This is a genomic window from Bacillus sp. AFS031507, from assembly GCF_002584635.1.
Taxonomy (GTDB): domain Bacteria; phylum Bacillota; class Bacilli; order Bacillales; family Cytobacillaceae; genus Neobacillus.
Genome location: NZ_NUOW01000002.1, coordinates 115,344 through 230,686, shown reverse-complemented (window position 1 = coordinate 230,686; position 115,343 = coordinate 115,344). Strand labels below are relative to the sequence as shown.

General features: G+C 38.2%; 123 protein-coding genes, 1 tRNA gene, 1 pseudogene and 3 riboswitches (2 of these 128 cut by a window edge). Of the genes and pseudogenes, 95 read left to right on the top strand and 30 right to left on the bottom strand.

Features of this window, described 5'->3' with window-relative positions; translation table 11 throughout:
• From COE25_RS03050 to COE25_RS03015, 8 genes are all read left to right on the top strand, one after another.
• Nucleotides 1-245: the 3' end of a 3-hydroxyacyl-CoA dehydrogenase/enoyl-CoA hydratase family protein gene (locus tag COE25_RS03050; RefSeq protein ID WP_098930872.1), read on the top strand. 2,143 nt of this gene lie to the left of the window's left edge; the window shows 245 of its 2,388 coding nt (coding positions 2,144-2,388); the start codon falls outside the window, past its left edge; its stop codon occupies nucleotides 243-245.
• Nucleotides 246-368: 123 nt separating this feature from the next.
• Complete coding sequence (locus COE25_RS03045) at nucleotides 369-1,544, top strand: acetyl-CoA C-acetyltransferase (RefSeq protein ID WP_098930870.1); 1,176 nt, start codon at nucleotides 369-371, stop codon at nucleotides 1,542-1,544.
• A 95-nt stretch (nucleotides 1,545-1,639) separates the two neighbouring features.
• Complete coding sequence (locus COE25_RS03040) at nucleotides 1,640-3,424, top strand: acyl-CoA dehydrogenase family protein (protein WP_098930868.1); 1,785 nt, start codon at nucleotides 1,640-1,642, stop codon at nucleotides 3,422-3,424.
• A 193-nt stretch (nucleotides 3,425-3,617) separates the two neighbouring features.
• On the top strand, nucleotides 3,618-3,974 hold the full coding sequence (locus COE25_RS03035) for an arsenate reductase family protein (protein ID WP_088089509.1): 357 nt from the start codon (nucleotides 3,618-3,620) through the stop codon (nucleotides 3,972-3,974).
• Nucleotides 3,975-4,055: 81 nt separating this feature from the next.
• Nucleotides 4,056-4,439, top strand: a complete 384-nt coding sequence (gcvH, locus tag COE25_RS03030; RefSeq protein ID WP_088089508.1) for a glycine cleavage system protein GcvH — start codon at nucleotides 4,056-4,058, stop codon at nucleotides 4,437-4,439.
• A gap of 108 nt (nucleotides 4,440-4,547) precedes the next feature.
• Nucleotides 4,548-4,787 carry a YusG family protein gene (locus COE25_RS03025; RefSeq protein WP_088089507.1) on the top strand — a complete coding sequence of 80 codons (240 nt, stop codon included), beginning with the start codon at nucleotides 4,548-4,550 and terminating at the stop codon, nucleotides 4,785-4,787.
• Between the two features lie 146 nt (nucleotides 4,788-4,933).
• Nucleotides 4,934-5,290: a toprim domain-containing protein gene (locus COE25_RS03020; protein WP_088089506.1), complete on the top strand. Its 357-nt coding sequence runs from the start codon at nucleotides 4,934-4,936 to the stop codon at nucleotides 5,288-5,290.
• 7 nt (nucleotides 5,291-5,297) lie between these two features.
• The gene (locus tag COE25_RS03015) at nucleotides 5,298-5,606 is read left to right on the top strand and encodes a thioredoxin family protein (protein WP_098930866.1); all 309 of its coding nucleotides are present in this window, start codon (nucleotides 5,298-5,300) and stop codon (nucleotides 5,604-5,606) included.
• Between the two features lie 358 nt (nucleotides 5,607-5,964).
• Here COE25_RS03015 and COE25_RS03010 read toward each other — a convergent pair whose 3' ends face one another.
• On the bottom strand, nucleotides 5,965-6,870 hold the full coding sequence (locus COE25_RS03010) for a nuclease-related domain-containing protein (RefSeq protein WP_098930864.1): 906 nt from the start codon (nucleotides 6,868-6,870) through the stop codon (nucleotides 5,965-5,967).
• A 238-nt stretch (nucleotides 6,871-7,108) separates the two neighbouring features.
• Between COE25_RS03010 and COE25_RS03000 the strand changes: the two genes are divergently transcribed.
• From COE25_RS03000 to sufB, 10 genes are all read left to right on the top strand, one after another.
• Complete coding sequence (locus COE25_RS03000) at nucleotides 7,109-7,468, top strand: SCP2 sterol-binding domain-containing protein (RefSeq protein WP_098930859.1); 360 nt, start codon at nucleotides 7,109-7,111, stop codon at nucleotides 7,466-7,468.
• Nucleotides 7,469-7,547: 79 nt separating this feature from the next.
• A riboswitch (SAM riboswitch) is annotated at nucleotides 7,548-7,658 on the top strand.
• Between the two features lie 65 nt (nucleotides 7,659-7,723).
• Nucleotides 7,724-9,040 (top strand): O-acetylhomoserine aminocarboxypropyltransferase/cysteine synthase family protein, encoded by a 1,317-nt coding sequence (locus COE25_RS02995; protein ID WP_098930856.1) that lies wholly within the window; start codon nucleotides 7,724-7,726, stop codon nucleotides 9,038-9,040.
• 133 nt (nucleotides 9,041-9,173) lie between these two features.
• Nucleotides 9,174-9,283, top strand: a riboswitch (SAM riboswitch).
• A 165-nt stretch (nucleotides 9,284-9,448) separates the two neighbouring features.
• Nucleotides 9,449-10,474 carry a methionine ABC transporter ATP-binding protein gene (locus tag COE25_RS02990; RefSeq protein ID WP_098930854.1) on the top strand — a complete coding sequence of 342 codons (1,026 nt, stop codon included), beginning with the start codon at nucleotides 9,449-9,451 and terminating at the stop codon, nucleotides 10,472-10,474.
• Complete coding sequence (locus COE25_RS02985; RefSeq protein ID WP_098930851.1) at nucleotides 10,467-11,132, top strand: methionine ABC transporter permease; 666 nt, start codon at nucleotides 10,467-10,469, stop codon at nucleotides 11,130-11,132. Before COE25_RS02990 ends, COE25_RS02985 begins: the two co-directional genes overlap by 8 nt.
• Nucleotides 11,133-11,148: 16 nt before the next feature.
• A complete protein-coding gene (locus COE25_RS02980) occupies nucleotides 11,149-11,988 on the top strand; it encodes a MetQ/NlpA family ABC transporter substrate-binding protein (protein ID WP_098930849.1) in 840 nt (279 codons plus the stop codon).
• 395 nt (nucleotides 11,989-12,383) lie between these two features.
• Nucleotides 12,384-13,169 carry a Fe-S cluster assembly ATPase SufC gene (gene sufC / locus COE25_RS02975; RefSeq protein WP_088089497.1) on the top strand — a complete coding sequence of 262 codons (786 nt, stop codon included), beginning with the start codon at nucleotides 12,384-12,386 and terminating at the stop codon, nucleotides 13,167-13,169.
• Between the two features lie 21 nt (nucleotides 13,170-13,190).
• Nucleotides 13,191-14,501, top strand: a complete 1,311-nt coding sequence (sufD, locus tag COE25_RS02970; protein WP_088089496.1) for a Fe-S cluster assembly protein SufD — start codon at nucleotides 13,191-13,193, stop codon at nucleotides 14,499-14,501.
• Nucleotides 14,501-15,730 (top strand): cysteine desulfurase, encoded by a 1,230-nt coding sequence (locus COE25_RS02965; protein WP_098930847.1) that lies wholly within the window; start codon nucleotides 14,501-14,503, stop codon nucleotides 15,728-15,730. Before sufD ends, COE25_RS02965 begins: the two co-directional genes overlap by 1 nt.
• Nucleotides 15,720-16,163 (top strand): Fe-S cluster assembly sulfur transfer protein SufU, encoded by a 444-nt coding sequence (gene sufU / locus COE25_RS02960; protein WP_088089494.1) that lies wholly within the window; start codon nucleotides 15,720-15,722, stop codon nucleotides 16,161-16,163. Before COE25_RS02965 ends, sufU begins: the two co-directional genes overlap by 11 nt.
• Nucleotides 16,164-16,253: 90 nt before the next feature.
• Nucleotides 16,254-17,651: a Fe-S cluster assembly protein SufB gene (sufB, locus tag COE25_RS02955; protein ID WP_088089493.1), complete on the top strand. Its 1,398-nt coding sequence runs from the start codon at nucleotides 16,254-16,256 to the stop codon at nucleotides 17,649-17,651.
• Here the strand turns inward: sufB and COE25_RS02950 are convergent.
• On the bottom strand, nucleotides 17,620-17,874 hold the full coding sequence (locus tag COE25_RS02950) for a hypothetical protein (RefSeq protein ID WP_098930845.1): 255 nt from the start codon (nucleotides 17,872-17,874) through the stop codon (nucleotides 17,620-17,622). The genes sufB and COE25_RS02950 overlap by 32 nt on opposite strands.
• A 72-nt stretch (nucleotides 17,875-17,946) precedes the next feature.
• Between COE25_RS02950 and COE25_RS02945 the strand changes: the two genes are divergently transcribed.
• From COE25_RS02945 to yunB, 5 genes are all read left to right on the top strand, one after another.
• Nucleotides 17,947-18,792 carry a DUF72 domain-containing protein gene (locus tag COE25_RS02945; protein ID WP_098930843.1) on the top strand — a complete coding sequence of 282 codons (846 nt, stop codon included), beginning with the start codon at nucleotides 17,947-17,949 and terminating at the stop codon, nucleotides 18,790-18,792.
• Between the two features lie 39 nt (nucleotides 18,793-18,831).
• Entirely contained in the window at nucleotides 18,832-19,659 is an 828-nt protein-coding gene (locus tag COE25_RS02940) for a sulfite exporter TauE/SafE family protein (RefSeq protein WP_098930841.1), read from the top strand.
• A gap of 1 nt (nucleotide 19,660) precedes the next feature.
• A complete protein-coding gene (locus tag COE25_RS02935; RefSeq protein ID WP_098930839.1) occupies nucleotides 19,661-21,013 on the top strand; it encodes a bifunctional metallophosphatase/5'-nucleotidase in 1,353 nt (450 codons plus the stop codon).
• Between the two features lie 63 nt (nucleotides 21,014-21,076).
• Nucleotides 21,077-21,379, top strand: a complete 303-nt coding sequence (locus COE25_RS02930) for a YunC family protein (protein WP_088089488.1) — start codon at nucleotides 21,077-21,079, stop codon at nucleotides 21,377-21,379.
• Between the two features lie 255 nt (nucleotides 21,380-21,634).
• Complete coding sequence (gene yunB, locus COE25_RS02925) at nucleotides 21,635-22,420, top strand: sporulation protein YunB (protein ID WP_098930837.1); 786 nt, start codon at nucleotides 21,635-21,637, stop codon at nucleotides 22,418-22,420.
• A gap of 27 nt (nucleotides 22,421-22,447) precedes the next feature.
• Here yunB and COE25_RS02920 read toward each other — a convergent pair whose 3' ends face one another.
• Nucleotides 22,448-23,446, bottom strand: coding sequence for a M23 family metallopeptidase (locus COE25_RS02920; protein WP_373605335.1), 999 nt, complete (start codon nucleotides 23,444-23,446; stop codon nucleotides 22,448-22,450).
• A gap of 207 nt (nucleotides 23,447-23,653) precedes the next feature.
• Between COE25_RS02920 and lipA the strand changes: the two genes are divergently transcribed.
• Nucleotides 23,654-24,571, top strand: a complete 918-nt coding sequence (gene lipA / locus COE25_RS02915; RefSeq protein WP_088089486.1) for a lipoyl synthase — start codon at nucleotides 23,654-23,656, stop codon at nucleotides 24,569-24,571.
• A gap of 155 nt (nucleotides 24,572-24,726) precedes the next feature.
• On the opposite strand, the gene COE25_RS02910 is transcribed toward lipA, so the two are convergent.
• Complete coding sequence (locus tag COE25_RS02910; RefSeq protein ID WP_098930835.1) at nucleotides 24,727-25,347, bottom strand: YhcN/YlaJ family sporulation lipoprotein; 621 nt, start codon at nucleotides 25,345-25,347, stop codon at nucleotides 24,727-24,729.
• Between the two features lie 115 nt (nucleotides 25,348-25,462).
• Here COE25_RS02910 and COE25_RS02905 point away from each other — a divergent pair, with 115 nt between their 5' ends.
• Nucleotides 25,463-25,738 carry a YutD family protein gene (locus COE25_RS02905; protein ID WP_066258581.1) on the top strand — a complete coding sequence of 92 codons (276 nt, stop codon included), beginning with the start codon at nucleotides 25,463-25,465 and terminating at the stop codon, nucleotides 25,736-25,738.
• 29 nt (nucleotides 25,739-25,767) lie between these two features.
• On the opposite strand, the gene COE25_RS02900 is transcribed toward COE25_RS02905, so the two are convergent.
• Together COE25_RS02900 and COE25_RS02895 are read right to left on the bottom strand one after the other, a co-directional pair.
• On the bottom strand, nucleotides 25,768-26,058 hold the full coding sequence (locus tag COE25_RS02900; RefSeq protein WP_088089484.1) for a cytosolic protein: 291 nt from the start codon (nucleotides 26,056-26,058) through the stop codon (nucleotides 25,768-25,770).
• Between the two features lie 58 nt (nucleotides 26,059-26,116).
• Nucleotides 26,117-26,383: a DUF3055 domain-containing protein gene (locus COE25_RS02895; protein WP_088089483.1), complete on the bottom strand. Its 267-nt coding sequence runs from the start codon at nucleotides 26,381-26,383 to the stop codon at nucleotides 26,117-26,119.
• 188 nt (nucleotides 26,384-26,571) lie between these two features.
• On the opposite strand from COE25_RS02895, the gene COE25_RS02890 reads away from it, so the two are divergent.
• The 3 genes from COE25_RS02890 (at nucleotide 26,572) to COE25_RS02880 (ending at nucleotide 28,289) form a co-directional block, all read left to right on the top strand.
• The gene (locus COE25_RS02890; RefSeq protein ID WP_257208688.1) at nucleotides 26,572-26,991 is read left to right on the top strand and encodes an EAL domain-containing protein; all 420 of its coding nucleotides are present in this window, start codon (nucleotides 26,572-26,574) and stop codon (nucleotides 26,989-26,991) included.
• A 28-nt stretch (nucleotides 26,992-27,019) separates the two neighbouring features.
• Entirely contained in the window at nucleotides 27,020-27,457 is a 438-nt protein-coding gene (locus COE25_RS02885) for a DUF86 domain-containing protein (RefSeq protein ID WP_088089481.1), read from the top strand.
• Between the two features lie 67 nt (nucleotides 27,458-27,524).
• Nucleotides 27,525-28,289, top strand: coding sequence for a TIGR01457 family HAD-type hydrolase (locus tag COE25_RS02880; RefSeq protein ID WP_088089480.1), 765 nt, complete (start codon nucleotides 27,525-27,527; stop codon nucleotides 28,287-28,289).
• 31 nt (nucleotides 28,290-28,320) lie between these two features.
• Here COE25_RS02880 and COE25_RS02875 read toward each other — a convergent pair whose 3' ends face one another.
• The gene (locus COE25_RS02875; protein WP_088089479.1) at nucleotides 28,321-28,833 is read right to left on the bottom strand and encodes a phosphatidylglycerophosphatase A family protein; all 513 of its coding nucleotides are present in this window, start codon (nucleotides 28,831-28,833) and stop codon (nucleotides 28,321-28,323) included.
• Between the two features lie 197 nt (nucleotides 28,834-29,030).
• On the opposite strand from COE25_RS02875, the gene yutH reads away from it, so the two are divergent.
• Nucleotides 29,031-30,041 carry a spore coat putative kinase YutH gene (gene yutH / locus COE25_RS02870; protein ID WP_088089478.1) on the top strand — a complete coding sequence of 337 codons (1,011 nt, stop codon included), beginning with the start codon at nucleotides 29,031-29,033 and terminating at the stop codon, nucleotides 30,039-30,041.
• A 73-nt stretch (nucleotides 30,042-30,114) separates the two neighbouring features.
• Here yutH and COE25_RS02865 read toward each other — a convergent pair whose 3' ends face one another.
• A complete protein-coding gene (locus COE25_RS02865) occupies nucleotides 30,115-30,375 on the bottom strand; it encodes a NifU family protein (RefSeq protein ID WP_256942591.1) in 261 nt (86 codons plus the stop codon).
• 132 nt (nucleotides 30,376-30,507) lie between these two features.
• Between COE25_RS02865 and COE25_RS02860 the strand changes: the two genes are divergently transcribed.
• Nucleotides 30,508-30,834 carry a YuzD family protein gene (locus COE25_RS02860; RefSeq protein ID WP_098930833.1) on the top strand — a complete coding sequence of 109 codons (327 nt, stop codon included), beginning with the start codon at nucleotides 30,508-30,510 and terminating at the stop codon, nucleotides 30,832-30,834.
• A 225-nt stretch (nucleotides 30,835-31,059) separates the two neighbouring features.
• Here COE25_RS02860 and COE25_RS02855 read toward each other — a convergent pair whose 3' ends face one another.
• A complete protein-coding gene (locus COE25_RS02855) occupies nucleotides 31,060-32,127 on the bottom strand; it encodes an NAD(P)/FAD-dependent oxidoreductase (RefSeq protein ID WP_098930831.1) in 1,068 nt (355 codons plus the stop codon).
• A gap of 225 nt (nucleotides 32,128-32,352) precedes the next feature.
• On the opposite strand from COE25_RS02855, the gene COE25_RS02850 reads away from it, so the two are divergent.
• Nucleotides 32,353-32,592 carry a YuzB family protein gene (locus COE25_RS02850; RefSeq protein ID WP_088089474.1) on the top strand — a complete coding sequence of 80 codons (240 nt, stop codon included), beginning with the start codon at nucleotides 32,353-32,355 and terminating at the stop codon, nucleotides 32,590-32,592.
• Between the two features lie 165 nt (nucleotides 32,593-32,757).
• The gene (locus COE25_RS02845) at nucleotides 32,758-33,123 is read left to right on the top strand and encodes a HesB/IscA family protein (RefSeq protein WP_088089473.1); all 366 of its coding nucleotides are present in this window, start codon (nucleotides 32,758-32,760) and stop codon (nucleotides 33,121-33,123) included.
• Between the two features lie 40 nt (nucleotides 33,124-33,163).
• Here COE25_RS02845 and COE25_RS02840 read toward each other — a convergent pair whose 3' ends face one another.
• On the bottom strand, nucleotides 33,164-34,162 hold the full coding sequence (locus COE25_RS02840; RefSeq protein ID WP_088089472.1) for an NAD(P)/FAD-dependent oxidoreductase: 999 nt from the start codon (nucleotides 34,160-34,162) through the stop codon (nucleotides 33,164-33,166).
• 466 nt (nucleotides 34,163-34,628) lie between these two features.
• On the opposite strand from COE25_RS02840, the gene COE25_RS02835 reads away from it, so the two are divergent.
• From COE25_RS02835 to kapD, 9 genes are all read left to right on the top strand, one after another.
• A complete protein-coding gene (locus COE25_RS02835; protein WP_088089471.1) occupies nucleotides 34,629-35,846 on the top strand; it encodes an NAD(P)/FAD-dependent oxidoreductase in 1,218 nt (405 codons plus the stop codon).
• A gap of 84 nt (nucleotides 35,847-35,930) precedes the next feature.
• The gene (locus COE25_RS02830) at nucleotides 35,931-36,422 is read left to right on the top strand and encodes an NUDIX domain-containing protein (protein ID WP_257208687.1); all 492 of its coding nucleotides are present in this window, start codon (nucleotides 35,931-35,933) and stop codon (nucleotides 36,420-36,422) included.
• Nucleotides 36,423-36,578: 156 nt separating this feature from the next.
• A complete protein-coding gene (locus tag COE25_RS30500; protein ID WP_168245575.1) occupies nucleotides 36,579-36,704 on the top strand; it encodes a YuiA family protein in 126 nt (41 codons plus the stop codon).
• Nucleotides 36,705-36,879: 175 nt separating this feature from the next.
• On the top strand, nucleotides 36,880-37,203 hold the full coding sequence (locus tag COE25_RS02825) for a YuiB family protein (protein WP_088089470.1): 324 nt from the start codon (nucleotides 36,880-36,882) through the stop codon (nucleotides 37,201-37,203).
• 175 nt (nucleotides 37,204-37,378) lie between these two features.
• Nucleotides 37,379-37,987 carry a 3D domain-containing protein gene (locus COE25_RS02820; protein ID WP_088089469.1) on the top strand — a complete coding sequence of 203 codons (609 nt, stop codon included), beginning with the start codon at nucleotides 37,379-37,381 and terminating at the stop codon, nucleotides 37,985-37,987.
• Nucleotides 37,988-38,099: 112 nt separating this feature from the next.
• Nucleotides 38,100-39,608: a leucyl aminopeptidase gene (locus COE25_RS02815; protein WP_098930829.1), complete on the top strand. Its 1,509-nt coding sequence runs from the start codon at nucleotides 38,100-38,102 to the stop codon at nucleotides 39,606-39,608.
• A gap of 188 nt (nucleotides 39,609-39,796) precedes the next feature.
• A complete protein-coding gene (locus COE25_RS02810; RefSeq protein WP_098930827.1) occupies nucleotides 39,797-40,027 on the top strand; it encodes a hypothetical protein in 231 nt (76 codons plus the stop codon).
• 118 nt (nucleotides 40,028-40,145) lie between these two features.
• Nucleotides 40,146-40,529, top strand: coding sequence for a hotdog fold thioesterase (locus COE25_RS02805; RefSeq protein ID WP_098930825.1), 384 nt, complete (start codon nucleotides 40,146-40,148; stop codon nucleotides 40,527-40,529).
• Nucleotides 40,530-40,721: 192 nt separating this feature from the next.
• Complete coding sequence (gene kapD / locus COE25_RS02800) at nucleotides 40,722-41,345, top strand: 3'-5' exonuclease KapD (RefSeq protein WP_088089465.1); 624 nt, start codon at nucleotides 40,722-40,724, stop codon at nucleotides 41,343-41,345.
• 39 nt (nucleotides 41,346-41,384) lie between these two features.
• On the opposite strand, the gene kapB is transcribed toward kapD, so the two are convergent.
• The gene (gene kapB, locus COE25_RS02795) at nucleotides 41,385-41,765 is read right to left on the bottom strand and encodes a kinase-associated lipoprotein KapB (protein ID WP_088089464.1); all 381 of its coding nucleotides are present in this window, start codon (nucleotides 41,763-41,765) and stop codon (nucleotides 41,385-41,387) included.
• A gap of 112 nt (nucleotides 41,766-41,877) precedes the next feature.
• On the opposite strand from kapB, the gene COE25_RS02790 reads away from it, so the two are divergent.
• From COE25_RS02790 to COE25_RS02760, 7 genes are all read left to right on the top strand, one after another.
• Nucleotides 41,878-42,618, top strand: a complete 741-nt coding sequence (locus COE25_RS02790; RefSeq protein ID WP_088089463.1) for a peptidylprolyl isomerase — start codon at nucleotides 41,878-41,880, stop codon at nucleotides 42,616-42,618.
• A 93-nt stretch (nucleotides 42,619-42,711) separates the two neighbouring features.
• Nucleotides 42,712-42,921 carry a hypothetical protein gene (locus COE25_RS02785; protein ID WP_088089462.1) on the top strand — a complete coding sequence of 70 codons (210 nt, stop codon included), beginning with the start codon at nucleotides 42,712-42,714 and terminating at the stop codon, nucleotides 42,919-42,921.
• 96 nt (nucleotides 42,922-43,017) lie between these two features.
• A complete protein-coding gene (locus tag COE25_RS02780; RefSeq protein ID WP_088089461.1) occupies nucleotides 43,018-43,569 on the top strand; it encodes a superoxide dismutase family protein in 552 nt (183 codons plus the stop codon).
• 151 nt (nucleotides 43,570-43,720) lie between these two features.
• Nucleotides 43,721-44,239: a polyadenylate binding domain-containing protein gene (locus tag COE25_RS02775; RefSeq protein WP_088089460.1), complete on the top strand. Its 519-nt coding sequence runs from the start codon at nucleotides 43,721-43,723 to the stop codon at nucleotides 44,237-44,239.
• A 140-nt stretch (nucleotides 44,240-44,379) separates the two neighbouring features.
• The gene (locus tag COE25_RS02770) at nucleotides 44,380-45,576 is read left to right on the top strand and encodes an alanyl-tRNA editing protein (protein WP_098930823.1); all 1,197 of its coding nucleotides are present in this window, start codon (nucleotides 44,380-44,382) and stop codon (nucleotides 45,574-45,576) included.
• A 173-nt stretch (nucleotides 45,577-45,749) separates the two neighbouring features.
• A complete protein-coding gene (locus tag COE25_RS02765; RefSeq protein WP_088089458.1) occupies nucleotides 45,750-46,127 on the top strand; it encodes a PH domain-containing protein in 378 nt (125 codons plus the stop codon).
• 56 nt (nucleotides 46,128-46,183) lie between these two features.
• Entirely contained in the window at nucleotides 46,184-46,447 is a 264-nt protein-coding gene (locus COE25_RS02760) for a DUF1871 family protein (protein WP_088089457.1), read from the top strand.
• 180 nt (nucleotides 46,448-46,627) lie between these two features.
• Here the strand turns inward: COE25_RS02760 and COE25_RS02755 are convergent.
• Nucleotides 46,628-46,897 (bottom strand): annotated as a pseudogene (locus COE25_RS02755) (helix-turn-helix domain-containing protein); the annotation flags it as partial.
• Nucleotides 46,898-47,042: 145 nt separating this feature from the next.
• On the opposite strand from COE25_RS02755, the gene yugI reads away from it, so the two are divergent.
• The 6 genes from yugI to COE25_RS02725 all read left to right on the top strand — a co-directional run bounded on the left by yugI (nucleotide 47,043) and on the right by COE25_RS02725 (nucleotide 53,428).
• Nucleotides 47,043-47,450, top strand: a complete 408-nt coding sequence (yugI, locus tag COE25_RS02750) for a S1 domain-containing post-transcriptional regulator GSP13 (RefSeq protein ID WP_088089455.1) — start codon at nucleotides 47,043-47,045, stop codon at nucleotides 47,448-47,450.
• 196 nt (nucleotides 47,451-47,646) lie between these two features.
• Nucleotides 47,647-48,846, top strand: a complete 1,200-nt coding sequence (locus COE25_RS02745) for an ornithine--oxo-acid transaminase (protein WP_098930819.1) — start codon at nucleotides 47,647-47,649, stop codon at nucleotides 48,844-48,846.
• Between the two features lie 25 nt (nucleotides 48,847-48,871).
• The gene (locus tag COE25_RS02740; RefSeq protein ID WP_088089453.1) at nucleotides 48,872-50,155 is read left to right on the top strand and encodes a Glu/Leu/Phe/Val family dehydrogenase; all 1,284 of its coding nucleotides are present in this window, start codon (nucleotides 48,872-48,874) and stop codon (nucleotides 50,153-50,155) included.
• Nucleotides 50,156-50,275: 120 nt separating this feature from the next.
• Complete coding sequence (locus tag COE25_RS02735) at nucleotides 50,276-51,439, top strand: iron-containing alcohol dehydrogenase (protein ID WP_098930817.1); 1,164 nt, start codon at nucleotides 50,276-50,278, stop codon at nucleotides 51,437-51,439.
• A 121-nt stretch (nucleotides 51,440-51,560) separates the two neighbouring features.
• On the top strand, nucleotides 51,561-52,907 hold the full coding sequence (locus tag COE25_RS02730; RefSeq protein WP_098930815.1) for a glucose-6-phosphate isomerase: 1,347 nt from the start codon (nucleotides 51,561-51,563) through the stop codon (nucleotides 52,905-52,907).
• A 107-nt stretch (nucleotides 52,908-53,014) separates the two neighbouring features.
• Nucleotides 53,015-53,428, top strand: a complete 414-nt coding sequence (locus COE25_RS02725; RefSeq protein WP_088089450.1) for a YugN-like family protein — start codon at nucleotides 53,015-53,017, stop codon at nucleotides 53,426-53,428.
• Nucleotide 53,429: 1 nt separating this feature from the next.
• Here COE25_RS02725 and COE25_RS02720 read toward each other — a convergent pair whose 3' ends face one another.
• Entirely contained in the window at nucleotides 53,430-54,416 is a 987-nt protein-coding gene (locus COE25_RS02720) for a potassium channel family protein (RefSeq protein ID WP_098930813.1), read from the bottom strand.
• A 241-nt stretch (nucleotides 54,417-54,657) separates the two neighbouring features.
• On the opposite strand from COE25_RS02720, the gene COE25_RS02715 reads away from it, so the two are divergent.
• The 5 genes from COE25_RS02715 (at nucleotide 54,658) to COE25_RS02695 (ending at nucleotide 58,832) form a co-directional block, all read left to right on the top strand.
• Nucleotides 54,658-54,819, top strand: a complete 162-nt coding sequence (locus COE25_RS02715; RefSeq protein WP_088089448.1) for an aspartyl-phosphate phosphatase Spo0E family protein — start codon at nucleotides 54,658-54,660, stop codon at nucleotides 54,817-54,819.
• 135 nt (nucleotides 54,820-54,954) lie between these two features.
• Nucleotides 54,955-56,631, top strand: a complete 1,677-nt coding sequence (locus tag COE25_RS02710; protein WP_098930811.1) for a DUF6044 family protein — start codon at nucleotides 54,955-54,957, stop codon at nucleotides 56,629-56,631.
• A 20-nt stretch (nucleotides 56,632-56,651) separates the two neighbouring features.
• Nucleotides 56,652-57,692 (top strand): glycosyltransferase family 2 protein, encoded by a 1,041-nt coding sequence (locus COE25_RS02705; protein WP_098930809.1) that lies wholly within the window; start codon nucleotides 56,652-56,654, stop codon nucleotides 57,690-57,692.
• A complete protein-coding gene (locus COE25_RS02700) occupies nucleotides 57,643-58,092 on the top strand; it encodes a GtrA family protein (RefSeq protein ID WP_098930807.1) in 450 nt (149 codons plus the stop codon). The genes COE25_RS02705 and COE25_RS02700 overlap by 50 nt, the downstream gene beginning before the upstream one ends.
• A gap of 113 nt (nucleotides 58,093-58,205) precedes the next feature.
• Complete coding sequence (locus COE25_RS02695; protein WP_098930805.1) at nucleotides 58,206-58,832, top strand: LysE family transporter; 627 nt, start codon at nucleotides 58,206-58,208, stop codon at nucleotides 58,830-58,832.
• Between the two features lie 34 nt (nucleotides 58,833-58,866).
• Here the strand turns inward: COE25_RS02695 and COE25_RS02690 are convergent, their stop codons facing one another.
• Both COE25_RS02690 and COE25_RS30495 read right to left on the bottom strand, forming a co-directional pair.
• Complete coding sequence (locus tag COE25_RS02690) at nucleotides 58,867-60,222, bottom strand: amino acid permease (RefSeq protein WP_098930803.1); 1,356 nt, start codon at nucleotides 60,220-60,222, stop codon at nucleotides 58,867-58,869.
• 16 nt (nucleotides 60,223-60,238) lie between these two features.
• The gene (locus COE25_RS30495; RefSeq protein WP_180247404.1) at nucleotides 60,239-60,400 is read right to left on the bottom strand and encodes a hypothetical protein; all 162 of its coding nucleotides are present in this window, start codon (nucleotides 60,398-60,400) and stop codon (nucleotides 60,239-60,241) included.
• A gap of 230 nt (nucleotides 60,401-60,630) precedes the next feature.
• Here COE25_RS30495 and COE25_RS02685 point away from each other — a divergent pair, with 230 nt between their 5' ends.
• Nucleotides 60,631-61,389: a yteA family sporulation protein gene (locus COE25_RS02685; protein WP_098930801.1), complete on the top strand. Its 759-nt coding sequence runs from the start codon at nucleotides 60,631-60,633 to the stop codon at nucleotides 61,387-61,389.
• Nucleotides 61,390-61,439: 50 nt separating this feature from the next.
• Here the strand turns inward: COE25_RS02685 and COE25_RS02680 are convergent, their stop codons facing one another.
• Nucleotides 61,440-61,658 (bottom strand): YozQ family protein, encoded by a 219-nt coding sequence (locus tag COE25_RS02680; RefSeq protein WP_098930799.1) that lies wholly within the window; start codon nucleotides 61,656-61,658, stop codon nucleotides 61,440-61,442.
• Nucleotides 61,659-61,757: 99 nt separating this feature from the next.
• Here COE25_RS02680 and COE25_RS30490 point away from each other — a divergent pair, with 99 nt between their 5' ends.
• The 7 genes from COE25_RS30490 to COE25_RS02655 all read left to right on the top strand — a co-directional run bounded on the left by COE25_RS30490 (nucleotide 61,758) and on the right by COE25_RS02655 (nucleotide 66,405).
• Nucleotides 61,758-61,898: a hypothetical protein gene (locus tag COE25_RS30490; protein ID WP_179195942.1), complete on the top strand. Its 141-nt coding sequence runs from the start codon at nucleotides 61,758-61,760 to the stop codon at nucleotides 61,896-61,898.
• 107 nt (nucleotides 61,899-62,005) lie between these two features.
• Nucleotides 62,006-62,902, top strand: a complete 897-nt coding sequence (locus COE25_RS02675) for a cation diffusion facilitator family transporter (RefSeq protein ID WP_098930797.1) — start codon at nucleotides 62,006-62,008, stop codon at nucleotides 62,900-62,902.
• Nucleotides 62,903-63,128: 226 nt separating this feature from the next.
• Nucleotides 63,129-64,067, top strand: coding sequence for a magnesium transporter CorA family protein (locus tag COE25_RS02670; protein WP_088089439.1), 939 nt, complete (start codon nucleotides 63,129-63,131; stop codon nucleotides 64,065-64,067).
• A gap of 166 nt (nucleotides 64,068-64,233) precedes the next feature.
• Nucleotides 64,234-65,454 carry a helix-turn-helix domain-containing protein gene (locus tag COE25_RS02665; RefSeq protein ID WP_098930795.1) on the top strand — a complete coding sequence of 407 codons (1,221 nt, stop codon included), beginning with the start codon at nucleotides 64,234-64,236 and terminating at the stop codon, nucleotides 65,452-65,454.
• Between the two features lie 17 nt (nucleotides 65,455-65,471).
• Nucleotides 65,472-65,621: a hypothetical protein gene (locus tag COE25_RS30485; RefSeq protein WP_168245543.1), complete on the top strand. Its 150-nt coding sequence runs from the start codon at nucleotides 65,472-65,474 to the stop codon at nucleotides 65,619-65,621.
• A gap of 113 nt (nucleotides 65,622-65,734) precedes the next feature.
• Complete coding sequence (locus COE25_RS30480; protein WP_179195941.1) at nucleotides 65,735-65,896, top strand: hypothetical protein; 162 nt, start codon at nucleotides 65,735-65,737, stop codon at nucleotides 65,894-65,896.
• Nucleotides 65,897-66,006: 110 nt separating this feature from the next.
• Nucleotides 66,007-66,405: a cytosolic protein gene (locus tag COE25_RS02655; RefSeq protein ID WP_098930793.1), complete on the top strand. Its 399-nt coding sequence runs from the start codon at nucleotides 66,007-66,009 to the stop codon at nucleotides 66,403-66,405.
• A 264-nt stretch (nucleotides 66,406-66,669) separates the two neighbouring features.
• Here COE25_RS02655 and COE25_RS02650 read toward each other — a convergent pair whose 3' ends face one another.
• Nucleotides 66,670-67,644, bottom strand: a complete 975-nt coding sequence (locus COE25_RS02650; RefSeq protein ID WP_098930791.1) for a nuclease-related domain-containing protein — start codon at nucleotides 67,642-67,644, stop codon at nucleotides 66,670-66,672.
• Nucleotides 67,645-67,929: 285 nt separating this feature from the next.
• Here COE25_RS02650 and COE25_RS02645 point away from each other — a divergent pair, with 285 nt between their 5' ends.
• The gene (locus COE25_RS02645; protein ID WP_098930789.1) at nucleotides 67,930-68,769 is read left to right on the top strand and encodes a pirin family protein; all 840 of its coding nucleotides are present in this window, start codon (nucleotides 67,930-67,932) and stop codon (nucleotides 68,767-68,769) included.
• A 48-nt stretch (nucleotides 68,770-68,817) separates the two neighbouring features.
• Here COE25_RS02645 and COE25_RS02640 read toward each other — a convergent pair whose 3' ends face one another.
• The 10 genes from COE25_RS02640 to COE25_RS02595 form a co-directional block, all read right to left on the bottom strand.
• Nucleotides 68,818-70,329, bottom strand: a complete 1,512-nt coding sequence (locus COE25_RS02640; protein ID WP_098930787.1) for an MDR family MFS transporter — start codon at nucleotides 70,327-70,329, stop codon at nucleotides 68,818-68,820.
• Nucleotides 70,330-70,540: 211 nt separating this feature from the next.
• Nucleotides 70,541-70,924, bottom strand: coding sequence for a VOC family protein (locus COE25_RS02635; protein WP_098930785.1), 384 nt, complete (start codon nucleotides 70,922-70,924; stop codon nucleotides 70,541-70,543).
• Between the two features lie 27 nt (nucleotides 70,925-70,951).
• Entirely contained in the window at nucleotides 70,952-71,515 is a 564-nt protein-coding gene (locus tag COE25_RS02630) for an NAD(P)/FAD-dependent oxidoreductase (RefSeq protein ID WP_088089431.1), read from the bottom strand.
• 98 nt (nucleotides 71,516-71,613) lie between these two features.
• Nucleotides 71,614-71,847, bottom strand: a complete 234-nt coding sequence (locus tag COE25_RS02625; RefSeq protein ID WP_098930783.1) for a hypothetical protein — start codon at nucleotides 71,845-71,847, stop codon at nucleotides 71,614-71,616.
• Between the two features lie 122 nt (nucleotides 71,848-71,969).
• Entirely contained in the window at nucleotides 71,970-73,178 is a 1,209-nt protein-coding gene (locus COE25_RS02620; protein WP_098930781.1) for an MFS transporter, read from the bottom strand.
• A gap of 14 nt (nucleotides 73,179-73,192) precedes the next feature.
• On the bottom strand, nucleotides 73,193-73,606 hold the full coding sequence (locus tag COE25_RS02615; protein ID WP_088089423.1) for a MarR family winged helix-turn-helix transcriptional regulator: 414 nt from the start codon (nucleotides 73,604-73,606) through the stop codon (nucleotides 73,193-73,195).
• Between the two features lie 296 nt (nucleotides 73,607-73,902).
• Entirely contained in the window at nucleotides 73,903-77,352 is a 3,450-nt protein-coding gene (gene metH / locus COE25_RS02610) for a methionine synthase (RefSeq protein WP_098930779.1), read from the bottom strand.
• A complete protein-coding gene (locus COE25_RS02605; protein ID WP_088089420.1) occupies nucleotides 77,330-79,195 on the bottom strand; it encodes a bifunctional homocysteine S-methyltransferase/methylenetetrahydrofolate reductase in 1,866 nt (621 codons plus the stop codon). The genes metH and COE25_RS02605 overlap by 23 nt, the downstream gene beginning before the upstream one ends.
• Complete coding sequence (gene metC, locus COE25_RS02600) at nucleotides 79,192-80,385, bottom strand: cystathionine beta-lyase (protein ID WP_098930777.1); 1,194 nt, start codon at nucleotides 80,383-80,385, stop codon at nucleotides 79,192-79,194. Before metC ends, COE25_RS02605 begins: the two co-directional genes overlap by 4 nt.
• On the bottom strand, nucleotides 80,385-81,497 hold the full coding sequence (locus COE25_RS02595) for a methionine biosynthesis PLP-dependent protein (RefSeq protein WP_088089418.1): 1,113 nt from the start codon (nucleotides 81,495-81,497) through the stop codon (nucleotides 80,385-80,387). The genes metC and COE25_RS02595 overlap by 1 nt, the downstream gene beginning before the upstream one ends.
• A 93-nt stretch (nucleotides 81,498-81,590) precedes the next feature.
• Nucleotides 81,591-81,707: riboswitch (SAM riboswitch) on the bottom strand.
• Nucleotides 81,708-81,916: 209 nt separating this feature from the next.
• Here COE25_RS02595 and COE25_RS02590 point away from each other — a divergent pair.
• The 19 genes from COE25_RS02590 to COE25_RS02500 all read left to right on the top strand — a co-directional run bounded on the left by COE25_RS02590 (nucleotide 81,917) and on the right by COE25_RS02500 (nucleotide 102,272).
• The gene (locus tag COE25_RS02590) at nucleotides 81,917-82,255 is read left to right on the top strand and encodes a helix-turn-helix domain-containing protein (RefSeq protein WP_098930775.1); all 339 of its coding nucleotides are present in this window, start codon (nucleotides 81,917-81,919) and stop codon (nucleotides 82,253-82,255) included.
• Between the two features lie 36 nt (nucleotides 82,256-82,291).
• The gene (locus tag COE25_RS02585; protein WP_098930773.1) at nucleotides 82,292-83,278 is read left to right on the top strand and encodes an NAD-dependent epimerase/dehydratase family protein; all 987 of its coding nucleotides are present in this window, start codon (nucleotides 82,292-82,294) and stop codon (nucleotides 83,276-83,278) included.
• Between the two features lie 164 nt (nucleotides 83,279-83,442).
• Nucleotides 83,443-84,438: a glycoside hydrolase family protein gene (locus COE25_RS02580; protein WP_088089415.1), complete on the top strand. Its 996-nt coding sequence runs from the start codon at nucleotides 83,443-83,445 to the stop codon at nucleotides 84,436-84,438.
• A 162-nt stretch (nucleotides 84,439-84,600) separates the two neighbouring features.
• Nucleotides 84,601-85,344 (top strand): YveK family protein, encoded by a 744-nt coding sequence (locus COE25_RS02575; protein WP_088089414.1) that lies wholly within the window; start codon nucleotides 84,601-84,603, stop codon nucleotides 85,342-85,344.
• On the top strand, nucleotides 85,337-85,981 hold the full coding sequence (locus COE25_RS02570; protein ID WP_179195940.1) for a CpsD/CapB family tyrosine-protein kinase: 645 nt from the start codon (nucleotides 85,337-85,339) through the stop codon (nucleotides 85,979-85,981). The genes COE25_RS02575 and COE25_RS02570 overlap by 8 nt, the downstream gene beginning before the upstream one ends.
• Before the next feature lie 57 nt (nucleotides 85,982-86,038).
• Nucleotides 86,039-87,496: an oligosaccharide flippase family protein gene (locus tag COE25_RS02565; protein WP_088089412.1), complete on the top strand. Its 1,458-nt coding sequence runs from the start codon at nucleotides 86,039-86,041 to the stop codon at nucleotides 87,494-87,496.
• A 1-nt stretch (nucleotide 87,497) separates the two neighbouring features.
• Entirely contained in the window at nucleotides 87,498-88,763 is a 1,266-nt protein-coding gene (locus COE25_RS02560) for an O-antigen ligase family protein (RefSeq protein ID WP_088089411.1), read from the top strand.
• Between the two features lie 25 nt (nucleotides 88,764-88,788).
• Nucleotides 88,789-89,841 (top strand): glycosyltransferase, encoded by a 1,053-nt coding sequence (locus COE25_RS02555; RefSeq protein WP_098930771.1) that lies wholly within the window; start codon nucleotides 88,789-88,791, stop codon nucleotides 89,839-89,841.
• Between the two features lie 63 nt (nucleotides 89,842-89,904).
• The gene (locus tag COE25_RS02550; protein WP_088089409.1) at nucleotides 89,905-91,302 is read left to right on the top strand and encodes a sugar transferase; all 1,398 of its coding nucleotides are present in this window, start codon (nucleotides 89,905-89,907) and stop codon (nucleotides 91,300-91,302) included.
• A 69-nt stretch (nucleotides 91,303-91,371) separates the two neighbouring features.
• The gene (locus COE25_RS02545; protein ID WP_088089408.1) at nucleotides 91,372-92,145 is read left to right on the top strand and encodes a glycosyltransferase family 2 protein; all 774 of its coding nucleotides are present in this window, start codon (nucleotides 91,372-91,374) and stop codon (nucleotides 92,143-92,145) included.
• 97 nt (nucleotides 92,146-92,242) lie between these two features.
• Nucleotides 92,243-92,845, top strand: a complete 603-nt coding sequence (locus COE25_RS02540) for a sugar transferase (protein WP_098930769.1) — start codon at nucleotides 92,243-92,245, stop codon at nucleotides 92,843-92,845.
• A 24-nt stretch (nucleotides 92,846-92,869) separates the two neighbouring features.
• Nucleotides 92,870-93,637, top strand: a complete 768-nt coding sequence (locus COE25_RS02535) for a GNAT family N-acetyltransferase (protein WP_088089406.1) — start codon at nucleotides 92,870-92,872, stop codon at nucleotides 93,635-93,637.
• A gap of 95 nt (nucleotides 93,638-93,732) precedes the next feature.
• Nucleotides 93,733-94,824, top strand: coding sequence for a GNAT family N-acetyltransferase (locus COE25_RS02530; RefSeq protein ID WP_180247403.1), 1,092 nt, complete (start codon nucleotides 93,733-93,735; stop codon nucleotides 94,822-94,824).
• Between the two features lie 57 nt (nucleotides 94,825-94,881).
• Nucleotides 94,882-96,072 carry an aminotransferase class I/II-fold pyridoxal phosphate-dependent enzyme gene (locus tag COE25_RS02525; protein WP_098930765.1) on the top strand — a complete coding sequence of 397 codons (1,191 nt, stop codon included), beginning with the start codon at nucleotides 94,882-94,884 and terminating at the stop codon, nucleotides 96,070-96,072.
• Nucleotides 96,073-96,267: 195 nt separating this feature from the next.
• Nucleotides 96,268-98,082 (top strand): polysaccharide biosynthesis protein, encoded by a 1,815-nt coding sequence (locus tag COE25_RS02520; RefSeq protein ID WP_098930763.1) that lies wholly within the window; start codon nucleotides 96,268-96,270, stop codon nucleotides 98,080-98,082.
• Nucleotides 98,083-98,122: 40 nt separating this feature from the next.
• On the top strand, nucleotides 98,123-99,352 hold the full coding sequence (locus COE25_RS02515) for a glycosyltransferase family 4 protein (protein WP_179195938.1): 1,230 nt from the start codon (nucleotides 98,123-98,125) through the stop codon (nucleotides 99,350-99,352).
• A 221-nt stretch (nucleotides 99,353-99,573) separates the two neighbouring features.
• The gene (locus COE25_RS02510; protein ID WP_180247402.1) at nucleotides 99,574-100,092 is read left to right on the top strand and encodes a YdcF family protein; all 519 of its coding nucleotides are present in this window, start codon (nucleotides 99,574-99,576) and stop codon (nucleotides 100,090-100,092) included.
• A 45-nt stretch (nucleotides 100,093-100,137) separates the two neighbouring features.
• Nucleotides 100,138-101,244 (top strand): acyltransferase family protein, encoded by a 1,107-nt coding sequence (locus COE25_RS02505; RefSeq protein WP_088089401.1) that lies wholly within the window; start codon nucleotides 100,138-100,140, stop codon nucleotides 101,242-101,244.
• 173 nt (nucleotides 101,245-101,417) lie between these two features.
• The gene (locus tag COE25_RS02500) at nucleotides 101,418-102,272 is read left to right on the top strand and encodes a hypothetical protein (protein WP_088089400.1); all 855 of its coding nucleotides are present in this window, start codon (nucleotides 101,418-101,420) and stop codon (nucleotides 102,270-102,272) included.
• 111 nt (nucleotides 102,273-102,383) lie between these two features.
• Here the strand turns inward: COE25_RS02500 and COE25_RS02495 are convergent.
• The 3 genes from COE25_RS02495 to COE25_RS02485 form a co-directional block, all read right to left on the bottom strand.
• Nucleotides 102,384-102,456: transfer RNA gene (locus COE25_RS02495), tRNA-Cys, on the bottom strand.
• A 138-nt stretch (nucleotides 102,457-102,594) separates the two neighbouring features.
• A complete protein-coding gene (locus COE25_RS02490) occupies nucleotides 102,595-103,302 on the bottom strand; it encodes a DUF421 domain-containing protein (RefSeq protein ID WP_098930759.1) in 708 nt (235 codons plus the stop codon).
• Between the two features lie 128 nt (nucleotides 103,303-103,430).
• Nucleotides 103,431-104,489: a lactonase family protein gene (locus tag COE25_RS02485; protein WP_098930757.1), complete on the bottom strand. Its 1,059-nt coding sequence runs from the start codon at nucleotides 104,487-104,489 to the stop codon at nucleotides 103,431-103,433.
• A 202-nt stretch (nucleotides 104,490-104,691) separates the two neighbouring features.
• On the opposite strand from COE25_RS02485, the gene manA reads away from it, so the two are divergent.
• The 8 genes from manA to COE25_RS02445 form a co-directional block, all read left to right on the top strand.
• Nucleotides 104,692-105,639, top strand: coding sequence for a mannose-6-phosphate isomerase, class I (gene manA / locus COE25_RS02480; protein ID WP_098930754.1), 948 nt, complete (start codon nucleotides 104,692-104,694; stop codon nucleotides 105,637-105,639).
• A gap of 156 nt (nucleotides 105,640-105,795) precedes the next feature.
• Nucleotides 105,796-107,607 carry a sensor histidine kinase gene (locus COE25_RS02475; RefSeq protein ID WP_098930752.1) on the top strand — a complete coding sequence of 604 codons (1,812 nt, stop codon included), beginning with the start codon at nucleotides 105,796-105,798 and terminating at the stop codon, nucleotides 107,605-107,607.
• Complete coding sequence (locus COE25_RS02470) at nucleotides 107,607-108,680, top strand: response regulator (RefSeq protein ID WP_098930750.1); 1,074 nt, start codon at nucleotides 107,607-107,609, stop codon at nucleotides 108,678-108,680. The genes COE25_RS02475 and COE25_RS02470 overlap by 1 nt, the downstream gene beginning before the upstream one ends.
• 101 nt (nucleotides 108,681-108,781) lie before the next feature.
• A complete protein-coding gene (locus tag COE25_RS02465) occupies nucleotides 108,782-110,059 on the top strand; it encodes an ABC transporter substrate-binding protein (RefSeq protein ID WP_098930748.1) in 1,278 nt (425 codons plus the stop codon).
• A 114-nt stretch (nucleotides 110,060-110,173) separates the two neighbouring features.
• A complete protein-coding gene (locus COE25_RS02460; RefSeq protein ID WP_098931247.1) occupies nucleotides 110,174-111,103 on the top strand; it encodes a carbohydrate ABC transporter permease in 930 nt (309 codons plus the stop codon).
• Entirely contained in the window at nucleotides 111,100-111,924 is an 825-nt protein-coding gene (locus tag COE25_RS02455; RefSeq protein WP_098930746.1) for a carbohydrate ABC transporter permease, read from the top strand. Before COE25_RS02460 ends, COE25_RS02455 begins: the two co-directional genes overlap by 4 nt.
• A 235-nt stretch (nucleotides 111,925-112,159) precedes the next feature.
• Nucleotides 112,160-114,196 (top strand): beta-galactosidase, encoded by a 2,037-nt coding sequence (locus COE25_RS02450; RefSeq protein ID WP_098930744.1) that lies wholly within the window; start codon nucleotides 112,160-112,162, stop codon nucleotides 114,194-114,196.
• Nucleotides 114,193-115,343 carry the 5' portion of a glycoside hydrolase family 30 protein gene (locus COE25_RS02445; protein ID WP_098930741.1) on the top strand. The gene runs 178 nt beyond the window's last position, so 1,151 of the gene's 1,329 nt are visible here — the first part of the coding sequence; it begins with the start codon at nucleotides 114,193-114,195; its stop codon lies off the right edge, out of view. The genes COE25_RS02450 and COE25_RS02445 overlap by 4 nt, the downstream gene beginning before the upstream one ends.

The following is a 115,343-nucleotide window of genomic DNA, read 5'->3' as shown; positions in this document are numbered from 1 at the left end:
ATGCAACCCTGTTACTTGGTGCCGAAGCGATGCGTTTATCTGGGTATATTTCAGAGCATGATCTGAAAATTGCCAAGAAGATTGCCTATGTGATTGCTGGCGGAAAAGTCCCATTCGGGACAGAAGTAGATGAGCAATATTTATTGGATCTTGAAAGAGAAGCTTTCTTAAGCCTTATTTCGGAACCAAAATCACAGCAGCGCATGCAGCATATGCTTTTGAAGGGTAAACCATTAAGAAACTAATTTTTTGGCACAAGGGGTCAGACCCCTCTTACAAAAGGTTTCGTTTAGATCGTTTAGAACGAGGGGATAGATCCCAATATAGATTCGTATTTTTCTAATTTAACAGAAAGTGAGGGAACTTAAATGAGAGAAGCGGTAATCGTTGCCGGAGCAAGGACCCCGGTAGGTAAAGCGAAGAAAGGGACGCTTGCCCATGTTCGCCCTGATGATTTGGGAGCATTGGTGGTAAAGGAAACATTAAGGCGTGCTGGAAATTATGAAGGAAATATTGATGATTTAATCATTGGCTGTGCGATGCCTGAAGCCGAACAAGGCAACAATATGGCTCGCAATATTGGGGCATTAGCAGGTCTTCCATATACCGTTCCTGCGATCACAATCAATCGTTTCTGTTCTTCAGGATTGCAGGCAATTGCTTATGCCGCACAGGGAATCATGCTTGGCCATACCGATACAGCTATCGCGGGCGGAGCAGAATCGATGAGCATGATCCCAATGATGGGGCATGTTGTCCGTCCAAATATCAAACTAGCTGAAACGGCTCCGCAATATTATATGGGAATGGGTCACACGGCCGAGCAAGTGGCGATGAAATATGGAATTTCCCGTGATGATCAAGATGCTTTCGCGGTAAGAAGCCATCAGCGTGCCGCAAAAGCAATTGCCGAAGGGAAATTCGTCGATGAAATTGTTCCTGTCGATGTAACAATCCGGACGGTTGGTAATGACAATAAGCTTGTTGAAAAAACAATTCAATTTTCGCAGGATGAAGGCGTTCGCCCTGATACAAATTTGCAGACATTAGGTAAACTTCGCCCGGCCTTCTCAGTGTCAGGCACCGTTACGGCTGGTAATGCCTCACAAACAAGTGACGGGGCGGCGGCATTGCTTGTCATGGACCGTGAAAAGGCAGAGGCACTTGGCCTGAAGCCATTGGCAAAATTCAGATCCTTTGCTGTTGGCGGTGTTCCACCTGAAATTATGGGTGTGGGACCGGTTGTTGCGATTCCAAAGGCCGTCAAACTTGCGGGCCTAGAGATATCGGATATTAACTTATTTGAATTGAATGAAGCCTTTGCTTCACAATCCCTACAAGTTATTCGTGAACTAGGTCTAAACGATGAAATCGTCAACGTAAATGGCGGCGCCATAGCCCTAGGACATCCGCTTGGATGTACGGGAGCAAAATTAACGCTCTCACTAATTCACGAATTAAAACGCCGCAAAGAACAATTTGGTGTTGTAACGATGTGTATCGGCGGTGGAATGGGTGCAGCAGGTGTATTTGAATTACTTTAATTCATTTGGGGCTGTCCCAAGCATTCTTGAACATATACCTTTTACAAGGGGGCGGCTAGTTGCCCCCATTAATCAAAGATTAGGAGGAATAAATAATGGCAAACCAAACAGAAAAAATCATTAAAGGCGGAAGCTTTTTAATTGAAGATATTTCTTACGAGCAACTATTTACACCGGAGGATTTTACCGAAGAGCATTTGATGATTGCGAAAACAGCAGAAGATTTCATTGAAAAAGAAGTAGTTCCTCAGCTTGAACATTTAGAAAACCATGAGTTTGACCGGACGGTGAAGCTCCTTAAAAAAGCCGGTGAACTGGGTCTGTTAGCCGTTGACGTACCGGAGGAATATGAAGGCTTAGCCCTAGATAAGATTACCTCATCGCTACTTACCGAAAAAATGGCTGGAGGCGGTGGTTTCTCTCTTTCTCACGGGGCTCACGTGGGAATTGGTTCCCTGCCAATCGTGTTGTTCGGGAATGAGGACCAAAAACGCAGATATTTACCTGCCCTTGCATCAGGTGAAAAACTTGCCGCCTATGCCTTAACTGAACCAGGTTCTGGTTCGGATGCCCTTGGTGCCAGAACAACGGCTAAATTAAATGCTGCAGGTACTCATTATATTCTAAACGGGGAAAAGCAATGGATTACCAATGCCGGTTTTGCTGATGTATTTGTTGTATATGCAAAAATTGATGGCGAGCAATTCACTGCATTCATCGTTGACCGGGATTTCGCTGGTGTTTCAACTGGTGCAGAGGAGAAGAAAATGGGAATTAAGAGTTCTTCCACTCGGACGCTTATTTTAGAAGATGTTCCCGTTCCTGTCGGAAATTTATTAGGTGAAATTGGTAAAGGGCATGTGATTGCCTTTAACATCTTAAATATCGGGCGTTATAAGCTTGCAGTTGGCAGTGTGGGAGGTTCCAAGAAGGCCTTTGAATTAACTGTTAAATATGCAAATGGGCGTCAACAATTTAAAACACCAATTTCACAATTCAATTTAACAAAAGAAAAATTCGGAACCCTTGCCTCTAAGATTTACGCGGCAGAAAGCTCTGTTTACCGCACGATTGGCCTGTACGAAGAAAACCAGGGCAAACTTTCAACTGAAGAAGAAAAGGATATTAAATTAGTGGCAAATTCAATTGCTGAATATGCGATTGAGTGTTCATTGAATAAATTCTTTGCAAGTGAAGTATTAGCCTATGTAACAGATGAAGGTGTACAAATTCATGGTGGATACGGATTTATGCAGGAGTATCCAATTGAAAGAGCGTATCGTGATGCACGTATTCAGCGTATTTTTGAAGGAACAAATGAAATTAACCGCCTCTTAGTGCCAGGCACCTTATTGAAAAAAGCTTTCAAGGGTGAGCTTCCATTATTTCAAAAGGCAGTGGCCCTTCAAGAGGAATTAATGATGTTAACACCAGAAGAACCTGGTGATGAGCCACTTGCACAGGAAAAATATCTTGTAAGAAATGCAAAAAAGATTGCCCTTTTAGCAGCTGGTTTAGCTACGCAAAAATATGGCAAAGCACTTGAAAAAGAGCAGGAAGTTTTAGCAAATATCGCGGATCTTGTTTCTAACGTGTATGCAATGGAATCCGTTGTGTTACGTACTGAAAAAGCAATTGCAAAAACTGGTTTAGATAAGAACAAGCAGAAACTTCTTTATACGCAAATTTACTGCCAAGAAGCCTTCAATGAGCTTGAGGCGATTGCCAAAGAAACATTAGTGGCTGTTGAACAAGGCGATACCCTGCGTATGATGTTGTCCTCGCTTCGTAAATTTACACGTCATACTCCAATTAATGTCATTGCGAAAAAACGTGAAGCTGCGGATGTCATTATTAAAGCCGAACGCTATCTAGTTTAATTAAATCAGGCTCCCTTTCTATTAGGAAGGGGGCTTAAATTTTTATATTAGAAAAGGAAGGAATTTTGAAAAATTAGTCGAATTTTTTTAAGTAGAACATATTTTTTGCATTAGGATTTTGAAAAACGTTATGATAATATTCAATTGACTCTAACAAGTCATTGATATTTAATAGGAAAAGGCGGTGAACTTGATGTCTCTGACGTTTTACTGGTATCCGAAATGCGGCACTTGTCGAAACGCGAAGAAATGGCTGGATGCCCATCAGCTTTCCTATGAAGAAGTACATATTGTTGAACATCCTCCAAGTCGTGAGGAATTGCAGGAATTTTATCAAAAAAGCGGACTGGAATTAAAGAAATTCTTTAACACAAGCGGTATGAAATATCGTGAATTAGGGATAAAGGATAAAATGAAGTCTGCAACAGATGAAGAACTGCTAGAATTACTGGCTTCCGATGGCATGTTAATTAAACGGCCGATTTTAACAGATGGTGAACGTGTCACCGTGGGCTTTAAAGAAGAAGAGTATGAAAAAATGTGGCAATAAGCCTGCTCTTCCTTCATTACTAATGGGAATCGATTTATTTCGATGATAGATTTAAAAAAAAAACAATGGAGGTTTTTTAAGATGAGTACACCAAAAGAATTACGGTATTCAGAAGAACATGAATGGGTAAAGGTTGAAGGGGAAAAAGTGCGTGTAGGGATTACTGCTTTTGCACAACATGAATTAGGAGATATCGTTTTCGTTGAACTTCCAGAAGTTGGCGATGAGTTATCTGCGGACGAACCATTTGGAAGTGTTGAATCTGTAAAAACTGTTTCTGAGCTTTACGCTCCAGTTAGTGGTAAAGTCGTTGAAGTAAATGAAGATTTAAGTGATAGCCCTGAGTTTGTCAACGAATCTCCTTATGAAAAAGCATGGATGATTGTCATTGAATTATCAGACAGCAGTGAACTAGATAAGCTCATGACGGCTGAACAATATGAAGAAATGACTAAAGAAGGCTAATTAATCACGAAAAAGCACCTTGTCAAGGTGCTTTTTCTCTTAATTTCCCACTTTTTCTTCTACTATTTTAGGGAACCTTATAATAAATATATTGAAGAGGGTGGGAGTATGACGTTAAAGCAGCAAAGAGTCGATGTTACCGATCGAGTGATTGGCAAAATGAATAATGGGGAAATGGAACTGTTTCTTGATAATACACCGATTGGAAAAATGAAGCTTTCAGATCACATGCAAGTAGAATTAGAGCATCATTTTGAAGTGGATCAACAAAAAATCTATCAACATGTCACGACAACAGAAAACCCAAATGCAAAATATACAGATTGTGATGATGGAGGATGGTGTTAACTAGGTAAATTTCACGTGAATTCTGAGGCAAATCCCTATTTTTAAAATGACAATAATGATAAAGTTAACATAGGCAGAAGAATGCACACGTAATCAATATTTTAGAATATGTTAACATAAACAACTTCTAATACAGGTGATGGATGATGAATGATTCGTATGTTGACAAAGTTCTTATTGTCGAAGGAAAATCAGATAAAAATAAGGTCAAAAGAATTGTTAAGGAACCAGTAGAAATTATTTGTACCAATGGTACGATCAGTATCACAAAATTAGATGAACTAATTGAATTTCTTGAGGATAAGGATGTCTATATTCTTGTGGATGCCGACTCCTCAGGTGAAAAGCTTCGCAAACAGTTAAAACGAGAATTTCCACAAGCGGAACATTTGTATATTGACCGGATGTATCGTGAGGTGGCAACTGCGCCAGTGCACCATTTGGCAACCGTTCTAATAGGGGCGAATATCGATGTTCATACTGAATTTTTAGAAATGGGTTAAAAGATATATGAACGAATGGAATCGAACAGATTTATCTGCCTTTCTTGAAAAAAAGGCGACCGGGTTAGTCTATTTTTATACACCCATGTGCGGTACCTGTCAGGTAGCTTCAAAAATGCTGCAGGTCATTGAGCAACTAGTAGAGTTAGATATGGGAAAAATGAATTTAAATTTCTACCCAGACCTTGCTAGGGATTTTGCAATTGAAAGTGTCCCTTGCCTATTATTTGTTCAAGCCGGCAAGATAAAAGAAACCCTCTACGCTTTTCAATCAGTTCCATTTTTGCTTGAAAAAATAAAACAACATTTATACTAAGCAGATGCGCAAAGTGCATCTGCTTTTTGAATAAGTGTGCTTCCAGTGATCACAAAAATCTAATTGTGCCCGAGAGAGGAAAAAAAGTATCACCGCGGTCACAAAAAATTATAATTGTGCCCGAGAGAGGAAAAAAGTATCACCGCGGTCACAAAAAAATCTAATTGTGCCCGAGAGAGGGAAAAAAGAGTCACCGCGGTCACAAAAAATTATAATTGTGCCAAATAGAGGCAAAAAAGTATCACCGCGGTCACAAAAAAATTTAATTGTGCCCGAGAGAGAGAAAAAAGAGTCACCGCGGTCACAAAAAATTATAATTGTACCCTTATAATAAAAAGTTAAATGGCCATATTCCGTTTTATTCAAAAAAAGAGCCCTTTGTCTTACCTGTTATTCTTAAGTTTTCCAGTAAGATTCTTCTAATGGTTTTCTTTGAAGCGCTACCCTGGCTCCAATCATAAATCACTTTGGGAGTAATGCGCAAATTAGGAAAAAGCAGCTTAATTTCCTCCACAACACGTAAAACGGCATGATCAATCACTTCGTGACAACCGCAATCCTTACACACAAGTTTATTATTTACAACAGTAGTCTTCAATGAGAGGCAGACCCGACAAATGTTACCTTTTTTTAATTTGCCATAGTCATATGGAGGTAACCTATCATAAGGTAATTCAATTTGATGCATCGAAACCAGTTGGTCAGCTAGCTTTTTGTGCATCCCATTTAATGTTGACGGTCTCCTATTTAAATTGTGCATAAAGCGAGGGAGCTGATTTGGGTAGATAATGGGTTCATTAAGTGGAGCTTTATAACAGGTGAAATGGGGGTTGATAAAAACTACATAAGCCTCAATAGGGATTCGATACCCAAGGCTTTCTAACAGCTGGCGGAGTAGGGATTCGCTTCGTTGTAGTTGGTGCAGGGGATTTTTGTATTCCTTTTTGGGTAGAGCATAGAATCGGTCACCTTCAAAATAAAAGTCACCTTCATAATTTTTTACTTCAAAAAGATAGAGCGGGTCTTGAGTAATCATCACTGTATCAAGTTGGAATTTACCATTATTAGTTTCCAGTAACAGGTCGTTTAGAATATAACTTGGACACTGAGGCTTCTCTGTCAATGAGTCAAACATAACTTCACCTTCAAATCCTTTCACAAGGTTACGAAAGCGAATTTTATCCTTTTCAGCTAATTTCATTCGCGAGTTTAGAAATCTTAAAATTTTAATTTCATCTGCTTCAATACGGTCTTTAAAACTCATAATCCACATCCCTTCGATTTCGAATCTAACTTTATTTTACAAAATGCTGCCCACAAACTTGATGTTATGTATGAATAAATTTCAACACTTTTTAAAAAAATCTCTCCATCCGACATATTTCTCAGGAAATCTCCGTAAATCCCCTCCAAAAGGTTGATAATTGTCGACCACTTTAAAGAGGATTTCATGCTCCGCTCCTGTATATTTAATATAAGAGAGCAGACCGGAGTGGTGGATTATGATAGAGATGCTGAAAAACTTTCAATTAGCAATCAAACAGCAAAGGCATGTTCTGCCGTTACTAGAACATATCGATTTGCGAGTGAATTTGGTTTGTGAACAAAATATTTTTCAGATTATCATAAAGAATGGAGAAATTTTCATACTTCATGATAGCGAAGAGACACGAACAATATCCGAAATCCGCGGTGACCTTAAGGCAATGAAACAACTACTTGAAGGGAAGGAACGGTTAAGGGCCCTTGAACATAACGGCCAACTAAGTATTTCCGCTCCAATTCGTACCACATTATTGCTAGAATCCATCTTCTATTTGACAAAGGCACAGGAAAATTTTTCAAAAATCACAAATTTCTAATCAGAGCTATTGACTCGGAATTGAACTTACTGTAAAGTTTTAGGTGAATAATCAGATAATAAAGACAATTGAATAAACATTCTTATCGAGAGTGGCGGAGGGACTGACCCTATGAAGCCCGGCAACCGGTTTATAACACAATCACACGGTGCTAAATCAAGCAGAGCGCTGATGCTCTGAGAGATGAGGAGAGAGACCCCCTCTTCTTTGAAGCAGGGGTTTTGTTTGTTGAATTGCAAAAAAGGAGGAAGTAGTATGGGTGAAAATCAAAAGAAGTATCGTTTTGAAACATTGAGTGTTCATGGTGGATTGTCTCCGGATCCGGTAACGGGGGCTCGTGCCGTTCCGATTTATCAAAACAACGCCTATCAATTTAAGAATACAGAGCATGCGGCAAACCTATTTAGCTTAGCGGAACCTGGTTACATATACACACGTATTCACAACCCTACTACTACTGTTTTTGAAGAAAGAGTAGCATTATTGGAAGGCGGCGTTGGTGCCCTAGCAGTTGCTAGCGGTATGGCAGCGATTACCCTCGCCATTTTAAATATTGCTGAAGCTGGCGATGAAATCGTATCGGCATCAAATCTCTATGGCGGAACATATAATCTTTTTGCAGTGACTCTTCCAAAATACGGGATTAAAGTGAAATTTGTTGATCCTGAAAATCCGGAAAACTTCCGTGCGGCCATTACCGACAAAACAAAGGCTGTTTTCGCTGAAACGATTGGTAACCCAAGCCTTTGTGTACTTGATATTGAAAAAGTTGCCAATATTGCCCATGCCGCAGGTGTTCCATTAATTATTGATAACACCTTTGCCACTCCATACCTGTGCCGGCCAATTGAATATGGTGCCGATATTGTGGTTCATTCTGCCACCAAATGGCTCTTAGGAAATGGAACAACTACAGGTGGAGTTATAGTCGATGGTGGGAAGTTCGATTGGAATTCGCCGCGATTCTCTGGTTTTACAACGCCAGATGCCAGCTACCATGACCTGGTTTATGCCGAAGCCTTAGGTGCTATCGCCTTTATTATCAAAGCCCGTGTCCAATTGCTGCGTGACTTAGGACCGGCATTAAGTCCGCAAAATTCCTTCCAGTTTATCCTTGGTCTTGAAACACTGCATGTTCGCATGAAGGAGCATGTGGCTAATACAAAAGAAGTGGTGGAATATTTATCCAATCACCCTGCTGTGGAATGGGTATCTTATCCAGGACACCCATCACACCCAGATTATGAATTAGCCAAAAAGTACTTGCCAAAAGGTGCAGGTTCCATGGTTGTTTTCGGGATTAAAGGCGGTAAAGAAGCAGGAGCCAAATTAATCGATTCGATTACTCTATGGGCGCATGTTGCAAACGTTGGCGATGCAAAAAGTTTAATTATTCACCCAGCAAGCACCACCCATCAGCAATTAGATGCTGATGGCCTGAAAGCTGCAGGTGTAACAGAGGATTTGATTCGCCTTTCAATCGGTATCGAGAATGTTGAGGATTTAATCGAAGATCTCGAATCAGCTATTTTGGCTGCTACTGGTGTAATCTCATTCAAGGTAAATGCATAAAAGTTACCAAAACTTATTTTTCCGAATATGAAGTTATTTTCATTGACACCCCTTTTTATCCATGATACGATAACTTTCGTAATATAATTACTTAAACAAATTAACGTTTTAATTGAATATAGGATACTTGATGCTCTTATCAAGAGAGGTGGAGGGATGTGCCCGATGAAGCCCGGCAACCGTCAATATTTATTATTGAAATGGTGCCAATTCACACAAAGCGATTGCTTTGGGAGATGGGAGAAAGGATTATTTTTAATGATGCCTTTCTGCCTGCGCAGAAAGGCTTTTATTTTGTTAAAACAGAATCTTTTTGTTGAAAAAGTCAAACCCTATATTATTAAGCGGTATATTACAATACAAATCTTTCAGAATGTTAAGTAAATTGGATAAGAAGCAGGTGATTCAATGATATCAATTAAAAATGTCCAGAAGATATTCCCTTCTAAACAAGGTCAGCTAAGAGCCGTCGATGATGTCAACCTGGAAATACAAGAGGGAGAAATATTCGGAGTGATTGGATACAGTGGTGCTGGTAAAAGTACCTTAATCCGAATGTTAAATGGATTAGAGCTGCCATCAGACGGAACTGTAACGGTAGCTGGTCGCGTTATTTCGAAAATCAAAGGCAGTGAGCTTCGAAAAGCACGCCAGGAAATCAGCATGATCTTCCAGCATTTTAACTTGCTATGGTCTAGGACGGTAAGTGAAAATATTGCGTTTCCACTTGAAATTGCAGGTGTAAATGGTTCACAAAGGAAAAAAAGAGTGGACGAACTAATTAAACTAGTAGGCCTTGAAGGAAGAGAAAATGCCTACCCATCCCAATTAAGCGGTGGGCAAAAGCAACGGGTAGGGATTGCCAGGGCACTCGCTAACAATCCAAAAGTGCTGCTTTGTGATGAAGCAACCTCGGCCCTTGACCCACAAACCACAGATTCCATTTTGGATTTGTTAGTCGATATTAATAAACGACTAGGGTTAACCATTGTCCTCATTACACATGAAATGCATGTCATTCGTAAAATTTGTCACCGGGTTGCCGTCATGGAAAACGGTAGGGTTGTAGAGATTGGTCCGGTTTTAGATGTATTTAAAAATCCAGAACAGCCAATTACAAAGCGTTTTGTGCAGCAGGTGACGGAACCGGAAGAAACGAAGGAAACGATTGAACATTTACTTGAACGCTATCCGCATGGAAAAGTGGTTCAACTTTCATTTGTAGGGGAAACAACAGAACAACCATTAATCACAAACATCCTCCGAGACTTTGATGTTATCGTAAATATTCTACAGGGGAAAATTTCCCACACGCAAACTGGATCATACGGAACATTATTTATCCACTTGGATGGGCAATCTAGTGAAATACAGAAAGCCATCGATTATATTCACTCACAGCAAGTAGGCGTGGAGGTGATCAGTAATGGCTAACCTTATGGAAATGGTAAATTGGGAACAATTATTAGAAGCAACACGTGAAACGATTTATATGACTTCCATTTCAGTGTTTGCAACCTTTATTTTAGGATTATTCCTAGGTCTGTTGTTGTATTTAACAGATAAAGGTAATATCTGGGCTAATCGAGCTGTTAATGTTATTATTGCTGGATTTGTTAATATTTTCAGATCAATCCCCTTTATTATCTTAATTGTTTTATTAATTCCTTTTACAAAATTATTGCTTGGGACTATGCTCGGTGCGAATGCGGCACTACCAGCCCTAATTATTGGAGCAGCTCCTTTTTATGCACGAATGGTAGAAATAGCCCTTAGGGAAATCGATAAAGGTGTTATTGAGGCATCGCAATCGATGGGAGCAACACATGTTCATATCATTTTTAAAGTATTAATACCGGAATCTTTGCCGGCATTAATTTCAGGGATTACAGTCACAGCCATTTCTCTAGTCAGCTTTACAGCAATGGCCGGAGTCATTGGGGCTGGCGGACTTGGACATTTTGCTTACCTTGAAGGTTTTCAGCGTAATCGACCGATTGTCACCTTAGTTGCAACGATTGCGATATTAATTTTAGTTTTTATTATCCAATTTATTGGAGATTATTTTACAAAGAAAACAGATAAACGATAACAGGAGGGGTTAATTAATGAAAAAGGTATTTAGTTTGATTGTAATTTCGCTATTAGCATTTGCCCTAACAGCGTGCACTGGTGCTAAAAACGATACAGGGGAAAAAGAAGGAAATGATGGTAACAAGAAATTAGTCGTTGGTGCATCTGCTGTACCGCATGCAGAAGTGCTAGAAGCGGCAAAACCTTTATTAAAGAAAAAAGGCATTGATCTAGAAGTAAAAGTTTTTCAAGATTATATCCTACCAAACGTAGCGTTAAGGGATAAAGAACTCGACGCTAATTATTTTCAAACACCAGGGTATTTAGACCTACAAATGAAAGAAAATAAGGATTTTGATTTTGTGAGTGTTGGGGAAATTCATAAGGAACCAATCGGAATTTATTCTAAAAAATATAAAAGTTTAAAAGACCTTCCAAAAGGTGCAAAAATTATTATGAGTGATTCACTAAGTGACCATGGACGTATTTTACCTATTTTTGAAAAAGAAGGTTTAATTAAGCTTAAAAAAGGCGTTGGCGCGAATGCGAGAGTAGAGGATATTGTCGAAAATCCAAAGAATCTTGATTTCTCAACTTTAATTGAAGCAAAATTATTAGCATCTTCTTTCGAAAGCGGTGAAGGTGATGCGGTTGTCATTAATACGAACTACGCATTAGAAGGCGGTATTGACATCGGAAAATATGGAATTGCATTTGAAGGCAGTGACGTTGTTCCGGCAAACCTTGTTGTCGTTCGTTCTGAGGACAAAGACAAAGAAACTATCAAAACACTTGTCGAAGTCCTTCATTCTAAAGAAATCCAAGACTTCATTCTTGAAAAATACAAAGGTGCCGTTGTACCAGTTTCTGAATAAGGTTATAAATTAGGAAGAAAGTCAGTGTAGAAACACTGGCTTTTTCTCTGTAGTTGTGTCTAAAGATGGCATACATTTAAACAATGACGATGGGTAAAAATAGAGAGAACATTAGACCTGAATTCGCTTGGAAATGCTAAAAAAATGAGGTATGATTTTAATCGAGTGTCATTTCCATTAATAATAATATACTGAATTATCATTCAAAACACTCTAAATCCTCTTTTCATTCTCATTTGGTACAAGCTTAATGAAAATTGATGGACTGTTTTTACTGTTTAAGAGTTGCTAATACATTTCATTTGTTATAAGATTGGAATGAGAATAAAATGAGAATAGAGTTATAGAATAACTCAATCTACAAGAAACAACACTTTCTTTTCGGAGGTATAGATATGGCTGGATCAACTTTAACGATCAAAGATTTACATGTAGCAATTGATGGGAAAGAAATTTTAAAAGGTGTGAACCTTGAAATAAAGGGTGGAGAAATCCACGCAATTATGGGTCCAAACGGTACGGGTAAATCTACTTTATCTTCTGCAATTATGGGTCATCCAAAATATGAAGTGACAAGCGGAACAATCACTTTAGATGGACAAAATGTCCTGGATATGGAAGTAGATGAGCGTGCACGAGCTGGTCTATTCCTGGCAATGCAATACCCTAGTGAAATTAACGGCGTTACCAATGCTGATTTTTTACGTTCAGCACTTAATAGCCGTCTTGGTGAAGGAAATGAAATTTCATTAATGAAATTCATCCGTAAAATGGATAAGCAAATGGAATACCTTGAAATGGACCTTGATATGGCACAACGCTATTTAAACGAAGGCTTCTCCGGCGGTGAGAAAAAACGTAACGAAATCCTGCAATTAATGATGTTAGAACCGAAAATTGCAATCTTAGATGAAATTGACTCCGGACTAGATATCGATGCCTTGAAGGTAGTATCAAAGGGAATCAATCAAATGCGCGGCGAAGATTTTGGCTGCTTAGTTATTACACATTATCAACGACTTTTAAACTATATCACTCCAGACCATGTGCATGTGATGATGCAAGGCCGTGTTGTAAAATCCGGTGGAGCAGAATTGGCACAACGCTTAGAAGCTGAAGGATATGACTGGATCAAACAAGAGCTAGGAATTGAAGATGAAACAGTTGGGCAAGAAGCGTAAGAGAGGGTTAGGAGGATTACAATGACAACTGAAACCAAATTACCATTTGACAAGGACAATGTTCGCTCCTTTTCAAAAGAAACGAGCGAGCCTGCTTGGTTTGAAGAACTACGTCTAAAAGCATTAGCTGAGTTCGAACAACTGCCAATGCCAAGACCAGACAAAACAAAGATTGATAAGTGGAACTTCACCCAATTCTCACAACATACTGTAAAAAGTGCTCCCTATACTTCACTTGCTGAATTGCCAGAAGAAGTAAAAGCACTGATTGATGTGGATGCAGAGAATAATAATTTATATATTCAACGAAATCAAACTCCAGCCTTTTTATCTTTATCTGAAGAGCTAAAGAGTCAAGGCGTTATTTTTACAGATATTTTTACAGCTGCTAAAGAACATGGTGACTTATTGAAAAAGTATTATATGACACAAGCCATCAATGCCGATGAACATCGCTTAACCGCTCTAAATGCTGCACTAGTTAATGGCGGAGTTTTCTTATATATTCCAAAAAATGTAGAAGTCTCTGAACCAATCCATGCCATTTATGTGCATGATAATGATCAGGCGAACTTGTTTAATCATGTCATTGTCGTCGCTGAGGACAATAGCAAAGTAACCTATGTTGAAAACTACATTTCGACGATGGAAGTATCAACTACTGTTGCAAATATCCTGACGGAAGTCATTGTAAATACAAACGCGAAAGTTCAGTTTGGCGCAGTTGATACGCTTGCAAAAGGAATCACAACCTATGTAAATCGTCGTGGTGTTGTCGGAAGAGATGCACGAATTGAATGGGCATTAGGTTTAATGAATGAAGGAAATACAATTTCAGATAACACAACTAATTTGATCGGTGATGGCTCCTACGGTGATACAAAAACAGTCGTTGTTGGGCGTGGCGAGCAAACGCAAAACTTTACCACAAAGGTTGTACACTTTGGAAGAAATAGTGAAGGTTATATCCTAAAGCATGGTGTCATGAAGGACAGTGCTACCTCCATTTTTAATGGTATCGGAAAAATAGAACATGGTGCTTCTAAATCAAATGCGGAACAAGAATCACGCGTACTTATGCTAAGTGAAAAAGCACGCGGTGATGCTAACCCAATTCTTCTGATTGATGAAGATGATGTCACGGCAGGCCACGCTGCTTCTGTCGGACGTGTTGACCCTGTTCAGCTTTACTACTTGATGAGCCGAGGAATTCGTAAAGAAGAAGCAGAGCGCTTAGTTATTCATGGTTTCCTTGCACCGGTTGTGAATCAACTTCCAATTGAAGGAGTAAAGAAACAGTTAACTGAGGTAATTGAAAGGAAAGTACGCTAATGAATATCCAGGATATTCGTGCACAATTTCCAATCTTAGATCAAGAGGTCAATGGGAAGCCATTGGTATACTTGGATAGTTCTGCAACATCTCAAAAGCCGCTCCAAGTAATCGAGGCTATTGAAAAGTATTATCGTGAAATCAATTCCAATGTCCATCGTGGTGTGCATACACTAGGAACAAGAGCAACAGATGCTTACGAAGGTGCAAGGGAAAAGGTTCGTAAGTTCATCAATGCCAAGTCCATTCAAGAAGTAATTTTTACCCGTGGAACGACAACGTCTTTGAATATTGTGGCTGCAAGCTATGCGGCAGCGAATTTAAAAGCAGGCGATGAAATCGTTATAACATATATGGAGCACCATAGTAATATCATTCCGTGGCAGCAAGTGGCCAGACGGACTGGAGCACAGTTGAAATACATTCCACTTCAAGAAGATGGAACGATTTTACTCGATGATGCACGTGCGACGATTACAGCAAATACCAAGGTTGTATCTGTCATGCAAGTATCAAACGTACTTGGCGTCATCAATCCGGTCAAAGAAATTGCTCAAATTGCACACGAGAATGGGGCCATCATGGTTGTAGACGGAGCGCAAAGTGCTCCGCATATGAAAATTGATGTTCAAGATTTAGATTGTGATTTTCTAGCTTTTTCAGGACATAAAATGTGCGGTCCGACCGGTATTGGTGTTCTTTATGGAAAAAAACATCTACTCGAAAACATGGAGCCAATCGAATTCGGCGGCGAAATGATTGATTTCGTGCAATTGTACGAATCAACTTGGAAAGAGCTGCCTTGGAAGTTTGAAGGCGGTACTCCAATCATTGCAGGCGCCATTGGTCTTGGGGCTGCTATCGACTTTTTAAATGAAGTAGGCTTAGACCAAATTGCCGAACATGAACATAAACTTGCAGCATATGCTTTGGAAAAAATGTCTGCTGTAGACGGAATGAATATTTACGGTCCGCTTGATGCAGCGAAGCGGGCAGGGCTAATCACTTTTAATTTAAGTGATGTTCATCCCCATGATGTAGCAACGGTACTTGATGCAGAAGGTATTGCTGTTCGTGCCGGACATCATTGCGCTCAGCCGCTAATGAGATGGCTTAAAGCCTCCGCGACTGCACGTGCAAGTTTCTACTTGTATAATACGGAAGATGATATAGATAAACTTGTTGAAGGACTTGTTAAAACAAAGGAGTATTTCAGCGATGTCTTCTAATAATTTAGATACACTTTACCGTCAGGTGATTATGGATCATTATAAAAATCCCCGTAATCGCGGTGTTTTAGAGGATGGCAGCCATACTATTAATATGAATAACCCTACCTGTGGTGACCGTATTCAATTAACACTAAAAGTGGAGAATGGAATTGTGGTCGACGCAAAGCAAGAAGGGGAAGGCTGTTCGATTTCAATGTCATCTGCTTCGATGATGACGCAAGCGATTAAGGGGAAAAAAATCGAAGAAGCTTTAAAATTAGCAAAGATCTTTTCTGATATGATGCAGGGGATCGAATACGACGATGACGATCTTGATTTAGGTGATATTGAAGCACTTCAGGGTGTTTGTAAGTTTCCAGCCCGCATCAAATGTGCCACATTAGCGTGGAAGGCCATGGAAAAAGGTTTGAAAGAAGAGGAACAAGCATAAAATTAAGAAAACGCGGGTGGAGAGGGCAATGTCCAGCTCCAGCGCCTAACTAAGGCGCTTCCGCTTTTCTAAGAATGGAGGAACACGACGATGGCGAAAAAAATGCCGGAAATCGGTGATTATAAATATGGATTTGCCGATAAAGACGTTTCCATATTCCGATCAAAACGTGGTTTAACATCTGATATAGTAAAAGAAATATCTAAATTGAAGAATGAGCCACAATGGATGTTAGACTTCCGTTTGAAGTCGCTTGAGCATTTTTACAAAATGCCTATGCCACAATGGGGCGGGGATATGGCTTCTTTAAATTTCGATGAAATTACTTATTATGTAAAACCATCCGAAAAATCAGAGAAGTCATGGGATGAAGTGCCAGAAGAAATCAAGGCAACTTTTGATAAGCTCGGAATTCCAGAAGCTGAACAAAAGTACCTTGCTGGGGTATCCGCTCAGTACGAATCTGAAGTCGTTTACCACAACATGAAGGTAGAACTAGAAGACTTAGGGATCGTCTTTAAGGATACAGATTCTGCTTTAAGGGAAAATGAAGATATTTTCCGCGAACACTTTGGAAAAACAATTCCGCCAACCGATAACAAGTTTTCTGCACTTAATTCTGCTGTATGGTCAGGCGGCTCGTTTATCTATGTGCCACCTGGTGTGAAAGTAGATACGCCATTACAGGCTTACTTCCGTATTAACTCTGAAAACATGGGTCAATTTGAACGGACATTAATCGTTGTTGATGAAGGCGCACACGTGCATTACGTTGAGGGTTGTACAGCACCAGTCTATACAACAAACTCCCTGCACAGTGCCGTTGTTGAGATTGTTATTAAAAAAGATGCTTACTGCCGTTATACAACCATCCAAAACTGGGCTAATAACGTATTTAACCTTGTAACAAAGCGTGCGGTTTGTGATGCCAATGCGACAATGGAATGGATTGATGGTAACATCGGTTCAAAATTAACGATGAAGTATCCTGCCGTTATTTTAAAAGGCGAAGGCGCTCGTGGTATGACGCTTTCGATTGCAATTGCCGGTAAAGGTCAGCACCAGGATGCAGGGGCGAAAATGATTCATTTAGCTCCAAATACATCGTCCACCATCGTTTCTAAATCAATTTCTAAGCATGGCGGTAAAGTAACCTACCGCGGCCAAGTTCACTTTGGTCGTAAGGCAGATGGGGCACGTTCTAATATCGAATGTGATACATTAATAATGGATAACAAGTCGACATCAGATACAATCCCATACAATGAAATCTTAAACGATAACATCTCGCTCGAGCATGAAGCAAAGGTTTCTAAAGTTTCTGAAGAGCAGCTCTTCTACTTGATGAGCCGTGGTATTTCTCAACAGGAAGCTACAGAAATGATCGTTATGGGCTTTATCGAGCCATTTACAAAAGAATTACCAATGGAATACGCCGTTGAAATGAACCGTCTCATTAAGTTTGAAATGGAAGGATCCATCGGTTAATATTTTTTATAAAATTTACCCGCTTTGCCGCAATGGCAGGCGGGTTTTTGCGTATGGATTTGCTGAAGTCGCCATTAACTTGCGGATAAGATGCGCCAACTTGTGGATAAGCGTGTCCAACTTGCGGATAAGATGCGCCAACTTGCGGATAAGCGTGTCCAACTGGCGAATAGCTCCACTTTACAGGCGACTGCCCCATTTGCCATGAAATTGTTGTTTGCACCTAAATATCTTCCACCCTTTTTCTCATATCGAAAAATGGTTATGCTATTATTAATAGTTGGAGGTGAGTTTTTTGATCTACATCGGTGTAACCGGCTGGGGCGACCATGATAGCTTATATCCAGGCCAAATTTCGTCAAGGGACAAGCTAAAGGCATATGCAGGCCACTTTCCAATCGTAGAAGTAGATTCAGCCTTTTATGCGATTCAGCCTAAAAGGAATGCGGAGAAGTGGGTCAATGAAACACCGGCTGGCTTCCAATTTATTGTGAAAACCTACCAGGGAATGACCGGACATATGCGAGGGAAAATTCCGTTTGAAAATAAACAGGCGATGTTCAGAGCTTTCAAAGAGTCGCTTGAACCATACATAGAAACAAATAAACTAGCGATGGTCCTCTTTCAATTTCCACCATGGTTTACATGTACTCGCGAAAATGTCGAATACTTAAGATGGTGCAAGCATGAGATGGGTGACCACCCTTGCGCGTTAGAATTTAGACATCAGTCGTGGTTCGCTCCCCAGTATCGTCAAAAAACACTTGATTTTATGATAAAAGAAAAATGGATCCATAGCATTTGTGATGAACCACAATCTGGAGTTGGTTCCATCCCAACTGTATTAGAGACGACAACCCCCGATAAGGTTCTTGTAAGGTTTCACGGTCGTAATGTCCATGGCTGGCAAAAACGAATCGGAGAGGATTGGCGTGAGGTCCGTTATCTTTACCGCTATAACCAAAAGGAGCTAGAAGTTTGGGCAGATTCCATTCAAAAATTAGTCCAGGAATCAAGAGATGTTTATCTCCTTTTTAACAACAACTCTGGCGGAGATGCGGCAGACAATGCCAAGGAAATGGTCAACCTTTTACAAATTGAATATCAGGGACTTGCTCCACGCCAGCTAGATTTATTATAAAAGGGATACAAAACAGCGAGAGGTTAGGAGAAAGAAAACATGGAATGGATTATACTAGTAGTGATTGGACTTATTGCGAGTTCGTTAGGCTCGCTAATAGGATTAGGCGGCGGAATTATTATTGTTCCCTCGTTGCTTTATTTATCAACCCTATCAGCCTTTGGACATATAACACCTCAGGTTGCGGTAGGGACATCACTGTTTACGATGATTTTTACAGGTCTATCATCTACATTAGCTTATATGAAACACAAAACAGTTGATTATAAAAGCGGCCTGATTTTTCTAATCGGAAGTGGTCCAGGGAGTATTCTGGGCGCATGGGTAACTGAAGGCTTACATATGAAGACGTTCAATATCTTTTTCGGACTATTTATTATTTTTATTTCGATTATTTTATTACTGAAGGACAGATTAAAGCCCATTCCTTATCGGAAAGATCGGGGAATTATCCGCACTTTTATTGATAATGCAGGTAAAACCTTTGAATACGGATATAACCCAATAATAGGAGTCCTGATTGCTTTTGTAGTTGGCTTTTTATCGGGAGTTTTTGGTGTTGGCGGCGGATCCTTAATGGTTCCGACCATGATTTTGGTGTTTTTCTTTCCACCACATGTGGCAACGGCCACGTCGATGTTTATGATTTTACCAACATCCTTGCTGAGCTCGATTACACATATTACTTTAGGAAATGTGGACTGGCTTTATGCTTTAGCATTGGTTCCTGGGGCTTGGATTGGAGCTATGGTGGGTGTCTTTTTAAACACAAAGCTTAAGAGTAAAACAATTGTATTAATGTTACGAACCATTCTTGTCATTGTTGGAATTAGGTTAATTTATCAAGGGATTTTTGGGCAGGTCTAGGATGGAAACCATACATATTTATCATACAAACGATGTCCACAGTCACTTAGAAAATTGGCCCCGAATTAAGCAGTTCCTAGCAATAAAACATGATAGGCATCACCAAAAAGATGAGGATGTACTTCTATTTGATATCGGTGATTTTATAGATCGCTGGCACCCTTTCACAGAAGCGACAAGAGGGAAAGGGAATATTGATCTGTTAAATGAGAGTCACTATACCGCGGTAACGATCGGAAACAATGAAGGGGTTAACCTCCCATATGACAACTTAAATGAGCTCTATGAAAACGCTCAGTTTGATGTTCTGTTAGCGAACCTTTATCAACAAGATGGAAGCTTTCCTAGCTGGGTAAAGCCATATAAGATTTATCATTCGAAAAAGGGCACAAGGGTGGGTGTCATCGGTTTAACGGCACCGTTTGCCCATCTATATGGTTTACTGGGCTGGACGGTGACAGAGCCGATTGAAGAGCTGAAAATATGGATTGGAAAAGTAAAAGCAGAATCAGACGTAATCATTTTACTTTCCCATCTCGGTCTTAATGTGGACGAATCCATAGCAGCTGAATTTCCTGATATTGATGTCATATTAGGTTCACATACCCATCACTTTCTGGAAAAAGGAAAGCTAGTGGAGGAGACTCTCCTTGGGGCGGCAGGTAAGTATGGATATTTTGTTGGCCACGTTACTCTCAAAGTGGATGAACAAAAAGAGATTACCGCTAAGAAGGCCATTTTATATGACAGTAAAGATCTGCCGAAAGCTAAAAATGAGCAGGAGCAAATCGATGCATATTTTACAAGAGGAAAAGCCGATTTAAATCAAAAAGTAACCACCTTAGCTAAGCCTCTAATTAATGATCTTTTTCATGAAACGGAGTTTTCATTTATGCTTTGCAGGGCTTTAAGAGAATGGTGTAACACTGATTGTGCCATGATTAACGCAGGGCTATTGTTAGGGCCTTTATCGGGTGATGTTACGGTTTACGATTTGCTGAAGATTTGTCCACATCCAATAAATCCGTGTGTGGTTGAACTAACTGGAAAAGAATTAGAAGAGGTTTATTGGCAGACAAAAGATGAAGGCTTAATCCATAAGCATATCAAAGGACTTGGATTCAGAGGAACTCTTTTAGGGATATTTGTCTTTGACCGAATTAGTTTTCATGGAGACGTCATGTTTATTAATGGGACGGAAGTCGATTATGAAAGAAATTATTCGTTAGCCCTGCCTGATATGTTTACGTTTGGCCACTTTTTCAAAGACATTCTTTCGCAAAAAGAAAAGAAGTATTTCTTGCCAGAATTCCTAAGGGATTTATTAAAAAGGAAGTTACAAATACAGTCATAGAATGGCTACACGCTTTTTCATAACCTGTCATAAAGTGATAGAGAGGAAAGGAGTGTGGACCAGTTGATTGATCTTTCACCAATTGAAATAAACGGCCATACCTTTTTGGCAGTTTCGGTTTTACTTCCAAAAACAACCTTGCTTGCTGTATCAAGCGATAAGGGATATATCATGTGCGGTGCCTTGGATGTGGGTTTATTAAATGATAAATTAAAGGACCGCAAGATTATTGCCGGCCGTGCTGTGGGAGTAAGAACCATTGAACAGCTCCTAAATGCACCGTTAGAGTCGGTAACATGGGAGGCAGAGGCGTTAGGTATTCACCAAGGAATGATTGGGAAGGAAGCCTTGTTAAAAATGATTTAAAAAGCTTGCTCCATGCGGGCTTTTTTTTATATTTGGCACTATTAAACTTGGCTGTTGGTTTCTGCTCCAGGCGCGTGCGGTCCAGGGAGCCTCCTCGGCGCTAAGCGCCTCTGGGGTCTCCCCTGCCCCGTCCTCCCGCAGGAGTCTTCGCGCCTTCCGCTCCAATCAACATGGTGTAAAAATGGCTACTTCTGCTTTTTTGTAGGGCTAGTTCCCCCTTTCAAAGCATACATATAGCTTGAAGGGGTGATTTTTTTGGCGAAGTTTCGCAGACGGCTTCCGAGGAAGGGACCGTTGCCTTTCCGTTATGTCATGCTATTGACGTTTGTCTTTTTTCTATTTTCAACTGCCACCGGCTTATGGCTCGTGAATAAGGGGATTGAGCCGACATTAATGAGAATTGCTACTTCCGAAACCCGAAATATTGCTTCCCTTGTTATTAATAAGGCGATTACAAAACGGACAACAGACACAGGTGAAGACAATGAAGTAATTGTGATCTTACCAAGTGAAAATGGCAAGGCCTCCAACGTTAAACTCAATACAGTTTATATAAACCGGGTCTTAGCGGAAACAACCGCTCAAATTCAAAAAAACCTGAAGGCAGCTAAAAAAGGTGATCTTGCCTCGTTAGAGCAGTTAACTGATGTTGAAATTGAAACGCATAATTCGGAAAAGGATGACGGAATTATTTGGTATGTCCCTCTAGGGCAAGCAACAAATATCTCCTTATTAGGAAATTTTGGTCCGAAGATCCCCGTAAAGTTTCATGCCATTGGCGAAGTGGAACCAGATGTTAAAATTGAGACAAAAGATATGGGAATCAATAATACTTGGGTCGATGTTTCTATTCATATCGAAGTGTCTGTCCAGATTATTACCCCGTTTGCTACTAAAATAACAAAGCTTACCCAAAGTATTCCGGTTGACGGATCACTCATACAAGGAGATGTCCCGCAATTCTACAATAGTGGCGGCGGAGTAACTCCATCAATACAGCTTCCAGATAAACAGTCGGACTCCAAAAAATCAGGGAACTAAAAATAGGACTATCCACCATGGACAGTCCTATTTTTTTCGAGCATTCATCCGCTCTATCCGCTTCCACTTAGCTAAATGAGGATAGGGATCAAAAGACCATTCAGTTACACCATTGTCTTTGTACATCCCGTAATGTAAATGTGGAGGGAATTTTCCTGAGGTTCCTGGAGGGCCGTACCCAGAGCTCCCTACACCGCCAATAATCATTCCTGGCTCAACAATTTGGCCGACCTTTAAATCCTTAGCAAAACCGCTGAGATGGGCAAAATAATGATAGGTATTATTAATATCACGAATGCCGATTCTCCATCCTCCAAACTTATTCCAGCCCTTCATTTCAATAATGCCATAGTTTGTCGCACGAACCGGAACACCGTAGCCAGCAAAAATATCTGTACCTTCATGACTCCTTCGTCCACCCCACCCGCGGGCAGATCCCCAGGTGCTCCGGTAGCTGTGATTGCTGCGGATCGGTACTGGGAATACTTGTGCATCTAGATCAATCCGACCAAAATGTCGATATATTTTTGCTTTTCCAGCAATGATACTAACGGTTTTATCACGATGATAGTAATTCCATAAGCCGATTTTTATATTATCATGATCAATTCCGTATGAAAGTAGATAATTTGCAAAGGTATAAAGGACGTCCTCATCATTTTTAAGACTCGCTTTTCCATCCCCATCCCCATCCACACCTTTTCCATCAAAAAACTGGATGATTGCGGGGTTTTTTTCCAAAGGATTTGGATTGGTTAATCCAGCCCATTCTTCTGGACGAAAATAGATGCCGATTACGCTATCTGGTTTAGGTAAGTCTCTGCGGACCTGGCGGATGCTTCTTTCATATTGATCAATAGCCGCTAAGTAATACCAAGGAATTTGGGTAACCGTTTCAACCTTCTTATAAAGCTTCATTCTTTCTTGATATGGATCAGTTTCGTTTGTTTTTGCTTGAGCCTCCCTGACCGTGAATGAAGTGGTAAAGAATAAAAGAAAGGTTCCGATGATTAGAACAGCCCGCACAAGAATCCTCCTTCCGAGTAATGTACAAGGTTAGTTTATGTTTTCTAAACCATTTCATTATGGTTAATAAATGGTAAACGAGATTTTAGCTGAATCAAGATGGTTTGCACTAGATAATTTAAACCGATTTGCTTGTCGATATTATTTCAGTATGTTAAAGTGACAACATATAGAAACATATATATCGTTTCAAGGGGTGTGCTGAACGTGAGTAAGAAAGAAGAAATTCTAAGAAAACCGGAATGGTTAAAAATAAAATTAAATACAAACGAGTCCTATACGGGCTTGAAAAAAATGATGCGTGAAAAGAATCTGCACACAGTTTGTGAAGAAGCACGCTGTCCTAACATTCATGAATGCTGGGCAGAAAGACGTACGGCTACCTTCATGATTCTTGGGGATACTTGTACTCGTGCCTGCCGCTTTTGTGCTGTTAAAACGGGTTTACCTACAGAGCTTGATTGGCAAGAACCAGAAAGAGTGGCAGACTCTGTTCAATTGATGAACTTAAAACATGTGGTTGTAACAGCGGTAGCCCGTGATGATCTCAGGGATGGCGGGGCAGCCATTTTTGCGGAAACGGTTCGTGCGATTCGCCGGAAAAATCCATTTACAAGTATTGAAGTTCTGCCTTCCGATATGGGCGGAAAAGAAGAAAATTTACGTGTATTAATGGATGCTAAACCTGATATCTTAAACCATAACATTGAGACGGTTAGACGGATGACACCTAGAGTTAGAGCCCGGGCTAAATATGACCGTTCCCTTGAGTTTCTTCGTCGGGCAAAAGAAATGCAGCCTAATATTCCAACAAAATCCAGCTTAATGGTTGGCTTAGGGGAAACGAAGGAAGAAATAATCGAAGTTATGGATGATTTAAGAGCAAATCAAATCGATATTATGACGATTGGCCAATATTTACAGCCGACAAAAGGTCATTTGAAGGTTGAGAAATATTATAGCCCTGATGAATTTAAAGAATTACAACAAATTGCAATTAGTAAAGGCTTTAGCCATTGTGAAGCAGGCCCGCTTGTCCGCTCATCCTATCATGCAGATGAGCAAGTTAATGCTGCAGCAAAACACAAGCAAATCCTTGGTGAACAAGAAGCACAACAAGCTTAAAACCAAAGAGTTCAGTCAAAGTGACTGAACTCTTTAATTTATTTGGGAATATGACTGTCTATCTCCAGCAGCCAATTCGTCCTGAAAGTTAAAAAGCAACCTTCATGCCAGCTCGTCTTATGCCTGTCGCCCCTGTGCAAGGCGCCTCCGCTTTTCTATTTGTCGTCAGGAGTTAGTCCATTCTCGTCCTCACTTGCGTTCATTCGCTGCCCTTGTGGGGATTTTTTCATTTGCTTAATTAGCCCATTAACCAAATTCCGGGCGTTCCGGCTTGTGGAGTCAAGGTTTGCGAGATTTTCTACATCCCTCATTAGTACTTTATTGTCTGTAACAAAGACATGGTAATATCTTGGAACGACAGACATCGCCGTTTTCTTGACTTGGTCTGCCGTCAAATTGCGATCTTTTGAATCTGTATCATATGCAATTAATACTTCTTGGTCTGTGACAAGTGTAGCGACATCATTTACATTGGGGATTTCAGTACTGTATTTACTGATGATGTTTGCCACCTGTTCACGGTCTAAGGCTGTATAGTGGTCATTAGCCGTATTATCATTCATCAGCGGACTCTTTTGGTGACGGACAAAGCCATAATTGTTACTAACGTTACGGACACCGCGGCTAGCCCCTTCATTGTATAGCTCATGTCTTTTATTGTTAACATTAATGGTATTGCCGCTTTCCTCATACACATCACGGTTGGCCATATCCTTAGAGCATCCTGTAACAGCTGTCATTGTACATAATCCCAAGATTATGACTAATTTTTTCAATTTCAACACCTCCTTTTATTAGAATAGCCATTTAGAGGATTTTTTTTCTTAGTAATTGATGGGGAATCGGTTATAATGGTTATTAGGAATTAGCTGGCAAAAGAGGTGAAATAACATGATTATAATGAACAACACTGTTTATGAAATGGTCCAAGAACATAGAAACGGCTTTAATGAGGAAGCCCTTAAAGCAAGGTTTAGTGATATTTTAACAAGGTATGATTATGTTGTTGGCGATTGGGGTTATGGTCAACTTCGGTTAAAGGGCTTTTTCGACGACCAAAACCAAAAAGCCACCTTTGATACAAAAATTAGTACACTAAGTGAATACCTGTATGAATACTGCAATTTTGGCTGTGCATATTTTGTCTTGAAAAAAGTAAAGAAATAAAAGAAGGGTCAGCTAAACTGGCCCTTCTTTTACGTTGTCTCCATATAGGGTGGCTGTTCATCTTTCTCAGGGTCATCATGTGTTGGATGTGCTCCGTCCATCTGCCGTGGAAGATCTTGATGCAGTGTTTTATTTTCGTAATTAAAGGCGCTGTATGGCCGTTGTCCATCTGTCCAAGGTGTGCTTTTGTTTTGAACCGGTTCGTTTTCACGGATTGGAGAACCATAAGGACCTTCCGGATATTCTTCTGCGGTAAGAAAGTTTCTTCGTGCTTCAACATTAGATAGTTCCGTATATTTTTCATCATCGTTCTTTGTCATGTTTGCGCCCCCTTTTACTACTATTATTTTCAAAGGGAGTGTAATTCATGACTACACATTAAATTAATTCCATTAAAAAGGACCTTAATTCCTCTGCATCTTCATCATTTAACTGAAAAGCGTACTCTAGATAGCCTTCTTCTTGCAAATCGTCTAAGCCAATGATAGCAAAACGGCTCCCTTGCATATCCAGAACCAGATGTTTCCCGAAATGGCGGTCACTTTGAACAATCGCTAAATCAAAGCGTTGATTTTCACCAACAAAGCTGACAAATCTTGTTTTTGTATCTTCTGTATCATCGTATAAGAAAAAGCGTTCTTTCATCTAACCGTCTCCTTAATAAAAAATACGTATTTTCGACATCTTCTATATAGTAACAAATAAAGTGAATGTAGGGGAGTAAAGAATTTTCCTAAATTTTCACAAGTTTTTAGGAATCGAAAAACACGAACGATGTCAAATTATGTTACAATTAATCTGAATTCTCAAAAGTTGACACCTGAGAGGAATGATTGAATGTTCCGTCGTTATATGAAAAAGGTCAAAAATGTAATGCAATGGGAAAAGATTTTATTACCTCTTTCGTCCATACGTTTTTATCCTCTCTCAATTTATTCTACGAAGCCCTGCGTTTAATGGGGTTTAGTATTACCATGGAAGATACTGGTGCTGGGTATTCTAGTTTGAGTATTATTAGTGAAATCATGCCGGATATAACTAAAATAGATCGTTCCGTTATTCAAAATATTGATAAAAATTCGCTGAAAGAATCGATGTTGCAGGGCTTAATGCTAATCGCACGAGAAGCGGGATCCCTAGTGGTCGCAGAAGGCATCGAAAACGAAGAGGAAGCATCCGTGCTGAAGAGAAATAATGCTGAGTTAGCGCAAGGATTCTTTTATGCACGTACAGCAGCGCTTGTAAAAATGTAGCATATAGAAAAATGGAGGTAGAAATAAGATGTATTTTGTTGACAGAGAAAAAATTGAGGAAATCTTAAAATATTTAGAAACACAAATACAACTCTTCTTAAGTCAAAAGGAGTGGTCCACACCGCTTGAAAAGGCAGCACTAGAGCGTTTAAACCAGATGATGATTGAGTCGGTTTTGGATGTCGGAAATTCGATGATTGATGGGTTTATTATGCGGGACCCAGGCAGTTACGATGACATCATTGATATTTTAATGGATGAAAAGGTGATTTTAGCTGAAACGGGGAAATCTTTAAAAATACTGATTCAGTATCGAAAAATACTTGTCCAAGCTTATACGGATGTTAATCACCGGGAACTTCAAGAGGTCTTTTCAAAACACTTACATGAACTGGTTAATTTTGCAGCTAATGTCCGTAATTATCTTACCAATGAATTAGGTCCAGTTTCGGCGTTTAAGAACTAATAATTAGACCGTTTTTCGCGGTCTTTTTGTTTTATATGGTCATAATAGATTTTAGGAGTGATGAATCTTGAAAAAGTATCAAGGCTATTTAATTGATTTAGATGGAACTATGTACAAAGGGACAGAGCGAATTGAAGCAGCTTCCGATTTTGTGAAAAAACTTCGCGATCAACAAATACCGTATTTATTTGTGACGAACAACTCATCAAGAACACCGGCACAGGTGGCTGAGAAGTTGACCCAGTTTGATATTCCCGCGGAAGAGAAGCAGGTCTTTACAACCAGCCAAGCGACGGCTAATTATATCTATGAACGAAAAAATGATGCTTCTGTTTATGTGATTGGGGAAGAAGGCATTCAGACAGCCATAGAAGAGAAGGGATTAAACTTTGGAGGAGAAGATTCCGATTTTGTGGTAGTGGGAATTGATCGGGAGATTAGTTATGAAAAATTGGCTGTGGCTTGTTTGGCCGTTCGAAATGGAGCAACATTCATTTCGACAAATGGCGATATTGCCATACCTACAGAAAGAGGCTTGCTTCCAGGAAATGGTTCACTTACATCAGTTATTACGGTTTCCACACAAACACAGCCAATTTTTATCGGCAAACCTGAAGCAATCATAATGGACCAGGCCTTAAAGGTACTAGGAACACCAAAAGAAAAGACATTGATGGTTGGAGATTACTATGATACGGATATCTTAGCAGGTATGAATGCAGGCATGGATACCTTATTAGTTCATACGGGTGTAACGACAAAAGAAATGCTTTCCGGCTATGACCGAAAGCCAACCTATACCGTTGATTCATTAGATCAATGGGAGATGTGAAAAAGGATGGGGCAACCCATCCTTTTCTAACCTATTTTTTCTCTTTTTCCTCGCGTGCCGCTCGGTGTGCGAGTCTGCTTGATGCGGCCGCTGCAATCGCACCAACAATATCATCTAAAAAGGTATGGCACTCTCCCGTTGATTTATCATTTAAATGCGCTAAAATCCCTGGCTTTAACTTATCGATGTAACCGTAATTAGTAAAACCGATTGAACCGTATACATTTACAATGGAAAAGGCTAGAATTTCATCCACACCATAGAGGCTTTCATCTGTTCCAATGATGGATTGAAGAGGCTCTTCAAGCATTCCTTTTTCAGCAAGTATATCCAGCTGTATTCCTGTTAAAATTGCGTTCTGTACCTCACGTTTTGAAAGAACGCGTTCCACGTTCGCTAAACAATCTTCCATTTTCAAATTTTCGTGATACTTTTCCTGTAAAAAGAAAACTAAATCAGCGATGTCCTGTACTTCAACGCCTCTTTCTTTCAGCCATCTGCGTGCAGTTACTTCGGTTAGATTTACGTTTTTGTCGTCTGCCATTCCTCTGATCACCTTTTCTATGGATTTTCACTAAATATATACTTTATTATTCTAACTTATGCAAATTCACCTTAAAAAAGAGCATGGATAAAGCCTTATATTCTCCATCATTTTTCTTCGTTATTCAGAAACAAGTTTTTTAAGCTAAATACATATACATGAGGTAAGAAGAGGGAAAGAAATGAGGTGGGACCTTAATGCTTCAGAAAATGCTGGAAAATCAATATGGCATTACGGTGGATGAATATGTAAAATTAGATACTTACGATGCGTTAAGAGGAAATGGCTGGCTCTACTTAATCTCCAAACCAACTGGCAAGGAAGAAGAGGATCTTGCCGAGCTTGAAAAAATATCGCAGCATTTAAGAAATTATGGCGATCAAAATGTCCCCGTCTTTTTGCAATCGAAAGAAGGTCATCTAATTACGACATGGGAACAAAATAAATATTGTGTCTTGGCCAATCGACAAACAGAAGCGCAGGGAAAAATAAAATTGGGGAGGAAATTGGCTAGATTCCATGAGCGTGGGAGAAGGGTTACCTTTCAAATAGAGAGGTCCAGCAGGATTGGCCAATGGAAGTCATTATGGGAAAAGCGGCTTGAGCAAATGGAAAAGGTTTGGAATGGGTTGCTTTTTCAAACACCTGAAGACGAGTTTCAACGAATGTTTATTGATTCCTTCCCCTATTATCTAGGGTTAACGGAGAATGCTATTCAATATTTAGTGGATACCGAAATCGATGATGAACCTTTGGAAACAGATAACGGCACTGTTTGTCATGAACGTTTTACCCAAAAAACATGGGGGCCACTCAATAATTATATGATTAAAAATCCATTCGATTGGGTCTTTGACCATCGCAGCCGTGACCTAGCTGAATGGACAAGAGAAAGATACCTTCACAATTTCCAAACCTATGATGTGGAATTAAAACGATTTTTTGAAGAGTACCAAAGTATTTCTCCATTGTCGCCTTTTACCTGGCGATTATTATATTCGCGCTTAATTTTTCCACTTCATTACTTTGAATGCATCGAGAGTTATTATATAACCACATCGGAACAGGATAAAAAGGTATTGGAGGAGAAGTTAACTAGAATTTTACGGCAGTCTGGCGAATATGAACGGTTTTTGGCTGGTTTTTATCAACTAACGGATGCGCCCATTAAGTCTTTAAAACTCCCGCTATTGGAATGGCTTTATTAATATTTAATTACAAGTATCACGAAAAAAGCGATTGCCTCGGAAGGCAATCGCTTTTTTAATTAAGGCTTATTATTTAAAATACTTGCTCTACTTCAACAATACCAGGAACTTCTTCTAAAAGAGCTCTTTCAATACCAGCCTTAAGTGTGATTGTTGAACTTGGGCAGCTTCCACATGCACCTAACAGGCGAAGTTTTACAATACCTTCTTCCACATCTACTAATTCACAATCTCCGCCATCGCGAAGAAGAAATGGACGTAATTTATCTAATACTTCTTGAACTTGCTCAATAATTTCTTGTTCTGCCAAATGAATCGACTCCCTTCCTATAATTTATATTATAATGTCATCGGCGTTAAAAATCCATTATCAGAAATTAGGAAAACACACATTTAAAGACATTTACTTTGTTTGTATAGTATAAATAAGATAGTCAATCTTAAAGAAAAAGGCAGGAATCATATGATGAATAGTAACGAAGTAGAAATTGTTGTTTATGGTGCGGAACAATTATGCCCAAGTTGTGTAAATTTACCTTCTTCCAAAGAAACGTTTGAATGGCTGGAGGCAGCTATTGCTAGGAAATTTCCGGATCAACCTTTTAAAATGACCTACGTTGATATTTACCAGCCCATTGGGGAGATTGAACAACTCGATTTTGCCAAAAAAGTGGTCGAAGAGGATATGTTTTACCCGGTAGTTGTCATTAAAGAAAAAGTCGTTGGAGAAGGGAACCCGCGCCTAAAAACTATTTTTTCAGAACTAGAGAAATATGGGTATAAAGCAATTTAATAATAAGAAGCATTCCATAACATTGGAATGCTTCTTCATGTTATAGGATCATAATTTATTTCTTTGAACCTGTAGTACTGTCTAGCTCCAGCGCCCAGCGGCTAGTGTACTTCGCGCTCCTCCCTACGATAAGTCAACATCGGTTCGCTTACGCTCACCGTGTTTCCTTTATCTCAGTCGAAGCGCTCCAGTCTATACACCGCAAAACGGACGCTTCCGCTTTTCTTAGCCATTATGATATTTGTACATCCAGAGTATACCGGTTTTTAGCATACGGGCGACGCGTCCTGTAATGGCGCGATCTGCCATCATTCCAAAACCATGCTTTTTACCCAAGGAGCCAAGGATACCCTTTAATTTAATTTGTGGGAAGGAAGCAGGAGGTTCTTCACCTTTCCAACGTCTCTTTAAGACTTCAACAATTTGTTCAGCCTGTCCCTCTGCTAATTGAGCACTTGGTGCATGGGGGAGACTTGCACAATCCCCGAGTATAAAAACATGTTCATCATTGGGTAAATGATGAATTGGGGTAAGGACTAGTCTGCCCATTCCGTCTTTTTCCCCGTCCATATCGCGGACGATTTTATTGGCTTGAATCCCTGCCGTCCAGACAATCACATCGCAATGAATAGGCTGATCGTGATTGTATAATACATTTTCTTCTACCTTGGTAATATTGGAACCGTTGATAATTTCAACATTGTTTTTCACAAACCAATTTTCAACATATTTGCTTAAACGTTCTGGGAAAGAGGAAAGAATATGTTTTCCCCGATCAAATAATTTGATGTTTAGATCTTCACGGCTTTCACTTAATTCACTTGCTAACTCAACACCGCTAAGACCGGCTCCCACAATACCCACAACCGAGCCAGGTCCCAAATTGTTTAAGACGGAGTAAGTAAGGCGGGACTTTTCGATACTCTGTATACTGTAAGTGTACTGATCTGCGCCGGGAACATCATGGTACTTGTCCTCACAGCCAAGACCGATAATTAAATCATCGTAGGCGACGGGTTCTGCATCTTTCATTACGATTCTTCTGCTCATTGTATCAACGGCGATTACTTCACCATATTTAACTTCTAATCGAGGGTGTTCCGGAAAAGCAACACGGACTTCTTTGTCTGAAATCGTGCCTGCGGCTAATGCGTAGTACTCCGTTTTTAAGCAATGGTAGGGTACACGGTCCACAAGAGTAATCGTTACGTCCTCTGGTAAATGGTTGGGAAGAAGTTCGTTTAAAACTTTCATCCCACCGTATCCACCACCTAAAATTACAAGGTTTTTCATTATTATTTCCCCTTTGATTATCCGGTTTTTATATTAATAAATTGGCTGAGTGCAATATAAAAAAGTAGTATAATTCTTTCGTTTCTTTACCAAATACGAGTATATCTAAAATGTGTCGAAATAACAACATTATTCATGATTTTCTTGACATCAGCAGGGTAAACATGGTAATTGACGAAGTAAATGAAATAGAGTAGGATAAGTAGTTGTGGAGAGGTGAAGGCAATGATTCAACCCATCATTGAATTTTGTATTAGCAATCTTGCTAATGGTGCACAAAAAGCACTTGAAAAATTAGAAAAAGATCCTAACTTGGATATTATTGAATATGGATGTCTTGGATATTGTGGAAAATGTGCAACTACATTATATGCTCTTGTAAATGGCGAAGTGGTAACAGGAAAAACAGCCGATGAGTTGGTAGATAACATTTATCAATATCTAGAAGAAAATCCAATGTTTTAAGAAAAGCGGAAGCGCTAAGCTCAACATTATGAATAAAATAAGGGAGCAATGCCGCTCCCTTATTTTTTATTATTCCATATATTAGTTAATAGGATTCAATTAGTTGAGTAGTTAACAATCTGTGTATATAATTTAATAAAAGCCTCATTTAGGGAGGGATATACAATGAGTAATGAAGTGGTTATTTTAACAGAAGCAGCGTCACTCCATATTAAAGAAATGATGAAGCATAACGAAGAAGAAGGTGCACTGTTACGAGTCAGCGTAAAAGGCGGTGGCTGCAGCGGTTTATCTTATGGTATGGGCTTTGAGCATACGGTAAACGAAGAGGATCTCACCTTTGAACAATTCGGGATTCAAGTGCTGGTCGATAAAGAGAGTGCTGCTATTTTACAAGGAACGAAGATTGATTTTAAAGAATCCATGATGGGCGGCGGCTTTACGATTGACAATCCGAATGCCATTGCATCATGCGGCTGTGGTTCTTCGTTTAGAACGGCTACGGCAACAGGTACACCAGAAGAATGCTAATATATATATAAGAAAAGCGTCCGCAAAGGGACGCTTTTTTCTATTTATTGAACATTGATGAACTGTGTAAAGGCTGGATTTTTGCTTTTGGGTCAATGAAGGCTTTTGCATTATTTACGGCAGTTGGTGCTTCACCAAAGCCACAAGCAATTAATTTCACTTTTCCGTCATAGGTGCAAATATCGCCCGCAGCATAAATGCCAGGTATGTTGGTTTCCATTTTCGAATTTACGACAATGGAATTCTTTTCGATTTCTAGACCCCATTCCTTAATTGGTCCAAGGGATGAGACAAAACCATAGTTACAAATAACAGCATCCACATCGAGTGTTACTTTCTCTTCACCATTAACCGTTTCAAGAACTACCTGCTTAATTCCACTTTCATCGCCAATAAGTTCGGCAGGAACATAAGGTGTCTTCACATCTACTTTTGAGTTATACAAGTTTTCGACACTATGTTCATGAGCACGGAATTTATCCCTGCGGTGAACAATAGATACTTTCTTAGCAATAGGCTCAAGCATTAGTGCCCAGTCAACGGCAGAATCTCCGCCACCAAAAACAACAACTTTTTGGCCTGCAAACTGATTTAGATCCTCAATAAAGTAGTAGAGATTTTTCCGTTCATACTGGGCAGCACTTTCTAGCTCTAAACGACGCGGTTGGAAAGCACCATTTCCAGCGGTAATAATAATCGTTTTTGAATAATGGACTTCCTTATTTGTTGTTAATTTGAACGTACCATCTTCTTGTTTTTCTAACTTTTCAACAGATTGCTCAAGTGCAACGGTAGGTTCGAATTTACGCATCTGTTCTTTTAAGTTATTTATCAATTCTTGTGCACGGATTTTTGGAAAACCTGCCACATCATAAATATATTTTTCCGGGTAAAGCGCTGATAATTGACCGCCTAGCTGTGGTAAGCTCTCAATTATTTTCACGGATGCTTGTCTCATTCCTCCGTAAAAGGCGGTAAATAAACCGGTAGGGCCGCCACCGATGATTGTAATATCATAAACTTTTTGATTCTCTTGCACTCCGTATCCCCCCAACTTGTAGTTAGAAACTCCACTCACTATAATATCATAAAATAAAAAATTCTCACATCATTATAGAGGTAATATTCGCAACAGAAACAATAGTTCAAAAAAGGACTAAAAGATAAGAGGAGATGCAATTCCTTATCTTTTAAAGTTAATTAATTTATAAAAATTGCTTGATAATCCTGTGAAAGTAGCATAAGATGTATTGAGGATAGATTGTTAAATTTTTGTGACACAAAAAGCACATTTTTATGACAATCATGGAAAAAATATTTACTTTCTTAGCGTAATAAATCTCTGCGAAAATCGATATCCAGACCAAGCAGTTCGTTTTTTTTAGACTCATACGTGAATTATATCACATACATTTTGCTATTATTAAAAATAAAAATGGTTAAAGCAGTGGAAGCTAAGAAAAAGAGAGTTTATTCAAAAAAAATAAAAGGTGGAAGTGATCACTTTGAGAAAGCCTAAAATTGTTATTCTCGGTGCTGGTTATGGTGGACTAATGACAACAGTTCGCTTACAAAAATTAATCGGCGTTAATGAAGCGGATATTGTATTAGTGAATAAAAATGACTACCATTATGAAACCACATGGCTTCATGAAGCCTCTGCAGGTACGTTACATCATGATCGTGTACGTTATGATATCCGTGATGTGATTGATCGCAGTAAGGTGGATTTTGTTCAAGATACAGTAGTAGAAATAAACAAAGAAGAAAAAAAGGTTATTTTAGAAAAAGGTGAAGTCAACTATGACTACCTTGTTATTGCCCTTGGCGGTGAGCCAGAAACGTTTGGTATTAAAGGATTAAAAGAATTTGCATTTGGAATCTCTAATGTAAATTCTTCACGTCAATTGCGCGAACATATTGAATACCAATTTGCCACCTACAATATGGAAGAAGTGAAGAACGACAATCGTTTGTCTATTGTTGTTGGTGGTGCTGGATTTACAGGAATTGAGTTTTTAGGTGAATTAACAAACAGAATACCGGAATTATGCCATGAATATGATGTGGATTTCCATAAGGTAAAAATTATTTGTGTTGAAGCTGCACCAACCGTACTCCCTGGTTTTGACCCAGAATTAGTGAATTACGCCGTTTCACAATTGGAACGAAAAGGTGTCGAATTCTTAATTGGAACTGCGATTAAGGAATGCACGGAAGAAGGAATTTTTGTAGCAAAAGGTGATGAGGAACCGCGTGAGATTAAGGCTGGTACCGTCGTTTGGGCTGCTGGAATTCGTGGGAACTCGATTGTTGAAAAATCAGGTTTCGAAGCCATGCGAGGCAGGGTAAAAGTTCAGCCGGACCTTCGTGTTCCTGGCTTTGAGGATGTCTTCATGATTGGTGACAGCTCCCTCATGATTAATGAGGAAATTAATCGTCCTTATCCTCCGACCGCTCAAATTGCTATGCAGCAAGGCGAAGTTTGTGCCCGTAATATAGCGGCTCTAGTTCGCAATAAAGCTGAGTTAGAAACTTTTACGTTTGACAATAAAGGGACTGTTTGCTCCCTTGGTGAAGATGATGCGATCGGTGTTGTTTTTGGCAAAAAAATAACTGGTGCCAAGGCATCCTTCATGAAAAAAGTAGTCGATAATCGCTCTTTATACATGATTGGCGGCGCAGGTCTTGTATTGAAAAAAGGGAAGTTTAATGTATTTTAAAAAAATTTAGTTCGAAAGGGACAGAGAAATCTGTCCCTTTTTGATATGATTGAACAAATGAATTCTTTGTTAGGGGGAGTTTGGGTGAGCAATCGTGAAAAACGCGGGAAGGTTTGGTTGGCTGTTGCTGGGGTGGTAAAGTCTAAAGATGGACAATGGCTTGTCGTGAAGAAAAGATATGGCGGTTTAAAAGGACAATGGTCATTGCCAGCAGGCTTTGTTGAGATGGGGGAAACTGCGGATGAAGCAGTCATTCGGGAAGTCAAGGAAGAAACCGGTATTCACTGTCAGGTCAAGGGGTTCATGGGATTGAGAACCGGTGTTATTAAAGGTGAAATCAGTGATAATTTACTCCATTTCCTGCTTGAACCGATAGAAGAGGGTGAGGTGATCCACCAGGAAAACGAACTCTTTGAAGCGAGATTTATGTCTCCAGAAGAACTGCTGCTCGAGAAAGACGCATCGATTATTCTCCAATACCTGATAAAAAATGATGTTTCCTTTTTGAAACCATGTATTAGTGACCTGAATCCTGGGGATCAATTCGGGTATACAGCCTATAAATTATTTTTATAATTTTTAGAAAATTTAAGGAACACTTAGTAAATGAAAGAATACATAACGTGTATCCGTTTTCTTGGGGTAATTCGCTCAAATTCTGACCTTTCCATTTTAGCTAATCCTTGATATATTATCAGAAAATTAAGTTAATTTTTAAGGAGATGATGGACAATGACAGTTAAGAGTTTGGATTCAAAAACCTGTGATTATTGCTCTGGAAAAGGCTATTTTCAACTAGTACTAGGCGGATCAGAAACCTGTACGTGCTGCAATGGAACAGGCAAGAAAAAAGAATAAGGCTTTTTACCTTTTCTGTACCGGTTGGAAAACGAGCCATAACCGCTTCTTCGAAACTTTCGAGGGGCTTTTTTTTTCGTAAGGAAAGTATTGCCTTACAAAAATAATTCGTTTATATTGACTCCCTTTTCGACATTAAGTACACTAAATGTTGATGTATAAGGGGGAATCTCGGATGCAAATGAGCATTGTGGTCTTAATCATTTCGATTTTATTATTCTTTGTTTTATTTTTTGGAATTGGATTTATCTTAAATATGCTTCTAAGAATGTCATGGGTTATGGCAGTAGTTTATCCGATTGTGGCAATTTTTATTGTAGATAAAGTAAGATTTAGTGAATATTTTACAAATAGTAAAATGGCCTTTAACGATTTGGGCCAAAGGTTTACTTCGCTAGCAACTGCAGATATTCTTATCTTAATAAGTGGACTTGCTGGTGCAGTCGCAGCTGGTTTTACAATCAAGCTTTTACGAAAAAATGGATACCAAATGTTTTAAGACTTTTAATAAATGAATACCAGATGATTTAAGACTTTTACCTCTAGGTAAGGGTCTTTTTTGGGGAACAAGGATTTAAGGAATAGAAAAATCAGTTCTAAAAATTTTCCTCCGCCTTTTTTGAATAATTTCCTCTAGCTTGGGAATGAATATTTTGGGAGGAGTGAAAATTTTTATGAATAAAATGAAAAATTGGACTAGGCGTTTTGCGATGGTTTGTCTTTTCTTGATGGCAATATTAGCGACCTTCCAATCTATTTCCGGAGTAAATGCCGAGTTTCTCATTAAGCAATTTGCATCGGTTATCTCAACCACTGAAACCGTTGCTGGAACCTCACGTTCCTTAGAAGACGAAATTGATTGGTCAAAATATCCTAAGCTAACTGTTACAGCCACTGGTTATACTGCGGGAGTAGAATCAACAGGAAAGAGTAAAGGTCATCCTGAATACGGGATTACCTACTCAGGAGTAAAAGTTAAACGTGATTTATTTTCAACGATCGCAGCAGATTTATCTGTTTTTCCGATTGGAACGATTCTCTTTATCCCTGGATACGGGTATGGAGTTGTAGCTGATAAAGGCGGGGCTATTAAAGGGAATGAACTAGACCTTTATTATGAAACGGTAGAGGATGTTTATAATAAATGGGGGAAAAAGAAGTTAGATATTTATGTCGTCGAAAAAGGTAATGGGAAACTGACAGAGCAAACACTTAAATCATTAAATGAAGATAAATCGATGCAAGTTTTTCGCGGGCAGTACATTAGCTCAGAGAAACGATAGAAGCAGGCTGCTGGCCTGTTTTTTATTTTAATATAATTTCAAGATAATTAGTTAGTCGAAATAAACGTTTATTCGTTATAATAAAAATACAATATTATGGAGGTGAAGTAGTTTGTTTGATGTTAAAAAGGAAATAGACCTCTCTACTGAGCACGAGGGTTTAATCATTGGTCTTTTTGATAAACCAGAAAAATTTTCAGGATTATTGACAAGTCTTGATCAGCGGTTCGAAGGCCAGCTTACAAACCTAGTAAAATCGGGTGATTTATCGGCCAAGTTAAAAAGTATCAGTAAAGTACATAGCTTTGGAAAAATCGGTGCAAAACGAATTTGGTTTGTTGGTCTAGGGAAAGAAAAGGATTTAACCTTCGATAAACTAAAAGAAGCGTTTGGCAGGCTTTTTAAGGAAATCCAAAAGAGTAAACTTGAGGAAATCGCTGTTTATTTAGATTCCTTTACAGCAGTGGAAGTAAATGGTTTAGATGCCTCACATGCGCTGAGTGAAGCACTTTCTCTTTCCACTTACCAATTTGAAGGCTATAAACAAAAATCGAACATGCCTGAGAAAAAACTCGAGCATGTGACGATTTATTGTGATACTTTTGAGGAAGATGAAGTCGAAGCATCACTAATTGTAGGGTTTGCGTTTGGAGAAGCAACGAATTCGGCGAGAACACTTGTTAACCTCCCAGGCAATATGTTGACAGCAACAGATATGGCTAATTATGCCAAAGACCTTGCTGTAAGGTATGATTTCGAAGTGGAAATCTTAGATAAAGCAGAGGTCGAAAAGCTCGGTATGGGAGCCTTCCTTGCAGTTAACCAAGGGTCCACAGAGCCGCCAAAAATGATAGTCCTGAAATATCAAGGAAAAGACGAGTGGACAGATGTCATCGGCCTCGTCGGAAAAGGGATTACCTTTGATACAGGCGGTTACTCTATTAAAACAAAAGCTGGAATTGTTGGGATGAAAACGGACATGGGCGGAGCAGCTGCAGTGCTAGGGGCAATGGAAATCATCGGTGAGACCCAGCCAGAGCAAAACGTGGTCGCGGTCATTCCATCCACAGATAATATGATTAACGGTCATGCCTTTAAACCTGATGACGTCATTACCTCTATGAGCGGTAAAACCATTGAGGTTTTAAATACAGATGCAGAAGGACGCCTTGTGTTAGCTGATGCGGTTACCTATGCCAAGCAACATGGCGCAGATTACCTGGTAGATGTGGCCACTTTAACCGGTGGGGTGATAACAGCTCTTGGCCTCCATACTACTGGAGCAATGACTAACCATGAGCAATTATTAGAACAGGTAATAGAAGCTTCGGTGGAAGCGGGTGAGCAGATGTGGCAGCTGCCATTATTTGAAACGGAGATCGAGCGGGTAAGAAACAGTAAAGTCGCCGATTTAAATAATTCCCCAGGCAGTGAAGGCCATGCGCTTGTTGCTGGGGCGTTTATCGGTGAATTTGCCGAAGGAACACCGTGGGTCCACTTAGATATCGCAGGGACGGCAACCTCTTCCAAGGCATATGATTTAGGTCCAGCAGGGGCAACAGGAGTCATGACTCGGACACTTGCCTTATTTGTAGAACGGTTTGAACCAATTGAGAAATAATTACTGGTACTGTCCTCATGAACACTTCATGAGGACAGTTTTTGCTTTCGGATACAGATATTTGTCCTCATGAGCGCCTTACTAAGGAAATCCAATATGAATCTCGGGGGCTCTTTTGCCCACTCCAAACCCCTACACTTCGCATATGAAATAGTGTAGGCAAGTAGAGAGGAAAGGAGGTTTGCTGCATGTACCCTTATTATCGGAACCCACAGCAGGGACAGGATCATAGATTTATTGGCTTTGGTTTTGGTTTGCCATTGATTGGGGGCTTTCTAGGTGGACTATTAGGAGGAGCGTTAATTAGCCGGCCATTTTATGGAGGTTACGGATATCCAGGCTATTATCCGCCACCCCCACCGCCAGTAGGCTACCCAGGAGCATTTTATCCAGGCTATGGTGCCCCGTATTATTATTAAATGAGAAAAAACAGCTCTTGGGCTGTTTTTTTAATTAGAAAACTATAATTAAAAGGAAAATTAATAAATAAAGCGAATAGATTAAATAGACAACATTTTACATATTGGAGGAATAGAAATGATTGAAAACACATTACTTAAATCTCTCGGGATTGAGCTTACCAAAATCGAAAAAGGGAAGGTTATTGCGACAATGCCCGTGGATGAACGGACCCGCCAGCCATTTGGATTACTGCACGGAGGAGCATCTGTTGCTTTAGCAGAAACGGTTGCCAGTGTAGGGGCGTATGAGCTGGTTGATAAAGAAGTAGAGGCTGTTGCGGGGCAAGAGATTAATGCCAATCATGTCCGTCCCAAAACGGAAGGGGTTGTAACTGCAGTAGGTACTGTACTTCATCAAGGGAAATCAACTCAGGTATGGGATATTAAAATTACCGACGAGCAAGACCGCCTTGTTTGCGTGTCTAGATGTACAATGGCAGTCATTAAGTTAAAAAGATAAAAATATGTATGCCAGGTTTCTAAATAAGGATGGAGTCATTCCCATTCTTTTTTATATTGATGAAAAATTTAAAAAATTAACTTTAATTTCATGTTATAATGTAAGAAATAAAAAAATAGAAAAAAAGCACAATTTTTTGTACAGGTTTCTTTATATAATGTATTAAGAAGAAACGTAAAGGTGGTGAAATTGATGAGAGCAAGGCGGCAATATTTGTTTATCGATTTTGAGTTTACAATGCCTGAACGAAATGTACGAATGAAAGACTTTTATGCAGAAATTATCGAGGTTGGAATAGTTGCGGTCGTTGATGACCAAGTGACGGAACAGTTTTCTTCCTTTGTGACTCCACTTAAATTCCCAAAACTTACGGAACGCTGTAAATCCTTTTTACATATTTCCCAGCAGCAAGTAGACAAGGGTTTATCTATTTTTGAACTTGTAAAAAAATTAGAGGAGTTCAATAAGCATAATTATGAAACAACCATTGTTACGTGGGGAAATATGGATATGAAGGTCCTTCGGCATAATTGCTTAAAGGCAGGGGTTGCTTTTCCGCTCAAGGCTGCTGAATTAGATCTTTCCATGGAATATAAACGCTTTTTTGGTGACCAAAATCAAACGGGCCTCTGGAAAGCTGTACAGGAATATGGGAAAGAAGGGACAGGCAGGCATCACCGAGCACTTGATGATGCGTTGACTACCTTTAATATATTCAAGCTCGTTGAAAAGGATAAACGTTATTTAGAAAAACCAGAACCAACGACAATTGGTGATCGGATTGATTTCTCAAAGTTATTAAGTGAATTCGCATAAAAGGCCAAATCATTCAAACTGATTTGGCCTTTAGCATTTTTATAATTTATAATCTTTTTCTAGCGATTCTAATGCCTTTAAGCTCATCTCAGCCCATTCTGAAGTTGTCTCTACTAGTTCCTTTTTCATAATGGCTACGGCCTCTTTTAAGGACTCCATATAGTCTGGAACTTCATTTTCGAAGATCTTAACCATTTTGTATGGAATATTCGCTTGCTCACGATAGCTGAGCGCTTTTCTCTCATGAAAAATGAGTACATCAGTATCTTTCGGATTATGTAAATCTCCTTGCATCGGATGTTTAAGTACTGCGAGGATTCTTACTAAATAATGCTGTGGGCGTACTTCTGTTATTTCTCCGATATATTTTCCTGTTTTATAAATGGCTGTTACGATTTCACCGATTTGAAATTCTGACACAACAAACACCCCTTTCGCTTTTCCTCTTTCATTTTAATATGAAACATAGTAAATTAAAAACATTGTGAGGAAATTATTTCGGTTAAAGTGAAAAAAATGGAGGAATGATATAGTGAGAAAGAATTTGCAAATCTTGTTTACATTATTGACAATTGTTTTAGTATTGGCCGCATGTGGGACAAGCACAAAGAAAGAGGAATCCACACCGAAAACGACGACACCAAAAACGGAACAGAAGGAAGGGGACCAACAAGTGACAAATGAAGGCTTTCCTCAACTTTCAACCGAGGTTTCCGATGATGAAAAGCTCGTTGAAATGGAAACGTCGATGGGAACCATTAAAATCAAATTATTCCCTGAGTATGCACCAAAAGCGGTTGAAAACTTTGTAAAACATAGTGAAGAAGGTTATTATGATGGACTAATTTTTCACAGGGTCATAAAGGATTTCATGATTCAGGGCGGGGATCCGAACGGGAACGGAACAGGCGGAGAAAGCATTTATGGGAAGCCTTTTGAAGATGAGTTTTCAAAGAATCTTTATAATCTCCGCGGTGCCTTATCCATGGCTAATTCGGGCAGCAACACAAATGGGAGTCAGTTTTTTATTGTGCAAAGCTCTTCACTTGATCCAGCAATGAAAGAACAAATGGAAAAGGCTGGTTATCCAAAAGAAATTATTGAAGCTTATAATAAAAACGGCGGTACACCATGGCTGGACAATCGTCATACGGTTTTTGGCCAGGTGATTGATGGCATGGATATCGTTGATAAAATTGCCAACACCTCAGTTGCTGCCCAAGATAAACCCAAAAAAGATGTTATTATTAAAGAGATTAAGGTTTTACAATAAAGAAATTGTTATCGGATTGAAAAGTGGATTGAAACGTTTTTTGTTGCTATAATTAATTTTTAGAGCAGTTCCTTGATAGAAAGGAAGAAGAAAATGTTTCAACCATTGGTACTTTCCTTATTTTTATACTTTCCAGAAGATAAATCAGAGTATATTCCTGCTGCCATTACATTTGTGATTTTTTTAATTGGAGCCTTTCTTACGATGCGAATAATTATTTCAGTTTCGAAACGGGAGGCCCAAAAAGCAAAAGAATTAGAAGAACAATTAAAAAATCAACATCCGCCACAAAGGAACAGTTAACAAATAGCTGTTCCTTTTTCCTTTATCCGTCCATTGGATAAAGGAGGGGCAGATTGTCCATACTAAGGGCAAATTGGCTAGTGTGGGGGTATACATATGAAGAAAAGCTGGTTGATCATTCCGCTGCTCATTCTTACAGGTTGTACTGAAAAGGAAATTAGAAAGATTGATGTGGAAATGTATAATGCGGTGGGAGATTCGCTTGGTAAAGTTAAGGTAGCTGAGCAAGCTAGTGGTGTGAAATTATCAGTGGATTTAAAGGGCCTTCCAGCTGGGGAACATGCGATTCATATTCATGACAGTGGGAACTGTGTGGCTCCAGATTTTAAATCTGCAGGGGACCATTTTAACCCTGAAAATAAGGAACATGGGCTACTCCATCCTAAAGGTGCCCATGCAGGGGATCTGCCTAATTTAATCGTCGAGGATGATGGGTCAGTTAAGGCAGACTTAATGGCACCCAATGTTACCTTAAAAGATGGAAAAACTTCATTGTTTACAAAAGAAGGAACCACGATTGTGGTTGATGAAGGAAAAGATGATGGCATGACACCACCTGCAGGAGACTCTGGTAAACGGATTGCTTGCGGTGAAATTACTAAAAATAAAAAAGCAGGTCAAAAGAATGCTCAGGATGAGAAACAATAAAATTTTAATGGCTATCACCGAAATGTGATAGTCTTTTTTTTCATCATGAAGGTTTTTATTTTATGAAATTTTCTTCTATATAGGTAGTAATCTAAACTTATCCTAAAAGTGGACATACACTAGCATGGAGACAGTTTAGGAGGCGAAAATAATGGAAAAAAGGCAATACTTTGGAGGATTTCCGGGACAACCTGGTTACCAACAAATGGGCTACCCACAAATGGGAGGATATCAACAATCAGGCTATCCACAAATGGGAGGATACCAACAACATGGCTATCCACAAATGGGGGGATACCAACAACCGGGCTACCCGCAAATGGGAGGATACCAACAACCGGGCTATCCACATATGATGGGTGGACAACATCATGGATTCCCACATCAAGGTTTCCCGCAAATGATGGGAGGACAACAAACAGGATTCCCTCAAGGCATGGGCGGTTCCCCTCAAATGATGGGAGGACAACAAACAGGATTCCCTCAAGGCATGGGAGGGTTCCCGCAAATGATGGGAGGACAACAAACAGGATCCCCTCAAGGCATGGGCGGATTACCGCAACTGATGGGCGGACAACAGCATACTGGGTTCTCTCAAGGCATGGGCGGCTCCCAGCAAAGTGGACAAAAACCACCAACTAAACCCACGCAGCGTAAAGAAAAGAAATAACAAGTAAGAAAGAGTATGGTTAGAAAAAACTGTTCCTTCATAACCGAGGGGACAGTTTTTTTATAACTTGATTTATTTTCCCTTTTTCATGACAATGTGTTTATAAATAAATGTTAAATACATAGGAGTGCACAACAAAAATGGAGAATAAATTGTATTACCAGGACGCATATATAAAAGCCTTTACAGCGTTGGTGTTAAAACAAGAGCAAGACTCAACTGGAAATTGGTACGTGGTTTTGAATCAGACCGCTTTTTATCCAACTGGTGGCGGACAGCCACACGACTTAGGAACCCTTGCTGATCAAAACGTAATAAATGTTGAAGAAATCGATGGGGAAATTCGTCATTATCTTGTGGGGCCATTACAAGGGATGGGGCAGGAAGTATCTGGTATCATTGCTTGGGAAAGACGCCATGATCATATGCAGCAGCACGCTGGACAGCATATTTTATCTGCGGCCTTTGACCAGTTATTCGAGTTCAAGACCGTCGGCTTCCATTTGGGTGCGGAATTGCTCACGATTGATTTAGAGACAGAAAATCTGACCCAGCACCAAGTTCAAAAAGCAGAAGAACTTGCGAATCAGATCATCCTTGAAAACAGGCCGATCGAGATTAAATGGGTGTCTGAGGAAGAGTTGTCTCAATTTACACTACGAAAAGAAACCAAGCTCAAAGAGGATATTCGCCTTGTTATTATTCCAGACTTTGATTATAACGGCTGCGGTGGCACGCATCCAAAGGCAACTGGTGAGGTTAGCGCAATAAAAGTATTGGATTGGGAAAGACAAAAGAAAAAAGTTCGAGTCCAATTTGTTTGTGGAAACCGAGTGCTTAAGCAGCTTGGTCAAAAACAAAAGGTGCTGCTAGAATTAACAAAGATTCTTAATGCACCAGAAAAAGAAATGGAACAAGCTGCCCTTCGTCTCCTTGAAAATAATAAAACGTTAGAAAAAGCCCTGGAACAAACTCAGGAAAACCTACTCCATTATGAGGCGCAAGACTTACTTGGAAAAAGTAATCCGAATGCGCAGAAACTCATAAGTGAAGTATTTCAAAACAGATCGCTTCAAGATCTGCAAAAGCTTGCCCGAATCATCACTGCGGAAGATGATACAGCAATCGTTTACTTTGTTTCACAAACTGAAAATCGACTGCAGCTAGTTTGTGCGCGGGGGGCATCTGGAACGAAAAGTATGAAGAAAGTAATCGCCAAGGGGCTTCCCCTTATAAACGGAAAGGGCGGTGGAAATGATTCCTTTGCCCAGGGTGGCGGTGAAGCCTTGATGTCAGGGGAGCAAATGCTGCAGCATATATTGGAAACAGCACAATAGTCCCACATCGCACAATAGGCCTCCATTCCAAGGAGGCCCAATGCAATCAAGGCTATTACACCTCCCTATTTAAAAAGTATACAGGGTTGACCCCAGGGCAATATAAAAGTGCCTATTTAACCAAAGGTAAGGATGGACTTGAAGTAAATTATTAGTCTGAAAGGGTGAAGTTAGTGGGGTTTTTAGATGGATTGATGGGTAACGCATCAGAGGTAAATGCCGCGGATGTACAGCGGGAATTTGGAAAAGTGCTTTCACCGAATGAGCGTATTGATAAAGCGTACAAGTTAATTCGTGACATGTTTATTTTTACCAATAAACGTTTGATTTTAGTGGATAAACAGGGGCTAACGGGTAAAAAGGTTGAATACCATTCCATTCCCTATAAAAGCATTACACATTTCAGCATTGAAACTGCGGGTAACTTTGATTTAGATGCGGAACTGAAAATATGGATTTCTGGAAATGCCCTGCCTTTGCAAAAACAATTTAACAAGAACTTGAACATCTACGAGCTTCAAAGTGTTCTAGCTGAGTATGTTCTTAAGTAAGTGAAACGGTGTATTATGGTATACTATTTAAAAGCAAAAATTAGGAGTAAAAGCATATGAGAAAAGAGCTTCAAATAAATTTGCAATATGTTGACGTATTAAATGAGTGGGACCCATTCCAATTATCCAATGGAGGATATGAAACAGAAATCGCTGATACGATCCAAGCAATTCATGAACTTGATGCCTCGGATGAGTTGGCCAAAAAAATACAAAGCATTTATGAATTTTCATTTGAAAAGGTAATCCCAATGGAAAAATGTCTGAAAGTAGCAAAAGAATTACTAGCTATTAAAGCAACTGATTCTTGTTCCATTTAGCAATTTAGGCAAAAAAAAGGGACATACCATTATTGGATGTCCACTTCAAAAAAGGGGGGAATACTAGAAAGCCTTATGATATAAAGGTTTTCCAGTATTCCCTTTTTTTATACAGTCTTGAAAAGAAAAAACGGATTATTTTACCATAAGGATCATTGCATCAAAAAATGGTTGAATATGTTATTGTTTTAATAACTCTGCAGCTGGGAGATCTAAAACAGTAGATAACTTTAACAGTGTCTGCGTACTTGGAATTTGTTCGCCAGATTCGTATTTCTCAATTGTGTGTGATCCAACTCTGATTTTTTGTGCCAGCTCCTCTTGAGACATGTTGAGCATTTCGCGGGCATTTTTAATGGTTTGGCCGATTGTATTCATTTGGTTCACCTCTCCTTTAAAAATAGATTTCCTCACTATTAGTGTATCACGTTTGGTATATCTTTCTCCTGCACAACTTGAACATTATGTTAAGATTTTTGAATGAGCCCTTTTATATTTAATATTTTAATCTTTTTTGATTAAAGGCATTCTTTGTGATATAATATTATAATGCATATATAATGGATAAAATAATTAATCACTTAGGAGTGTTTTCATGTCAGAAAAGATCGAAACTGGAAGTATATTAGCAGGTAAAGTTACAGGAATTCAACCATATGGTGCGTTTGTTGCGCTTGATGATAATACCCAAGGCCTTGTGCATATTTCTGAAATTACACATGGTTACGTGAAAGATATTAATGACCACCTTAAAGTAGGCGATGAAATTAAGGTTAAAGTATTATCTGTAGATGAAGGTGCAGGCAAGATTGGTCTGTCCATCCGTGCTACTGAAGAGGCACCTGTTCAACAACAGGCTGCTCCAAAAGCAAAGAAGCCTCGTAAACGCCAAGCAGCTGCGATTATTCCAGAAGTGGAAGGTCAACAAGGCTTTAACACATTAAAAGATAAGCTTCAAGAATGGATTGACCAGTCTCAACGTGAAGATTTAATTAAAAAATAAATTTTAAAAAAAGCCTAGTCCAAATGCTATGATTTTAGCAGTGGACTAGGCCTTTTTTTTTATGCACGCAAATTATACAAAAATATAGCCTTTTTCATAAATAAAAGTTTTGATGAAGTGTTCATTCTTTTTTCAAGCTCGGCTACAATAGAACTATATATACATATCCCAGCTTTGAAATGGAGGAAATTTCATTATGACAACAAACGTTAATTCGAATGAGTTAATCGCAAAAACGGAGAAATACGGTGCGAATAACTATCATCCATTGCCAATTGTCATCACTCGTGCAGAGGGTGTTTGGGTAGAAGATCCTGAAGGCAATAAATATATGGACATGCTTAGTGCTTATTCTGCGGTAAACCAAGGGCATCGTCACCCACGAATTATTCAAGCGTTAAAGGATCAAGCAGATAAGGTTACGCTAACTTCGCGTGCTTTTCATAATGACCAGCTGGGCCCATGGTATGAAAAAGTTTGTCAATTAACGAATAAAGAAATGGTGCTGCCAATGAACACAGGGGCGGAAGCAGTCGAAACGGCTGTGAAAACGGCGCGACGTTGGAGCTATGATGTTAAAGGTGTGGCAGAGAACCAAGCAGAAATTATTGCATGTATTGGAAACTTTCACGGCAGGACCATGACGGCAGTCTCCTTATCATCTGATGATGAATATAAACGCGGATTTGGACCAATGCTGCCAGGAATCAAACTTATTCCTTATGGTGATTTGGAGGCATTAAAAGCTGCGATTACGCCGAATACTGCAGCGTTTTTAATTGAACCCATTCAAGGTGAAGCTGGGATTGTCATTCCGCCGGAAGGCTTTATGAAGGCGGCCTTTGATTTATGTAAGGAAAATAAAATTCTGTTTATTGCTGACGAAATTCAAGCAGGTTTGGCCCGAACCGGTAAAATGTTCGCCTGCGAGTGGGAAGGGATCGAGCCTGACATGTATATCCTCGGTAAAGCACTTGGCGGCGGCGTATTCCCCATTTCGTGTGTTGTTGCTAATAAAGATATTTTGGGTGTTTTTAATCCAGGATCGCACGGTTCTACCTTTGGTGGAAATCCGATGGCATGTGCGGTTTCGATTGCTGCACTTGATGTGCTAACGGATGAAAAACTTGCTGAAAAATCCCTTGAACTTGGTGATTATTTTCTCAGTAAATTAAAAGAAATTAATAATCCGTTAATCAAAGATGTTCGCGGCCGCGGCTTATTTATTGGTGTTGAACTAACGGCACCGGCCCGCAAATATTGTGAACAATTAAAGGACCAAGGTCTACTGTGTAAGGAGACACATGACACGGTGATTCGTTTTGCGCCGCCGCTGGTTATCAGTAAAGAAGAATTGAATTGGGCGATAGAGAGGATTAACAACGTTCTAGGATAATGGACTACTAACTAGGGGTGCCAAAATGGGGATTTATGATGTAACGAGTAGTGAAGATGAAAAGGATATAGAGAAATTGAACCTACTCACATCAACACAGATTGTTATTCATGATGCATTAAAAAAAATAGGTTATAACCAAGAAATGTACGAATTATTAAAAGAACCGTTAAGAATGTCCGATGTCAGAATTCCTGTTCGGATGGATGATGGTTCTACAAAAATTTTTAGCGGGTTTAGGGCACAGCATAATGATGCGGTTGGACCGACCATGGGTGGTGTCCGCTTTCATCCTCAAGTGACTGCTAATGAAGTAAAGGCATTATCGATGTGGATGAGTTTAAAATGCGGAATTGCTGACTTGCCTTTTGGCGGGGGAAAAGGAGCGATTCTTTGTAACCCCCGAACGATGTCATTCGGTGAGCTTGAGCGATTAAGCAGAGGTTATGTGCGTGCGATCAGTCAAATTGTCGGACCTACAAAGGATATTCCGGCACCCGATATATATACAAATTCTCAGATTATGGCTTGGATGATGGATGAATACAGCCGTCTTCGCCAATTTGGCTCTTCCGGTTTTATTACAGGCAAGCCACTTGTACTTGGAGGTTCTGAAGGGCGGGAAAAGGCTGGGGCAAAGGGAGTAACCATTTGTATTGAAGAAGCGGCCAAAAAACGCGGAATGAAGGTAAAGGGAGCCCGAGTGATTGTCCAAGGATTTGGGAATGCTGGCAGCTATATCGCTAAATTTATGCATGATGCGGGAGCAATAGTGGTTGGAATATCCGATGTGTATGGTGCCCTCTATAACCCTGATGGTCTAAATATTAATTATCTCTTGGACCGCCGAGACAGCTTTGGTACGGTGACTTCGCTTTTTGAGGGGACAATCACCAACAAAGAATTACTAGAGCAGGAATGTGATGTGTTGGTCCCTGCAGCGATTTCAAATCAGATTACAGCTGAAAATGCCTCTAACATCAAAGCAGGAATTGTCGTAGAAGCGGCTAATGGACCGACGACGCTGGAGGCGACGAATATTCTAACAGACCGTGGGATTCTGCTCGTTCCAGATGTTTTGGCCGGTGCAGGGGGTGTCACAGTCTCCTATTTTGAATGGGTTCAAAATAAGCAGGGGTTATATTGGAGTGAAGATGAGGTGGAAGTTAAATTACGTTCCAAGCTTATCAAATCGTTTCATGATATTTATCATCTTTCGCAAACTAGCAACGTCAATATGCGATTAGCCGCATATATGGTTGGTGTAAGAAAAATGGCGGAGGCCTCCCTGTTTAGAGGATGGGTATAAAAAAAGTCCTTGCATTATTCAATATGCAAGGACTTTTTTTTGTCTAGATCTTAGCTAGTTTTTTTTGCAAATTGAACCATAATAACTAATAATGAAAAAGGTAAAGGATGGTGTTTTATTTTGGAAAATTTTACATTTTCGAATCCAACCAAATTAATTTTTGGAAAAGGTGAGTTGGAACAATTAAAAACAGAAGTACCTCGTTATGGTAAAAAGGTTTTGTTGATCTATGGCGGCGGCAGTATCAAACGAAGTGGCTTGTATGAAAATGTTATTAGCCTATTATCTGAAATCGGTGCTGAGGTTTTTGAACTCCCGGGAGTGGAACCGAATCCACGGATAACTACCGCACGAAAAGGGGTAGAAATTTGTAAACAAGAAGGGATTGAATTCTTGTTGGCAGTTGGGGGCGGCAGTGTCATTGATTGTACAAAGCTAATTGCAGCGGGAGCGAAGTATGATGGAGATGCCTGGGATATAGTCATTAAAAAGGCGTTTGCAGTAGATGCACTGCCTTTTGGAACCGTCTTGACACTTGCGGCAACAGGCTCAGAAATGAATCCAGGGTCCGTCATTACTAATTGGGAAACAAATGAAAAATATGGCTGGGGAAGTCCAGTAACTTACCCTAAATTCTCAATATTAGACCCAGTTAATACGTTTACGGTTCCTAGAAATCAAACGATTTATGGAATGGTCGATATGATGTCACATGTCCTTGAACACTATTTTCACTTAGAAGAAAATACAGACTTTCAAGATCGCATGTGTGAATCACTACTTATTACTGTAATGGAAACCGCGCCAAAATTGCTCTCAGACCTAGAAAATTATCAACACCGGGCAACGATCCTTTATTGCGGTACAATGGCACTCAATGGCATCTTGAATATGGGATATCGCGGCGATTGGGCTACTCACAATCTTGAACACGCTGTATCAGCAGTCTATGATATCCCACATGGCGGCGGTCTTGCCATCCTATTCCCGCACTGGATGCGCCATAATTTAGCGGTGAAGCCGGAACGTTTTAAGCAGCTTGCTGTTCGGGTGTTTGGGGTTAATCCTGAAGGCAGGAGTGCCGAAGAGGCAGGGCTTGAAGGCATTCAAAAGTTACGTGAATTCTGGAATAGTATCGAAGCACCTTCACGGTTAGCCGATTATGACATTGACGATTCGAAGCTTGAGTTAATGGCGGACAGAGCGATGGAAAACGGAGAATTTGGAAACTTTACTAGGTTAAACCGTGAGGATGTAACAGCCATTTATCGTGCATCACTATAATATATCGATTGTGAAGAAATTTGTCGAAATTGGGTGCGCTTACACGAAGTGACCTTCCTTGATAATCATCTCATCATTCGATAAAGTGGTTAGTGAAAAATAAATTTCTGGAGGATCATGCATGACACACGTTCGTTTTGATTACTCAAAAGCATTAAGCTTTTTCGGAGAACATGAACTTACATATTTACGAGATGCTGTAAAAGTTGCTCATCATTCTCTACATGAGCAAACAGGCGCAGGAAGTGACTTTTTAGGGTGGATTGAACTCCCAACCAACTATGATAAGGAAGAGTTTTCACGCATACAAAAATCAGCTGAAAAAATCAAAGCTGATTCTGATGTACTTCTTGTCATTGGAATCGGTGGTTCATACCTTGGAGCAAGAGCTGCGATCGAAATGCTCCAGCATAGTTTTTACAATGCATTGTCAAAAGAAAAACGAAAGACACCTCAAGTAATATTTGTTGGTAATAATATCAGTTCTACTTACATGAGAGATCTAATCGACGTCCTCGATGGAAAGGACTTCTCTATTAATGTTATTTCCAAATCGGGCACCACAACCGAACCAGCAATTGCTTTCCGGATTTTCCGTAAGATTCTTGAAGAAAAATATGGTCAAGATGAGGCACGCAAACGAATCTATGCGACAACGGACAAAGCAAGAGGTGCTCTAAAAACTTTAGCAACAGAAGAGGGTTACGAGACATTTGTAATCGCCGATGATATTGGCGGCCGTTATTCTGTCCTAACAGCAGTAGGACTGCTTCCGATAGCAGTAAGCGGGGCAAACCTTGAAAAAATAATGGAGGGCGCCGCGCAAGCACAAACCGACTTTGGTCATTCTGAACTCGAAGATAATGCCGCCTACCAATACGCTGTCGTTAGAAATGTGCTGTATAATAAAGGCAAGACGATTGAAATGCTGATTAATTATGAGCCAGGACTACAGTATTTTTCAGAGTGGTGGAAGCAGTTATTTGGAGAAAGTGAAGGGAAAGACCAAAAAGGTATTTATCCATCTTCAGCAAATTTTTCAACGGATCTTCACTCGCTTGGACAATATGTTCAAGAAGGTCGTCGTGATTTATTTGAAACCATTATTAAGGTAGACAAGCCGCGCCACGAGTTGAAAATTGAAGCTGTCGAGAATGACTTAGATGGGCTGAATTACCTCGCTGGTCAAACGGTAGACTTTGTTAATAATAAGGCATTTCAAGGGACCATGCTTGCCCACACAGATGGCGGCGTGCCGAACTTAATTGTTAACATTCCAGCAATGGATGAGTATACATTAGGCTACCTTGTTTATTTCTTTGAAAAGGCCTGCGCGATGAGCGGCTACTTACTGGGTGTAAATCCTTTCGATCAGCCAGGGGTAGAAGCCTATAAAGTAAATATGTTTGCCCTTCTAGGAAAACCGGGATATGAAGAGAAAAAGGCAGAATTGGAAAAACGATTATAATAAACCAGAAAGAGAACTGATAGTAAATAAATCAGTTCTCTTTTTTTTATTGAAATTTACCTGATTTGGAGAAACTATTTGTATCGATAATTAGGGGGTAAATTTTTATGATTGAGGTACCATCAAAGGTGGAAGGTAAGCAGTTTGATTTGTATAAGCTTGAAAAAAAGTTAAAACCAATTGGCTATACGATTGGCGGGAACTGGGATTATGATCATGGTGCATTTGATTATAAAATTAATGGTGGTGAAGAAGAAGGCTATCAGTTCTTGCGCTTGCCCTTTCAAGCGGTCGACGGGCAGCTTGATGCTAATAATTGTACAGTTAAGCTAGGGAGACCGTTTCTATTGTCGCACCTATTTGAGGCGGAACTAGATGACGAAGCAGGAACAGGCACCTTTTCTGGAACCATCAATCAGTTTCAGGAGCCTGTCGATAAGGATGCTAGCTTTCCTCAAGCATATATCGATGAGGGGAAAGCATTGGTACAGGAATTGGAAATGCTGCTCCTAGCTGATTAGGCTATTTAAAAATTAACAGTTGATCATTTTCTTCGATTGGCAAGGAGTGGGATGGATTCAGCAAGGTTTCATCCCCTCTTTTAATCCCAATCAGAAGGAAGCCCTTTTTTAAAAGGATATGGCAAACATCGCTGAAGGGCTTTCCAATCTCCTGCTCCTCGGCTCGATAGGAGGACAATCGACTTTCCTGTAACTCATGAACAATGTTTGATAAGAGTCCATTCCCATTTGAGTGCAGGCTGTTAACCATAAAAACACTTGTCAGTTTATTGGATTGTATGACTTCGTCGGCACCAGCTCTATAGGCGTTGACCACTTGCTCTGCCGTTAATATTTCAACGATACATTTTACTTGAGCACATATCCCTTTTATCGTTAGTAAGGTAAGAATACTGTTCATATCTGCTTGGAGTTCATCGTTTCCTCTGTCAGCAGTAATCAGCACCTTCTCCGCTCGATTGATATCACTTTTGATGATCGTTTCATCGACATGGCCTTTCCCTTGGATAAAGTGGACAAACCGGGATTTCACTGGGTTTGATTCAAGTGTTTCATCTATTAAAACAATCATTTGTGTGTATTTCGTGTTGGTAAGCTTACTTATTAACTCTTTCGACCGTTCATTCCAACCGATAATGATGATATGGCCCTCGCCTTTAAAAGGAATTCTCCCTTCGGAAAAGGCATCTTGTTTCGTAACGGCAGCGGCTGCCAATGTTCCAAAATAGGAGGAAACAAATCCAACACCTAACAGTATTAAAATTAACGCTGTTAGTCTTCCTAAGAAGGAATGTGGTACATAATCGCCATACCCGACTGTTGATGCAGTAATAATGGCCCACCAAATGCCATCAAAAATGGTGGGAAACGTATCAGGCTCTAAAAAATGAATGGATATTCCAAATGAGAGAAACACTAGCAACGCAATTAATAGAATTCGAACGAGGAGCGGTAAACGCAAGAAACTGATATATACTCTGTTCGGCACAAATGTCACCTCTTTTCTCGTGATCTAGCTCCATCACTTAGATTTTTGCTGAAACAGTTATTCCTATTATTGACGAAAAAGAATCGATCTAATAGGACTACTTGATAATTTTAAAAATAGGTCAATGTTCACAAAAGATACGAATATTTTTCTCTAATCTACTTGTATTTAATGCTTAAAACTTATAAATTATGGTTATTAACATTAGTATAGTTACAACATAGAAAGAGGGTTGAGTTACATGGGGATTGGTTTGAATACGCTACTATCAAAAATTGAAAAAACAAGGTCAGAAATGGTTGAATTAGCGCATCTTTACGGTTATTCTAATCCAAATGTAGTACAATGCAGCCAGAAACTCGATTCTCTATTAAATGTCTATTATAATTTTCGAGAACATTAATTCATGTCCACAATATAAAACCTTCCGGTAAACCCGGAAGGTTTATTTTTGTTAAATGGGAATAATATTTTCCCAATAGGCAAACGTTAAAACGGAATTGTCCTTTTTAAGTTTTGACCTACGAGGTGAAGAAGAGTGCTTATTGAAACCAAAAAAGAGCAAAGATTCATCATCATTGCCCTCCTTGTAATAGCTGCCTATCTTTCTCCACTTTTTATTCTCCAGGAAAATGCACATATTCGTGTTCATGATAATCTTGATTCGAACCTGGCATGGTATAAGGTTTTAACGAGAAGTGGAGAAATGTTCGGCCCTGTTAATGCAACCATTCCCCAAATCATCAATGGACAATTATCGAGAAATGCCTTTGGGACCGAATACAGTATCATTGTCTGGCTTTACGCACTTTTCCCAACAATGATCGCCTATGGTTTAAGCCAAGCTCTCACAAGAATCGTAGCTTTTTTTGGCATGTATTGGCTCTTAAAAAAACACTTTTTACCTGGGGAGAAGTGGCTGTTTTTACAAATTGGAACCGCTCTTGCCTTTGCCTTGACGCCTTTTTGGCCGTCTGGGATGCTGAGTACATTGGGAATGCCGCTTGCACTATGGGCACTTCTTAACATTCGTAACGGTGAGGGAGCATGGACGGATTATTTGGTGCTCACTCTCTTACCATTTTATGCAAGCATTGTTTTAGGATTTTTCTTTTTTTTAACGGCCATGGGGTTCTTTTGGTTAACTGATTGTTTAAGAGGGAAGGGATGGAATCTTCGCTTTTTGGCAGCCATTATTTATATGACAGTTATTTTTATGTTAGTTGAATATCGGCTTATTTTTTCATTTCTATTAATTGATGAACCGAATAGTCGAGATGAGTATTTGAATGCAATCTTGCCTTTTTGGAGATCGGTTAGGCTTACCATAAAAAATTATCTGCTCGGACACACCCATGTGATGACGGTTCATACACTTTTTATCTTACCTGCAATCTTTACTGCCATTTGGATTGTCTTTAGGAAAAAGCTTTGGAAGCAGGAGAGACTATTTGTTTTCTTATTCTTCTTAAATATTTTGTTATCGGTTTGGTATGCTTTTTGGTTTTATGAAGGATGGCTGCCTCTAATCAAGCGATTCCATTTTTTGGGTACTTTTAATTTCGCCCGTTATCACTTTTTACGGCCGATGGTGATTTATGCATGCTTTGCACTTGCATTAAAAGTCATTTCGCTTCAAGGAAAGAGCTGGGCTAGAACAGCTAAGTGGTATGTCGTCTTGCAACTTCTCTTTTTGGGACTATTTAATGATGAAATCATTTATCGGGAAAAGCCTACTGTCAAAGCATTTTTTGCTGAGGAAATGTTCCATGAAATAGAGGAATATATCGCACTTCCAAAGGAAGAATATCGTGTTGCCAGTATAGGAATACACCCAGCCATCTCTCAATATAACGGGTTTTACACACTGGATACCTATAATAATTTTTATCCATTAACCTATAAACATCAGTTTAGGAAAATAATTGAAAGGGAATTGGCTAAAAATAAAAAGGTTCGCACCTATTTTGATAAATGGGGAGGCCGTTGTTACATCTTTACCGCACAGCTTGGAAAACATTATATGATCAAAAAAGATTCTAAACGTCATTTGAAACATTTAGAACTGAATACGGGTGTCTTTAAAAAAATGGGAGGCCGCTTTATTTTTTCGGCACTGCCTATCGATAACGCAAGGGAAAATCAATTATTGCTAGTGAAAGTATTTGAATCGAAAACATCAGCATGGAAAATTTATCTATACAAGACTTTGTAGACAGCGGGGGTTTTAAACAGATGATGGAACCAGTTCTTACAATTGTTGTGCCTTGCTATAACGAGGAGGAGGTTTTACCTTTGACCATTGCTGAACTTCAGCAATTGGTGAAAGAGCTGATTAACGATAGGCTTGTTTCTAAACAAAGCAAAATCTTGTTTGTTGATGATGGAAGTCAGGATCGAACATGGGAATTGATTTATAAAGAGGGATTAAGAAATGAATTTGTACGGGGCTTAAAATTATCGAGAAATGTAGGTCACCAAAATGCATTACTTGCTGGTTTATTTACAGCAAAGGATCTTTCTGATTGCGTTGTATCCATTGATGCAGATTTACAGGATGATATCAAAGTAATCCGTGAGTTTGTCCTGAAATTTCATGAAGGGTATGAAATTGTTTATGGTGTTCGAAAAGGGCGGGACACGGATACTCTCTTTAAACGAAGTACTGCCCAAGGCTTTTATAAGGTCATGGAAAAGATGGGAGTTGACCTCGTTTATAATCATGCCGATTTCCGATTAATGAGTAAAAGAGCAGTGCAAGAGTTAGAACGTTTTAGCGAAGTCAATTTATTTTTACGTGGGATTGTTCCTCTCCTTGGCTTTCGCTCGGATGTAGTTTATTATGACAGGCTTGAGAGGCAAGCGGGTGAAACGAAATATCCGTTAAAAAAGATGCTCGCCTTTGCTTTTGACGGAATTACCTCCTTCTCTGTTTCGCCGATTCGCTTTGTGTTAATCATCGGATTGGTTTCTTTTTTCTTGAGTCTATTCTTTGGAGTCTATTTTTTAACGCTAAAGTTTTTTGGGAATACCGAGACGGGCTGGACGTCACTGATTACTTCGATCTGGCTTATTGGCGGCTTGCAGTTAATTGCGATCGGATTAATAGGCGAGTATGTTGGGAAAATCTATAAAGAATCAAAACAGCGTCCAAAGTATATTGTTGATATCGATTCATTTAATCTGGCAAAACCAAGGCACCATTTGCTTAATCCAACAGTAGAGGATGAGTTTTATAATCTTGACCTTAGACAAATATCTGAAACCAACAACTAACTCACTTGTTCGATTTCTCCTTGTAGGCATTGTAAATACAATTATTGGTTTGACTTTTATGTTCTTTCTTCTTAACGTTGTGGGCTCTTCCTACTGGACATCCACGTTTGCAGGAAATGCGATCGGGGCATGTGTAAGCTTTTTATTAAATCGGACTTTTACGTTTAAAAGTAATGTTTCCTTCCATAGAGGTCTGCCCAGGTTTTTCGCGCTTCTTTTTATTTGTTATTTTTCCGCCTATTTCTGTAGTGAGAAATTGGTCGAGTTGGCAAGTCAATTTGTTCTTCTTAGCACGTCTATTAAGGAAAGTGTTTCCGTTCTATTAGGCAGTAGTTTGTATACAATAGCCAATTATCTTGGACAAAAGTATTTTGTCTTCAAAAATCTAAAAACAGCGTGATAGTTTTCCTGAAGTATTAGTAAGCTCATTTTATTTTTTTGTCGTACAAACCTATTTCTCTGAATAAAAATGGATAGACAAGCTTCTACTCATTTATTAGGGGAGAGATATGGATGAATGTATTTTTGAGCTACATACTTTTAGGATTGTCACTAGCGGCTCCTATTGGACCGATTAATGCCGCGCAAATAGACAGAGGCATTAGAAACGGTTTTATGAACTCGTGGCTTATTGGAGTAGGGGCAGTTGTCGCAGATGGCATATATATGTTTGTTGTTTACATAGGAGTTGTCCAATTTCTTGAGACTGCATTTATGCAAACCTTTCTCTGGTTTTTTGGTTGTTTTGTACTGATGTATACAGGCATAGAAACCTTTATGAATGCAGGCAAGATAAATTTAGAGTATTCCCGAGGGAAGGAACCGCTGATCAAATCTTTTTTTTCTGGGTTCCTAATGTCGATATCCAATCCGTTAACCATTCTTTTTTGGTTAGGTATTTATGGGTCTGTACTTGCCAAAACAGCTGCAACCTATAATACTGGTCAATTAGTGATTTATAGCAGTGCAATTTTTATTGGACTCTTAATCTGGGATATTGCGATGGCAAGTGTTGCTAGCAGCTTCAGACAATTTTTAACAGCCCATTTACTTGTAGTCATTTCCTGCCTATCTGGTCTTTCATTGATTGGCTTTGGGATTTATTTTGGCATGCAAGCTTTTAATATTTTACTTGGATAACAAAAAAATCCAACGAAAAAACTCGCTGGATTTTTTATGCGGTTGGCCAAGGGTTCAGTACTTTTTTCTTAGACTTTTTCCATTTGAACGACATTATTAAGGTAATTGCTCCAATAATCACAAGAAAGGCTAAACTAATAAAAAAGCCGGGCCTGCTTGTTTTGTGAAAAAGTGTTCCACTGACAGCAATTAAAATAAATAGGGCACCAATTGAATACATTATTTTTTCCTTCAGCTTTAACTCTAAGATTTTTCTGGAGGATGCAAGGATAAAGAGCCAATTATAAAGCAGCATTAATGCTGCTCCTGTTGTCACCCACTCATAAATTTGATCTGGCAATACCAGCGCGGATACAATCGAAGCAGTAATTCCAAGCATTGTAACTAGCAGTGCAGGGAGGGGAACCTTTAATTTTCCCTGTTTTGAAAAACTTGCAGGTGCATCGCCTTCTTCTCCAAGGGTATCAAGAACGCTTGTAACGCCATAAAGAGATGCTGTCATTGTCGAAAACCCTGCTATAATTAATGCAGCATTAAATAAATGCGGAACAAAAGTTAGATGGTAAGCATCTAAGGCAACCACAAATGTACTTTCCTTTGTATTAAATTGATTCCATGAAACGATAATGACCGCTAGGCCGATCGAAATAACATAAATAACCATCAGCGTAAACAACATCACTTTTCCTGCTTTTGGAGCCTCTTTTGGATCTTTTAAATTTGTCGCCATTAAACCTAAGATTTCTATTCCCCCGAAGGCATAGAAAGCAAATATTACAGCCGACCACAAACCTTTAAAGCCATGTGGAAGGATTTCGCTTTTACTATTTGGGTACTGTATCGGGCGATCCCCATTAATGACCCCAAAAATGGCTAGCAAAGCTATAATGATAAACATTAGTATTGCTGAGATTTTTAAGATGGCAAGAATATTTTCGAGCTTGTTTAAAACTTTTACTCCAATTAAAATAACGACTAATCCTAAAACAGCGTATATTGTGGCGAAAATCCATAAAGGTATTTTTGGAAGCCAGAAACGAGAAAAAATGGAGAGGGCAGTCATTTGGCTTCCCATAATTAGCACCTCTGAGGACCAGTAAACCCAGCCGCTGCTAAATCCTGCCCATCTTCCATAGGCTTTCTTGGCATACGATCTAAAACCGCCCTTAAGCGGCTCTTGGGAAGTCATCTTTGACAGAGCATCATAGACAAAATAGGTACCAAGGGCAGCGATCATAAACGCAACTAAAATAGATGGGCCAGTCATCTTAATTGCTAAACCAGAGCCAAGGAAAAAACCAGTCCCAATTGTGCAACCCACTCCAAATAAGGAAAGCTGCCACCATTTCATATCGTTTTTTTCGCCCGCACCGGCTTTAGATTTACTCATTGAAATTCTCCTTTAACTAAATATCCCGTCCGGTTGCTCCTGGTGATTTGTCGGTATTATCTTGATTATTATATTCTGGATCATTAAGGCCTGGCTTTTGCGTTTTGTTACCACCTAAATATACTGCTTGATGTTCCTTTTGCTCTTTTCTGAATTTATCAAAGTTTTCATTAACCACATTATCTCCTCTTTTCTCCTAATTGATATTTATTAAGATACTCGCCTGTTCAATTCTTATTCAGTTAAAAATTGATGCATTAGTTAGGTTTTTGATGGAATTAAATTTTCATTACATAATCAACCACGAAAAAAATGAAAATATAGGAGAACGAAAAAAATAAAAACAATAAATGGTGAAATAGATCGAGTAATAAATAATTGCGCTTTTCATTGAAAGGGGTTTATGACATGTTATCGACACAGCAGTTAGCTGAGTTACGGTTACAGTTGTTACAGGAAAAGAGTGAAGTGGAAGGGCATTTAGAACAAAATGATCATTTTGGATTAGAAAGAGGTCATTTTCATGAGTCAATGGGGGAGTTATCCAGCATTGATAACCATCCAGCCGATGAAGGAACCGAATTATATGAACGGGAGAAAGATATTGCTTTAAATGAACATTATCAATTTGAACTAAGAAATATAAATCATGCCTTAGAAGCGATGGAAAATGGAACCTATGGAAACTGTGAGGTATGCGGAAAGGAAATACCGTTAGAACGTTTAGAGGCCTTGCCCAATACAACCTATTGTATCGAGCACAGCCCCGATCAGGTTACTTCACACAAACGACCAGTTGAAGAAGGCGTTTGGATGCCGCCATTTGGTAAGTTTGATATGGATGAAAAGGACGAAAATGTTGGTTACGATGCGGAAGATTCATGGCAGGAGGTTGCAGCCTGGGGAACATCCGAAACTCCATCCGATTTAGCCTTCCCACAGGATAGTTATGGTGATATCTATTCTGAAGCAGACGAAAACATTGGCTATGTCGAGGACTATGAAAATTTTGTTGGAAATGACATGTATGGAAATGAAATCAAGGTTTATCCAAACCCTCAGCATGAAAAATATGAAGATGCCCTTGATGAGGAAGGAATCATGACAAGCTTTGGGGATTTACCTGCATTTGAACACGACCCTTACGTTGATCATGATGATAAATGATGGATAAAAAAAAGAAAACAGCTTTCAAGTGAGAGCTGTTTTCTCTAATTTTATTGTTTATCATAGCCTTTTTGTGGAATGGGGATATCCTTTCCATTTACATCATCAATCACAGCACCAATTTCACCTTCAGTATACGTGTCACTAGCTTGCTCATGTGTAGTGGCAAGCCCGGCAGAAAGGTCATCCGATTCTTGATAATAACTTGGATGATAGAAACTACCTGCCAATTCTTTCTTTGGATTAGCTTTCTGATTCTTATTGTCCATCTTAATTCCTCCCTTTTCGTGTTTGATACAAGGGTATTTTTTTCTTTTTTTGACAGGATTACTCCCAATAAAAAATATATCTCAAATGGAGGTTACATTATGAACGAAAAAAATGAATTCCCATCTCGGGAAGAGTTAGACGAAGCTTTTCATTTTCTGCATGACCAAATCAATAAAATTTCTGTTGTTGAAGAGATCGAAATGGTAAAAGAGGAAAATCAAGGTGAAGAAGGATTATGATTTTGCATATGCCCAACATAGATTAAAGCAGGCAAGACTTTTTCTATAGACCCATCTAGGTTACGTTTGCTATGATTTCTAGAGGTAATTTTAAAGGTGGTTTACTTATGGAGATGAGAGAAACTCTGGCTAAAAAAGTAGCCTGGATCAGTGTAATCAGTAACATTATTCTTACATTAGGAAAAATAGTCATTGGTTGGTATGGACATAGTGACGCGGTCTTTGCTGATGGAATCCACTCTGCCGCAGATGTATTTGCATCTGTCATTGTGCTGTTAGTGATTAAAATTGCTAATAAGCCTGCCGATAATGAACATCCTTATGGACATGGGAAGGCAGAAGTCATTGTTTCAGGCATTATTGGTATATTGCTTTTTCTCGTCGCCATTTATGTGGTTTACGAAGGCATCAGCGGTTTCTATCATCAAGTGGAATCACCTAGCTTTCTGGCGATGTGGGTTGCCCTATTTTCATATGTAACCAAGGTTATTTTATACCGCAGTTCATTAAAGGTTGCGAAACAGAATAAGAGTAAAGCCATTGAGGCAATCGCCTTTGACCATAAAGCAGATATTGTCGCATCAATAGCTGCTGCAATCGGGGTTCTCCTTTCCATCGCAGGGAACCGATTCGATATCCATTTTTTACTATATGGGGATAAGGCAGCCAGTATTTTTGTCGCTTACTTAATTTTTAAAATAGCGAAGGAAATGTTAACAGAGGCATTTGACATCTTACTCGAACGTAATATTAATACAGAGACACTTCAGGAATACATCGCTGTTGTTAACGAGTTCCAAGAGGTAAAACGAATTGACCGAATTAGAGCAAGGGAACTGGGTCATTATGTATTGGTGGATTTACGTATAGCAATCGATCACTATAAAACGATCAAGCAAGGGCATGACCTCGCAAAATTAATTAAACAAAAATTGATGGATAAATTTGACAACATTCAGGAAGTTTTAATTCATTTAAATCCCTATTTTGAGGAAGATGAATAATTCCAAAAAAACTCCTTTGTACTTTCGATGATTTGGGTTTATGATAGGAAAGGATATATAAAAGGTTAGAGGGAGTTGATATTTTTGAGTTATTCCGTAGACCCGGACCCAAGTAGGCGAGGGGAAGTCAATGTTATCTTTGAATGGATTGAATTGAATATCAAGAATATCAACTCTAGAAAAGGTTGTTGGCTTCCTCAAACAAAATGAGTGAGGAGGTTTTGCCATGCTGGAAATTTTTAAAAGCACGGAGACAAAAGTTTTAGAACAAGTAGATGTCATCTCAAAAGGCTGCTGGGTCAATATGTATGCCCCAACACAAGAAGAAATTAATAAGGTATCCATGGATGCTCAAGTGGATGTTGATATCATCAAAGACGCCCTGGATGATGAAGAACGCCCGAGGATTGAACGTGATGATGGCCGGGTCTATATCATTGTCGATTTTCCCTACATTGTTCATGATGAAGATGGTTTTGCTGGTTATGAAACCATTCCAATCGGCATTATTCTTACGGACGAATGTATCATTACCGTTTCCTTAAAAGATACACCGATTTTAGAAGAATTTCGGAAAAACAGAGTGAAAGAGTTTTTTACGTTTAAAAAGACACGCTTTGCATTGCAAATTCTGTTTGTCATCTCTTCTTATTATCTTCGGTACTTAAAGCAAATTAACAAGAAGACAAATGAAATTGAACGCGTTGTTCATCAATCGTTAAAAAATAAAGAGCTATTCGCCTTTCTGGCTTTAGAGAAAAGTTTGGTTTATTTTACGACCTCGTTAAAGTCAAATAAGGTTGTTCTCGATAAAATTTTACGCTTTAACTATTTAAAAATGTATGAAGAAGACAAGGACTTATTAGAAGATGTTATTATTGAAAAAACACAGGCGATTGAAATGGCCGAAACCTATCGCTCGATCTTAACAGGTATGATGAATGCCTTTGCATCGATTATTTCAAATAACTTAAACATTGTAATGAAATTCTTAACTTCCATTACAATTATTTTATCCTTCCCAACGATGGTAGCGAGCTTTTATGGGATGAACGTTGATATCCCATTCCAGCATGCTACTCATTCCTATGCAATACCACTAGTAATCTCTGCTTTTTTAACAAGTTTAACAGCCTTCGTTTTTTGGAAAAAGAAATATTTTTAGATTTACCAGTCCTTCGGAGGGCTGGTTTTTTTGTATATTGTAAAAATTTTCCCAAGTATTAAGTGGTACTAAAATTTTATTTTTCTAATAATCTGAAAAGTATCTGTATGAAATACTCATATTGTTGTAAAATAGTGAAAAAAGGAAAGGCGCGCTGGGTGGCATTATGGAATTTGGAGCCCTGATTAAATTCTATCGAACTCAAAGAGGAATGACACAAGCAGAGCTTTCCAAAGGGATTTGCTCTGTCCCGCATTTAAGTAAAATTGAGAACAATTCAAAAGAAGCAAACGAAGCAACAATTTCCCTGTTACTCAAGCGGCTAAACATAAGCCTAGAAGAAATGGAGGAAAAAGAAGAAGAAATAAAGATCTTACTAAGAAGGCTAGACGGTAAGATTAATTTTTATCTAAGGGATGAAATAGAAGAAAATTATCAGAAACTAGTGAAAATAGAACACCTCATCCCATTCTCCAAATATATGTATATCTACGAGCTATATAAATTTAGATATCTTATATTTAAGGGACTTGTTGAAGATGCAGAGCATCAAAGAGCTCTTTTATATAAGCAAAAGAAAAATTTTTCCCAACATGAAGATTATTTATTTCGATACTATCATGCGATATTCTTAATGTGGAAGGGTCAATATCAAAATGCGGATGATATCCTCGATGTTTTACATACAGAAAATAATAATGAAGCATCAAGTGGGGAATTTCTCTATCATCGATCACTTGTAAAAAGCTCACTTGAGCAATCAGGACATGCTATTCATTTTGGTAAGATGGCCCTGCAAATATTCATGAATCAGCATAACTTCATCCGAATTCTCCACACACTTATGCTGCTCGGGATTAATTATACCCACTCCAATATATATGAGGAAGCCCAGGAGTGTTTTCAGCACTTAATCCGTAACGCAGAATTATTTAAGAAAGATAAATTACTTCCCCAGAGCTATCATAATATGGGCCATTTGCAATTTAAAATGAAGAATGCAAAGGAAGCTCTGTACTATTATCAAAAAAGTTTGGCTTTGCAGCCAAACAAAAATCAGCACTATCTAGTCACATTACATGCGATTGGGGAGCTGTACCATTCACTTAACTCCATCGAAAAAGCAAAAGACTGCTTCCAAGAAGTTAACTTATTGTCAAAAGAGCTGGGGGTTAAAAAATATAGACTCTTGGCGGAATTTTATCTCCTCCACATGACCTCGCCAGCAAAAGCGTTTAAATATTTGGAATCTAAGGTAATTCCCTATTTTGAAGAGGAAAATGAACATAGTGATGACCTAACCTGTTTTTATAAAATGCTTGCAGATTATTACAATCAAAAGGGTCTGGTTGTTGATGCAGTTACTTATTTAAATAAAATAACTTAAATCGGAGGAGGCTTTATATGAAAAAGTTTGTTGTCATAATGTTTTCAATCTCACTGATTGCTCTTTTTACTTCAACTAAGGATGTGAAAGTGTCAACGTCAAGCAGTGACGTGGCCTATTCAACTGAAGGACCTGCATATCATCCCATTCAACCGCCAATTGGCTGATCGTTATCAAAAATCCCTGAACTGATCAGGGGTTTTTTTTTGAGGATTGGAATGTTAATTAAAATTAAGGCAGACAATACTAGGAAAATATTATTATGAAAGAGGTGATAAAAATGAAAAAAGAAAAATCTCCGAGTGAGAAAAATGAGGGGAAATCAGTCGACGAACTTTACGGACTGGAACCGAAAATGAGTTTACAGTCAGTTAATTTCGCTCCAAGTGAAAATACACTCTTAAATGAACATTTTGAAGGGGAAGAGAAACAGTGTGATTAATGATGTCACCTTTTTATCTATTTTTAGCTGATTAGGAATGAAACGTGCTTGAATTAGGGCATGCTATTGACATGTGTTTTTTATTACGGAAAAGAATGAAGGAGGAAAACATGAAATCATTTGTTGTCGGATTCCATCAAGAAGATAATGTAGATAGCATGCAGATCCAAAAACTTAGTCAAGAAGATTTTACGAAAGCCACGGAAGGCGGAACAAGGCATTTATTTGAGCTCGACACAAACATTGGTCTATTTGTGTTTTTTGATGCTGAAGATGAGGACGGGGACCTCTCATATATGGTATTGCATTATGAGGAAGACAATGAAGACCCAGTTGGCTGCTATTCCTTCCAATTGAAGGACTTTTACGAATTTATGGCGCTATTCTTAAATGACATGGAGTTTAATGAGGAACCAGACGATGAGGACGAGGAAGAATATGGCCCGATTCATCATTTAGCCCATCTTCTCTTCCATGTAGTCGAAGAAGGCAAGGATCTCGAGGTATAACGAGGGGGCATTTTCTGAAAAAAATGCTCGCTTTCCTCAATATTATGGTAGAGGACACCTAATTTAGGTGTCCTTTATTGGTTTTGATCGATATATTCCTTTATTGGGTTAATTCAAGTGTTGCATTTTTGATTTATGGGCGAATTTCTTCGTTCAATGGGCGAATCTACAGAATTAATGAGCGAATTTAGGCGTTGAATGGGCGAATTTCGCAACTTTATGAGCGAATCATTTTTACCCTGTTAATAAATTTGAAATTAAAACTCACTCTGGGAAGCTCTTTGGAGCATAGGACCAGGATCTGTACTTTCCAAGGCATTGCAGATTACAAGATAGCAGTATTCTTTTTGCTACATCCCGTGATTTTATATGAGTAAATTCCCGAAACTGCCTATTTGTTATCGTCGGACCAAACAGCAGAAAATAATCGTTCAGTGCGTTAATATGTGCATCCTTTGAAAAAGTATCGCAGGCAGGACAGTACCATTTTTGGTTCTTACGGACAAGGGAATGATTAGAGTGGGTAGGACAGTGGACACCCGTTAACAGGTCACATTTCTGAATACCATATTTATTCAATACATAGCTTGTTGGAATGGTATTCTTTTTCACGAGGAGACGGCAAAGCTTACGGAGGTCTTTAGCGGACAGTTGCGGTTTCGGATATTGTTTCTCTAAAAGGGTAATTTTGTTTAAGAAGACGTCGGCCTTACATACTCGAGGTTTAACTTTGTGGGCATTTTTTCCTGTAACAGCATATGTAGTATAGCTATTACTAATCACCACTAAATATTCAACTGGAACTGGAGAGAAATGATGTTCAGCAAGAAGTTTCTGTAAGTATTTTTGATGTCTTTCTCCCTGAGCAATCGGATAACCGTATCCTTTTTCAATACCATTGTTGATTTGAATAAACTGTTCATTTTCAGTATCAAATATTAACTTTCCGGCCATGTTTTTTACATCGATTGCAAGGGCAAATTCAGGTGCTAGAAGAAGGGTATCGATTTGGCAGTTGTAGTTACCATCAGGTAGGTTTAAATCGTGGAGGATCATATATTTCTGCTGTGGAAGGTCACGATAATAGTAATCGAGCGATTTCTCACCAAGGTAGCCGGCCTGCCTCCTTCCTAGCTCTTCTAAAATTTGTTGGTACTTTTGGTGACTGTATGGGAGTCGCCGCAGTAAAGATTCTAATATAAGCATAATTAAAGGTTTTGTCCGTTCTTTTATTAGCAATATTAACACCCCTCTCAGTTTATGAATGAATTCAAGTAGAAGTATAGAAATTCCTGCCGAATTTTATCGATTTTTGTAAAATATTTATCCGAATATATTTCAATGAGTGATTTTCGGAGTTCAATGAGCGAATCCCGGTATTTAATGAGCGAATTTCTAGTATTAATGAGCGAATCCCGGTATTCAATGGGCGTATCTCTTTTTTGCACATAACAATCCTTAAATTTGAAAAAGCATCTCGATAACGATACCATTATCATAATTTACAAAGGGAGGGTACAAAGGATGAGTGAAATTTTCCAAAGGGGTATTGACCGTGTTTGGACGGTACAGCATCACCAGAATAGTCCGATACATACAGCGGGAATGGTTTTGGATCCAAATCAAATGAAAGAGTCAGATCCATTTCTATTTCTAGCAGAAGATTTTTTTAAAAAAGGTACCTTTGATTTCCACCCGCATCGTGGGATTGAAACAGTGACTTATGTGATTGAGGGAAAACTTGAGCATCAGGATAATAAAGCGGGACGGGGGGAGCTTGAGCCTGGTGATGTCCAGTGGATGACAGCCGGAAAAGGTGTGATCCATATCGAAGACCCGGCTGAAGGAGAGACCGTTCATTCCTTGCAGCTATGGGTGAACCTGCCGCGTGAGCACAAAATGGCAGAACCGCGTTATCAAAATCTCCGTGCCAAAGACATGCCAGTGCGCGAAGAGGATGGGGTATTAATCAGAATCTTTTCCGGTTCATCAGGCGGCATTCAATCGACAACGAAAAATTATGTTCCGGTGACAATGGTTGAAATCAACTTACAACCAGTAGCAACCACTACCCAGGATCTTCCGGGAGACTACAAGGGCTTCATGTATGTTTTAGAAGGAAAAGGTCAGTTTGGAAAAAGTAAGACAGAGGCCGAAAAAGGCCATGTGCTTCTGCTAGGAATAGGCGATGCGGGGCAAACCAGTGAAGTTACTATTACCGCCAGGGAATCTCTTCGCGTGTTGTTATATGCAGGAAAACCACTGAATGAGCCAATCGTTGCGAGGGGACCTTTTGTCATGAACACCGAAGAAGAAATCCGCCAGGCCTATCGCGATTATATGGACGGGAAGTTTGCAGAATAAGATAACAAAAATAAGCACTTGGGATAAAATCGCCCAAGTGCTTAACTATTATCCTTTTACCTGTTTCTTACTGACTTCTACCCGGGCATTGCCCATGAAAAAGATGGTAATCGCCGCAATCGCAATGGGAATCAATGTTAGCAAAAAGGTATGTGTGATTGAATCCGACATCGCGTGAACAATTTTATCTAAAATAAAATCTGGAATTTTTGAGCGTTCACTCGCTTGGAAAATTTGGCGTGGATCGCCCATTTTAAAATCTCCTGCACCCTGCATGCCTTTAAACGCATCCTTCAATTTATCCGTAAACAAATTGTTTTGCAGGCTTCCAAAGATCGTTACCCCAAGTGTCATTCCAAATGACCTTAAAAATGAGTTTGTTGAGTTGGCTGTTCCGCGGTATTGAGGCTCCAAATTGTGCATGGAAGCAGTTGGTAATAAAGAAAAGGAAAAACCAACCCCGAAGCCAACCAAAATCATATAAATCGTCAGCAAGGAACGAGCGGTATCAACAGTCAAGGTGCCTAGGAAATACATGCCAAGAACGTATGAAATAATCGAAACAATCATCAAATTGCGGTAGGAGGTTTTCGTCAAGAAAATACCGCCCACCGAACTCCCTGCAACAGACCCGAGCATCATTGGTGTTAAAATCAATCCAGCATTCTTAGCCGACCCACCATAAACCGCTTGAACGAAGATCGGTATAAACACGGTTAAAATAATAAACGTACCGCCGTATAAAAAGGACAAAATTTGCGAGGTGGCAAATAAGCGCCTTTTGAAGAGCCAAAGCGGTAAAATCGGTTCAGCAGCCTTTATTTCAGCAATGAAAAAGGCCACAAAAAAGACGAAAAAGCTTGCAAACAAAGCGATGATTGGAGTAGAATCCCAAGCATATTCTTTCCCGCCTAGCTCAAGGGCAAACATTAAGCTCACCACCGAAATGACCAGTGTTATCGCCCCAAGCCAATCAACCCTTTGCTTGGAATGCTGTAATGATTCATGATAATAACGAACAATTAAGTAAATCGATACAATTCCAATTGGCACATTCACATAGAAAACCCAGTGCCAACTAATATAATCAGTTATGTATGCCCCAAGTAACGGCCCTAAGACACTGGATGCTCCGAAAACTGCCCCCAACAAACCGGTCATTTTCCCGCGGTTTTCAGGTGGGAAAATATCAAAAACAATCGTAAAAGCAATCGGCATCAGGGCTCCGCCGCCGATCCCCTGAATGGCACGGAAAATACTTAATTGAACGATGCTCTGGGCAATACCGCATAATGCCGAGCCAATCAGAAAGACGATGAGTCCAAAAATAAAAAAGCGTTTCCGTCCGTACATATCGGAAAGCTTACCGAAAATAGGCATTCCTGCCATTACCGCTACCATATAGGCAGAGGTGACCCAAATAAATTTATCAAATCCGCCGAGGTCTGCTACGATCGTAGCCATCGCCGTAGCTACGATCGTATTGTCCATAGCTGCCATTAAAATTGCTAACAGTAAACCAGCAACGACTGGTTTAAGATTCGTATCTTTTTTAATCATAAAATTTCCCCTTACTCTAGAAAATGATAAGTAATGAAACCGCTCCTTGTAAGTATTTTCAAATATTTAGTAATTACCAAGGCTAATGATAATCAAGTTAAACCAATTTTAAAAGGATGGGTTTAGACTGTCAATTTTTATGTGAAAACCATCTTATACTCACAATGAAGAAAAGGGACTCAGCTGCTGAGTCCCTCTCTTTTATTTAAACTTAACGTTGGAAAAACTCGACTTTTTCACCATCGGGTCCTTGCACAAAGAAATTACGATACCCATTCGGAAGTGTCACGATCTCATCACTAATGAAAACAACGTTGACGCCCTTTAAACGGTTGAATTCCTCTTCTATATTGTCCACTAAAAAGGCGATGTGATTAACTTTCCCTTCAGTTGGAAGGTCGGGATTTCCACCATACACTAATTCTAATTCTGTTTCGTCTGACCCATTGAACCCAAGGAAGGCTAAATTTATCGAACCGTTTGCAATCGTAAATTGGTCTTTTAACTCCATCCCAACCACTTTTTGATAAAAAAGAAGTGAGGCATTAAGGTCATTTACCATTACGCCGACATGGTCCATTTTCTTCACTGCCATCTGGCTTCCCCCTTTATGTACCCTTTTTTAAGCTTTTAAAACATCATGGTCAACATAACGTTCCCCGTTTATTTCACTAATAACATTAATCGCCACCTTGGCACCGTCGCCAGCAGTAATAATGGTATGCATACTCACACCGGCAACAGTTCCTGCTGCCCAAATGCCGTCAATATTTGTTTTTCCAGCAGCATCCACGTCAAAAATAGTCTTGATTCTTGGCTCTGTACCTGGCTTTGTTTGTAATCCCGCTGTTTCAGCTAGATCAACAGACATACCAGTGGCAAGGATAACATGTTTAGCCTCATATTCCCCTTGATCGCTTTCAACTATAAAACCGCTTTCAGTTTTACTGATATTTGAAACCGTAGCTTGGACAATTTCTGCACCGAATTTGCTGGCTTGTTTCTTACCAGTTTCAACTAGGTCAGGTCCAGTAATTTCTGCAACACCATAATGGTTCTCAATCCAAGCACGCTTGGTCACACTTTTATCATTATCAATAACCAATGTTTTCTTACCAGCTTTGGCTGTAAATAGGGCTGCACTTGCTCCTGTAGGCCCAGCACCAACAATTAGAACGTCAATCATATCAATAACCTCCATTTTTTTAAAAAATTAAAGCTAGATTAAGCTTAGCGTAATTAGAAACTTATGTAAAATGAACTGCCCGTCCGAGAAAATTTTTCTTAATAGCAGCCCATTAAAGAACGATTAGTGCTGGCAGCAAAATAAAAAGAACCATCATTTCCTGCTTCGGATTGATGGTTCTTGTGTTTGAATTGATATAAATGATCCTTTTTGGTCTTTGTTATCCTTGATCTCATGTCGTTAAAAACAAAGGGGCTTCGCTTTTCGACTGGATTCATTCGGCCTTCACGGGTCAGCTTTTCGCGTAATTTTTTGGCTTTAGATTTTGCCACAACAATCACTCCTCTAATCATTGTTAGAGTTCCATTATATAACAATAAATATAGAATAGTACACTACTCCTTTCAAAAATGGGTGCGAAATTTACCCATTTTTGAAAGGGAAATTGCAAGTATTAAGAGTTAACGTTATTTAACTCTGTTTTATGCTCCTTAAACGCTGCTTGTTTCCGCGTATGAAGAAAGTAATAAAGAACAATACCCAAAAGAATATAGAATGAACATAAGAAGTAGAGCGAACTATAATCCATTTTTGCGGCCGCTAAGCCTAAAAGAAACGAGCCTAATGCAATACCAATATCATAGATTGATAGGAAAGTAGCTGTAGCTAACCCTCGTTTTCTAGGCGCAGCATCTTGAATGGCGATGGTCTGGAAGGTTGGAAAAAGTGTCCCCCAGCCTAAACCAATCATTCCTGCTGAAAGGAGAAAGCTGACCGCGCTGCCGCTTTGACTTAAAATAAACATCCCAATGGCAAACAATACGATGGATGGATAGACAATCACATTGGGACCATGCTGGTCTAACCATTTTCCAGTAAAAGGTCTTGAAATCAATAAAACAATCGCATAGACGACAAAGAAAAGACTAGAAATCTCGGTAAGGTGTATTTCAGTGGCAAATACAGATACGAAAGAAAGAAGCGCTGAATAAACGATGGCAAGAAAGCAGCCGACAATTGCGATAGGAATGGCGGAAACCTCGAAAAAGCTTCGAAATGAAAACGCAGAATGGACGACCATGTGGTCTGCTTGCCCCATTTCTTTAACCTTTACGCTTAAACCTGTAATCAGGGCCCCAATCGCGACAATGACACTAACGATAAACAGGGTTTTTGCTCCCCATTGTTGAATGGCCGTTAAGCCGATAAATGGCCCTAGCACCATCGCCATATTCGTCGACATAATAAAATAGCCCATGCCTTCACCACGGCGTGAATTCGGGATGAGATCTGCCACGATTGCCCCTGCAGCGGTTGTTGCCATGCCAAAACCAATTCCGTGTAATAACCGAATGAAAAGAAAACCAATGATTGTTTTTGGAAAAAAGTATAACAGGGAGGCGCCTGAGAAAATTATCAGTGCGGTAAGCAGCACCTTTTTGTGACCAGCTTTTTCAAGCCATTGACCAGCCAGAGGACGGGAGATAATCGCAGAAAATAAAAAGACCGTTGTCATTAACCCCGCTTCTGATGCATTGCTATGGAACTCCTGTATCGCATAAATAGGAAGTGTGACGAGTAAAACATAAAAGGTTAAAAATAGAAAGAAGTTACTTAAAGAAATACTTATAAAACTTTTCGTCCATAATTTAGGTTTATTCATATGATCCGCTCCTTTTATAAAAGCTGTTGCAACCAGCTTTTTTGCAAATTTAAAAGCTCTTCCTGTGATGTTTCTGGGAAATGCTTCAATATTGACTGATTCGTTTCAAAGACTCTTCTTTCCCATTCGGGGAACATCTTTAATGCTACATCTGTTAATTGAATCAGTTTCTCACGTTTGTCTTTACCGGGGACCTGACGTACGTATCCTTGTTTAACAAGCCGTTGAATGGTACGGGTCATTGGAGGTGCCTCAACAAATAAGTAATCACAAAGTTCTTTTTGGCTTAAAGAGCCTTTGGTTTTTAAAACAAAAATGACAGACCATTGTGACCCGTATAACCCTAATGGTTTTAATGCTTCATTGAGTGTATTGGTAAGATGGCGTGATAGCTGATGCAGCGTATGGAATAATTCATGGCTATTCATTTATGTAGGTCACCTCAAAAATTGCTAATTAGTTACCTAGGTAACTATAGTAGATTTGTTGGAAAATGTCAAGAAAGGTTCACAGATTTAAGGTTGTAAATCCGGTTCGCGGAATAAAATACAAAGTATTCGGAATCATGTTTTGGTTGGCGGAAATCCACACACATTGGCGGAATCCCAAACAAGTTTGGCGGAATTCAATCTCCTTTTGGCGGAATAACGACAAGAGGTGATCACGGTAAAAGAAAAATTCCGCGGAATGACGAACTTATTCCGCGGAATCTCATAAAAAATCTTTATCTTAACACATTAAAATACCTAGCTTCCGGATGAGCGAATACGATTGCTGAAACCGAAGCTTCTGGCTCCATCATACAGCCCTCTGTTAACTGAATGCCAATTTCCTCCGGTTGAATCAACTTAAACAGTTTTTTCTGATCCTCTAATTCAGGACAAGCAGGGTAGCCGAACGAAAAACGCTGACCTGGATATTTGGCCGCAAATCGGTCTTGCATGCTGAAATCAAGCGGATCCGGGAAGCCCCAACGGTCACGCATTTGACGGTGAATTAATTCAGCGAAGCCTTCCGCCGTTTCAAGTGCCAATGATTGAAGTGCATGGCACTCCAAAAAGCGTCCTTCCGCTTTAAATTGTTCTGCCTTTTCACGAATTCCTCTACCAGCCGTGACGGTGAAGAAGCCGACATAGTCCTTTTCACCGCTATCAACTGACTTTAGAAAATCAGCTAAGCAAAGACCTGGTGCTGATTCCTGACGTGGGAAGTCGAAGGTTTCCAAAATTTGATCCTGATTTTCAGGATGATAAATAATGACCTTATTCCCATCGGATTGTGCTGGGAAAAATTGATAAACAGCGGCAGGCGTAATCCAATTGTTTGCACTAGCATTTGCTAGTAATTGATCCACGACTTCTTTTACCTTAACAGCCTTTTCATCCTTCTCAGCTAGTAACTTCGCAATTTTCCCTTTTACACCGAGATGGTGGCCAATCAACATTTGCATATTGATATAGGGCTCGATATGTGAAAGTGAATACGATCTAAGGATGTGCCTCTTTGTGTCCATTGGTGTAAAGACGGGAACCTGGGTCGATACAGCCGGTTTCGGTTTTACAGCAACAGATACAGTCGAGGGGCGCTCAAACTCCCTAGGAATAGCTAAAGAGGCTAATTTTTCATTTTTCGCAAGCATTAATTTCTGAACTTCCTCTTCCGAATTCAATTGATTCGCAAGGGCTAAACCATTCATTGCATCCTTTGCATAAAGGACAAGGCCGTCATATTCTTTGGCAATCTTCGTATCTGTGAATTTCCGAGAAAGAGCTGCACCGCCAACGAGGATAGGTACGGCAATACCGGAATCCTTCATATCCTGAGCTGTTAACACCATTTGCTGGGCAGATTTGACCAGCAAACCCGATAAACCAACCATGTCTGGTTTTTCTCTAAGAATGGCTTGAACCAAGTCAGTTGGATTCACCTTAATCCCAAGGTCGATTACTTCATAGCCATTATTGCTGAGAATAATATCGACGAGGTTTTTACCGATATCATGAACATCGCCTTTTACTGTAGCTAAAATGATTTTCCCTTTTGTAGCAGAAACATCGCCTTTTTCCATATGAGGTTCTAAATGCGAAACGGCTGCTTTCATTACTTCAGCACTCTGGAGCACCTCAGCAACGATGAGCTGGTTGTCGTTAAAGAGGCGGCCAACCTCTTTCATCCCATCCATTAATGGTCCATTAATAATATCAAGCGGGGCAGGATACGTTTCAAGCGCTAGATCTAGATCCGGCAGCAAGCCTTCTTTTGTACCTTCAACCACATAATAGGCGAGTCTCTCTTCTAAGGTCATATTTGGAACGGTTGTTTTCGGTTCTTTCTTTTTGCCACGGTAAAATTCAGTGAATGTAGCGAGCGACTCATCTGTTGTATCAAACAAGAGGGCCTCCGCTAATTGAACTTCTTCTTTTGAAATAGATGCAAACCGTTCTAGTTTTTCTGTATTAACAATAGCATAATCAAGTCCAGCCTGGGTGCAGTGGTAAAGGAAGACAGAGTTTAGAATTTCTCTACCGACAGGAGGGAGCCCGAAGGAGACATTACTAATTCCAAGAATCGTTTGTACTTCTGGGAACTGCTCCTTAATTAACCTGATGCCTTCAACCGTTGCCTTGGCGGAACCAATATATTGTTCATCACCCGTACCAACTGGAAAAACAAGCGGATCAAAAATGAGATCCTGTGGCTTCAGGTGATATTTGTTCACTAATATATCATAAGAGCGTTTAGCTATGGCTAGCTTTTGCTGTGCAGTTACTCCCATGCCTTCCTCATCAATGGTTCCAACGACGATCGCAGCACCATAGCGATGGATTAATGGGACAACTGCTTCAAATCGTTCCTCACCATCTTCAAGGTTAATGGAATTGATAATCGCTTTTCCTTGTGAATATTTAAGGGCTCTTTCGATGACCTTTTCGTCGGTTGAATCGATCACTAGGGGAGCTTTTACTTTCTTAACCACTTCTTTAATAAAGTTTTCCATATCAACGATTTCTTCACGGTCAGGGTCGGCTAGGCAAAGATCAATGACATGCGCGCCGCCTTTGACTTGGGCTCGAGCAATCTCTGATGCTTCCTCAAATTTCCCCTCGGTAATTAACCGTTTGAATTTTCGTGAGCCAATTACATTCGTCCGTTCGCCGACCATGATGGGTCTTAACGTTGGATCGTCATAGATGAATGGTTCAATCCCGGAAACCATATGAACTGAGGTTTGTTTAAATTCTCTTGGTTGGTAGGCTTTCATCGCATCGGCAATCGCCTTAATATGGTCTGGAGTCGTCCCACAACAGCCACCGACAATATTAAGCCAGCCATGTGCGGCAAAATCAGACAGCTTTTTGGCTAAAGTCTCTGGTGTTTCATGATAATGACCTTCTTCATCAGGCAAACCTGCATTTGGATAACAGCTGACTGCTGTCGATGCTAGATTTGCTAATGAGCGGACATGATCCTGCATAAATTCTGGCCCAGTTGCACAGTTAAGTCCCACAGCAACGGGATTCATATGTTCAACGGAAATAAAAAACGATTCAATTGACTGCCCTGCGAGCGTTGTACCCATTGGCTCGATCGTCCCTGAAATAAACAGCGGCAGCGTTTTGCCGGTTTTTTCAAACGCCCTTTCGATACCAACATAGCCCGCTTTTACATTCAACATATCCTGACTCGTTTCAAGAAGCAGTAAATCGACACCGCCATCAATTAGGCCGATGGCTTGTTCCTCGTATGCGGCTGCAAGTGCATCAAAAGTAGTTCCACCTGTTACACTTAAGGTTTTTGTTGTTGGGCCCATTGAGCCTGCCACATAACGCGGCCATTCATCAGTTGAAACTTTGTAAGCTTCTTTCACAGCAAGAAAGGCAGCTATTTTATTAATTTCATAGGCTTTAAAACCAAGTTCATATTCATCGAGAACCAGGCTTGCCGCCCCAAATGTATTGGTTTCAATGATATCTGCTCCAGCCTCTAAGTATTCACGATGAATATTAGCAATGACGGATGGAGCGGTTAAATTCAAGTGCTCGTTACATCCTTCATACTGCTCGCCGCCAAAATCTTCCGCTGTAAGATTTGCTTCCTGGATCATGGTACCCATTGCCCCGTCCATCACGAGGATTCGTTTTTTGAGTTGTTCAGTAAATGGTGTTTTCGGCATAGGTGCTCCTCCTCAATTCACTAGCACGCTGACGGGTATATAACGCCAATTCAGCAGTTAATTCATAACGTAAAAATGGTGTAATCAAATAAATACCGTTAAATAAATCTAAGGCTGCATCGATTAGTGACTTAGTAATGGCAATTCCTTCTCGGGCAGCTTGAAGCGGTTGATCATTTAGTTGGGCCATCCGCTGGCGGATTGAATCGGCAATCTTAATACCAGGTACCTCATTATGGAGGAACTCAGCGTTCTTGCTGCTAATTAGTGGCATTAAGCCAATATAGATTGGTGCATCAAGATGCTTTGTATGTTCATAAACTTCGAGTAATTTTTCCTCAGAAAAAACCGGTTGGGAAATAAAGTAATCTGCCCCATAATGAACTTTTTTCTCAAGTCTCTTCACTGCTTTCTCCAGTGAGCGGACATTGGGATTAAAGGCTGCCGCAATGCTAAAGTCTGTCTTTTGCCCCAGATCTTTCCCTGAAAAAGACAATCCTTCATTCAACTGCTTAATCATTTGAATAAGTTCAAAGGAGGACACATCGTAAACAGATGATGCACCTGGAAAATCTCCTACTCTTGCAGGATCACCAGTAATAGCAAGAACATCATTCATCCCAAGCGTATGCAGACCCATTAAATGCGATTGCAATCCGATAATATTGCGGTCACGGCACGCAATATGAATGAGCGGACGCATTCCTAAGTCCTGTTTCACTAAATAGCCCAGCGATTCGTTGGAAATTCGGACCGTTGCTAGTGAATTATCAGCTAGGGTAATCGAATCGATTCCCGCTTCTTTTAAGGCTTTAGCTCCTTGGAAAAACTTTGTTGTATCTAGTTTTCTAGGAGGATCTAATTCAACTATAACCGATGGTCTCTCTTTCACAATATCCTGTAGGGGAGTGTATTCCCTTTTAGAAGAATGAGATTCAACGATTATCTTCTTTGGTTTTAATTTTACTATTTTTTCAGTGACTGGAACACTGTTTTTTAGTTCAGAAGCATATGCTCTAATATGGTCAGGAGTGGTTCCGCAGCATCCGCCAAGTAACCGTACACCTTGGTTACGGAAAGCTTTTGCTGAATTTCGGAAATAATCGGCATCTCCTTCATAATGAAACTTTCCGTCCGTATAGGCAGGGAGACTGGCATTTGGGTAGGCAGATAGAAAAGCATGTGCTGGTAATTCAATCTGTTCTAACGCTAATAGCATATGATGGGGGCCAAGACGGCAATTTAGCCCGACCACATCGGCTCCCAGGCCTTCAAGTCTTTTTAAGGCGTCATTGACAGGAGTTCGATCCTGCATAAGCCCGGGCTCTTGATGGGAGACCTGCGCAATAATCGGCAGCTTTGTTTCCTTTCTAGCAATCGTTAGAACGGTTTCAAGCTCTTCAAAATCGTAAAAGGTTTCAAGCAATAAGCCATCCACTCCTTCAAGAAGGAGACAATATAATTGTTCCCGGAAGCTTCGCTTTAATTCTTCTATAGAAATGGAATCCGGCTTAATTCCTCGATTTCCACCAATAGTTCCAAGGACGTACGTATCGTTTTGGGCAGCTGCCTTTTTGGCAATAGAGACGGCTGCACTGTTAATTTCCTTTACAGAATCCTCCAAACCATACCTCTGCAGCTTTAAATAGTTTGCCGCATAAGTATTAGTCTGAATCACGTCAGCACCTGCATCAATATAGGCTTTATGGATAGTTTGGATGTGTCCGGGCTGGGAAAGATTCAGTTCCTCCAAACAACTGTCCTTACCAAAGGAATACAATAGAGTACCCATTGCTCCATCAGCAATTAAGATTTGATTTTTTAATTTATCTAAAAAACTCATGATGATTCTCCTTGATGTAATACCAATTGTGTTTTGCGAACTTGCTCTAGTGCTTGTGAAAAATCCTTCATTAAATCATCAGGATTTTCAAGTCCGACCGATAATCGAACCAGACTATTTGTAATCCCGCGCTTCTCTCGCTCTTCTTGAGGCATGGCTGCATGGGACATTTTTGCTGGATAGGAAAGAATCGATTCTACCGCTCCGAGACTGACAGCAAATACAGGAATTTTTACATTGGCAAGAAAGGTGCGAAGTGCATCTTCATTAGCTAATTCAAACGATAAGACCGCTCCTGGACCAGCTGCTTGCGTTTTCTGAATTTGATATTGTGGGTGACTTTCCAACCCTGGGTAATGAACCTTTTCAACAAGCGGATGAGCATCTAAAAATTCCGCTAGTTTAATAGCCGATTTTTGTGATTGTTCCAGTCGGACGTGCAGCGTTTTGATCCCTCTTAAAACGAGCCATGCATCTTGAACACCCAAAATCGCCCCAAACCCATTTTGCAAGAAACCTAATCTTTTCGCCAAGTTTTCGTCTTTGACGACAGCAAGTCCGGCAACGACATCACTATGACCCGATAAAAATTTCGTCGCGCTATGGAGCACGACATCGGCACCTAACTCCAATGGACGTTGGTGGGAGGGGGTAAGGAAGGTGTTATCGACAAATGTTAACGCGCCCGTCTCCTTAGCTAAATTGCTAATTGCCTTAATGTCAGTCACTTTCATTAATGGATTCGATGGAGTTTCCACATAGAACGCTTTTGTATTTGCCTGAATGGCTTGTTTTACTTCATTTAAATTCGTCATATCGACGAAGGTATGTTCAATTCCGAGCCGCGTGAGGACCTCTGTGACCATCCGAAATGTACCGCCGTAAACATCTTCCGTAATGACAATATGATCACCTGCAGATAACAGGAGAAATGCCGTCGAAATGGCGGCCATACCAGATGAGAAGGCAAAGCCTTTTAACCCGCCTTCAAGTTCAGCAATGACATCTTCTAGTGCTTCCCTTGTCGGATTTAAACTGCGGCCATAATCGTACTTGCCAAACTGATCGAAATCAGATTGGTGAAAAGTGGATGCATGCTGTATGGGTACACTAACCGCTCCTGTTGTAGGATCAATTTTGTGCTTATTATGAAGGAGCCTGGTTTCAAATGTGTATTCTTCGTGTGCCATTATGCAATCACTCCTTCTTGAACATGGGCAAAAGCTTTTTCCAAATCTTCAATTATGTCTTGTGAATCCTCAAGTCCAACGGAGAAACGCAATAAACGATTGCAGACACCGGATTGAATTCGGATTTCTTCTGGAATATCCGCATGGGTTTGCGTTGCTGGATAAGTGATAAAGCTTTCCGTTCCACCTAAACTTTCCGCGAAGCTGATTAGATTTAAGCCTTGTAGAAATGGATTAACCCAAGCTTCATCCTTGATTCTAAAGGAAACCATTCCGCCCCGTCCCGGATAGAGGACATCTGTGACAGCATCATGCTGGGAAAGAAATTCGACGATATTCTTAGCATTTTTTTCATGTCTTTCCATTCGAAGTGATAATGTTTTCATACCGCGCATTAATAACCAGGAATCGAATGGGCTCAGAACAGCCCCGGCACCATTATGATGGAAAGCCAATGCTTCACAAAGCTCTTTTCCTTTAGCGACAATAAGCCCGGCTAGAACATCATTATGACCGCCTAGGTATTTCGTCGCGCTGTGGATAACAATATCAGCTCCAAGGGTAATCGGCTGTTGTAAAAGTGGGGTATAGAAAGTGTTGTCCACAATTAACAAAAGTCCATGTTCCTTGGCAATTTTTGAAACAGCGGCAATATCTGATTCCTGCATAAGTGGATTGGTTGGTGTCTCAAGGAAGATGGCCTTTGTTTGCGGCGTAATTTTTTTTTCAATCTCTTCCGGACAACAGGTATTAACATATTGACTCTTCAAGCCCCATTTTTGATAGCCTTTTTCTAATAAACGGTAGGTACCGCCATATAAATCCTCACTGACCAGCCATTCATCTCCAGATTGGAATAAAGAAAGAATCGTTAAGATTGCTGCCATACCAGAGCTGCAGGCAAATCCTTGATCCCCGCACTCTAAATCAGCAATTGTTTTTTCTAGGAGCTGACGCGTTGGGTTTCCTGTGCGGGTATAGTCGAACCCAGTGGATTGCCCGATACCTTCATGACGAAAGGCTGTTGAAAAGTATACAGGTGGGTTAACGGTTCCAGTTGTTGTCTCACTGCGGTTTCCTATTTGGGCAAGTTTCGTTTCAATTTTGTACATGATGACCACTCCTTGTGTAGTAAATATAATAAATAAAAAAAGCCTTCTTTTTATAAGAAGAAGGCTTTTGTAAGTACGACCAAAAAGTCATTCTTCTTATCTTGCAAATTAACGACTAATTTGCAGGACTTAGCACCTTTTCAATGAGTGTAGCCATTGATGGTTGCTGAGGTGTCTTCGGGCCATTCCCTCAACCTCTCTTGATAAGAAAATTAATATTTAGATTATTTATAAAATTTACTACAACTTAGCGGTGGTGTCAATTTATTTTATTAAAAATGAGTTAATGGTTAAGTATTGTTCGTAATAAAGCACTTACCAAAAGTATAAAGTGATTATTATCGTTCTTTACAGAGAACTAATTGTTTACTATAATGATATTTAAGAGAGGAGTGAAAATTTATTTTAGGAGGCACATTATGTTAGGAAATATAATTCAAAAATTAAGGAAAGAAAAAAACCTTACCTTATCTCAATTAGCTGAGAAAACATCTATCTCAAAATCTTACTTAAGTCAAATCGAAAGGAATATCCAGAGTAACCCTTCAATTGAAATTTTGGGGAAAATAGCCAAAGTACTAGATGTAGACATACAAACACTTTTAAGCCAAGATACCGCAAAATCTGATACAAATGATAATGGTAAAGGGAATGTAAAAAATTGGAAGATTTTTATAAATATTGCACTAGAATCTGGATTGATAAATGAGAAAGACTTAATTGAGTTAAGAAACGCCCTACAAAAAGGCAAAAAATAGTTATAACAATTAGACAAAATATATAGAGGTGAAAATATGAGGGTCCTTGTAACTGGTGGTTATGGCTTTATAGGTTCCTTTGTTGCTGAAAGATTTTTTAAGGAAGGTGATGAAGTCTACATTATTGATAACCTTTCTACAGGAAATAAGGATAATGTGAAGTTCAATCATAAATTTTATCAATTAAACGTAGAAGACCAAATGTGTGAGGGGGTATTCCAATCTAATCGATTTGATGTAGTTATTCATCTGGCAGCACAAGTAAATGTCGGAACATCAATGGTGAACCCATACCTAGATTCTCAATCAAACATCCTAGGATTGACAAATATACTTCAATTATCACACAAATATGGAGTGAAAAAAGTAGTATTTGCTTCTTCAGCAGCCGTTTATGGTCTTAATGATGATATTTCATTGAAAGAAGATGCTTTATGTGATCCTCTATCACTATACGGAATCAATAAATGGGTAGGGGAACTATATTGCAAAAAGTGGACTGAAATGTTTGGTGTTGATACACTTTGTTACCGCTTTTCAAATGTCTTTGGTCCTAAGCAAGGAACAGTCGGTGAAGGTGGAGTCATTTCCATTTTTATTAACAATGTTTTAGAACAAGAGCCCCTGCAGGTTTTTGGGGACGGAGAGCAAACTAGGGACTTTATATATGTAGAAGATGTTGCCTATGCCATTTATCGCGGCGTCGAATATGATCTCAAAGGGGTTTATAATTTATCAACTAATACAGAGACAAGTGTGAACGATTTTATTTATACTCTCGGAAATTTGGAAGATATAAAAGAAGTAATCTATAAAGAGCCAAAGCAAGGTGATATCAAATTTTCTAGGTTGGAAAATACAAAGATTAAACAGGACCTGGATTGGGAACCACTTCATAATTTTCAGGCTGGGTTAGAAAAAACTTATGATTGGTTTAAAAATAATCGGAGTAAAAAAGGACAACAACAGTCGGTTAAAATCAAAATGAATTACGAAAATCAGAACATTCATACAACATCTTGAAAATTTAGTTATTGTTGCACAAGCCAATTTTGTAAGATGTTATTGGAAAATGTTGTTCACAAGCATAATTACCTATTTATGGGATGATATTGTTGATTTGTTCATTATAGTGAACTATAATTGATTATATAAAGAATAACTTAAGGGATTGTAAGGAGATAATTATGATTAGAAGGAGTACAACTATATATATTTCAGCCATTTTTCTTATTGTTGGCCTTCTTTTTTTATTTAAAAATGAGCATCAAGTCGCTACAAGGACTGGCACTGGCCAAAACGAATATGTGAATGTGGATGAATTTGGAGCTATCGGTGATGATTTGAAAGACGATTCACGATCCATTCAAGAAGCAATAAATTACAGCCATGAAACAAAAATTGGAAAAGTAAAGTTACTTGGAAATAAGAGTTATATTCTAAAGAAAGGATTAGTTTTAAAAGAGGGTGTTGAATTGGAATTTGGTCAAAATACTAGGTTAAGAATAGAAGGGAACTTTCAAGCAATTAATGTGAAAAAAAATGCGTCAATATCAAATGGAGTTCTTGAAATAATAGATGCTAACTTTGATTCAGATGTTATTTACTTAGACGGTATTCATAAATTTTGGTCATGGGATAGAACTCAAATCAAAAATGTTACACTCTTAAACACCAGCGGCTCACATAGGGGTACAGGTCTTCATCTTTATGCAGGTGGCCCAGGTCAATTCATTTGTTTTGTTAATTTTACTGATATTAGAATTGCAGGATTTCATACCGGTGTTAAATTGGAAGCTGAAAAACCGAAAGATAGTAATAAATATAGCTTTATTAACGGCAATCGATTTATTAATCTAACCTTGGATGACTGTATAAGCTGTATTGATATTAATAGCTCGATGAGTGTTCCAAATGAAAGTTCTGGTAATGATTTTAGTGGACTTCAAATTCAAGTCTCTAAATATACTAAAGAAGTAATAACAGTAAGTGGCTCTGATAATAAATTTGAAGGTTTAATATGGGACGCTCATATAGTAAAGGGCAATAATCCAATAATAGAATTTTCAAAAGAGTCTATGAGAAATAGTTTATATACGAATATAGGGTCAAACTATATTAAGGATAAAGGAGTACATAATTATTATTCTACTCCAGAAGAAGACGCGCTGAATTCAAAGTAGAATCCAACACTTTTTTGTTAATTTGCACCTTTGTGTTCGTTATAAAGAGTAATTAGAGGGATGAATGTATTGCTAACGATGGAGCGAGATGTTTCAGTTCTCTCATGATTGATTCATATGGTAAAAACTGAGTAATAAATATATTAGTTTTTGGAGGTCACCATGGACGAAAGAATAGATCTAAAAAAGTTCCTTCGCATTATTAGAAAGAGAATAGTAACCATCATTCTTACAGTAATATGTGTATCTCTTTTGACTGTTGGTTTATCCCTATTTTTATTAAAGCCAACCTATGAAGCTACTGAAAATATCCTAATTGGCAAACTTACAAAGGAAGAAGGTAATTATAGTGATACACAAGAACTTAGTATGCTGCTTGCTTCAACAATTGATTTCATAAAGAGTCCAATCGTGCTAAATTCTGTTAAAAAAGAGCTTAATATAAATGATGACGAATTAGAGAAAAAGATAGTTGTACAAAATAATAGAAATTCACAAATTATCAATGTAGTAGTAAGGGATCATGATTTGGAAAGTACTAAGAAGCTTGCACATACCATAGCTAAAACATCGGTCAATAAAATGTATGAGCTGTTTAATGTTAAGGATATAAAGCTATTAAGTGATACAGATGGAGATCCATCGATTAAGATCGTTGGAAGTTTGTCTTTAAACGTCGCAATTGGTGCAATGATTGGAATTTTCCTTGGTGTTGGCCTTGCAATGTTTAGAGAGTATTGGGACGATTCGATTAAAGATGTAAAAGAGATTGAAGGTATTGTAGGTTTACCAGTATTAGGACAAATAAATTTAAAAAATAGCAAAAGAAAATTTATGAATAAAAACAAAAGGAAGCAACAGTCAGCCGTCTTAAATGATAATAAGAGGGGGCAAATCAGTGTATAAGAAAAGGGATGAAACAAAAAAAATAATGCAAAGGCTTCAGCTTAATGAAGATTTAATCAGTACTGAACAAATCCGAATGATTCGTACGAATATAGATCAAGTATCTATTAGTGATTCGGTATTATTAATGGTAACATCGCCACGTAATGAGGAACAAAAATCTATTATCTCTTCTAAATTAGCAATTGCTTTTGTTGAGCAAGGTAAAAAGGTACTACTTGTTGATGCCAATTTACGGAAACCTTCATTAAACAGTTTGTTTCAGATAAAAAATGAGAATGGATTAACAAATGTGATTTTGGATGAAGAAAACATCCAACTTTATATCAAAGAAACGTTTGTCCCAGGACTATTCGTTTTACCAACTGGTCCTATTCCTTTAAATCCATCAGAAATATGGATAGCAAGTAAAGTAAAGGAATTTGTTAGAAACTGTGTGTCGGAGTTTGATGTGGTAATCATTGATGCCCCACCTTTTTTAATAGCATCAGATTCTCATATTCTAGCAAATCAATGTGATGGTGTTATTTTAGTGCTAACAGAAAATAAAACGAAGAAAGAAGATGTACTTCTAACAAAAGATTACTTGGATAGAAAAAACAATAGAATTGTAGGAGTTATTTATCAAACAGGATAATTACTAGGGGGAAAACTTCTTTAATCAGGTGTTTGTTAATATAAGGTGGCTATTTTTATGGAGAAATTAAAGAAAAATTCTATTGCAAAAAATATTACTCATCTGTTTTATAGTACAGCACTATCTAGTGTATTAAATGCTACGGCACTAATCATTTTAGCCAATTATTTAAAGTCGTATGATTATGGGATGTTTAGTGTTGTGTTAGCATTTGCAATGATTATGGGATATTTTACAGATGCTGGACTAAGTACCATTGTCTTAAGAGAAGGATCTAAAAAGGATATGGATCTATCCATCCTAATCTCTTCATATGTGAAAATGAGAATGGTTTTACTTGTAGCAACATTTATCTGTGGATTTGTCGTAATTCATATTTCAAACTCAGGGAATAAAGAGTTAATACAAACAGCGTATTATTTAATTATTCCGATGGTTTTAGGAATTGCCCTACAAAGTATCGGTACAACGTTTTTTCAAATGATTGAGAAAATGCAGTATAACGGGATGATACGAATTATTTCTTCTGTTTGTTTAGTTCTGACCCTAACAGTAGGGATTCACTTTAGCCTTAAGCCATTGATTATTACCACTTTATATGGTCTGTCTTATTTTGCCGGAGGTGTGTTTGGGGTCTATCTAGTAAGTCGAAATGTTAACATTCGATTGAAAGGTAAATTCCATAAAGGACTTTTACAAAATCTAGGGTCATTTACTTTAGGTGGATTGCTTTTTGTAATGCTTCCGCATTTAGGACCCCTAGTGCTTGAAAAGACCATAACTCTAGAAGAAGTTGCATTATTTGCAGTAGCTTATCGAATTCCCCAGGCATTACAGCAAATTCCATTTATTATTGCGGGAGCTTATTACCCAGTACTATTCAGAGCCTTTAATAATAATCTATTAGACGATCACTTAAGATACAACATAACGCTTATCAAGATCATGACATTAGTAGGAATGGCGATGACAATTCCTTTTTACTATATGTCAAATGTTGTAATAGATTTACTGTTTGGTGATAAGTGGATTCATGCATCATTTCCACTGAAAATTTTATCCTTAATGCTTACCTTACAGGCAATTAATATTGCATTAGCAGACGGTTTAACGACAAAGGGATTACAGTCTCTTCGTACCATTGTTCAATCGATTGCAGTAATTTCAGGAGTCTTTCTTTACTTGTTTTTAAGCAGGTTATTTGGTGTAACTGGAGCAGCATTCGCAGGTGTAATGATTGAAGGAATTGCCCTATTAGGATTTTGGATTTACAATCCCAATCGTTGGATTATTGCCAAAAAGGCAATATATCCATACTTATCATTTTTTATCATTTGTTTAGGTGGTATTGAATTTTTTCTAGATTCCCATCCATTTTTAGCTGTTGTATTTAACTTCCTTCTATTAACCTTAGTACTTTTTATAGATAAAGAATTTAAGAATATAATTTATGAGTTTATTAAAGTACGTGGAATAGGTTATAAATGGAAGACCAAGAAATCCCAGGGGGTATAAGATGGACGATAATATAGCTCCAAGTTCTCAAAAATATAGCTTCACAATCTTCTTTCTCTTTTTACTGGTAACTCTTGCAAATTACTATATTTATGTTGGGTTTGCCATAAAACCGTATTTGGTCTTCTCTATTTTATATTTATTCATCCATATCGGCTCATTTTACTTCTATAGGCTTCACTTGTTTGAAGTAGCGATGTTGTTATTTTATTTGATGTATAGCTTTACTGGAGCATTTTCATTATATCCAGCCTCCAGTATTAGAATTTTCATAGGGATAGTTCTATATATTTCTTGTTATTTTATTATTAAATCCATTATTGCAAGATCAAAAAATTTGGTGGTCGAAAGGGCGATTTCAGATGTAGGACTTTTTTTTAATTTAGCTAGCCTAGTCCTCTATTTTATCGGATTAAAAAGTGTGGGCTTTATTTTCGAGGGCGACAGAATATATGAATTCGGAGTCATGTTAGATCGGGATTACCCCCGATTAATCGGGTTGGTACAGGATCCTAACTTTTTTGTTCTGTATAATACTCTATTTTTTTGTTATTACTTATGCAATTCTAATTCTTTAAAAAACAAAATTGGTTTAACCCTTTGTATTATTACGAATTTATTGACTTTTTCAAGAGGCGGGCTTTTAATAATGGCTTTTATCTTCTTTATTTATATTTTGAATGATAATCCATTAAAACGATTAAAATTGCTAGTTGGTATCGTAGCTGCTTTATCGGTTAGTTTGTATATTGCAATCGTTCATTTGAAATTCGATATATATGGGATTTTAGAATCGAGAATTGAAGACATGTCCTCGGATGGTGGAAGCGGGAGGTTAGAATTGTGGGGAAGGGCCTGGGATTTTTTTGCTTCACACAAATATGTTGGAATTGGAGCATTTAACTTTCCTGCTTACAATTCATTTCAATTTGGAGATACACTTCAAGTTCATAATACATTTTTAGAGATATTATCAGAATCCGGTTTATTAGGAATTTCCTGCTTTTGCTTATTTATCATTTTAGTGTTTGTTCAATTAATACAAAGTAGAACACATAAAAATAAACCCTATCTATTCTTTACATTTATCGGGTTTATACTTCAAATGGGTTTCCTTTCGGTGATTATTAACGATATATTTTTTTTGTATTTAGCGATATTATCTACCTATTTGCATAATGAGAAGCAGGTATTACGAACTGAAGCGAAGAAGACAGATCCTCTCCCTGTCTTAACTTCCCATAAACAAAGAATAAAGTTGAATTAAAGTTTTAAAGGAGGTGATGCAAAGCATGAACATTTTAGTCATTACGGATAAGCTGATTTTTGGCGGAGCAGAAATGTATTTTTGTAAATTGGAGAATCAATTACAGGACCCTAACATAAATTTTCACTTTGCTGCCGGTTCAGGAGAGCTGTACGAGAAAATCAAACATAAAAATAACTTTAGTGAAATAAGTAGAACTAAGCATGTGCTTAACATAAAAAAGCTGAAAGAGATATTGATTGATAAACAAATAGACCTAATTCACGCGAATAGTTTGAGGATGGTTCTGTATTGTATATTTATTAAAAAGTTGACTAAAAAAAACTTCAAGATTGTTTATACCAAGCATAATGTAACTGTTCTTGAGGAGAAAAGTCGATTTTTGTTCTCATATTTATTAAATAAATATGTAGAAAGAATCATCACAGTAAGTGACTTTGAAAAATTTAACCTTGTGAAGGCCGGAATAAAGCCTAACAAAATTACAACAGTTTACAATGGCGTTGATTTAAAACAGTTTGTTTTCCATGGAAAAGAAAAAGGGGAATTTTTCAATGTTGGTATATTAGCAAGATTATCAGAAGAAAAAAATCATGAGCTATTTATTAATATTGCAAACAAGCTTCGAGACATTCCGAATCTCATGTTTTATATTGCAGGAGATGGTCCAGAATACCAAAAATTAAACAACTTAATTCGCTCACAAAATCTTTCTCATAAGGTAAAGATGGTGGGTATCGTTCATAATCCTGAGGAATTTATTAAAAGTATGAATCTCTTACTTTTAACGTCCTATAGAGAAGTATTTCCAATGGTTATTTTAGAAGCTATGGCAGTTGGTACCCCTATCATATCCATTAATCGAGGTGGAATTAAGGAAGCTATTATTGAAAATAAAACGGGTTTTCTCATAAATAATCATTCAGTAGATGACTTCTGTAAGAAAATTTTATATATAGAATCTGAAGAACAGGTTCTGAATCAATGTATTGTAAATGCCCGTAGGAAAGTAGAAGAGGATTTTTCTCTAGATCAAATGGTTTGTAATACTTTACAGGAGTACTGGAAATGTAACTAATCTAAATTAAAAAAAGTCAATTATCTATAATATTCAATAAACTTCCTAGGAAGGAGAAATGAAATGAATGAAGACTATAGAGGGACTTATGTAAAATTTATTCTGGCTTTCGTTGATATCACGTTAGTATCTGTAGGATTTTTCATGACGAATTGGTTCTCGAATTTATTTTCAATCCCTAGTAAGGGGGTGAACATCGATTACTTTTGGTTAATTGTACTTTCGGTTTCCTCAATTATTGTTTTTTATCTTTATGGACTATACGCAGATTGGCGCAGAAAAAGTATTCAGCATTTAGTATATTCAATTATATTATCGATGGTTGTCTTCTCAGGTTTCATCTCAATGGTATCACTATGGACACATTATCTATCCTTCCAGCAAAGCTTTATTTTTGAAGCATTCCTTATTCAAACGATTCTATTAATCTGTACGCGGGTTTGTATTTGGTATTTAAACAAAAAAATATTCGGTAAAAAGAAAGTCTATATTATCGGTGAAGATTCAAAAACAGGATTGTATTTAGCTGACAAATTCTTAAATCATAATAAAGGGTGGTTCGAAATATCGGGATTTATTCCCTTAGCAAAAAAAGGTTTTATCCATGACTACGTAAAAAAGGGAGATCTTTTCCTACTAAGCCCCACTATTAGCAGGGAGGATAAAGAGGAAATTGTGGGCTTATGTATCAATTACGGAAAAGAAATATTGGTGGTACCACAATTATTTGAATTGTCGATACTGGGTGCCGGTACACAGCAAATAGATGATATGCTCGTCATTTCGATAAAATCTCCAATTTTAAGCGTAAGTCAAAAAATTTTTAAACGGATGTTTGATGTGATTGTATCGTCAATTGTTATAGTAATCGCTAGCCCTTTTTTATTAATTTTATTTTTATTAATCCCACTCACCTCTAAAGGACCTGCTCTTTATAAACAGGAACGTATAGGACTAAATGGAAATCCATATTGGATTTATAAGTTTAGAAGTATGATTCAAGATGCAGAAAAGAGAACGGGACCAGTATTAGCCACAGATAGAGATCCCAGAATTACTTTAATTGGAAGGTTCATAAGGGCTGTTCGTTTGGATGAGCTTCCACAATTATTAAATGTACTAAAGGGGGAAATGAGCTTAGTAGGACCAAGACCAGAACGAGAATATTTCATTAATCAATTTAAACAAAAACTCCCTGAATATACTTATCGATTAACCGTGAAGCCAGGAATAACAGGTTTAGCACAAGTGTTAGGAAACTACACCACTCCTGTAGATGATAAATTACGTTTTGACTTACTATATGTTCGCAATTATTCGTTTTGGTTGGATTTGAAAATCCTATTGCAAACGATCAGAGTTGTTCTTCAACGTGAGCAAGCTCAAGGGGTAAAAGAGGATAATATTCTCAACCAGAAATTACTAAAAAATCTTGAACAAAACAAGGTAATTAATCATTAGAAAGTCTTACTTTTTGAGGTCTGAAGAGTCGTTTCAAAGTATACAAAGTGGAGAGAGTGGGGTAAAAAAATGGAATACTCAACAGAAGCGGCTGTTTCAATTATCACTCCAACTTATAACGCTTCAAAATTTATTACTGAAACCATTCATTCAGTTAAAGCGCAAACCTTTACAAACTGGGAAATGATTATTGTAGATGATTGCTCGTTAGATAACACGGTTGATATTGTAAAGCAAGAAATGGTTCATGATTCTAGAATCAAGTTATTTGAACTTAAAGAAAATAGCGGACCTGCCAATGCACGAAATAGAGCAATTGCTGCTGCAAAGGGAAACTATCTTGCCTTTCTAGATAGTGATGACCTTTGGCTACCTCAAAAATTAGAGCGGCAGGTAGTGTTTATGGAAAAAAATGATCTTGCTTTTTCTTATACTGATTACAGGATTATGAATGAAAACGGTGATAAAACTGATGTCGTATTTCGGGCTCTCCCTAAGCTAGAGTATAAAAGTCTATTGAAAAATACTATGATCGGAACTTTAACTGTTTTGTTGGATAAAAGAAAAGTAGGGATAGTACAAATGCCATTATATAGGGATTGTTCTGAAGATTTTGGGCTTTGGCTTTCCATTCTCTCAAAAGGAATCCACGCTTATGGATTGAATGAGGAGTTGGCAATTTATAGAAAATGTGTACATTCACTCTCAAGTAACAAACTAAAATCCGCTCAGAAAACATGGAATACGTATAGAAAGGTTCAGAAGATCAATTTCGCTACCGCTTTATGGTATTTTGTAAATTATTCATTACACGCTTTTAAGAAACATTCTAAAACATCATAGTAATGTTTTTATCCCTGGATAAGCAATTCTTTACACAAATTGTTCGTTTTTAAGAACATAATAATACTATTATATTGAATGGGACTGGGGGGTAATAATGAAAAGATTGTTTGATATTTTTGTGGGTTTACTTCTATTGTGTCTCTTCAGCCCAATTATGCTTGGTGTTGCAATTGTCGTTAGAGTGAAATTAGGTTCCCCGATTCTTTTTAAACAAAAACGAGTTGGATATCATGAGCAGATTTTTACTTTATTTAAGTTTAGAACAATGACAAATGAAAAGGATGAAACTGGAAATGACTTACCGGATTCGATTCGATTAACAAAAGTCGGGCTTATGATAAGAAGCTTAAGTCTGGATGAGTTACCACAATTACTAAATGTGGTGAAGGGTGACATGAGCTTGGTTGGGCCTCGTCCACTTTTAGTTCGATACTTGCCTTACTATTCTCTAGAAGAAAGAAAACGGCATTCTGTAAGGCCGGGAATTACAGGGTATGCACAAGTGGAGGGCAGGAACCAGTTAGATTGGAACAGCAGATTGGGATTAGATGTTAAATACGTAGAAAACATGTCTTTCGGCTTGGACTTGAGGATTATTTTCAAGACAATCAGTAAAACTTTAAAACGTGACGGGATTGCTAATGTACCTGATCAACAAATGTTAGATTTTGATGTGGAACGACGGATGAAAGCTTAGTCTTCAAGAGGTGGAATAAAACTAATGAATATACGGATTGAACCTTTACAAATTAAAGATGCTCATCTTATTCCCAAGCTGATTAAGTCCGGAATGAATAAGGACATTTTTCCACTCACTATTTTTAGTTCAGAAGGTTATGTGGCATATATAAAAAACTTGCTAGCGGTTCCCGAGAAAAATCGACGTGTGAAACTTTTTGGGGCATTTGTTGATGACCGTTTAGCCGGCTATACAGAATGGCGTATTTTTGAAGAGGATCTTTTTTTAAATAATATTTATGTTTTCCCAGAATATCAAAGATCTGGCATTGGAAAATCGCTTTTAGTAAAACACGGATACCATCTATTGGATGAATATGGGAAATATAAGATGTCCTTAGATGTTTTTAATCATAACGAGGAAGCTATCAGTTGGTATGAAAAAATCGGCTTTGTTAGAAATGATTCTACATACTGGTATGTTGGGGGACAGCTTGCTTCAGCACGTTCTCACTCCACTTACGAATGTTATATAGAGAATTATCCTAATGCTGAAGCCCAGCATGATGCATATGATTTTTCTATGTTTACATGTTCAACTAGAGAGGGAGTTTATCAAATTGGTAAAATTAAAAATCAATTCTATCGATTAACAGATTCTAATGCCTTGAATGATCATGATCTACTAAGCTGCCTCTTACAGCTTGACCCAAAACGGAAAATACTTTTATTGACCGGTGAAGTATTCTACAACCACTCCGAGTTCACATTGGCGTGTAAAAGCAACAGGATGAATATAGAGATTAGCTAGGTAAATATGATAAAAACGACATCTATTTTCGATTGGTTATCGTGAAAATGGGTCGAATTGAACTCTTTTAAAAGGAATTAATGGGGGGACTTAAGGTGGTTTATAAAACATTTGATTTAAGTGAAAAAGAGTTTTGGCACAAATTTTTAGAAAAGACAGAAAGTAAAGATGTATATTTTACACCGGAATATCTAGAAATTTATGAGAGAAATGGGGAGGGGAAAGCGCATCTCTTTATATATGAAAACGGAGAGAATTTTGTCTATTACCCGTTTTTATTAAGAGGGCTTAATGACTTATCCTATTCAGATGACGTCAGAAGAAAATATGGGGATTTATATGATATAACAACTCCATACGGTTATGGAGGCCCAATTACTAATACGAAGGACAAATCCATAAAAAAACAATTATATAGCCAATTTGAGGATTCATTTAGTTCCTTTTGTTTTCAAAAGAATATTATTTCCGAGTTTGTTAGATTTCATCCATTAATTCGGAATGACTTGGATTATAAGGATATTGAGGCTACATTAAACCGTCATACTATTTACGTTGATTTATCTTTGGAGTTAGAAGAAATATGGGCTAATTATGATAAGAAAAACAGAAATAGACTACGGAAGGCGAAAGCCAATGAATATTTTACGATGGTGCATCGCTCTCCAAGCGAATTAGAAAACTTTTTGGAACTATATTATAAAACAATGGATAAGAAAAATGCATATGAGTATTACTATTTTCAGAGAGAGTTTTTTGAGAATAATGCTGAACTTTTACGGGACCATTTGGAACTAATCGAAGTCATGATGGACGATAAAGTCGTAATGTCTTGCTTTTTTATGCACTATGGTGATTTCATCCATTATCACTTATTAGGTTCGGATGAAGAATACCTAAAGTACTCACCTAATAATTCTTTAATTCATTATGTAGTTGAATGGGCAAAGTTTAAAGGAAAGAAAGTATTACATTTAGGTGGAGGATACGCTGGAGATAACGATACATTATATCGTTTTAAAAAGCGTTTTAATAAATATGGGGATTTGCCTTTTTACATTGGAAAAAAAATCCGTAATGAGGACATTTATCAAGAACTTGTTAATAGCCTGCCTATGGCTGAAAGTTATTTTCCTTTGTACAGACATCCGGATTTGGCTATACAAAATCTTCTTAGTAAACAATAACCTTAGCTTTTATATAGTCTAATAGAAATTACTTCATTTAGGAGTGGATGTGAGTTTATGGGGAGTAATAACAAGAGGATCTATCTTTCGTCACCACATATGACCGGCAATGAGCAAAAATACATTGATTTTTCCTTTAAAACAAATTGGATTGCTCCTTTAGGTCCTAATGTTGACAGGTTTGAACAGGATATATCTCAATATGTTGGAGCCAAAGGTGCTTTAGCAGTAAGTTCGGGTACGGCAGCCATCCATCTGGCGTTAAGAATACTTGATGTGAAAACTGGTGATAAAGTTTTTTGTTCCACACTTACCTTCGTGGCGAGTGCAAATCCAATTCTTTATCAACAAGCTGAACCTGTATTTATTGATTCAGAATTTGATACATGGAATATGTCGCCTAAAGCTTTGAAAAAAGCATTCTTAGATGCGGAAGAAGAAGGAAGCCTGCCCAAAGCAGTAATAGTCGTCCATCTCTATGGGCAGAATGCGAAAATGGATGAAATAGTAGAAATTTGTAATTTTTATCAGGTTCCTATTATTGAAGATGCTGCCGAATCACTTGGTGCTATCTACAAAGGGAGAAAAAGTGGAACGGTTGGGAAATTTGGTGTGTATTCCTTCAACGGAAACAAAATTATTACTACCTCGGGTGGGGGAATGTTGGTTTCAAATGACCAAGAGGCACTTGTAAAAGGGAAGTTTCTCTCTACGCAAGCAAGAGACAACAGACCATATTATCAGCACAGTGAGTTGGGCTACAATTATCGGATGAGTAATATCTTGGCGGGAATCGGAATTGCTCAACTAGCGGCTATTGAGGAAAGAGTGGAACAAAAACAAGCTATTTTTCACAGATATGTTCGTGAATTAAGTCATTTTAAGGAGTTTGTTTTTATGCCGGAATATCAAGGGACACGTCATAATCGCTGGCTAACCACTCTATTTATAGATTCAGAACAACCATTGTTTTCTCCACTTGAGTTAATTCAGGCACTAGAAAAAGAAAATATTGAAGCGAGACCAATTTGGAAACCAATGCATTTACAACCATTATTAAGTCAATTTAAATACTATCCTCATTCCAACCACTTGAGCGTCTCAGACCGTTTATTTGAAAGAGGAATTTGTTTACCTTCAGGGACAAACATGACGGAAGAAGAGCAAACAAGGGTTATTCAAACAATTGAATCTTTTATCACTCATCATAGGAGGAAAAATTATATTTCCATCCAGCTCCCGAGTTAGTAGGAAAAAATCCCTTTGAAAAAAAGGTTTTTTCTAGTAATTTAGAGAATTTCTATTTTACGTTTGTTCGTTAATAAGAACATATAATTCTTTGTGAAATTGCAGAAATCTAACTTTTGCACCTCTGTTTATATTCATCGAAAAAGTTAGCTGAATATAAACCTTTTGAAAAGAATCGGAAAGGAATGTCTAATCATGAGTTTTCATAAACGGTTGGTTTCTTTATTGGTTGTTGATTCCTTAATAGTGTTCACATCCGTTTATATATGTAGTTTTCTTTTGTTTTCAGGATGTGTAGTCCCCACTATGCCATTGGCTCTTGTATCAACAACCTTACTTTTAAGTCATCATATATTCGCTTATAAATATAAGTTGTATAAAAGTGCTTGGGAGTATGCAAGTGTTGATGAGATGGTAACCGTTCTAAAAGCCGTAACCTTTTCAGTGATCACTGCAGCTATTATTCAATATATTATTGGTCAGCAAGTTTATTTTCGAATATTAACAACGACATGGATGATGCATTTGTTTTTAATTGGCGGGTCTCGGTTTTCTTGGCGGATTTATAAAGATAAGCACTTGGAAGGAAACAATAAAGTTAAGAAGAGAACGCTGATTATTGGAGCTGGATCTGCTGGCATGTTTGTAGCAAGACAATTAAAGCAAAGTAACGGTGAACTAATTCCTGTCGCATTTATTGATGACGATAAACAAAAGCAACACCTTGAAATTTTAGGAATACCAGTACATGGAAGCTTAAACAAACTTGATGATGCGGTCAAAGATCTAATGATTGAAAATATCGTTATTGCAATTCCGTCCCTTAATAAAAAGGAGTTGCACGATATTTATGTAGAATGCACCAAAACCAAGATTAATACACAAATGATGCCAATGTTTGAAGATTTAGTTACTGGTAAGGTCTCTGTTAATGAAATACACAATGTAGAACCTGGTGATCTTTTGGGCAGGGAGCCGGTTGAATTAGATACACAATCGATTGCAAAATATATTACTAACAGCGTTGTGCTTGTAACCGGTGCTGGTGGATCGATTGGCTCCGAAATTTGCCGTCAAGTCTCTCAGTTTTCACCCTCAAAACTTATCCTGCTTGGCCATGGAGAGAATAGTATATATACAATAGAGATGGAGTTGAAATCCTCTTTAAGTAATAAAATTGAAATTGTTACTGAAATTGCAGATATTACTGACCGTGATAAAATTTTCGCTATTATGAATGAATATAAGCCAAGGGTGGTATTCCATGCAGCAGCACATAAACATGTTCCATTAATGGAAAGAAATCCAGAAGAAGCCATTAAGAATAATGTGATTGGTACAAAAAATGTAGCAGAAGCAGCAGGGGAAAATGGTGTTGAGACTTTTGTCATGATATCTACTGATAAGGCAGTAAACCCAACAAGTGTGATGGGGGCTACCAAGAGAATAGCTGAGATGATTGTTCAAGAGTTGGATCGAAAAAGCAATACGAGATTTGTTGCAGTTCGATTTGGTAATGTGTTGGGAAGCAGGGGGAGTGTTATTCCCTTGTTTAAGGATCAAATCTTGAAAGGCGGTCCTGTAACAGTAACCGACCCTCAAATGACAAGATATTTTATGACCATTCCTGAAGCATCTAGACTCGTTTTACAGGCTGGAGCACTAGCACAAGGTGGGGAGATTTTTGTGCTTGATATGGGAGAGCCAGTTAAAATCGTTGATTTAGCTAAAAATTTAATTCGCTTATCCGGCTATTTAGAAGATGAGATAGAAATTACTTATTCTGGAATAAGACCAGGGGAGAAACTATTTGAAGAAATTCTAAACAAAAATGAAGTACAGGACTATCAGGTACATCCAAAAATCTTTGTTGGTAAATCAGTGACTTTAGATGTTACGAAAATTTCAAATCTACTTGAGAATTATTACTATCTAGATAGAAGGTCACTAAAGGAAATACTGTTGTTTATAACCAATCAATCTAAAGAAACTATGAAAGTAGTTGTCTAAAAAAGTTATGCTAACCAGATGTCGGATGGAGAGTGGAAGGATGTTAACAAATAATAGAGAAATTCTTTTAGTCGCTCCCTTTACAATACTTCCAGGGGAAAAAGGATTTAATAGATTTACTTATATTGCAGAAAAATTAAGCAGCAAGGGTCATAAGGTCACTTTACTTACGAGTAATTTTAAGCACAGTGATAAAAACTTTCGAGATAAAACTAAATTAGAAAAAATCAATAGGAGTCTTACGTATAAAATTGTCATGATAGATGAACTAGGGTACAAAAAGAATATTGGTATTGATCGAATTCAAAGCCATAGACATTTCTCGAAACAACTTGCGCTTTTTTTAAAAAACATTAAGCAAAAACCCGATGTGATTTATTGTGCCTATCCAATGATGGATGCTGCTTTTATTGTTGGTAGGTATGCTAAGCAGTATCAGATACCTTTTGTGATGGATATTCAGGACGTATGGCCAGAAGCAATCAAGAATGCTATCCCTCTACCAGAGGTATTGGTTGATGTCATATTATATCCGCTTACAGTCTATGCCAATAAAATTTATAGTTTAGCAGATTATGTTGTAGGTGTTTCAAAGAGTTATGTACAGCGAGTAAATAAAGTCAATATAAATGCCAGAAGTTATTTACCCATCTATATCGGAACAGACCTAGGCGTTTTTGATTCCTATAAGGAAAAGCAAGTAAAGGAAGATCCTAATGAATTTTGGATTACCTATATCGGAACTATCAGCTATAGTTATGACCTGGAGACAGTGATTCGTGCAGTTTCAATTCTAAAAAATAAAGGGATACCCAATATTGTCTTTAAAGTATTCGGGTCCGGACCATTACAACCAAAATTTGAAAAGCTGGCCAATCAGCTGGGGGCACCTGTGAATTTTATGGGTCACTTAAAATATGAGGAAATGATTCCTTATTTAGTAAGTTCAGATATTGCAGCGAATGCAATCAGTAAAGGTGCTCAACAAAGTATTACGAACAAAATTGGAGATTTTTTATCAGCAGGTTTACCAGTATTAAATAGCAGCCTAAATAAGGAATTTATGGACATGGTGACGGTCGAAAATATTGGCTATAACTACAATCCAGGGGATCCTGTCAAATTAGCCGCCCTAATTGAACAGCTTTATAATAATAAAGGTTTACGTGCGGCATATGGGGAAAATGCAAGGAGATTAGCAGAAGAAAAATTTGATAGAAGACATTCCTATGGAGAAATTTATAATCTTATTGAACACGCAACTGTTTAAAGATGAAACTTTATGCTAAAGAACTCCTTATGCGATGAAAGGGTAGATAAAAAAAATTATTACAGGAGATAAAAATGTCCCGGTCAAAGATTATGTCTCCACAAAATAGAGTCAAAGGTACGCTGTCTACTATCAACAAAAAACCAAGTTTTCCAAATACACTTTATTTTTTAGTGATACTTGTATTTATGCTTTTCTTATTTTTCGCAGGAAGATTTTTAGTGATTAACGAAGAGCCAAAAAAAGTTGATGTGATTGTTGTATTGAGTGGAGGAGAAGGGCGTCTCGAAAAAGGAATTGAGCTTTATAAGTTAGGGTATGCAAGAAAATTAATTGTATCAAATGGATTGGCAGACAATCTATGGGGAAAGGCTGTTTCACTTCTACCAAGGAATTCTTTAGTATTAGAGGATAAGGCAGATAGCACATATGAAAGCGCAGTTTATGTACAGAAAATAATGAAAAAGTATAATTACCATTCTGCAATCTTAGTCTCATCTGATTTCCATATGAGGAGGGTAAAATATAATTTCAATAAAGTTTATAAGAGTAGCAATAATGAGCTAATCTATGTTTCTAGTGATACTTCCTATGATCCAAAGGTATGGTGGATGAATAAGCACAACATTGGTATCACAATTAGTGAATATGTCAAAATAATTGGTAATACCTTTGGGGTTCATGGAAATGACGCTAAAAGGAAATTATACCAATATGTAGAAGTGTTCTTTTATGAATAATGAAAGTGCTATTAAATATTTTTTCCTTGAAAGGGAGAGGGCATTTTGCAGAAAAAATTGATAAATGAAATTTTCTTAATGAGAAGTATATCTTGTTTAAGTATATTACTTCTTCATTCACTTGCAAGAGCATATGCTGATGAAAGTAATACAGTCAATTTAATAAGAGTTTTATTAACTTTTGGTACGCCCACCTTTATTTTTATTTCAGAATTCATTTTATCACGTTCCTACCCAAATGAACTACCTTCAAACTTTTGGGCTAAAAGGCTAAAGTATGTAATGGTTCCCTATGTATTGTTTGGGACATTTTTTGCCGTATTAAAAGCCTTTGAACAATCCTTAAGTACAGGAACTAGTTTGTTGATTTCTTTTGGACAATTTTTCTGGCGACATCTTTTATTAGGGGATTTCCATGGCTATTTTATCTTGGTTATCTTTCAATTTTACTTACTTCATTATTTTTTCAATAAACATTTGCAAAAATGGAAACCGTCAGTAGTTATGGGGAGCGCATTTTTGATCAATATGGTCTATTTAGGTTTTTTCAACTTTGTTAAACCGTATCCAACAGAAATTGGGGTATACATATGGGAAAAATTCTATTGGATTCCCTTTTTAGGCTGGGTGTTTTATTTTTCACTTGCTTATTACTGCGGTAAACACTTTTCCTTATTTATCAACCTTTTGAATAAATATTCAAAGTGGGTTATTGTCAGTCCATTCATATTAGGATCCATTTGTTTATTTTTATATGGGACAAAAATTATACCGATTATTTCATCCAAAAGAGTAGATATGGTTTTTTTTACGACAAGTATGATATTTTTGATCTATTATATTGCTACAAAAATCCCCAAAGTACCTAAATTCTTCGTTTGGATTAGCCAGTATTCGTTCGGCATCTATTTAATACATCCTGTCTTTTTAGCTGTTATGTACGTAGTTTTCAAGCGTTTGTCTTTTGAAATTCATCCATCACTGCTAACAGGATTATATTTCTTTGCTAGTTTATTATTGTCAATTGCATCCACATTTGTCTTGAATAAAATTCCATTTGGATACTATTTTGCTGGGAGAATATCTATAGGAATGAATGATAAGAAGATTAGTGACAGAGCAGTTCCTAATATCAAAACAAAACATGGATAAGTCATATCCACCTTAAGTAATAAAAACAGCCCCAAATTATGTTTATTCATAATTTAGGGCTGTTTTTATTACTTTATATAATTTCTTTATCATGTGCGATTTAACCATGCTTATTTTTTTAAAATCAATATAATAATTTGAAACCTATAATAGTATTAAAGGAGGAATTTTATTTGGCAGAAAATCCAAACGTTTATGTAGAGGATTTTTCAGGTACTACGACGCAGGCGAAGATTCAGGCAGCAATTGATTTTGCTTCCCAAAATGCTAGGAAAACAGTCATTGCTGCAGATAAAGATTATTATATAACGGGAACTGTAATCATTAAACAAGGTGTTAAGCTACAAGGGAGTTATGGGACTAGATTTGTAATTGGTGCCAACGTTCGAGGATTTGAACTACAAAAGGATGCTTCATTTTGGGATGCTAGTATCATGGTAGATTATAATGGGTACACCAAAGAAGTTATTTATTTGGATGGTAAATATAACTATTACAATACGTGGAATAATACTTCACTTAATAATCTTCTTCTCTTGAATTGGACAAGCACAGTATCAGGCACTGGAATCCGGTTGTACTCAGGTGGAAGTGGGCATGAGATTTCATTTGTAAACTTTACTGATATAAAAATTGTATCTTTTGAGAAAGGTATTTATTTGAAAGCAGTTAAACCTGCTAGTGGATTTGCGTATGTAAATGCTAATCGTTTTGATAAAATTTCATTGGAAGATTGTATTGAAAATATTATTTTAGAAGGCAGTGAAACTATTCCGAATGAATGTAGTGGTAACACTTTCACAAATTTACAGATTCAACCTTCAAACAATACTAAACTTATCATGACTATCCAAGGACAATATAACAAAGTAGATGGTATGTGTTGGGATTTACAAATGATACAACATTCTAACCCCGTGTTTATATTTAAACCTGAGAGTAACTATAATGAATTGGAAATGAGATCTATTCCTGCAAATCGCATTTTGAATAGTGGGAAAACAAAAAATAGGTTCGATACTTTTTAAGAAAGATCATCACTCCATGTTGTGATTTAACATTAGAACAATCTGTAAATGATGCTTGTTTAATATTAAAGGGGACAGGTAATTTTCCCCTGTCCCTTTAATGGTTTATTAAGGCAGTATCTGGATTTGAACCAGAGGTTACAGACCTTGCAGGGTCTGTGCCTTACCACTTGGCTATACTACCAACGTACTAATTACTTCTTCCTATAATTAGTATTATAATAGTAATAATCTAGATTGTAAGTAAATTTCGTTCGTCAAAATATATAAGGGTTCGACAACCTTTTTTCTTACGCTTCTCATTTAAGTTAATCTGATAAATCTATGATTTATATAGGAAAATCTGTAAATTTTTTTGGCAATCAATGGTACCAAGCAAAACATTACTTACTTCTACCTGATGAAGCGTCTTAAGCTGGTTAACAACCCATCCTTCTTCCACTCTAATTTGTTGCAGCGCAGTGAAATCAATCTTTCCCTCTTTTATGATCGTCCTAGGAAGATCAAAGGGCTCAATTTTCTTTTGATAATTTGCAGGTGTCAGTGCTTCATATTTTGGGTCCAAAAAAATCGAGATTTTCCCATCGGGCTCCCAAAAAGCCAAAGCCACTTTTTTTATATCCGCAACTTTTTCTTTTCTTAACTCAGCTAATAAATGATCAATGGAAATTCTAGCTTTCTTTAGTCCCTTGTAATTGATTTCGCCCTCTTTTATCAGTGGAAATGGGGCGGGGTTTAGGAATTTTTCAATGCGACTCGATTTTAAGCTGATGAACAATCCTCCTGTATACAAAACCACCAATACAACGGTCGTAATCATCGAACCTTTCATGCCAAGTTTTTCATCTGATAATGGATGAGCAATGATGTTTCCTAGCACTAAGGCGATAACAAAATCCAATAATCTTAATTGGGAAATTGCACGTTGCCCCATGATTTTCGCGACAATAAGCATAAAGAAAAATCCGATAACTGCTCTTAATATCCACTCAATTGAACTAAGGGTTTCTTGACTATGAAAGAAACTCATAAAGACACATCCTTTATCTTAAGAACATCCTCCTTAGTATTGTCACGGATTGTAAATTTTTTTCGCCCTAGTTCTCCAATTTATAAAAAAATAAGCCAGGATAGCGCATCGCTTTCCCGGCTTTGATTTTAAACATGTAAGAATTTGATACAAACTGGGTATGGCACAACAATATCAGACTCAATAAGAGTTAATTTTCCCGATTCCTCGTCCCTCGCAAACAAAACAAGATTACTGGACTCCTGATTGGATGCAACGATGAATTTCTCCGTTGGGTCGAACATAAAATCCCTCGGCCAATCTCCTTCAGTAGATGTGAGCTCAACAAAGCTAAGCTCTCCAGTTTCTACATCAACACGAAACACAGCAATGCTGTTGTGGCCTCGATTGCCCGCATATACAAAACGTCCGTCCGATGAAATATGAATCGCACTGCCTTGATTATTTTCAGAAAAATCAGCGGGAAGTGTGGAAATATATTGTTTTTCTGTAAAATGGCCATTCTCCGGGTGATAGGTTAAGACAATGACCTCTGAACTAAATTCGGTCATGAGATAAGCAAATTTCCCATTCGGATGAAAAACCAAATGCCTTGGTCCGCTTCCAGCTTTTAAAGGAAGCAGATTCGCTTTGGTAAGTGTGCCGTCACTGTTGATCGCATAGGTGATAAGTGCATCAATACCCAATTCAACAACGGCCAGATAATTCTCATCAGGGGTGACTCCAGCATAATGGGTATGAGGTTTTTCCTGTCTTGGATCTGGGCCTGAACCTTCATGTTTAATGATTGAGGCAGCCGGTTGAACCGAACCATCCTCCTCGTTAATTAAGTAAGATTCTACGGATCCTTTATGGTAATTTGCACTGAATGCATAACGATTTTTGCTGTCCACACTTACATGACAGGGCGATGAGCCTGGAAGCATCTGACGATTTTGCTCCGTTAATGTGCCATCACCCTCTATTGAAAAAGCAACGACACCACCTTCTTCCCCTTTTTTTGCAACGGAATATAGATAGCGATTGTCCTTACTGATCGTTAGGTATGTAGGATTTTCTAACTGTGCCGCCTCGTTAATATCTGCTATTCTTCCCTCGGTAGTATCAAGTGTGAAGGAATAGATTCCTTTACTGTCTCCCTTCGTGTATGTTCCAATATAACCGATATATTTTTGGTTGTTTGTCATTTGATCTCTCCTTAAAAAATGTAGTCTGTTTATTCTATCAAAATTTCCAATGATTACTCAAACAATGCAATCCTTGGATGAATGCTGTGAATAGAAATAATTAAAGGAAACAGCCGTAAATTAATAGCTTTCCATAAAAAAATGATTATGATAAATTTGAAAGGGGAAAATTCCAATAGACATATGAACTACGGAGGGAATTATATTGCAGCCATTATTTTTAAAACCCGTTTTTAAAGAACGAATTTGGGGTGGCACCGCCTTACAAAAAGAATTTGGTTACTCGATACCAAACGATAAAACAGGGGAATGCTGGGCAATTTCTGCACATCCAAACGGTCCATCGATGATTGAAAATGGACCATTTGCTGGAAAAACTCTGGACGTACTTTGGAAAGAACAACCTGAACTTTTTGGACATCCAACGGAAGAGGTTTTCCCTCTATTAACAAAAATATTGGATGCGAACATGGATTTATCCGTTCAAGTTCATCCAGATGATACCTATGCAAAAATCCATGAAAACGGTGAACTTGGGAAAACAGAATGCTGGTATATCATTGATTGTAAAGAGGATGCGGACATGATTTTTGGCCATAACGCCAAGACAAAAGAAGAATTGATCCAGCAAACGAAGGAAGGGCGATGGGAAGATCTGCTTCGCAGAGTAAAAATCAAACCAGGCGATTTTTTCTATGTCCCTAGTGGAACCATCCATGCTTTGTGTGAAGGAACCCTGGTATTAGAAACACAACAAAGCTCGGATACTACATACCGCGTCTATGATTATGACCGCAGAGATGCCGAAGGAAATTTACGTGATCTTCACTTGGAAAAAGCAATTGATGTGACTACTGTTCCACATCAAGGCAACGTTACTGTTCCTAAACTAGAAACAAAGGAAAATGCAGGGATTACAACTTATGTTGAATCTGATTTTTTCTCCGTTTATAAGTGGGAAGTAAACGGGAAAGCAACGTTTGATTCGGATAATCATTACTTGCTATTGAGTGTGATAAAGGGCGAAGGAACACTTAATCATCATGGAGAAGCCTATCAATTGGACAAGGGCACCCACCTTATCATCCCGGTTGGGTTTGGAGAATTCGAGATAGCTGGAGATTGCCAATTAATTGTCTCACATGCATAAAAAAAGACAGTAGGAGCATTAAGTTTAAAGCTCCTTCTGTCTTTTTTTTGTTGTTTAGTACACCTGGTTTTAAAATACTTTTGACAATCCTCTATTAGAAAGTTAAGTTGGTCATATAAAACAAGTTATAAATTTATTGAAAAGGAAAGAAAATGAATGCTGAAATTTATGAAGGCACTAAATGCTTTTTGGATGTACATACATCAAAATCTTTTTCGTAAAATAGCAAGTAATATCCGCTATAAACTTATGCTCCTAATGCTTTCTGTCATGATTTTACCATTACTAATTCTGATCATTTTTTCAATAATTGTTTCACAAAGTAATTTTGAAAAGGAAGTAGTAAATTCAAATGAGGCGAGAATCAATTTAGCAGGTAAATATTTGGATGAAAAGTTAACAGAAAGTGACAATATTTTGTTTGCAAGTTTAATAGATGAAAAATTAATACCAAGTATTAGTCAGATTAATGATGAAAATATTCCTTTAAATTTTAGTACGCTGGCTTATATCCAGGATAAGTTATTTTCTATTTACTATGGGAATAAACATGTGAATGCTGTTTCGATATATGCCAAAGAAAGCCAGACAGTCTACTCCTTAAAAGAGGCAGATTTTAAAGTATCCAAGATTAATCAACTAAACGGGACTGCTTGGAGTAATTTAGGAGTTCGTCCGAATTATAGTTTTGAAAGCACACTGCCGAATCAAGGTTTTTCGCTTACAAGAAGTATCATAAGATTTGAGAATCGAAAAATTGTTGGTGGAATATCTTTGGAAATGAATTGGAATGTAATCGATAGCGTTATTGAGATGCTAGAATCAGAACCGGAAAGTTCTGTTTTTGTGATAGACCGTCAGGGGCATATTCTTTACAATCCTAATCTAGGTAAAAAAACATCTGTTGATTTTCAAAAAATCATCAAACAAATGAATGACAGTAAGAAAAATATATCCTATCTAAAAATGAACAAAGGATATGTATTTTTTAAGAAGGCTTTCAACAATAAAGTGGCCATTGTAAAGGTCATTCCTGAAAGTATGCTTTTGAATGGAGTCACGAAAACGCTTATCGTTGGAATAATTATTAGTGCTCTTTCGATCCTGCTTACGGTTATTTTATCGATTGTTATATCAGTAAGAACAACAAAGCCGATCATTAAGTTAGTCCATGCTATGAATGAAGTAGGAGAAAACAACCTTAATGTTAGTATTGAAACAGAGCGTATAGATGAAATTGGATTGCTCGAAAAACGATTTTCATCGATGGTTTACCGAATCAATGAATTAATTAATAAAGAGTACAAAAGTGAGATAGAAACAAGAAACGCACAATTTATGGCATTGCAGGCACAGATTAATCCTCACTTTTTATACAACACGCTTCAGCTGGTAGGCGGAATGGCAGTGACGCATAAAGCCGAGGAGATTTATTCTGTTATAAGTGCATTGAGTGATATGTTTCGCTATATAACAGGAAAGCAAGGAAACATGGTTTTAATTGACCGTGAGATAGAACATATTAAAAATTATCTATATATTCAGAACATGCGTTTTGAGGGGAAGGTACAGACTGATTTATATATTGAAGAAGGTACAGAGGGTTACACGATTCCAATGTTAACGATTCAGCCAATAGTAGAGAATGTTTTTAATCATGGATTTGAACAAAAAAAGGGAGTATGGAAACTATCGATTGATGTTCAAAAAGTTTTTGACGATATTGAAATTACCATTACGGATAATGGTGTTGGAATTCCTGAGGAAAAATTAGTTGACCTTATCGAGCAAATGAAAGGAATTCCCTATTCTTTAAATACAAAAGGAAGTATAGGTATTAAAAACGTTGCTGCAAGGATACGATTGTATTTCGGTGAGGATTATGGTCTTGATATTTCAAGTACCGTCGGAAATGGGACAATAGTGGTAATTAGGATTCCCGCTAAGATAACTATGGAGGGTAATTAATGATTAAAATATTAATTGTTGACGATGAAAAATGGACAAGAGAAACGATTAAGCAATTTGGAAAATGGGACCAATATGATATTGAAATAATTGGGGAAGCTGGGGATGGACAAGAGGGATTAAGGTTAATTGAACAGAGGTCTCCTGATATTGTCATCACGGATATGAAGATGCCTGGAGTTGACGGTATGGAGCTGCTTCAAATCATGGCAGACCGTTTCCCACAGGTTCAACTTATTGTGGCAAGTGGGTATGACGATTTTAATTTTATGCGTCAGGCAATCCGTTCGAGGGTTAATGAATATTTACTGAAACCAATCAATGCAGAAGAATTAAATCTAGCGTTAGAAAAGTGTATCAACGAAATTAAAAGTTCTTCACAGACACAATTTTATAAGCCAATATCTTTTTCTAGCAAAGATACCTCCGCCTTAATTATGGAATACAAAAAAACAATTACCTCATTTTTGCAAGAATTAAATATTGACGGCTTTGAAAATGTCATTCACCGTTATTTTAATGAATTTAAAAAAGTGACTGGGGTTGACAGCAATGTAATTGCAAAGATTGAGCATGAATTTATTCTTACTTTAGAAGAACTAATGATAAAAAATAATTTTAATGTTCACGAGGTTTTTGAAAATAATGGGGAGCTAAATAGTGAATTTGACCTTTCCCTTGATAGAGTAATGAAGAAGCAACAGGATTTAGGAAAACGCTATATCGAGTATATGATTGATATAAATAAGCGGAAGAGCAAGTTAAACTTGGAGGAAATTAAAGAATATATAGAACGGAACTTTGCAGATATCGATATATCTTTAGAGGTCTTAGCTAACAAGTTTTTTGTAAGTAAAGAATACTTGAGTAAAACATTTAAAAATGTTTATGGATGCAATATCACCGAATTTATCGTCAGCCGTCGTATGGAATATGCAAAAAAATTACTACAAGGTAAGGAGTTTCAAATCAAGAGTATTGCCCAGATGGTTGGTTATGAAGATATCTCTTACTTCTATCGGGTCTTCAAGAAATATTTCAAAACTTCACCAGGTGAAATGAGACAAGGTTAAAAAAGTCCAAATGTAAGCGCTAATATTTTCAATATTTAAATTCTATGGGAGCGATTAATATAAAAGTATGCTTTAAATATTATTCAGGGGGGTCACAAAAAATGAAGAAAGCGTTATCATCTTTGCTAATCTTTATTCTAGCTATCGGTTTGTTAGCAGGTTGTAATTCTAAGGAAACAGCTTCTGACGAAAGTGGATCAAAGGCCGAAAAAAATGTTGAACTGAAAGTATTTATTGGACAACCACGTTTTAAGCAGCAGTATCAAACATACTTGGATCAATTTGTAGCCAAAGAGAAAAAGGAAAAAGGTATTAATGTAGAAATCAAATTGGAATTACCAAGTGTAAATCAGGCAGCACAATTATTAAAAACAAGGATGGCATCTGGTGATAGCCCTGACGTGTTTGCTCTGCATGCAATCAATGATATACCTATTTACGATAAAGCAGGTTATCTTGAGGATTTATCAAATGAACCTTTCGTAGACAAAGTGTTTGATACGGTCAAACCAGCGATAACAAGTAATGGTAAGGTTGTAGCGGTTCCTTTGGAGACACTTCAATGGGGATATCTTTACAACAAGAAAATCTTTAAAGACTTAAATATAAAATTACCACAAACATATTCGGAAATGGAACAAGTTGTTAAAACGCTAAAGCAAAAAAATGTAACTCCATTTTTGTTAACTTATAAAGATGCGTATATTCCTCAATTATTTTTACCGCTAGCAGTAGGTGCAGCTCAAGCGAAGGACAATCCTGACTTTATTAAGGAAATGAATGAAGGAAAAGGCTCTTTCTCCGCGTTAAAAGATATGTTTAAAATTATGGATTTATCTAACGCTAATGGCACAAAACGTGCCTTTGAGAACGGACAAGATCAAGGAGCGGCAGACTTTGCTAACGGTAAAGCTGCGATGTGGATCCAAGGTCCATGGATGGCAGATTCGATTTTAAAAACAAACAAGGACTTTGAATTTGGCGTTGCTCCACTTCCAGTCAATGATGATTCAGCAACGACACAAATAAACCTTTCTACATCAACATCTCTTGCAGTATCAAAAATGAGCAAACATAAAGATGTCGCAAAGGATTTAATCAATTATATTTTGGATGATAAAGATTCTAGTGAATTTTATAAAAGCCTTGGGTTTAATGCTGTCTCTAGCAAACATACCTTTGAACCATTTCCTTGGTTAAAGGATTCAACTGAATATGTATCTCAAGGAAAGGCTTACCAAGATCCTCCGATTCCGATTGCTGTAAAAGACGAGTCACAGAAATTACTACAAAGTTATTTTGCAGGGGATGCATCTCAGAAGGATGTCATCAAAGGCTTGGACCGTGCTTGGGACCAATTCAACCAAAATAATAAGTAAATTTTAAATTCAGTGAATGATAAAGGCAGCTTACAGCTGTCTTTATCATTATCCAAAACAACAATGTCAGTGAGGTGTTAGGTAATGTCGCAGTTAAATAAGCAAAGTGGTGAAATGGTTATTGAACAAGTACAACCTAAAGTAAGCTCTAAAAGTGGTTTAAATCTAAAAAAACATAAAGGTTCCATTAGTTTAATCCTATTTGTTCTACCTGCATTTCTATTTTATTCTGTATTCTTGTTGATTCCAATGATTGGAGCGGGATTCTATAGTTTTACAGATTGGACTGCTCTATCTCAAACCTATAACTTTGTTGGAATAAGCAATTATATTGAAGCTTTTAAAGATGACCCTGCATTTCGCCATTCTTTTTTCTTCACTTTAAAATATACAGCGTTCATGTTTGTTTTTCAGAACGTGATTGCGTTGCTTCTTGCCTTATTCATTGAAACTAGAGTTAGAACAAAAGCTTTTTTTCGAACCATCTTTTTTATGCCTAATATGTTGAGTTTGATTATTAGTGCATTCATGTTTTCATTTATTTTTACCAACGTCCTACCGGAATTATCCAAAAAGGCTGTTTTATCATTTCTTGATCAGGGATGGATTGGTGATGCCAACGTTTCCTTCTACTCCATTCTTATCGTGTCCTTATGGCATGGGATTGGCTATATGATGGTTATCTATATGGCTGCACTCCAAGGAGTTCCGCAACACCTAAAAGAGGCTGCTATGATTGATGGTGCAAATCCAATTCAAAGACTTTTCCACGTGACGATTCCGATGATCATGCATGCAATAACGATTTGCGCTTTCTTAACATTAAATGGTGCATTTAAAGTTTTTGATGTAGTTTATGCGCTTACTGCAGGCGGGCCTGGAAGATCGACACAGGTTATGGCGCTGAATATTTATGAAGAAGCCTTTTCCAATAATTTTCGATATGGCTATGCGAATGCTAAAGCAATGATTCTCTTCTTGATTGTGTTGGTTATCACGCTGATTCAAGTGAAAGTGTTGAAAAAGAAAGAGGTGGAAGCATAATGCAAAAGAAACTGGTTTCTATTGGTACAACTTTAGTTTTGGCAATTTTTGCGGCGATTTCATTTTTTCCAATATACATGGCTGTCATCAATTCATTTAAATCACAAGGGGAGATTTTTACATCTGTTATGAAGCTCCCTACAAAATTACATTTTGAAAATTATACAGGAATATTCGAAGAGTTAGATTTATTCAATAGTGCTTGGAATACCATAATTGTTACCGTTATCGGGCTGGCAGGAATTGTTATTTGCGGTTCATTAGCTGGATATAAACTAGCAAGAACAAAGGGTAAGTTGAGCAATTTCTTGTTTACCTTATTCCTAGCATCAATGCTTGTTCCATTTCACTCCATAATGATCACGCTAACAAAAGTAGCAAAGGGGTTGTCCGTACAGGGATCAACATTCGGATTGGGCCTTATTTATATTGGCCTCGGGGTTAACATGGCGATATTTCTATATCATGGATTTGTTAAAACGATTCCGAAAGAACTTGAGGAAGCAGCAAGAATTGATGGTTGCAATGACTTCCAAATATTCACAAAAATTATATTTCCTCTTTTAAAACCTATTACTGCAACCATCCTTATTTTAGATGTTCTATGGTTATGGAACGATTTCTTATTGCCAATGATTATGCTTACCGATGTAAATAATTATACATTAATGTTATCGGTAAACATGTTATTCGGTCAATATAACAGTGATTGGCCAAAAATTCTATCCGGGCTTATTATTACGGCGCTTCCTGTGATTGTCTTTTATGCCATTTTCCAAAAATACATTCTTAAGGGAATAGCAGATGGAGCAATTAAATAGCTGTGTTAATGCTAAATGTTGATTTTTCACACTCTGTTGATTGGAGCGGAATGCGCGAGACTCCTGCGGGAGTACGGGGCAGGGGAGACCCCACAGGCGCTTTGCGCCGAGGAGGCTCCCCGGGACGCCCGCGGAAAGCGAAGCGCATGGAGCGGAAATCAACAGACAAGTTTAACATAGCCATATAAATTAACGAAGCAAATGATTAATAGATTAACTGGAAGGGGTTTACCTAATGCAACAATTGTTATACGGAGTAGCATATTACGATGAATATATGCCCTACGATCGTTTAGATAAAGATATTCAGATGATGAAGGATGCTGGAATCAATGTTGTTCGGATTGCCGAATCGACCTGGAGTACCCATGAACCACAAAACGGGGTTTTCGATTTTACATCAGTGGATCGGGTTCTTGATGCGATGCACAATGCTGGAATCAAAGTTATTGTGGGAACACCAACCTATGCTGTTCCCACCTGGATGGTCAAAGAACACCCAGATGTGTTAGCAGTAACCCAAAATGGACCTGGCCGATATGGCGCTCGCCAGATTATGGATATTACCAATCCTAGCTATCTTTTTTATTCAGAAAGAATCATCCGAAAGTTGATTGGTCATGTAAAAGATCATCCTGCAGTAATTGGTTACCAAACAGATAATGAAACGAAGCATTATAATACAGCAGGACCGAATGTCCAACTATTATTCGTAAAATATATGAAGGAAAAATTCAAGACAATTGATAGTCTAAATGAGAAATTTGGCCTCGATTATTGGAGCAACCGGATAAACAGCTGGGAGGACTTTCCCTCCGTTGTCGGAACTATTAATGGCAGCCTTGGATCGGAGTTTTCTAAGTTTCAACGAAAGCTAGTCACTGATTTCCTAAGTTGGCAAGTATCCATTGTCAATGAATATAAGCGTTCCAGTCAGTTTGTCACACAAAATTTTGACTTTGAATGGAGAGGATACTCCTACGGAATCCAACCGAATGTAGATCACTTTGAAGCTTCAAGAGCCTTCGATGTAACCGGAGTGGATATTTATCACCCTTCACAAGACGATCTAACAGGAATTGAAATTTCCTTTGGGGGCGATGTTGCCAGATCCACAAAGGGAAAGAATTATTTAGTAATAGAAACAGAGGCTCAAGCTTTTACTAACTGGACTCCATATCCTGGTCAACTAAGATTGCAGGCATTTAGTCATCTTGCTTCTGGGGCAAATATGGTAGCTTACTGGCATTGGCATTCTATCCATAACTCTTTTGAAACGTATTGGAAAGGTTTATTAAGTCATGATTTTGAACCCAATCCTGTATACAATGAAGCGAAGACAATTGGAAAGGATTTCGAAAGACTTTCTCCACATCTAGTTAACTTAAAGAAAAAAAATAATGTTGCGATTCTAGTTAGCAATGAGTCGTTAACCGCCTTAAATTGGTTTAAATTTAATCAATCAACCTCTAAGAACTACAATGACATTGTTCGACTGATGTATGATGAGTTATACAAAATGAATATTGGCTGCGATTTTGTGAATCCAACTAGTGAAAATCTTGAGGACTATTCAATGTTAGTGGTACCCGCATTGTATACTGCTTCCAATAATCTATTAGAACGATTAAACGAATTTGTTAAAAACGGCGGACATATTGTTTATACCTTTAAGAGTGGTTTTACGGATGAAAATGTTAAGGTAAGAACTTCACATCAACCAGGCATCATAAATGAAGCTTGTGGTATTTATTACAGTATGTTTGTTGAGCCGAAAAATGTTTCACTAAGAAATGATCCTTTTCAGGTAGGCGAAGAAAATAATTTTGTGGAAACATGGATGGAGCTGATTACACCAACAACCGCAGAAGTTTTTGCTTATTATGACCACCCACAATGGGGGAAATATGCAGCCATCACTGAAAATCAATACGGTATGGGTAGTGCAACCTACATTGGTTGTATACCAAGTGCAGCCATAATGAAAAAGGTGCTAGAACAGGCTGTTAAAAAGGCAAGCTTATGGGGAGCAGACCAAGATTTAGCCTTTCCATTAATCATTAAATCTGGAATCAATCAAAATGGCAAGATGCTTCATTATTACTTTAATTATTCTGATGAAACGAAAGTCTTTAAGTATCCTCATAACGAAGGTTTGGAACTGTTGACAGAAAGAGCAGTGAATATAGGTCAAACAATGGATTTAGAACCTTGGGGAGTTATTATTATCGAGGAAGACCAAGTGGCGGAAGAAAGGAAACTACTAAAATGAATAACAAGCAAATTCATTGGTTTTCAACAACAAAGCTAGGTGGTTGGAAAGAGACGACGGTTTTTCAAACCGAATCAGGTTCACTCAATTTGACTTTGACGGATCAGATTGGCCGGACTATAGACGGATTTGGCGGCTGCTTTAATGAACTGGGACTAACCGCTCTCCAACACCTGACAGAAGAAGACAGAAATAAAGTGTATGATGCATTGTTTGATCCAAATGGTGAATGTAAGTTCGAAATCTGCAGGCTTCCAATTGGGGCAAGTGACTACGCGCTAGAATGGTATAGTCACAACGAAGTAGATAATGATTATCATATGGAGCATTTTAATATCGAAAGGGATCAACAGTATTTGATTCCTTTTATAAAAGAAGCGTTGAAACGTAATCCTAACATAAAATTGTTCGCATCTCCGTGGAGCCCTCCAACATGGATGAAGTTCCCTAAAGCATACAACTATGGAAAACTGCGTTGGGAAAAGGAAGTTTTGGAGGCGTATGCTTTATACTTTGTAAAGTTTGTAGAGGCTTACAAACAAGAGGGTATTAAGATTGACCAAATCCATGTCCAAAATGAAGTGGTTGCTGATCAGAAATTCCCTTCATGTGTTTGGACCGGCGAACAGCTTCGTGAATTCATTTCTGACTATTTAGGTCCAGCTTTTGAACGACATGAACTAGACACGGAAATATGGCTAGGAACCATTAATGGAATTGTCAATGAATTATTTCAAAAGTCAGCATCTGATTATGATCAACTGGCTAATACGGTCCTAAGTGACCCTGAGGCTTATAAATACATTAAAGGTGTCGGCTATCAATGGGCAGGAAAGTATGCCATACAACAAACGGTACAAAGCTATCCAGAACTACGTTACATGCAGACAGAAAATGAATGTGGAGATGGAAAAAACACGTGGGAATATGCTCAATACGTCTATAATTTGTTTCGACATTACTTCGTGAATGGTGCAAACTCTTATGTTTATTGGAACATGGTCTTGGAACCGTTTGGCCGAAGCACTTGGGGATGGGAACAAAATTCTATGATTACCGTAGATCCTGAAACAAAGGAATTCAATTGTAATCCAGAGTTTTATGTGATGAAGCATTTCTCTCATTTTATTAAACCTGGTGCGGTTAG

Coding starts and splice junctions, on each gene's coding strand:
- COE25_RS03045 (WP_098930870.1), top strand. CDS start 369: ATGAGAGAAGCGGTAATCGTTGCCGGAGCAAGGACCCCGGTAGGTAAA.
- COE25_RS03040 (WP_098930868.1), top strand. CDS start 1,640: ATGGCAAACCAAACAGAAAAAATCATTAAAGGCGGAAGCTTTTTAATT.
- COE25_RS03035 (WP_088089509.1), top strand. CDS start 3,618: ATGTCTCTGACGTTTTACTGGTATCCGAAATGCGGCACTTGTCGAAAC.
- gcvH (WP_088089508.1), top strand. CDS start 4,056: ATGAGTACACCAAAAGAATTACGGTATTCAGAAGAACATGAATGGGTA.
- COE25_RS03025 (WP_088089507.1), top strand. CDS start 4,548: ATGACGTTAAAGCAGCAAAGAGTCGATGTTACCGATCGAGTGATTGGC.
- COE25_RS03020 (WP_088089506.1), top strand. CDS start 4,934: ATGAATGATTCGTATGTTGACAAAGTTCTTATTGTCGAAGGAAAATCA.
- COE25_RS03015 (WP_098930866.1), top strand. CDS start 5,298: ATGAACGAATGGAATCGAACAGATTTATCTGCCTTTCTTGAAAAAAAG.
- COE25_RS03010 (WP_098930864.1), bottom strand. CDS start 6,870: ATGAGTTTTAAAGACCGTATTGAAGCAGATGAAATTAAAATTTTAAGA.
- COE25_RS03000 (WP_098930859.1), top strand. CDS start 7,109: ATGATAGAGATGCTGAAAAACTTTCAATTAGCAATCAAACAGCAAAGG.
- COE25_RS02995 (WP_098930856.1), top strand. CDS start 7,724: ATGGGTGAAAATCAAAAGAAGTATCGTTTTGAAACATTGAGTGTTCAT.
- COE25_RS02990 (WP_098930854.1), top strand. CDS start 9,449: ATGATATCAATTAAAAATGTCCAGAAGATATTCCCTTCTAAACAAGGT.
- COE25_RS02985 (WP_098930851.1), top strand. CDS start 10,467: ATGGCTAACCTTATGGAAATGGTAAATTGGGAACAATTATTAGAAGCA.
- COE25_RS02980 (WP_098930849.1), top strand. CDS start 11,149: ATGAAAAAGGTATTTAGTTTGATTGTAATTTCGCTATTAGCATTTGCC.
- sufC (WP_088089497.1), top strand. CDS start 12,384: ATGGCTGGATCAACTTTAACGATCAAAGATTTACATGTAGCAATTGAT.
- sufD (WP_088089496.1), top strand. CDS start 13,191: ATGACAACTGAAACCAAATTACCATTTGACAAGGACAATGTTCGCTCC.
- COE25_RS02965 (WP_098930847.1), top strand. CDS start 14,501: ATGAATATCCAGGATATTCGTGCACAATTTCCAATCTTAGATCAAGAG.
- sufU (WP_088089494.1), top strand. CDS start 15,720: ATGTCTTCTAATAATTTAGATACACTTTACCGTCAGGTGATTATGGAT.
- sufB (WP_088089493.1), top strand. CDS start 16,254: ATGGCGAAAAAAATGCCGGAAATCGGTGATTATAAATATGGATTTGCC.
- COE25_RS02940 (WP_098930841.1), top strand. CDS start 18,832: ATGGAATGGATTATACTAGTAGTGATTGGACTTATTGCGAGTTCGTTA.
- COE25_RS02935 (WP_098930839.1), top strand. CDS start 19,661: ATGGAAACCATACATATTTATCATACAAACGATGTCCACAGTCACTTA.
- COE25_RS02905 (WP_066258581.1), top strand. CDS start 25,463: ATGATTATAATGAACAACACTGTTTATGAAATGGTCCAAGAACATAGA.
- COE25_RS02900 (WP_088089484.1), bottom strand. CDS start 26,058: ATGACAAAGAACGATGATGAAAAATATACGGAACTATCTAATGTTGAA.
- COE25_RS02895 (WP_088089483.1), bottom strand. CDS start 26,383: ATGAAAGAACGCTTTTTCTTATACGATGATACAGAAGATACAAAAACA.
- COE25_RS02885 (WP_088089481.1), top strand. CDS start 27,020: ATGTATTTTGTTGACAGAGAAAAAATTGAGGAAATCTTAAAATATTTA.
- COE25_RS02875 (WP_088089479.1), bottom strand. CDS start 28,833: ATGGCAGACGACAAAAACGTAAATCTAACCGAAGTAACTGCACGCAGA.
- yutH (WP_088089478.1), top strand. CDS start 29,031: ATGCTTCAGAAAATGCTGGAAAATCAATATGGCATTACGGTGGATGAA.
- COE25_RS02860 (WP_098930833.1), top strand. CDS start 30,508: ATGAATAGTAACGAAGTAGAAATTGTTGTTTATGGTGCGGAACAATTA.
- COE25_RS02855 (WP_098930831.1), bottom strand. CDS start 32,127: ATGAAAAACCTTGTAATTTTAGGTGGTGGATACGGTGGGATGAAAGTT.
- COE25_RS02850 (WP_088089474.1), top strand. CDS start 32,353: ATGATTCAACCCATCATTGAATTTTGTATTAGCAATCTTGCTAATGGT.
- COE25_RS02845 (WP_088089473.1), top strand. CDS start 32,758: ATGAGTAATGAAGTGGTTATTTTAACAGAAGCAGCGTCACTCCATATT.
- COE25_RS30500 (WP_168245575.1), top strand. CDS start 36,579: ATGACAGTTAAGAGTTTGGATTCAAAAACCTGTGATTATTGCTCTGGA.
- COE25_RS02825 (WP_088089470.1), top strand. CDS start 36,880: ATGCAAATGAGCATTGTGGTCTTAATCATTTCGATTTTATTATTCTTT.
- COE25_RS02820 (WP_088089469.1), top strand. CDS start 37,379: ATGAATAAAATGAAAAATTGGACTAGGCGTTTTGCGATGGTTTGTCTT.
- COE25_RS02810 (WP_098930827.1), top strand. CDS start 39,797: ATGTACCCTTATTATCGGAACCCACAGCAGGGACAGGATCATAGATTT.
- COE25_RS02805 (WP_098930825.1), top strand. CDS start 40,146: ATGATTGAAAACACATTACTTAAATCTCTCGGGATTGAGCTTACCAAA.
- kapD (WP_088089465.1), top strand. CDS start 40,722: ATGAGAGCAAGGCGGCAATATTTGTTTATCGATTTTGAGTTTACAATG.
- COE25_RS02785 (WP_088089462.1), top strand. CDS start 42,712: ATGTTTCAACCATTGGTACTTTCCTTATTTTTATACTTTCCAGAAGAT.
- COE25_RS02780 (WP_088089461.1), top strand. CDS start 43,018: ATGAAGAAAAGCTGGTTGATCATTCCGCTGCTCATTCTTACAGGTTGT.
- COE25_RS02775 (WP_088089460.1), top strand. CDS start 43,721: ATGGAAAAAAGGCAATACTTTGGAGGATTTCCGGGACAACCTGGTTAC.
- COE25_RS02770 (WP_098930823.1), top strand. CDS start 44,380: ATGGAGAATAAATTGTATTACCAGGACGCATATATAAAAGCCTTTACA.
- COE25_RS02760 (WP_088089457.1), top strand. CDS start 46,184: ATGAGAAAAGAGCTTCAAATAAATTTGCAATATGTTGACGTATTAAAT.
- yugI (WP_088089455.1), top strand. CDS start 47,043: ATGTCAGAAAAGATCGAAACTGGAAGTATATTAGCAGGTAAAGTTACA.
- COE25_RS02745 (WP_098930819.1), top strand. CDS start 47,647: ATGACAACAAACGTTAATTCGAATGAGTTAATCGCAAAAACGGAGAAA.
- COE25_RS02740 (WP_088089453.1), top strand. CDS start 48,872: ATGGGGATTTATGATGTAACGAGTAGTGAAGATGAAAAGGATATAGAG.
- COE25_RS02730 (WP_098930815.1), top strand. CDS start 51,561: ATGACACACGTTCGTTTTGATTACTCAAAAGCATTAAGCTTTTTCGGA.
- COE25_RS02725 (WP_088089450.1), top strand. CDS start 53,015: ATGATTGAGGTACCATCAAAGGTGGAAGGTAAGCAGTTTGATTTGTAT.
- COE25_RS02715 (WP_088089448.1), top strand. CDS start 54,658: ATGGGGATTGGTTTGAATACGCTACTATCAAAAATTGAAAAAACAAGG.
- COE25_RS02705 (WP_098930809.1), top strand. CDS start 56,652: ATGATGGAACCAGTTCTTACAATTGTTGTGCCTTGCTATAACGAGGAG.
- COE25_RS02700 (WP_098930807.1), top strand. CDS start 57,643: ATGAGTTTTATAATCTTGACCTTAGACAAATATCTGAAACCAACAACT.
- COE25_RS02695 (WP_098930805.1), top strand. CDS start 58,206: ATGAATGTATTTTTGAGCTACATACTTTTAGGATTGTCACTAGCGGCT.
- COE25_RS02690 (WP_098930803.1), bottom strand. CDS start 60,222: ATGAGTAAATCTAAAGCCGGTGCGGGCGAAAAAAACGATATGAAATGG.
- COE25_RS02685 (WP_098930801.1), top strand. CDS start 60,631: ATGTTATCGACACAGCAGTTAGCTGAGTTACGGTTACAGTTGTTACAG.
- COE25_RS02680 (WP_098930799.1), bottom strand. CDS start 61,658: ATGGACAATAAGAATCAGAAAGCTAATCCAAAGAAAGAATTGGCAGGT.
- COE25_RS30490 (WP_179195942.1), top strand. CDS start 61,758: ATGAACGAAAAAAATGAATTCCCATCTCGGGAAGAGTTAGACGAAGCT.
- COE25_RS02675 (WP_098930797.1), top strand. CDS start 62,006: ATGGAGATGAGAGAAACTCTGGCTAAAAAAGTAGCCTGGATCAGTGTA.
- COE25_RS02670 (WP_088089439.1), top strand. CDS start 63,129: ATGCTGGAAATTTTTAAAAGCACGGAGACAAAAGTTTTAGAACAAGTA.
- COE25_RS02665 (WP_098930795.1), top strand. CDS start 64,234: ATGGAATTTGGAGCCCTGATTAAATTCTATCGAACTCAAAGAGGAATG.
- COE25_RS30485 (WP_168245543.1), top strand. CDS start 65,472: ATGAAAAAGTTTGTTGTCATAATGTTTTCAATCTCACTGATTGCTCTT.
- COE25_RS30480 (WP_179195941.1), top strand. CDS start 65,735: ATGAAAAAAGAAAAATCTCCGAGTGAGAAAAATGAGGGGAAATCAGTC.
- COE25_RS02655 (WP_098930793.1), top strand. CDS start 66,007: ATGAAATCATTTGTTGTCGGATTCCATCAAGAAGATAATGTAGATAGC.
- COE25_RS02645 (WP_098930789.1), top strand. CDS start 67,930: ATGAGTGAAATTTTCCAAAGGGGTATTGACCGTGTTTGGACGGTACAG.
- COE25_RS02640 (WP_098930787.1), bottom strand. CDS start 70,329: ATGATTAAAAAAGATACGAATCTTAAACCAGTCGTTGCTGGTTTACTG.
- COE25_RS02635 (WP_098930785.1), bottom strand. CDS start 70,924: ATGGCAGTGAAGAAAATGGACCATGTCGGCGTAATGGTAAATGACCTT.
- COE25_RS02630 (WP_088089431.1), bottom strand. CDS start 71,515: ATGATTGACGTTCTAATTGTTGGTGCTGGGCCTACAGGAGCAAGTGCA.
- COE25_RS02620 (WP_098930781.1), bottom strand. CDS start 73,178: ATGAATAAACCTAAATTATGGACGAAAAGTTTTATAAGTATTTCTTTA.
- COE25_RS02615 (WP_088089423.1), bottom strand. CDS start 73,606: ATGAATAGCCATGAATTATTCCATACGCTGCATCAGCTATCACGCCAT.
- metH (WP_098930779.1), bottom strand. CDS start 77,352: ATGCCGAAAACACCATTTACTGAACAACTCAAAAAACGAATCCTCGTG.
- COE25_RS02605 (WP_088089420.1), bottom strand. CDS start 79,195: ATGAGTTTTTTAGATAAATTAAAAAATCAAATCTTAATTGCTGATGGA.
- metC (WP_098930777.1), bottom strand. CDS start 80,385: ATGGCACACGAAGAATACACATTTGAAACCAGGCTCCTTCATAATAAG.
- COE25_RS02595 (WP_088089418.1), bottom strand. CDS start 81,497: ATGTACAAAATTGAAACGAAACTTGCCCAAATAGGAAACCGCAGTGAG.
- COE25_RS02590 (WP_098930775.1), top strand. CDS start 81,917: ATGTTAGGAAATATAATTCAAAAATTAAGGAAAGAAAAAAACCTTACC.
- COE25_RS02585 (WP_098930773.1), top strand. CDS start 82,292: ATGAGGGTCCTTGTAACTGGTGGTTATGGCTTTATAGGTTCCTTTGTT.
- COE25_RS02580 (WP_088089415.1), top strand. CDS start 83,443: ATGATTAGAAGGAGTACAACTATATATATTTCAGCCATTTTTCTTATT.
- COE25_RS02575 (WP_088089414.1), top strand. CDS start 84,601: ATGGACGAAAGAATAGATCTAAAAAAGTTCCTTCGCATTATTAGAAAG.
- COE25_RS02565 (WP_088089412.1), top strand. CDS start 86,039: ATGGAGAAATTAAAGAAAAATTCTATTGCAAAAAATATTACTCATCTG.
- COE25_RS02560 (WP_088089411.1), top strand. CDS start 87,498: ATGGACGATAATATAGCTCCAAGTTCTCAAAAATATAGCTTCACAATC.
- COE25_RS02555 (WP_098930771.1), top strand. CDS start 88,789: ATGAACATTTTAGTCATTACGGATAAGCTGATTTTTGGCGGAGCAGAA.
- COE25_RS02550 (WP_088089409.1), top strand. CDS start 89,905: ATGAATGAAGACTATAGAGGGACTTATGTAAAATTTATTCTGGCTTTC.
- COE25_RS02545 (WP_088089408.1), top strand. CDS start 91,372: ATGGAATACTCAACAGAAGCGGCTGTTTCAATTATCACTCCAACTTAT.
- COE25_RS02540 (WP_098930769.1), top strand. CDS start 92,243: ATGAAAAGATTGTTTGATATTTTTGTGGGTTTACTTCTATTGTGTCTC.
- COE25_RS02535 (WP_088089406.1), top strand. CDS start 92,870: ATGAATATACGGATTGAACCTTTACAAATTAAAGATGCTCATCTTATT.
- COE25_RS02525 (WP_098930765.1), top strand. CDS start 94,882: ATGGGGAGTAATAACAAGAGGATCTATCTTTCGTCACCACATATGACC.
- COE25_RS02520 (WP_098930763.1), top strand. CDS start 96,268: ATGAGTTTTCATAAACGGTTGGTTTCTTTATTGGTTGTTGATTCCTTA.
- COE25_RS02515 (WP_179195938.1), top strand. CDS start 98,123: ATGTTAACAAATAATAGAGAAATTCTTTTAGTCGCTCCCTTTACAATA.
- COE25_RS02490 (WP_098930759.1), bottom strand. CDS start 103,302: ATGAGTTTCTTTCATAGTCAAGAAACCCTTAGTTCAATTGAGTGGATA.
- COE25_RS02485 (WP_098930757.1), bottom strand. CDS start 104,489: ATGACAAACAACCAAAAATATATCGGTTATATTGGAACATACACGAAG.
- COE25_RS02475 (WP_098930752.1), top strand. CDS start 105,796: ATGCTGAAATTTATGAAGGCACTAAATGCTTTTTGGATGTACATACAT.
- COE25_RS02470 (WP_098930750.1), top strand. CDS start 107,607: ATGATTAAAATATTAATTGTTGACGATGAAAAATGGACAAGAGAAACG.
- COE25_RS02465 (WP_098930748.1), top strand. CDS start 108,782: ATGAAGAAAGCGTTATCATCTTTGCTAATCTTTATTCTAGCTATCGGT.
- COE25_RS02460 (WP_098931247.1), top strand. CDS start 110,174: ATGGTTATTGAACAAGTACAACCTAAAGTAAGCTCTAAAAGTGGTTTA.
- COE25_RS02450 (WP_098930744.1), top strand. CDS start 112,160: ATGCAACAATTGTTATACGGAGTAGCATATTACGATGAATATATGCCC.